The 97,411-nt window shown below is 69.6% G+C and carries 86 protein-coding genes and 1 pseudogene; 39 read left to right on the forward strand and 48 right to left on the reverse strand.

Annotated elements, in window-relative coordinates:
- The first annotated feature begins 1,123 nt into the window (after positions 1-1,123).
- The 3 genes from J2S46_RS00005 (at position 1,124) to J2S46_RS00015 (ending at position 2,898) form a co-directional block, all read left to right on the forward strand.
- Entirely contained in the window at positions 1,124-1,786 is a 663-nt protein-coding gene (locus J2S46_RS00005) for an RNA polymerase sigma factor (protein WP_191294166.1), read from the forward strand.
- Between the two features lie 49 nt (positions 1,787-1,835).
- Positions 1,836-2,015: a hypothetical protein gene (locus J2S46_RS00010; RefSeq protein ID WP_191294167.1), complete on the forward strand. Its 180-nt coding sequence runs from the start codon at positions 1,836-1,838 to the stop codon at positions 2,013-2,015.
- Between the two features lie 637 nt (positions 2,016-2,652).
- Positions 2,653-2,898 carry a hypothetical protein gene (locus J2S46_RS00015; RefSeq protein WP_191294168.1) on the forward strand — a complete coding sequence of 82 codons (246 nt, stop codon included), beginning with the start codon at positions 2,653-2,655 and terminating at the stop codon, positions 2,896-2,898.
- Positions 2,899-3,168: 270 nt separating this feature from the next.
- On the opposite strand, the gene J2S46_RS00020 is transcribed toward J2S46_RS00015, so the two are convergent.
- From J2S46_RS00020 to J2S46_RS00030, 3 genes are all read right to left on the reverse strand, one after another.
- Complete coding sequence (locus tag J2S46_RS00020; protein WP_191294169.1) at positions 3,169-3,750, reverse strand: hypothetical protein; 582 nt, start codon at positions 3,748-3,750, stop codon at positions 3,169-3,171.
- Positions 3,751-3,892: 142 nt separating this feature from the next.
- Complete coding sequence (locus J2S46_RS00025) at positions 3,893-5,473, reverse strand: replication-relaxation family protein (RefSeq protein ID WP_191294170.1); 1,581 nt, start codon at positions 5,471-5,473, stop codon at positions 3,893-3,895.
- 553 nt (positions 5,474-6,026) lie between these two features.
- Positions 6,027-6,494 carry a DUF732 domain-containing protein gene (locus tag J2S46_RS00030; RefSeq protein ID WP_191294171.1) on the reverse strand — a complete coding sequence of 156 codons (468 nt, stop codon included), beginning with the start codon at positions 6,492-6,494 and terminating at the stop codon, positions 6,027-6,029.
- A gap of 246 nt (positions 6,495-6,740) precedes the next feature.
- Between J2S46_RS00030 and J2S46_RS00035 the strand changes: the two genes are divergently transcribed.
- Positions 6,741-7,412, forward strand: coding sequence for a hypothetical protein (locus tag J2S46_RS00035; protein ID WP_191294172.1), 672 nt, complete (start codon positions 6,741-6,743; stop codon positions 7,410-7,412).
- A gap of 17 nt (positions 7,413-7,429) precedes the next feature.
- Here J2S46_RS00035 and J2S46_RS00040 read toward each other — a convergent pair whose 3' ends face one another.
- The 3 genes from J2S46_RS00040 to J2S46_RS00050 all read right to left on the reverse strand — a co-directional run bounded on the left by J2S46_RS00040 (position 7,430) and on the right by J2S46_RS00050 (position 10,685).
- Positions 7,430-7,978 carry a hypothetical protein gene (locus J2S46_RS00040; RefSeq protein ID WP_191294173.1) on the reverse strand — a complete coding sequence of 183 codons (549 nt, stop codon included), beginning with the start codon at positions 7,976-7,978 and terminating at the stop codon, positions 7,430-7,432.
- 329 nt (positions 7,979-8,307) lie between these two features.
- Positions 8,308-9,672, reverse strand: a complete 1,365-nt coding sequence (locus tag J2S46_RS00045) for a hypothetical protein (RefSeq protein WP_191294174.1) — start codon at positions 9,670-9,672, stop codon at positions 8,308-8,310.
- A 242-nt stretch (positions 9,673-9,914) separates the two neighbouring features.
- Positions 9,915-10,685 carry a putative endonuclease domain-containing protein gene (locus J2S46_RS00050; protein ID WP_191294175.1) on the reverse strand — a complete coding sequence of 257 codons (771 nt, stop codon included), beginning with the start codon at positions 10,683-10,685 and terminating at the stop codon, positions 9,915-9,917.
- 104 nt (positions 10,686-10,789) lie between these two features.
- On the opposite strand from J2S46_RS00050, the gene J2S46_RS00055 reads away from it, so the two are divergent.
- Entirely contained in the window at positions 10,790-10,999 is a 210-nt protein-coding gene (locus J2S46_RS00055; protein ID WP_191294176.1) for a hypothetical protein, read from the forward strand.
- Positions 11,000-11,035: 36 nt separating this feature from the next.
- On the opposite strand, the gene J2S46_RS00060 is transcribed toward J2S46_RS00055, so the two are convergent.
- The 4 genes from J2S46_RS00060 to J2S46_RS00075 form a co-directional block, all read right to left on the reverse strand.
- Positions 11,036-11,200, reverse strand: coding sequence for a hypothetical protein (locus J2S46_RS00060; protein ID WP_191294177.1), 165 nt, complete (start codon positions 11,198-11,200; stop codon positions 11,036-11,038).
- A gap of 228 nt (positions 11,201-11,428) precedes the next feature.
- Complete coding sequence (locus J2S46_RS00065) at positions 11,429-11,587, reverse strand: hypothetical protein (protein ID WP_191294178.1); 159 nt, start codon at positions 11,585-11,587, stop codon at positions 11,429-11,431.
- Positions 11,588-11,888: 301 nt separating this feature from the next.
- Positions 11,889-12,098, reverse strand: a complete 210-nt coding sequence (locus tag J2S46_RS00070; protein WP_191294179.1) for a hypothetical protein — start codon at positions 12,096-12,098, stop codon at positions 11,889-11,891.
- 64 nt (positions 12,099-12,162) lie between these two features.
- Positions 12,163-12,711: a hypothetical protein gene (locus J2S46_RS00075; protein ID WP_191294180.1), complete on the reverse strand. Its 549-nt coding sequence runs from the start codon at positions 12,709-12,711 to the stop codon at positions 12,163-12,165.
- Positions 12,712-13,323: 612 nt separating this feature from the next.
- Here J2S46_RS00075 and J2S46_RS00080 point away from each other — a divergent pair.
- Complete coding sequence (locus J2S46_RS00080) at positions 13,324-14,913, forward strand: integrase (RefSeq protein WP_191294181.1); 1,590 nt, start codon at positions 13,324-13,326, stop codon at positions 14,911-14,913.
- 338 nt (positions 14,914-15,251) lie between these two features.
- Here the strand turns inward: J2S46_RS00080 and J2S46_RS00085 are convergent, their stop codons facing one another.
- From J2S46_RS00085 to tap, 9 genes are all read right to left on the reverse strand, one after another.
- Positions 15,252-15,581 (reverse strand): YaaC family protein, encoded by a 330-nt coding sequence (locus J2S46_RS00085; protein WP_191294182.1) that lies wholly within the window; start codon positions 15,579-15,581, stop codon positions 15,252-15,254.
- Entirely contained in the window at positions 15,581-16,291 is a 711-nt protein-coding gene (locus J2S46_RS00090) for a YaaC family protein (RefSeq protein WP_370882156.1), read from the reverse strand. The genes J2S46_RS00085 and J2S46_RS00090 overlap by 1 nt, the downstream gene beginning before the upstream one ends.
- Before the next feature lie 477 nt (positions 16,292-16,768).
- Positions 16,769-17,110 carry a replication initiation protein, RepL2 gene (locus J2S46_RS00095; protein ID WP_191294184.1) on the reverse strand — a complete coding sequence of 114 codons (342 nt, stop codon included), beginning with the start codon at positions 17,108-17,110 and terminating at the stop codon, positions 16,769-16,771.
- Positions 17,107-17,589 carry a helix-turn-helix transcriptional regulator gene (locus J2S46_RS00100; protein WP_191294185.1) on the reverse strand — a complete coding sequence of 161 codons (483 nt, stop codon included), beginning with the start codon at positions 17,587-17,589 and terminating at the stop codon, positions 17,107-17,109. Before J2S46_RS00100 ends, J2S46_RS00095 begins: the two co-directional genes overlap by 4 nt.
- Positions 17,590-18,734: 1,145 nt before the next feature.
- A complete protein-coding gene (locus J2S46_RS00105; RefSeq protein ID WP_191294186.1) occupies positions 18,735-19,061 on the reverse strand; it encodes a hypothetical protein in 327 nt (108 codons plus the stop codon).
- Positions 19,058-19,303 carry a DUF6213 family protein gene (locus J2S46_RS00110; RefSeq protein WP_191294187.1) on the reverse strand — a complete coding sequence of 82 codons (246 nt, stop codon included), beginning with the start codon at positions 19,301-19,303 and terminating at the stop codon, positions 19,058-19,060. Before J2S46_RS00110 ends, J2S46_RS00105 begins: the two co-directional genes overlap by 4 nt.
- 126 nt (positions 19,304-19,429) lie before the next feature.
- Positions 19,430-19,990: a telomere-protecting terminal protein Tpg gene (tpg, locus tag J2S46_RS00115; RefSeq protein WP_191294188.1), complete on the reverse strand. Its 561-nt coding sequence runs from the start codon at positions 19,988-19,990 to the stop codon at positions 19,430-19,432.
- Between the two features lie 51 nt (positions 19,991-20,041).
- Positions 20,042-20,398, reverse strand: a complete 357-nt coding sequence (locus J2S46_RS00120) for a hypothetical protein (protein ID WP_191294189.1) — start codon at positions 20,396-20,398, stop codon at positions 20,042-20,044.
- 101 nt (positions 20,399-20,499) lie between these two features.
- Positions 20,500-22,947 carry a telomere-associated protein Tap gene (gene tap / locus J2S46_RS00125; protein WP_191294190.1) on the reverse strand — a complete coding sequence of 816 codons (2,448 nt, stop codon included), beginning with the start codon at positions 22,945-22,947 and terminating at the stop codon, positions 20,500-20,502.
- Between the two features lie 315 nt (positions 22,948-23,262).
- On the opposite strand from tap, the gene J2S46_RS00130 reads away from it, so the two are divergent.
- Both J2S46_RS00130 and J2S46_RS00135 read left to right on the forward strand, forming a co-directional pair.
- A complete protein-coding gene (locus J2S46_RS00130; RefSeq protein WP_191294191.1) occupies positions 23,263-23,463 on the forward strand; it encodes a hypothetical protein in 201 nt (66 codons plus the stop codon).
- A 194-nt stretch (positions 23,464-23,657) separates the two neighbouring features.
- A complete protein-coding gene (locus J2S46_RS00135) occupies positions 23,658-24,308 on the forward strand; it encodes a restriction endonuclease (protein ID WP_229913351.1) in 651 nt (216 codons plus the stop codon).
- Between the two features lie 84 nt (positions 24,309-24,392).
- Here J2S46_RS00135 and J2S46_RS00140 read toward each other — a convergent pair whose 3' ends face one another.
- From J2S46_RS00140 to J2S46_RS00175, 8 genes are all read right to left on the reverse strand, one after another.
- A complete protein-coding gene (locus tag J2S46_RS00140) occupies positions 24,393-24,614 on the reverse strand; it encodes a hypothetical protein (protein ID WP_191294193.1) in 222 nt (73 codons plus the stop codon).
- 244 nt (positions 24,615-24,858) lie between these two features.
- A complete protein-coding gene (locus tag J2S46_RS00145) occupies positions 24,859-25,395 on the reverse strand; it encodes a hypothetical protein (protein ID WP_191294194.1) in 537 nt (178 codons plus the stop codon).
- The gene (locus tag J2S46_RS00150; protein WP_191294195.1) at positions 25,392-26,066 is read right to left on the reverse strand and encodes a hypothetical protein; all 675 of its coding nucleotides are present in this window, start codon (positions 26,064-26,066) and stop codon (positions 25,392-25,394) included. The genes J2S46_RS00145 and J2S46_RS00150 overlap by 4 nt, the downstream gene beginning before the upstream one ends.
- Positions 26,066-27,517, reverse strand: coding sequence for a hypothetical protein (locus tag J2S46_RS00155; protein WP_191294196.1), 1,452 nt, complete (start codon positions 27,515-27,517; stop codon positions 26,066-26,068). Before J2S46_RS00155 ends, J2S46_RS00150 begins: the two co-directional genes overlap by 1 nt.
- Positions 27,518-28,041: 524 nt before the next feature.
- Positions 28,042-28,953, reverse strand: coding sequence for an NAD(P)-dependent oxidoreductase (locus tag J2S46_RS00160; RefSeq protein WP_191294197.1), 912 nt, complete (start codon positions 28,951-28,953; stop codon positions 28,042-28,044).
- Positions 28,950-30,155: an HAD-IA family hydrolase gene (locus J2S46_RS00165; RefSeq protein ID WP_191294198.1), complete on the reverse strand. Its 1,206-nt coding sequence runs from the start codon at positions 30,153-30,155 to the stop codon at positions 28,950-28,952. The genes J2S46_RS00160 and J2S46_RS00165 overlap by 4 nt, the downstream gene beginning before the upstream one ends.
- Entirely contained in the window at positions 30,152-31,189 is a 1,038-nt protein-coding gene (locus J2S46_RS00170) for an AAA family ATPase (RefSeq protein WP_229913352.1), read from the reverse strand. The genes J2S46_RS00165 and J2S46_RS00170 overlap by 4 nt, the downstream gene beginning before the upstream one ends.
- 165 nt (positions 31,190-31,354) lie before the next feature.
- The gene (locus J2S46_RS00175; protein ID WP_191294199.1) at positions 31,355-31,687 is read right to left on the reverse strand and encodes a GntR family transcriptional regulator; all 333 of its coding nucleotides are present in this window, start codon (positions 31,685-31,687) and stop codon (positions 31,355-31,357) included.
- Positions 31,688-31,873: 186 nt separating this feature from the next.
- Here J2S46_RS00175 and J2S46_RS00180 point away from each other — a divergent pair, with 186 nt between their 5' ends.
- From J2S46_RS00180 to J2S46_RS00240, 13 genes are all read left to right on the forward strand, one after another.
- Positions 31,874-32,173: a hypothetical protein gene (locus tag J2S46_RS00180; protein WP_191294200.1), complete on the forward strand. Its 300-nt coding sequence runs from the start codon at positions 31,874-31,876 to the stop codon at positions 32,171-32,173.
- A 2-nt stretch (positions 32,174-32,175) separates the two neighbouring features.
- Positions 32,176-32,343, forward strand: a complete 168-nt coding sequence (locus J2S46_RS00185; RefSeq protein WP_191294201.1) for a hypothetical protein — start codon at positions 32,176-32,178, stop codon at positions 32,341-32,343.
- Complete coding sequence (locus tag J2S46_RS00190) at positions 32,340-32,483, forward strand: hypothetical protein (RefSeq protein ID WP_191294202.1); 144 nt, start codon at positions 32,340-32,342, stop codon at positions 32,481-32,483. Before J2S46_RS00185 ends, J2S46_RS00190 begins: the two co-directional genes overlap by 4 nt.
- Positions 32,483-32,716, forward strand: a complete 234-nt coding sequence (locus J2S46_RS00195; RefSeq protein ID WP_191294203.1) for a hypothetical protein — start codon at positions 32,483-32,485, stop codon at positions 32,714-32,716. The genes J2S46_RS00190 and J2S46_RS00195 overlap by 1 nt, the downstream gene beginning before the upstream one ends.
- A 272-nt stretch (positions 32,717-32,988) precedes the next feature.
- Complete coding sequence (locus J2S46_RS00200) at positions 32,989-33,504, forward strand: hypothetical protein (protein WP_191294204.1); 516 nt, start codon at positions 32,989-32,991, stop codon at positions 33,502-33,504.
- Between the two features lie 185 nt (positions 33,505-33,689).
- On the forward strand, positions 33,690-33,824 hold the full coding sequence (locus J2S46_RS00205; protein ID WP_268255740.1) for a hypothetical protein: 135 nt from the start codon (positions 33,690-33,692) through the stop codon (positions 33,822-33,824).
- 30 nt (positions 33,825-33,854) lie between these two features.
- Entirely contained in the window at positions 33,855-34,424 is a 570-nt protein-coding gene (locus tag J2S46_RS00210; RefSeq protein WP_191294205.1) for a hypothetical protein, read from the forward strand.
- Positions 34,421-34,945, forward strand: coding sequence for a hypothetical protein (locus J2S46_RS00215; protein WP_191294206.1), 525 nt, complete (start codon positions 34,421-34,423; stop codon positions 34,943-34,945). Before J2S46_RS00210 ends, J2S46_RS00215 begins: the two co-directional genes overlap by 4 nt.
- A 158-nt stretch (positions 34,946-35,103) precedes the next feature.
- A complete protein-coding gene (locus J2S46_RS00220) occupies positions 35,104-37,488 on the forward strand; it encodes a P-loop NTPase family protein (RefSeq protein WP_191294207.1) in 2,385 nt (794 codons plus the stop codon).
- Positions 37,489-37,801: 313 nt separating this feature from the next.
- Positions 37,802-40,114: a DUF2637 domain-containing protein gene (locus J2S46_RS00225; protein ID WP_191294208.1), complete on the forward strand. Its 2,313-nt coding sequence runs from the start codon at positions 37,802-37,804 to the stop codon at positions 40,112-40,114.
- Positions 40,115-40,274: 160 nt separating this feature from the next.
- The gene (locus tag J2S46_RS00230) at positions 40,275-40,511 is read left to right on the forward strand and encodes a hypothetical protein (RefSeq protein ID WP_191294209.1); all 237 of its coding nucleotides are present in this window, start codon (positions 40,275-40,277) and stop codon (positions 40,509-40,511) included.
- Positions 40,512-40,635: 124 nt separating this feature from the next.
- Positions 40,636-41,139, forward strand: a complete 504-nt coding sequence (locus J2S46_RS00235; RefSeq protein ID WP_191294210.1) for an AAA family ATPase — start codon at positions 40,636-40,638, stop codon at positions 41,137-41,139.
- Between the two features lie 17 nt (positions 41,140-41,156).
- The gene (locus J2S46_RS00240; RefSeq protein ID WP_191294211.1) at positions 41,157-41,561 is read left to right on the forward strand and encodes an RRQRL motif-containing zinc-binding protein; all 405 of its coding nucleotides are present in this window, start codon (positions 41,157-41,159) and stop codon (positions 41,559-41,561) included.
- A gap of 1,058 nt (positions 41,562-42,619) precedes the next feature.
- Here J2S46_RS00240 and J2S46_RS00245 read toward each other — a convergent pair.
- Together J2S46_RS00245 and J2S46_RS00250 are read right to left on the reverse strand one after the other, a co-directional pair.
- Entirely contained in the window at positions 42,620-42,907 is a 288-nt protein-coding gene (locus tag J2S46_RS00245; protein ID WP_191294212.1) for a hypothetical protein, read from the reverse strand.
- Position 42,908: 1 nt separating this feature from the next.
- Positions 42,909-50,921, reverse strand: a complete 8,013-nt coding sequence (locus J2S46_RS00250; RefSeq protein ID WP_307348092.1) for an RHS repeat-associated core domain-containing protein — start codon at positions 50,919-50,921, stop codon at positions 42,909-42,911.
- A gap of 683 nt (positions 50,922-51,604) precedes the next feature.
- Here J2S46_RS00250 and J2S46_RS00255 point away from each other — a divergent pair.
- The 10 genes from J2S46_RS00255 to J2S46_RS00300 all read left to right on the forward strand — a co-directional run bounded on the left by J2S46_RS00255 (position 51,605) and on the right by J2S46_RS00300 (position 64,005).
- Positions 51,605-55,813, forward strand: coding sequence for a ricin-type beta-trefoil lectin domain protein (locus J2S46_RS00255; RefSeq protein WP_307348095.1), 4,209 nt, complete (start codon positions 51,605-51,607; stop codon positions 55,811-55,813).
- Between the two features lie 298 nt (positions 55,814-56,111).
- Positions 56,112-57,266 carry a ParA family protein gene (locus J2S46_RS00260; protein ID WP_191294788.1) on the forward strand — a complete coding sequence of 385 codons (1,155 nt, stop codon included), beginning with the start codon at positions 56,112-56,114 and terminating at the stop codon, positions 57,264-57,266.
- Positions 57,263-58,315 carry a ParB/RepB/Spo0J family partition protein gene (locus tag J2S46_RS00265; protein ID WP_191294787.1) on the forward strand — a complete coding sequence of 351 codons (1,053 nt, stop codon included), beginning with the start codon at positions 57,263-57,265 and terminating at the stop codon, positions 58,313-58,315. The genes J2S46_RS00260 and J2S46_RS00265 overlap by 4 nt, the downstream gene beginning before the upstream one ends.
- Before the next feature lie 572 nt (positions 58,316-58,887).
- Positions 58,888-59,331, forward strand: a complete 444-nt coding sequence (locus J2S46_RS00270; protein ID WP_307348099.1) for a DUF732 domain-containing protein — start codon at positions 58,888-58,890, stop codon at positions 59,329-59,331.
- Between the two features lie 51 nt (positions 59,332-59,382).
- Complete coding sequence (locus J2S46_RS00275) at positions 59,383-59,727, forward strand: hypothetical protein (RefSeq protein WP_191294785.1); 345 nt, start codon at positions 59,383-59,385, stop codon at positions 59,725-59,727.
- Between the two features lie 586 nt (positions 59,728-60,313).
- A complete protein-coding gene (locus J2S46_RS00280) occupies positions 60,314-60,532 on the forward strand; it encodes a hypothetical protein (protein WP_191294784.1) in 219 nt (72 codons plus the stop codon).
- Complete coding sequence (locus tag J2S46_RS00285; protein ID WP_229913447.1) at positions 60,529-61,215, forward strand: restriction endonuclease; 687 nt, start codon at positions 60,529-60,531, stop codon at positions 61,213-61,215. Before J2S46_RS00280 ends, J2S46_RS00285 begins: the two co-directional genes overlap by 4 nt.
- Positions 61,216-61,769: 554 nt before the next feature.
- Positions 61,770-62,051: a hypothetical protein gene (locus J2S46_RS00290; RefSeq protein ID WP_191294783.1), complete on the forward strand. Its 282-nt coding sequence runs from the start codon at positions 61,770-61,772 to the stop codon at positions 62,049-62,051.
- Between the two features lie 174 nt (positions 62,052-62,225).
- Positions 62,226-63,470 carry a helix-turn-helix domain-containing protein gene (locus J2S46_RS00295; protein ID WP_191294782.1) on the forward strand — a complete coding sequence of 415 codons (1,245 nt, stop codon included), beginning with the start codon at positions 62,226-62,228 and terminating at the stop codon, positions 63,468-63,470.
- A gap of 64 nt (positions 63,471-63,534) precedes the next feature.
- Positions 63,535-64,005, forward strand: coding sequence for a hypothetical protein (locus tag J2S46_RS00300; protein ID WP_191294781.1), 471 nt, complete (start codon positions 63,535-63,537; stop codon positions 64,003-64,005).
- Here the strand turns inward: J2S46_RS00300 and J2S46_RS00305 are convergent.
- From J2S46_RS00305 to J2S46_RS00315, 3 genes are all read right to left on the reverse strand, one after another.
- A complete protein-coding gene (locus J2S46_RS00305; protein WP_191294931.1) occupies positions 63,986-64,939 on the reverse strand; it encodes an IS481 family transposase in 954 nt (317 codons plus the stop codon). The genes J2S46_RS00300 and J2S46_RS00305 overlap by 20 nt on opposite strands.
- 238 nt (positions 64,940-65,177) lie before the next feature.
- Entirely contained in the window at positions 65,178-65,459 is a 282-nt protein-coding gene (locus tag J2S46_RS00310) for a hypothetical protein (RefSeq protein WP_191294421.1), read from the reverse strand.
- A 40-nt stretch (positions 65,460-65,499) separates the two neighbouring features.
- Entirely contained in the window at positions 65,500-66,021 is a 522-nt protein-coding gene (locus J2S46_RS00315) for a hypothetical protein (RefSeq protein WP_191294420.1), read from the reverse strand.
- A gap of 260 nt (positions 66,022-66,281) precedes the next feature.
- Here J2S46_RS00315 and J2S46_RS41005 point away from each other — a divergent pair.
- From J2S46_RS41005 to J2S46_RS00330, 3 genes and pseudogenes are all read left to right on the forward strand, one after another.
- Positions 66,282-66,723, forward strand: a pseudogene (locus J2S46_RS41005) (transposase); the annotation flags it as partial.
- Between the two features lie 578 nt (positions 66,724-67,301).
- Positions 67,302-68,351: a hypothetical protein gene (locus J2S46_RS00325; RefSeq protein WP_191294419.1), complete on the forward strand. Its 1,050-nt coding sequence runs from the start codon at positions 67,302-67,304 to the stop codon at positions 68,349-68,351.
- Positions 68,352-68,470: 119 nt separating this feature from the next.
- Complete coding sequence (locus J2S46_RS00330; RefSeq protein ID WP_191294418.1) at positions 68,471-68,875, forward strand: hypothetical protein; 405 nt, start codon at positions 68,471-68,473, stop codon at positions 68,873-68,875.
- 33 nt (positions 68,876-68,908) lie between these two features.
- Here the strand turns inward: J2S46_RS00330 and J2S46_RS00335 are convergent, their stop codons facing one another.
- From J2S46_RS00335 to J2S46_RS00355, 5 genes are all read right to left on the reverse strand, one after another.
- On the reverse strand, positions 68,909-73,261 hold the full coding sequence (locus tag J2S46_RS00335) for a tetratricopeptide repeat protein (RefSeq protein ID WP_191294417.1): 4,353 nt from the start codon (positions 73,259-73,261) through the stop codon (positions 68,909-68,911).
- Positions 73,258-73,755, reverse strand: a complete 498-nt coding sequence (locus tag J2S46_RS00340; RefSeq protein ID WP_191294416.1) for a hypothetical protein — start codon at positions 73,753-73,755, stop codon at positions 73,258-73,260. The genes J2S46_RS00335 and J2S46_RS00340 overlap by 4 nt, the downstream gene beginning before the upstream one ends.
- Positions 73,756-74,285: 530 nt before the next feature.
- On the reverse strand, positions 74,286-75,251 hold the full coding sequence (locus J2S46_RS00345; RefSeq protein ID WP_191294415.1) for an AAA family ATPase: 966 nt from the start codon (positions 75,249-75,251) through the stop codon (positions 74,286-74,288).
- Positions 75,252-75,269: 18 nt separating this feature from the next.
- A complete protein-coding gene (locus J2S46_RS00350) occupies positions 75,270-76,658 on the reverse strand; it encodes a toll/interleukin-1 receptor domain-containing protein (protein ID WP_191294414.1) in 1,389 nt (462 codons plus the stop codon).
- 80 nt (positions 76,659-76,738) lie between these two features.
- Entirely contained in the window at positions 76,739-77,233 is a 495-nt protein-coding gene (locus J2S46_RS00355) for a hypothetical protein (RefSeq protein ID WP_191294413.1), read from the reverse strand.
- A 99-nt stretch (positions 77,234-77,332) separates the two neighbouring features.
- Here J2S46_RS00355 and J2S46_RS00360 point away from each other — a divergent pair, with 99 nt between their 5' ends.
- Positions 77,333-78,070: a barstar family protein gene (locus tag J2S46_RS00360; RefSeq protein WP_307348114.1), complete on the forward strand. Its 738-nt coding sequence runs from the start codon at positions 77,333-77,335 to the stop codon at positions 78,068-78,070.
- A gap of 221 nt (positions 78,071-78,291) precedes the next feature.
- On the opposite strand, the gene J2S46_RS00365 is transcribed toward J2S46_RS00360, so the two are convergent.
- From J2S46_RS00365 to J2S46_RS00380, 4 genes are all read right to left on the reverse strand, one after another.
- Positions 78,292-78,573, reverse strand: coding sequence for a hypothetical protein (locus J2S46_RS00365; protein ID WP_191294411.1), 282 nt, complete (start codon positions 78,571-78,573; stop codon positions 78,292-78,294).
- A gap of 40 nt (positions 78,574-78,613) precedes the next feature.
- Positions 78,614-79,135 (reverse strand): hypothetical protein, encoded by a 522-nt coding sequence (locus J2S46_RS00370; protein ID WP_191294410.1) that lies wholly within the window; start codon positions 79,133-79,135, stop codon positions 78,614-78,616.
- A gap of 90 nt (positions 79,136-79,225) precedes the next feature.
- Positions 79,226-80,416: a non-homologous end joining protein Ku gene (gene ku / locus J2S46_RS00375; protein ID WP_191294409.1), complete on the reverse strand. Its 1,191-nt coding sequence runs from the start codon at positions 80,414-80,416 to the stop codon at positions 79,226-79,228.
- A gap of 255 nt (positions 80,417-80,671) precedes the next feature.
- Positions 80,672-80,890, reverse strand: coding sequence for a hypothetical protein (locus tag J2S46_RS00380; protein WP_307348118.1), 219 nt, complete (start codon positions 80,888-80,890; stop codon positions 80,672-80,674).
- A 544-nt stretch (positions 80,891-81,434) separates the two neighbouring features.
- On the opposite strand from J2S46_RS00380, the gene J2S46_RS00385 reads away from it, so the two are divergent.
- A complete protein-coding gene (locus tag J2S46_RS00385) occupies positions 81,435-81,767 on the forward strand; it encodes a hypothetical protein (RefSeq protein ID WP_191294406.1) in 333 nt (110 codons plus the stop codon).
- Positions 81,768-82,272: 505 nt separating this feature from the next.
- Here the strand turns inward: J2S46_RS00385 and J2S46_RS00390 are convergent.
- From J2S46_RS00390 to J2S46_RS00405, 4 genes are all read right to left on the reverse strand, one after another.
- Positions 82,273-84,981: a NifH family ATP-binding protein gene (locus J2S46_RS00390; protein WP_191294405.1), complete on the reverse strand. Its 2,709-nt coding sequence runs from the start codon at positions 84,979-84,981 to the stop codon at positions 82,273-82,275.
- A 507-nt stretch (positions 84,982-85,488) separates the two neighbouring features.
- Entirely contained in the window at positions 85,489-87,288 is a 1,800-nt protein-coding gene (locus J2S46_RS00395) for a zeta toxin family protein (RefSeq protein WP_191294404.1), read from the reverse strand.
- Positions 87,289-87,403: 115 nt separating this feature from the next.
- Positions 87,404-87,946, reverse strand: coding sequence for a hypothetical protein (locus tag J2S46_RS00400; protein ID WP_191294403.1), 543 nt, complete (start codon positions 87,944-87,946; stop codon positions 87,404-87,406).
- 238 nt (positions 87,947-88,184) lie between these two features.
- Complete coding sequence (locus J2S46_RS00405; protein ID WP_194506034.1) at positions 88,185-88,787, reverse strand: hypothetical protein; 603 nt, start codon at positions 88,785-88,787, stop codon at positions 88,185-88,187.
- A 351-nt stretch (positions 88,788-89,138) separates the two neighbouring features.
- Between J2S46_RS00405 and J2S46_RS00410 the strand changes: the two genes are divergently transcribed.
- The 3 genes from J2S46_RS00410 (at position 89,139) to J2S46_RS00420 (ending at position 92,591) form a co-directional block, all read left to right on the forward strand.
- Positions 89,139-89,525, forward strand: a complete 387-nt coding sequence (locus tag J2S46_RS00410) for a hypothetical protein (RefSeq protein WP_191294401.1) — start codon at positions 89,139-89,141, stop codon at positions 89,523-89,525.
- A gap of 593 nt (positions 89,526-90,118) precedes the next feature.
- A complete protein-coding gene (locus J2S46_RS00415; RefSeq protein WP_191294400.1) occupies positions 90,119-90,499 on the forward strand; it encodes a hypothetical protein in 381 nt (126 codons plus the stop codon).
- 181 nt (positions 90,500-90,680) lie between these two features.
- Positions 90,681-92,591, forward strand: a complete 1,911-nt coding sequence (locus J2S46_RS00420) for an AAA family ATPase (protein ID WP_191294399.1) — start codon at positions 90,681-90,683, stop codon at positions 92,589-92,591.
- Positions 92,592-92,672: 81 nt separating this feature from the next.
- On the opposite strand, the gene J2S46_RS00425 is transcribed toward J2S46_RS00420, so the two are convergent.
- The 3 genes from J2S46_RS00425 to J2S46_RS00435 form a co-directional block, all read right to left on the reverse strand.
- Positions 92,673-93,401: a hypothetical protein gene (locus tag J2S46_RS00425; RefSeq protein WP_191294398.1), complete on the reverse strand. Its 729-nt coding sequence runs from the start codon at positions 93,399-93,401 to the stop codon at positions 92,673-92,675.
- 310 nt (positions 93,402-93,711) lie between these two features.
- Complete coding sequence (locus tag J2S46_RS00430; RefSeq protein WP_191294397.1) at positions 93,712-94,047, reverse strand: hypothetical protein; 336 nt, start codon at positions 94,045-94,047, stop codon at positions 93,712-93,714.
- Between the two features lie 174 nt (positions 94,048-94,221).
- Positions 94,222-96,813 (reverse strand): DEAD/DEAH box helicase, encoded by a 2,592-nt coding sequence (locus J2S46_RS00435; protein WP_191294396.1) that lies wholly within the window; start codon positions 96,811-96,813, stop codon positions 94,222-94,224.
- Positions 96,814-97,411: the final 598 nt, after the last annotated feature.

The following is a 97,411-nucleotide window of genomic DNA, read 5'->3' on the forward strand; positions in this document are numbered from 1 at the left end:
GGGTCCCTACGGGCCTTCGGCCCTCCGTTCGACCCCGGCCTCCGGCCGGGGCGGACCCGCTCCGCGTGTCCGTGCCCTGACCTCCGGTCAGGCCGGCCCGGGCTTCGCCCGGGCCCGTCGGTCACTCCGCTTCGCTCCACTCCCTCCAGTCGGCTGATGCCTGCTCAAGTGGCTGAGCTGGGTTTTTGGCTGATCTCACTACGGGCTGACTAGGGGGAGGGGGTGCTCCGGGGGCGCGTGCGGGTCGGCTTCGCTCCCGCCAAATTGGTCTAGACCGTAGTCCAGGCCTGCAGAATGGCGGCGCGGTCGCTCGTGCCCGCAACTCTGGTGGAGTGACCATCAAGAGTGATGTATCAGTTTTGACCTGCTGGGTGATCCCGCCGCAGGGGTGGTATGGATCCTCCCTGACGGGGCCGTTTCGTCCGGCAAGAGGGTTCTCTTGAGTGAATCCTATTTCCCTCTCTGGCTGAATTCAGATATCAGAACTACCCCGGCCGTCCTTGGCCGGCCCATGTATCAGAAAAGCACTGCTCGACATTCCGGCAGAAATACCGTGGTCGGTCCCGGGAATGGGTGAGCAGAAAAGGGTCCTGTGAGTATCGTAAAGCCGGGTCAGTCGGCCATCCTGCGGCCTCTGACGCCCCCTCCGGGGCTGTTGACGCCGAACGGGCTGCCACCGTGCAGATGCCACGGGCTCAGCGACCAGCGGTTCATCCTCAGCTTCACCGGCCTCATCTCCGTCTTGTACCCGGTGGCCGCCGGCCACATCAGGCACAGGGCGTGACTGCCCTCGTGACCGCGTTCAAGTCGCTGGCCCGGTAGCCACCGCTGGACGGCCCGGCCATCGCGCCGGTGAGACCGCCCCAGCCCCGCTCGTCCTCGCAGCCGCCGGACGCCACCACCAAGTCCCTAGGGCAGGCGGCCAGCCCGTGTCAGCCGCGGAACCGAAAGAGAGGCACTCGACAACCGCCAGGTCAGCGGGCTTACGCGCCGATCTGAGAAAAAAATTTTGGCGAAGGGCGGCGGATTCGGTGGCCTCGCATCGTCTTCAGGGGTGAGCGCATCAGATGGGCGCTCTTGGACCCGGCCCCCGTGCCGGGGGCCACAGGAGAAAGGGCGCACCGTGAAAGATCACGTTGCCCTGACGGAAACGCCGGACACCTCCTCGGAGTCGATCCACTCCGAGGAGGTCCGGCTCCTCCTCCCGCGCCAGGCACGTGCGGGAGGAGATGAGAAGCAGGAGCCGGAGCAGCTCGTCCCCAGCGAGGAGTCGGTGCGTGAGTTCGCCGAGTTCGTCGCCCGGACGGACAAGAAGATGTTCCGGCGTGCCTACGTCCTGTGTGGCAATCAGGTCCTGTCCAAGGATCTGATGCAGGACGCCTACCGGAAGTTCTGGAGGAACTGGGACGGCCACTACCGCGAGGTGATGGTGGCCGGCTCGAAGGCCGAGGCGAGCCTGACGCTGAGCGCCGTGGAGAGCGCCTTCAAGGACTACTTCAGGAAGTTCTCGAACCAGAAGGAGAACGCGGACGAGACGGCGCACGAGGACCGCAGCAGCGGTCACCTCGTCGACGTCGAGGTCCTGCGGGGCCTGATGTTCCACGAGGTGCGCACGGCGGTGAGCGGGCTGGAGGTCAGCCTGCGCGAGGTCGTCATCGCCGTGTACTTCGAGGAGCGGTCGCTGTCCGCGGCCGCGCGCAGGCTCGACATCTCCGAAAGCATGGCCCGCCGTCGCCACCAGCGGGCCTTGAAGGTCCTCCGGGATGTCCTGGAGAGCCGGATCTGAAGGTCTTTCGGGGTCTCCCGGTGGACCGGATCTAGAGGAAGGACAGGTCATGGAAGGCGTCGAAGAGCGTCTTTGCCTGGCCGCCGAACACCTCGACGCCGTGGTCGCCCGCTTCGACTCGGAGAGGTTCAGGTCCAAGCTGTTCGCCGACTTGAACATCTCCGTCCCGGACGCGGTCGGGTCCGGACGGGACGCCCCGTCCGGACCCGCGGCCCGCGGCCGCCAGTAGTCCTGCCGGCTGGGAACTGTGACGGGTTTCCGGCCGGCAGGGGTCGGCGCGAAGGAGAGGTTCGAAGCCAGCCCGAGTCCGCGTGAGCGGGCCTAGCACCATCCAGCACAACCTCTGCCCGGATCAGCAGAGGGTCCAAGCAGCCCATCACTGACACGCTCACCACCAGCGGCACGAGCAGCTGGTGGAACGACAAGGAGAGGCAATGCGATATGAGCAATCCCTTCTCGGCGCGTGATTGGAGCGGTATGCGACACCACTGACATCGACTCCAGCTTGATCGTCGAACGCTGGAACGCGCAGGAAAAGCAAGGCTGTTCCCACTGTCCGGCCGTCGGGTCCCTGAAGGGGGTAGGAGCCACGGTGCCGGACAGGCAGGACGACATCTCTCACCAAGGGATGTTCACGGCTGCAGATTGCGTGAACGTCCAGCTTGGCGAGTGCCACAGGCCCGAGAGGGCCAGGACGAGAGGCTAAGTTGAGGTAATCCGCTGTTGTGCGGGATAACGGGAGGCCCCGGTCGGCATGCGTCGACCGGGGCCTCTCCTCGTTCACGGCGGCGGATCGGGGCGCCCGGCACCGTCTGTCAGGGCAGGGGGCGCCACGAAGGCGCCCGGGAGGAAAGAGAAAACCGATCATGAACCGCTGCTTCTCCAAGCTGCGCGGCGCGCTGACCGACCCGGCCACCGTGCCGGGCGTGATCGCCCTCGGCGTCATCTCCGGGCTGATCGTCCTCGGCGTCGACATCACCCTGCACGAGACCGTCCTCGCCCCGCCGCGCACGATCGTCGAGGCTCCCCGCACCGTGGTGCCGGCCCCGGACGAGCATGCCGCCCAAGGCGGCCCGGACGTCGTAGGGCCGCCGAACTGCGGTACCGCGTAACGCCAAGGCGCCGGGGTCTGCCGTCGCGGGCGGTGAGCGAAGAGCCTTCCCGCCTGCACGGCAGACCCCACCCTCGTAACGGCCCGCCGCGCGGCTACCGTCAGCGCAGGGAATCGGCCCGCACGGCCGTCTACGCCTGGGTGCGGGCCGGCTGAGTTGCCCGACCCCACACCACCGAGGCCCCGACCGCCCAGCAGCGGCCGGGGCCTTCGCATGCGCCGGCCCAACCGGGCTCCGGTCTGGAGCGGGGGACGGATCTCGCGCCCGCGATCAGGAGGCCAGGGGCGAGGCAGGCGGGGCTACCTCGGTCGTCTCACCTGATTCCTCCAGCTTCCATTGAATTCCCGCTTCGTCCGTGAAGTAGGCGACCGGGCGGTTGTTCTGCAGGGCGGCTCCCGGCAGGTTGGAGGATAGGAATTTCGCCGTGCGGCCCGGTCCGATAAGTGCGTCCGGGACCGACAGGCGTCTCCCTCCAGATCCGGTCTCCTGGGCGTCGGTGGAAAGATAAGCGGATCCGTATTTCACATTCACATCGCGTATTGGAGCACCGGAGTTATTCAAGATGAATACTTGCCAGTGATCGGGTTCCGCCGGACCGTATGCAGTATTGCCTGGTGAGGCCTTTTCTGCCCTTATGGAGATCCGGCGGGCCTGGTCGATCCTGCGGTCCTTGGCCTGGGCGAGGAGCTGGCCTCGTTGGAGTTCGAGGACGGTGGCTTGCTGGCCGATGAAGTCGCGCTGCTCGCCGATCTGGTCCCGTTGGCTCTTGAGGGTCCAGACGGCGGCTGCGGCGGCTGCGGCGGCGAAGACGGCTCCTACCCAGGTTGGGGCGTCCCCCCAGTCGATTGTCATCCGGTCAGGTTAGTGGCGTGGATCACCGCCGGACGACGGCTTCGGCGTAGCAAGATGGCCGGGCTCACGCGCGGGCGTACGGCTTCTCCTTGGCTTCTCGGGCCTGGCAGTTCATCTCGACGAGGTCTACCCGTCAACGGGGCTAATTCGAGCTACGAACTGGCCATTGCTTGGCGTGGAGTTGGCGCATTTCCCACCAGGGATCGTTCAGCTGCCCCTTGCGGGCTTGGCGCTCTTCGGCGCGGGTGGGCTTGGGCAAGAGGAGCCGGCCCAGTCCGTTGTTGCGGCGGTCGATCTCGCAGGAGGGGCACTCCAGGGCTTCGGCGGGGGCTTCCTTGGTCAGTTCCAAGCCGGAGCCGAAGGCGCCGCCGAGGGGGCCCTTGCAGGTCCAGCAGGGCCAGCGCTTGGCGTGGGCGTCGCGGACGACCTGCTGCTTCTTCTCGGCTGCGTCGTCGTCGGCCTTCTGTCGGCAGGCCCCGCAGGGCTCAGTGCCGTCGCTGGCGGATCCCTCGTACTCGAACTCGTCTTCGCGGCGGTCGCAGCCGGGGCAGCGGGTGGCCTCCAGCCGCTGTTCCTCGGCTTCGTAGGCGGCCTGGGCGTCGGCGTCAAGGCGGGCCTGGACGCGGGCGCGGTACTCGGTGTGGGCGAGGGCGTCGGCGAGGGTCTCCCACTTGTAGCCGCCGAAGCGCCACCAGATCTCGGCGTGGGGGCCGTACTTGGTGAGACTGTCGAGGTGGCAGGCCAAGATCGGGATGCTGCCGGTGAAGTCGAACGGGTCGCCGTGGCTCCAGCGGTCCAGACTGGTAGGCCGCCAGTGCTTGCGGGTGAGGTCCTTGACCTTGTTCAGGAGGTTGTTCAGGCCCCGGGGTCCGGCGCCGGCGAGGACCAGGGCGATGGGCGGCAGAGAATCGGGGCCGGCCATCGGGTAGCGGCGGCGCCAGGTCGGGAGCTTGTCCGCGTCGCTGGGGTGGCCGTCGTGGGTGGGGTCCTTGTAGGTGAGGGCGAAGTACTCGGCGTAGCGGTCGAACTTGGCGGCGATGAACTCGGGTGTCTCGTTGTGGAGGTCGACTTCGACCAGGAGGACGGGTACGCCGTCGGCGGGCGCGGTGAGGACGGCGTCGGCGAACTGGGTGCGCTCGCCCGGCAGCGAGTGCGGGGCCTCGGTGACCCAGTCGGCGATCCGGCCGATCGCCTCGCCGGGGGTGGCCGGGCTGGTGAACGCCATGATGGTGTCGTTGACCGCCATGGCGTGCGGGGCGCCGGTGGCGCGGCCCACCGAGCGGGCCCGCCCGCCGACCTTCCGCTCCGAGGGCAGGGTGGACTTCGCGGCGTCCAGGCCGAGGTCGGTCAGCCCCCAGATCACCGCTCCCGCGCCGGGCGGGCGGACCGGCTTGCGCTTCGCCGGCCGGGCCGGCTTCGGCCCGGCCGCCGCGGCGCCGTCGGCCGGGTCCGGCTTGGGTGGCAGGCCGGAGGTGCTGCCGCGCTGCTCGGTCAGCTTGTTCTTCGCCAGGTCGCGCAGCCCGGAGGCGACCGTGTTCGGATGCTCGTGGTCGGGCTGGGCCAGGAGCCAGACCTGCTTGACGGTGGCCACCTTCAGCACGCCGAGCACCTGGAGGATGTTGTGGCGCAGCGGGCTGGTGGAGCCGTTGGGGTAGGCCTTGGCGCGAACGAAGTGGACGCGCTTCTTCGGTGCTGGCCGCTGGTCGCTCTCGTCCTGGCTCATGCCGGTGCTCCCCGTGGTTGGTGATCTTCCGGCTTCTTCGATACCTCATGCCACCGACAGGCCGGCCGGCGTCCGCCGCCGTCGTCGCCCCATCACCCAGCCCGATCACCGAGCGGGCGAGCCGACAGGCAAGAAGAGAAGGGCCAATCAGCGGCCCTGGAGCGCGCAAAACCCCGCACGCCCCAGAACCGCCAACCTCAACTACCAAAGACAAGGGCACAGAGGGGTTGCCGGGGTTTCGGCGGGCCTTGGATTCGGCGTCTGAACTGCACGAACGTCCCTGATTCGGTGTTGATCGGTGGTCGGGGAGTTGGAGGGGGAACAGGTTGGGGAACTGGAGGGGGAATCCTGGGCCCTGCGAAGGGCTCCAGCGGGGCGAAATCACCGCTGTCGGGTCCCGGCCAGCGTACCCGCGCCGGGGCCGGCGAACACCGTTTCCGTTCGGCTGCGGGGCCTGGTGGGGCGTCAGGCGAGCAGCTGGCCGCGACCTCCCACCGCGACCGCCGGGCGCAGAAGCAGAGTGACGGCTCCTGGGCGGCACGGGTCGTGGCGTCTAGCGGAGCGCGGTGTTCACGGCTGCGGTGTACTTCGGGCAGTAAATCGCCGGGGCCGACGTGGTCATGGCCTTGGCCGCGTCCGGATAGGCGCTCTGCATGGTCTGGTACACCGACTTGGGGCTGTCGCCGGAGTCGAGCAGGGAGCACACCAGCTGTCCTTGTACCGCGAGGTTGTCGTCGCTCACGCGGGCGAGGGAGGGTGCCTGTGCCCGGACGGCGGCGGCGTAGCGGGCGGCCTGCTCTGTGGCGGGGTCCGGGGCGGACACGGCGGGCGCCGGCCGGGCGGACGTGGAGAGCGCCGGGGTGGGCGATGTCGGGGGTTTGGTTGCCGTCGGGAGGGCGAGAGCCGAGACGGTGGGCCGCGGGGCCGCGTCTCGCCGCGGTGTCTCACCGGTGCCGAAGGAGCAGGCTGCGGTGCCCCCGATGAGCAGGAGCGTGGTGAGCACGACGGTGTGACGGCGCATGAGGAGTCCCCCGGGACGATCTACGGGGGGCGGAGGCCGCCCCGCCCCGGACAGTACTAGCAGGCAGGCAGGCGCTGGCGGGCAGGGACTTGGGGTCGCGGTCGCGGTGGGCGGCCTGGAGGGTAGCGATCGCGGTCAGGGGCGGTGGGGTGGATGGCGACCTGGTGGTGGCCCGGGTCACGGACGAAGTGATCGGGCCGGCCGGGGCCGCCGTGGAGAATTGCCGCCCACTGGGGAACGTCATGGATGCCGGCCTCGACCTCGGCCGTGGTGGAGCAAAACGTGGACCTGGCGGGCCGGGGCGCGCTGATTCGAACGGACGGCTATCCAGAGGACCGTGTCGGCCCGGAGAGCGCCGGCATCCGTACTGCCGTCCCGCGCACCTCGCCGCTTCGCTCCACCCGGCCGCGCTGCTCCTCCAGCCGTACCGATCTAGGTACGAATCGGTTCAAAAGGGCTCAGAAAAACCTGAGGGAAATTCCTTTTTTGAAAAAGATTCGTATCCAAATTTCAATTTCAAAAGAACGCATAAATACATTTCTTGACACCCACCGGCGAGCCTGGCAGTCTGCTCCAAGTAACAACGTTCGACGGTCAGTTGCCGTCGACAAGGAAGGGAAGTTGACATATTGGAAAACTATGAAAAAGGTGAAGAATATGGCCAGGAACAGCAACAAGCGCAACCGTGCCAAGCGGCGCAAGGCGGCACGACCTGCCCTCAAGAGGCGGCCTGACCTGCAGGGACGCCAGAAGCACCAGGGCGCCTTGCTCGTGATCGCGATAGTGACTGCATTGGGCGGCGCGGCTTCTGGGGTTGCACCGTACATCGACCACAAGCCCACCACTGCAGTGGTAACTGTCCACGAAGGCAACATTCCGTCAGCGAACTGCTATTCTGAGAATCGAGGCCATTCCTGACAGAATGTGACGCATTTTCACTTTCGGGATGATTCGGCCTTCTGAAGCCACTTCTCGAATAGCGGTCCGGGATGCCCCGGCCATCTGCCTGACCGCCGGTCGCCGGTACCGGCGCCCAGGCTGATGGCCGGCCCCGGCCGCACAGCGAGATCGCTGCGGGTTGTCCTCGGCTCAGGGACAACCCGCAGCAATCTCGCCTGGTCAACGGGCAGGTACTGCGGGTTGGCGGCGGCCAGGCCCTCGGCGGCCTCCCGGAGGTACGGGTCTTCGCCGGGCCGGTGCAGGAGCACCTGGGCGAGGTGCAGTGCGCCTTCGAGGACGGCAGCCGAGGTGCGAACGTGGCGCAGCGCGGAGATGGCGTCGCAAGCCTGTTCTGAGGGCCGTGGGCGGGGCTGTGGCCGCGGGGCGGGCGTGGGTCCAAGAGGAGGCGGTGCCGGCCAGTAGGCAGCCAGCCGGCCCGCCAGGTCGGCGGTGACGTCGCCGTCCTGCAGAGCGGTGGCGAGCGGGGCCGGCAGCGGGCCGTCGGATGGCGCGGTGTCGTCGGCGCCCGGCGTCGGCGACAGCATTTCGCCACTGAACCAGTACCGGACGACGGCGGCCGGGGTCGGCAACCCCTCCAGGACCGGTCAGGCAACGGGCCGCCACCACCGCACCCCGGGCAGCCGGCCACCCCGGGCTGGCCGGCTGGCCATCAAGGTGTCCGCCCGACACCTTGATGCCCGCTGGCGAAGGCCGCGCAGCCAGTGGCGCCCGACCCGCGAAAAGGGGTCTGTGACCTGCGGTATCAAGGTATCCGTCCAGGTGTCCGGCAGTACCTTGATGGCCGTTCCCGGCAGCGGGCGCATCAGGCGCCGGCTGCTCTGCCTGCACCTGCCCGGGCGACGGCCGGGGCGGGTCACACCTGCTGGAGGTAGGCCTTCATGACGGTGTGGGCGGCCTGCTCGGGGGTGTCGTGCAAGATCGGGTAGTCGGTGCCGCCCGCGACGAGGAAGGACTGCTCGTAGATCGCAACCCACTGCTTCGGGTCGGCGACGCCCCGTTCGACCCAGCCCACGGTGGGGCCTTCCGCTGTCACGAGCCAGACGTCCGGCTGCACGGTCCAGCCGAGCAGCTGCCAGTAGTCGCCGAAGACGGCCGGGTCGAGCCGGCGGTGGGCGTCGTTGTCGGGCATGCCGCGCAGGACCGGGTCGCGGGGGACCGTCACCAAGCCGGGCTCGGTCGCGCGCGGGCCGATCCATCCGGAGGTCCGCGGCGCCGGACGCTCGGCGTCGGGAGTTCGCGCTGCGGTGGCCGGCGGCGTCACGTGGGCGCTGCGGAGGGCGTCGAGGGCCTCCCTCCGGTCGCGGTGGATGCGGGGCCGCCCTAGGCCTGCGAGCAGCGGCTCCGCGCGGCCGTCGGCCAGGTGCAGGACCGCGATCCAGCCGCCCGGACCCCACGGCCCGTCACCGAGCAGAGCGGCCCAACCGACACGGGCTCCGTGGTGGTGCAGCTGGTGGACGCCGGCGGCCTGCGGCGTGGACCAGGACGACGACGTCCAGCCCTGACCGAAGGTGAGCTCAAGGTCGTCGGCGCGGTCGGGCGGGCCGAAGCGGCGTACCGGGTCGGAGGTGGCGCGCAGCACCGTGTCGGGCTGCAGGTCGCTGTCGTCCGGGTGGGCAACCGTGGGTGCGGGGGCGGGTACGGGGGCTGGGCGGGCAGGTGCGGGCACGGGTCCGCTGGCGGTGGGCGGGGTTTCGTCGCCGCCACGGAACGTGGGCCCGTCGGGCTCCGGGTGGCCGGGCGGCGTTTCGTTGCCGCCACGAAAGTCGTCGCTCCGGGGCTCCAGGAAGGCCGGCGGTCCCCCGTCGGCGGCCCGGGGTTTCGTTGCACCGGCCACCGGTCCGGCCTCCAGGGCGGCGCGCTCCGTCAGCTGCGTGGCGGCGGCGAGCAGCAGCCGCAGCGCGGCCGCCGTCTGGGTGGCGTCGTCGTCCTGGTCGAGGGCGTCGGCCAGCGCCAGGGTGGCGGCGGTGACCGCGTCGGCGCCCTCCAGCAGCCGCGCCCGGCGCCCGGGCTGCGCCTCGTTTGGGGCGGCAGGGGCGGTGGCCTGCGGCGTTTGGGTGGCGGTCTTGGTGCGGCGGCGGTGCGCGGCCGAGCGGCACGTCGAGCCGCAGAACCGGGGCGGGCGCCCGGTGCCGGCCGGTTGCAGCGCACGGCCGCACCCCTCGCAGGCCCCCGGGGGCCGCAGCGGCAGGTCGACAAGGGCCGGCTGATCCACGCTCATAGCCGCTGACCCTACGGGTTTCGTTGCATCGCGCCCGGCTCCGGGTCCCCACTCGCAGGGACCACTGGAGTACCGGCCGCCGGGCCGTGCAGCACATCAGCGGGTTTCGTTGCAGCAACGCAACCCCGGCCCGGGGAGGCCATCGGAGTGCAGCAGCGTTTCGTTGCGGCAACGAAACCCCGGCTGATCGACCTTCTCTGCGTAGAGGCGTCGACTACCTGAGCGTGGGTCGCAAGGGTGCTTCAGCGCGGCCACAGGTAGCGCCGCAACTCCTCCTTGAGTCGTTCGGTGAGTTGTTCCCGATCGGCAAGGTCTTCGACCGGCAGCCGGACGACGGCGACACCGCAGCGCTGCCATTGGAGATCCCGGTTGCGGTCGTCGGCGTATCGACGGCTGTTGCGGTGGTGAGGTCCGTCGACCTCGAAGATCATGACGCGGCCGTTGCCGAAGACCGTGATGTCGGGCGTCCATGTGTGGCCCGCGCGCAGTCGCACCCCTGGAAGGGGCGCGATGGCGATCGTCTTGTCCTCGGGGACGGCTACCTGGATGTCCTTGAGCGCGAGATAGACGATGCGCTCTTCCTTACTGGCCAGGGCCAGGCCGTCCTCGATAAGGGTGGTGGGCGCCGCGCGCTCCCGGCGTGCCTGGTTGGACGGCCGGGCGGTGGTCCGCTGCGCGAACTGCTCACGCCAGTCGGGACCGATCTCAGGAAGGACCTCGCGGACGTCCAGATGGTCGGCAGGCGGGAACCCCCGACGGCGGGCGACATCAAGGAGCGGGACCTTGATCCGCTCGCGCATCCCCTCAGTGAGCAGAGGAAGGAGGTGACTCTCAACGAGGAGGACCGCCTGCCAGCCCGACGCGCCCCAACCGCCTGTGGCCTCCTCGAATTCCAGGCCAGCAACGTCGAGGAGCAACTGGACGGCCTCTTGGTCACCGCGTCGGTCGAGCAGGGCAACCGTCTGGCCCAGAACCATGTCAAGGTCCCATGCCTCTTCTTCCTCTATCCCCATTGGATCAGGATGACAGCAGCGGGTGACACTGCGGGAGTTGTTCGGCAAGACCCCTGGGTGGCGACCAGGCCATGACCTCCGGGGCCGCAGGCCGTTCACTGGCCATGACCCCTGCTCCTCCCTTCCGGCCCGTCTCACAGCCGATCGACCACGACAGCCAGGACGAACTGGAGGTGGTGACCGACCAGGTGCGCGAGGCGCTCGCCCAGGCCCACCTGGAGGTACTGGACCTGGTCGGCTACATCGACCAGGACATCATCGGCTGGCTCGCCAAAGCCAGCCGCTTACCCCAGCTGCTCGCCACCCGGCCCTGACCCTCGGGTCCCGGGCACCGCCGGCGGTGAGAGCGGTCAGCTCCGGGTCTCCGGGGCGACGGCAAGGTGCCTGGGACCGAGCTGGCGACGCGCACCCGGCGCGGCCGCCGGGGCATCGGCCGCTGGCGCCTCCAGGAACGCGGCCAGCTCGACAGGCAGCAGCCAGGCCTCGACGGGCAGCTGGACAGGGGTGGCGCTCACAGGGATCCAAGCCCCATGCCCGGGCGCGCAAGGCTGGTGTTAGGGCCGTGTGCAGTCCCCTGCCGGCCGCGCCTGTTATAGATTTAGGTCATCGGTAGACGGCTCGTCCACCGAACAGCGGGCCCCGCCCCTACCGGTTGGCGCCAGAGGGGCAGGGCCCGAGCGATACGAAGTACAGCTCAACAGGCGGCCTGTGTCGTTAGCACAGGTCGCTTTGCTGTTTGCGGATCAGGATCCGATGAGGCCGGAGTCCTTGGCGATCTGCCAGCCGAGCTGGAGGAGAGGGATCACCACCAGAGCGAAGGTCCTCAGCCTGTGTTCCTTCGCGTCGCCACCGTCGTCCCCAGGATCAGGACCCTTCTCCTGGGTGGTCGGCGGCTTCGTCATGTCTCTCCCTTGCTCGAACGGATAGATCCGGGACACCCACCTCCGGCAAACATCTGCGAAGAGGTCAATGAACCCGATCCGTCCGGCCGCAGCACGGTTGATCTGACGTACCGTGATTTTAGAGCACAGATCCCCAGCCACGGAAAATCCCCGAAACTTCACATAGCGGACATACGGGATCCAATGCATTGGGCATTCCCGCAGGTCAGCGGCCCGTATTGATGCACTTGGGGTATCGCAAAGATTCGCGAAAAGTAGCGCTTTGCCTGCACTTTCGATGCTCCGCCAGCTGTGAGGGCGGTCAGCTCCGGGTCTCCGGGGGGACGGCCAGGTGCCCAGGACCGAGCCGGCGACGCGCACCCGGCGCCACCGGCGGGGCATCAGCCGCGGGCGCCTCCAAGAACGGGGCTCGCTCGATGGGCAGCAGCCGGGCCTGGTCGTCGACCTGGACGGGGGTGTCGGTGGCGGGCTCGGAGAACGGGCGGTACAGCGGGCGGCGGTCGGAACTCATGATCACAGTCTGGCAGCGCTGGCGGCCCGCCGGGCGCGGTCCGGCGGTCCGGGCCCGGCCGGGATCAGTTGCCGCCCTGCGGGCCTTCCTCGGCGATCCGGGTGAGGCGGCCGGCCCCCTGGGCGAACAGCCCGAACGCCAGCATCAGCGACTCCTGGGGATCCGGGCGCCCCGACCCGGGATCGAGCGTCGGGGCGAAATGGCAGGCGAGCAGGGCGGAGGCGGCGGCGACCGCGTCCCGCGCCGCGGCCAGGGCCTCGATGTCCGGGTGCTGCTCGTCCGGGCCGGCCGCCCGGCCGAGGTCGTCGAGCAGCAGGCTGGTGCGCAGGACGAGCAGCAGCCGGTCCAGGTTCTCCGGGTCCGGCACCGCGGCCGCGACCACTTCGTCGCGCACCGGCCCGTACGCCGAGCGCAGCGCCTCGATGTCGGCGCCGGCCTGCTCCGCCTCCAGCTCGGCGCCGACCAGGTGCGCCTCGGCGGCGCCGAGCAGCGCGGTGGCCAGCATCACCGCGCGGGTGTCGTCGTCGGCGACCGCGTCCGGGCGCCAGTCGACGCCCAGCACCGCAAGCGCTGCGCGCAGCCGCGCCACGTGCTCCGCTGCCCGGCCGGCCATCGACCCACCTCCGTCCCTCGGCCCGCCCCTCACACCCAGCCTGCCCCGCACCAGACCAAGGCGCTGCCCGGCCAGCTTCCCGCCGCTCGGCGGGGCTGCCCGAATCCCATGTCCCATGTCCCAGACCTGCGCCGATGCACTCCCACCAGGGGTTATGGGGTGGGACAGTCCTAGGACTGTCCCAGGGTTGTCCTAGCGAATCGGGGTATACCGGGCGGTCCAGGTAGGAGCCTGACGCGGTCGTCCCAGGCCGGTCCCAGGCCGGCGGCGGCACGACGGCGCCCGCCGGCGATGGCCCGGATTGTGCGTCTCGGGTCCGGCGGGCGCCAGGGGCACTGTAGCGGGCGAAGGCCCGCCGCCCTGGCTTCTTGGCGGGGTGGGGCAGGTCTTCGGGGACAAGGGCGCAGATGGTAAGAAGAAGGCCCGCACGCCGTTGGCGTGCGGGCCGAATAAAAGAGGGGCAGTGGCTCTTGGCGAGTGCCCCTTCAAGTCTGCAATGACTGTAACACGGCCACTAGGTTGTCGGCGTTGCCTGCGCCAGCTTTCGGATAGTGTCACCCGATGGTCTCCGCACCGGTTCCCGACCCCTACGCACGTCACGTCCTCGCGCGCATGGCTGACTACTTCACTGACGAAGGCACACCTTGGCCCAGGCGCCTCTGGGACATCGGATCCGTCCTCGCTCTGGAGGAACTGTGGGAGGCCGGTCACTGGCAGGCCCACAACGTACTGTCGCAGTCCGCATGTGACTGGCAACGCAACGAACTCAGCGCTCTCATCGGCCCCGACCGGGGACTCGGTGAGAAGGAGTTGCGCAGTGAGATCACCAAACTGCTCAGGCGCCCGCTTCCGGATCCTAGCCCGGAGCGCCGCAGACTCAAGGAGATCATCGGGCACGTCCGAACCGGCTATCTGGAGCGTTGGGCCGGCGCGGTGAAGGTCCCCGAGGCGGACCGTGTGAAGCCCGAGCGATTCTCGCGAACGGTGGCCGCACACCTTCTGGATCTTGGCTACAGCGCCAGCCACCTGCGCGCCTGGGCGGCAGACCTCGCCCGCAGCCAAGCCACCATCGCCGACATCGCCGACAGCGCCGCCGAACTGGCCTGCACCCCCGCCCGGACCCACGATGTCCTCGTCGCACTCGACAAGGTGCCCCGCCGGGAACTCGCCGAGCCCTTGGAGCACTGGCGCTCCAAAGGCAAGGTCGTCGCCTGGCTGAAGGAGCACGGCCACGACACCACCGGCTTCCGCGCCGGCGGCGGTTTCGTCTACCAACTCAATGCGCTGGACCCGTACGGCGCCGCAGAGCAGGCACGGCAGCTACTGGACCGCATGACCGCCCGGTCGCAGTTCCTGCGCGCCAACCGGGGAGGCATCGTTCCCCTCCCCCACATCTGGGTCGCCGGGCAGTCCAGCCCCGTCCCCCTCAAGCCCCCCGCCCGGGGCGCCGACGTACTCTCCCTCGTCCACGAGGGGCACCTCTACAAGGTCGACAACAGCAGCAGCCGGATCGACGACGCACTGGAACTAGCGGCAGCCATCAACCAGGGATCGCTCGCACCAGCGGTCGCCGGCGGCTGGGCCGCCGTCGAATCGCTGCTCGTTCACGCGGACGACTCCAACGGCGGTGGTGAGCGCTCGGGCAAAGCCGTCGCCGCCGACCGCATGGCCGCCATCATCGCCTGCTCCTGGCCCCGCGCCGAGCTGACCACCCTGGCACACCGCCACAAGCCGGATCAGCCCGACGAACTATCACGCGCCATCAAGGCCTGCACCACCAACCGGGAGCGCGCCCGCCTGGTCGCCGAAGCCATCCGCGTCGGCGGCACCGCGGCCCTCAGTCTGTCGAAGGGAGCCACCCGATACACGGACCAAACCGCAGCCCAGCGGATGACCACACTCATCGCCGACCCGCATCAACAGCTCACCGAGGTAAACAAGGCGTTCCGCATCGCCATGCGACGCCTCTACCGCACCCGCAACATCATCCTGCACGGAGGAGCGACCAGCGGCGTCGCCTTGGAGGCATCGCTGCGCATCGCAGCGCCCTTGCTCGGGGCGGGCCTCGACCGCATCGTCCACGCCGCCTACACCGAGGGCCTCGACCCTCTCGACCTGGCCGCCCGAGCCGAAGTAGCACTCCAACTCGTCAACGGCGAAACCGGCCTCACCACCGTCGACCTGCTCGAACCACCCTGCTGATCAAAGCCAGCACCCCGCGGCAACAGACCGAAGCGACCCCCCTGCGCACCTGAAGGGCGGGGCCGCCGGCGGGCCCGCGTCCAACAGCCAGGTGTCGGGGCCGCGCCAATGGCCTCCAGCTCGGTGACGACGCGGGCGATGTAGTCGCGGTGCGGCAGGTGGCCGCCGTTCTTCTCCATGAGCTCGGGCGAGGTCTTCCCCTCGGTCGCGATCGGCGTGCGGGGCCAGATTCGTTCCGGCCCCGCTGGCGATCCTGGGGTGACCCGCCTGTGGACGGTTGACACCGCACGGTAGGCGTGGCCCGGCCCGTACCCGTCCGGCAAAGGCCAGGCGCAGCGCTACGGCTGCTGGGCGACCAGGTCGATCGTCTCGGCGACGAGGAGCGGCACCCTGTCGATGGCTTCGTTCAGCAGTTGTTCGAGCGGGACCGCGTGGCGGCTGCGGTCGACGTCGATGTGGCGTGCCCAGTCGGCCGGCTGGTAGCGGGCGAGCATGGACAGGGTGTGCAGGACCGCCCACCAGGCCATCAGGGGGTGCATGCCGCTGGTGGTGCCGGTGATCGCCGGGAACAGGTACCGCGTGCCGGCGTACGGGTGCGTGCGGGCCGTCAGGAAGCGGAGCTGCTCCGCCGGGTCGATCGGCTTCCCCTCGGGGAGGTCCCAGTGCATCAGCAGCTCGCCCGTGCCGTCCGGGTGCTCGTCGAACTGCGGGTCGGCGTCGGGCTCGTGCTCACGCGTCGGAAGTCGGTGTGGCCCTGCGCTCCCGGAAAGCCGGACAGGTACTTGCTGAGGGCCTTCCGTCCCTGACGGGGCTTGATCACCCAGGCCGGGAAGCCCACCACGGGAACGCTGACCGTGGAACGCTCCTCGTAGATGTTCCGGTGTTCCACGAGAAGCGGCATGCGGCGTGAGGAGTTGTCCGGGCCGAGCGATGAACTGGCGTTGCCCGGCAGGCAGTCCCAGAGCTCGTGCAGGGGCACCCTCGACCTTCCCCACAGGGGCGAGCCGAGAAGCTCGGAGAGCCGCACGAAGCTTCCGGAGTCGCCGGCCCGCTGGGTGGTCACCTGGACCTCCGCCAGCGGCCTGTCCATGCCGTGGCTGCGGATGCCGTGGCCGTTGAGCTGCCACTGGGTGGCGTCGAAGGCGGCTGCGGCCGCGGCGATGGCCCGCCCGGCCTGGCTCAAGCCGTAGAAGGCGAGCAGGGGCTGAGCCGAAAGATCGACTGCCGCAGCCGCGCGGAACAGCTGCTCGGCCTGCTCCAACGCCGTCACATATGTCTGGCGGCGATCCGGGTCACCGGCGGCGGGAGCGGGGGGATTCCACCTCGTAGCCCTCAGGACATCCCACACCGGCCGGGGGCCACTGCCAAATCTGTACATGGCCGAGACCGTAGCGGCACCACACGTCCCTGCCCACCGAGATACCAGATCCGCCCGACAGCGCGGCCGGAGCCCTGGGGCAGGGGGGTGCCCGGGCTCCGGCCGTGGGAGGCGCCGGCCGCGCCCCAGACGTGGCCGACCTGCTCGGCAGCCCGTTTGACGGGGCGTGGTGGGGCTGCCGTGCCCGGAATGCTAGACCTCCGCCCCGGGCATGGGTAGAGCTGTGACCAGGCATTTTCCCGGCGCGAGCATGCCAGCGCGCGGGGTCGGCGGAGCTTCTGCCCCGGCTCAGCGGTTTGTACCCGCCACCGGACAAAGGTGCTACCAGTGGTGGTGACGGCGCGCTCGGAAGCCGACGCGGCGTGAGGTCAGAGCTGCCACGCCTCCGGAAGCGACCTGCGGGCCCGCGCCGATTCCGGTGTGGGCCCGCAGGTCGAACGCGGTACTCGAAGTCTCGCCGCTGTCGGTCAGACCGAGTCAGGCGCGCCGTGCTTGGTGCTCGCTGTCGCCGCCGGCGCGACGAAGGGGCAGGACGTTGTCGCTGCCGTCGGCCTTCGCCGTGAGCCGGTAGTAGACCGTGTCGTCGATCTTCTCCATCCAGCCGCGCTCGACAAGCTGGCCGCGCAGCCGGGAGAAGAGGGACGGGTCCATGTTGATCTCGGCCGCGAGTTCCTTAGCGTCCATCGACACGGCGCCGCTGTCGGGGTCCTGGTCGTGGGACGCGTAGAGGATGACGACGATCCGCTGGTTCGGCGCCAACGGGCTGGTCACCCGCATGAGCCGGCGAACGTCCTCGCGCGAAGCGATCTGCATGGTCATCCCTCCCCCTCCGTCTTCTTGTCGCTACGAGTCTTGCGGGTCTTGGGCTGCGGTTCCACCCAGGCCGGGATCTCCGGGGGGTTCCACGCCTTGAGCGCTTCACGCTGCTCGGCAGCCCCAGCCTGGAAGCACAGGTACGGCGTGACCTTCCAGAAGGTGTAGCGGCCGAGGACCTTGCCCGGTCGCAGCAGGCGCATCCCTTCCAGTTTCTCGATGTGCCGCTTGAGGGACTTGGGGTCCATCTTCAGCCGGCGGGCGATCTCCGGGACCGGCTTCTCCACCGGGAGGTCGGCGCCCGGGGTGTTGGCCACGAACCACAGCAGCACCCGGCACTCGCGGTCGGTCAGCGCCTCGACGCCCTCGGCGATGCCGTTCATCCGCTCGTTGTCGACGGTGCTGTAGCCGCCCGCGTAGCCGAACCGGGTCTGCGGAAGGGCGTTGCCGTCACCGTCGAAGCGTTTCGCTCGTGCTGCTGCCATGTCCCCCTCCTTTGAGCCACACGATGGACTCTTAGTACATTTCGAGGGTCCCGCGACCCCACAAATAGACTATCGGTCCATGGACTATGAGTCCATTAAGGGCGCGCCAGGATCCCCAAAATGGACTCTTGGCCCATGGACTCATAGTCCATTTGTGGGATCGCAGGATCCCGTCCGGGGATCCTGCGATCCCTGTTGGTGATCCCAAGATCCCCCTTCGGCAAATGTTTCCGCAGGTCAGAGCGCTGCGTGGCTGTCCCGATCTGGTTGCTGGTTAGTGACGTGCGGCAAGCTCCCCGCGGTGCCCACCTCAGGCTGTAAGCAGCAACCTGCGGCGTGTCGCGGCCGAAAGGAGCGGCTCCCGTCGCGACGCCTCCGGCAGGCTGCCGATCCATGCCGCTGCCGCCGCCCGGGTCCGGCTGCTCGACAAGGTGCGAGGATCGCAAGTGGGTTGCGCTCACCACGCCGATCACGGAAGTCCGGCTGCCGCCGGACCCGGGCCTTGACGGCCCTTTCCGCGCTCATCCACCGGGTGATCAGCCTCCGTGCCCTGCCGGTACGCGGTGGCGGCGCGGGATCACGGGCGTGGGCTGGGCCGGGCCCACGCTGCTTCTGTGGGGGCCGTCGTGATGGTGGCGCAGCGCGTTCTCGTCAGGTGGGTTCTGGCGGCGGGGGCTTCAGGGTTGGCCTGCGGGCCGGTGGCCGGGCTGGCCGGTGCGGCAGGTGCCTTGGCTCGCACGGGTGCCTGCCGGTTCGTGGACGGCAACTACCCAGGGAGCGCCGTCTTCGGCGCGAGCGGTGCGGCGGCGGGCCGGCGGCTGGGCCGGCCACGGCCCGGGCGGCGGATCCGGCGGCGCAGGGTAGGCGGCAGCCGGATGGTCCAGCGCATCCGGGCGCTGGTCACGGGTGCGGGGGCGAAGCACGCCGCGGCCCGCCCAGGCGGTGCCGCAGTCCGCTTCGGTGGCCTGGTTGCCGCCCGAACCCGGCCGTGCGGCAGGGCAGCAAGTGCACCCGGCCGGGGTGGGGAGAGCGAGGGGAGGTCAGCCGGCGGGGGTGGCTGGTCACGGCCGGCGGGTCGTAGGCTCACGCGGTGAGGGGCCCTCGCGATTCGAGCGCGAGGGCCCCTCACCAGTTCGGTGTCGGGTTCAGCTGGCTGCCGCGGCGCAGGCCGAGGGGCTGGTGTGCCAGTACCGGAGCTGTCCGGCGCTGCTCTCCCCCGGCAGCGGCAGGTCGGACAGCCACCGGCCAGTGATCGGCAGCCCGCAGTCCGCACACAACGGCAGGCCCGTGTCCGTGGTGCCGTGGACGACGTCGCAGCCGACGTCGGCGCAGCCCAGGTCGGGGTGGGCACTCTGGTGGCCGGTCAGGACACAGGCGTCGCAGTGCCCGGGAAGGCCGGCGGCCCTGCGGGCGGGAGACGGGGTTCCGGTGAAGCGGCCCGTGCCGACAGGGACCGCGTTGGAGTGGCTCACCGGCCGGTCCCGGTGGTCGGGGCGGTGCGGGCGATGGCTTCGACGTCGAGCTGGTCGGCGAAGTCGGCGAGAGCGGAGCCGAGCAGGCCGACGGTGTGCGGGTCGAGGTCGGCGTGGCCGGTGGCCGCCCAGCCCTGCCAGATCGAGCTGAAACTGCGCAGCATCGCGGTGACGTCGGCGACGGCGAGGTGCTGCTTGCCGTCGAGGTTGCGCAGTCCGAGCTGTACTCCGGTGGCGGTCACGGAATTCCTTTCGTCGGGAGAATTCGGTGCGGGGTGACGACGGATTGTTTATTGAAATGGTCGGCGGCCGGGGTCGGCGGGGTCGTTGAGAATTTGGTTTGGCGACACGGGGGCGCTGAGCTGGGCTTACAGCTCGACGTCCATCCAGGCGATGTCGTTCAGCTCGACGTCGAGGCCGGCGGCGCGGCGGCCGTTGTCCTTGAAGTAGTGCTCGCGCAGGCCCTCGGCGAGGATCCGCTCCTGCTGGGCCTGGCTGGCTCCGGCGTCGCGGGCCTCGTACAGCTTCTTGGCGACGTCGCCGGGCATCTTCTGGGTGATGGTGCGGGAGCGGGGGTCGTCGGTGGAGCCGCGGGCCGCGCTGTAGCCGAAGGTGCCGCTGATGTGGAGCATGAAGCCGTTCTTCTCCGCGTCGCGGCGTACCCGCCGGCGGACCTTGGGCTGCCACTTCGCGCGGACGACCTGCTCCACCTTCTTCTCGTTGGCCTTGGTCATCACCGGCTGCTCGCCCTCCTTCAGCGCCCTGGCCCAGCGCTGGGCGGTGCGCACCGAGATGCCGGCGGCCTTGGCCAGGGCCTTGGTGTCGCCCTTGGCGACCTTCTCCCACAGGAACCTCACCCGGGTGCTCAGCTGCACCGGGATGGGCTTGGTGCGCTCCGCGCGCTCCAGGCCCTCGTCGATCTCCCCCATCGCACTTCTCCTTCCTCGTGATGACGTTCGTGGTGGCCGGGTCGGCCGCGGTCAGCGGGCCCAGCCGATGAGGGTGAAGTGGTGACCGCGGTCTTCGAGCTCCGCCCGCGAGGTCGCCTCCTCGCGGGCGTGGACCAGCGGCAGCACCAGGTCGTCGCCGCTGTCGCTGGTCGGGACGTCGTTCCACACGCCACCCGTCTCGTCCAGCCACAGGGCGGCGTGGTCCTCGCTCGGCGCGGCGATCGGTGCGAGCAGGTCGGCCTGCTCGGCGGCGCGCAGCCAGGTGTCGGCCTGGTCGAGCATCTGGGCCCGGATCTCGGGTTTCAGGCGCGACCAGGCGGCCTGGCCCGTCCTGATGCGGTGCCAGTAGGCGATGGCGAGCTGCTCGACGCGCGGATCCTGCTCCATGCCGGTCCCCTTCCGTTGGGCCGCCGGTCGGCGGCCCGAACTGGTGTTGGTCGTGCTGTGCGGAGCCGGGCCCACATGGTGCGGGCCCGGCTGGGGTGCGGCTACTCGTCGGCGGAGACGAATCCGCCGGCCTTGATGTGCCGGGCCGGGTTGGCCTGGTCGGCGAGCAGCTCGGCGATCTCGCTCATCGGCCGGGAGCCCTCGAACTTGACCATCCCCGGGCTGACACCCAGGCGCAGCGAGGTGGTGAGGGTGCCGTCCGGCTTGGTGAGGACGTCGAGGGCGCCGGGGCCGGGGGCGGCGAAGACGGCGCAGTCGGAGAGCACCGCGATGGCGTAGAGACCCGTGTCGCCGGCCATCTTGCGGAGCTTGCGGTGGAGGTTGACGGTGGCGGTGTCGATGACCAGGGCGCGCATCAGCGGGTCCCAGGTCGGCCGGTCCAGCGCTGCCCAGCGCTCGCCCGGCTTGTAGCCGTGACCGCGCGGGCGCTCGCGCATCTTGCCGATGGCGCCCTTGGCGCTCTGCTTGATCGCGGTCAGCACCGCCACCTCGGCCGGGTCGCCCTGCTTGACGGCGGCCATGGCGTCCAGGAACGCCACCGGGTCGGTGTCGGCGAGGGTCAGCGGCACACCGAGGGCGGCCATCGTGTCGACGTACGCCTGACGCAGCCGCTTGTGCCACGGGTCCAGGTACGGACCGGACTCGTGGCGCAGCCAGCCCTCGGTGGGCCGGACCTTGGCGCCGAGCTCCACCGCGTAGGCGACCTTGGCGGTGGTGTACCAGGCCGGCCCGGTCGGGCGGGAGCCGTCGGCGGTGAACGGTGAGGGGAGCAGCGGGTTGGTGTCGATGCTGGACAGGTCCACCAGCCAGCTGCCGGGCGTCTTCGGGTCGAACGCGGGGTTCAGCTCGTGCACGGGCCCCGAGAGCGGGAGCACCAGGCGGCCGGCGGCGGCCAAAAAGGCCATGTTCACGTCGAGGCCGACCGCGAACGGCGCGGCCTTCTCGGCGTCGGTGAGCTCGCGGTGCCAGTCCCACGCCTCGGTGACCAGCTCGCCGCCCTCCTCGCGGTCCTGGGCGAGCGGGTGGACGTCCGGGACCTCCGGCGGCGCCGGATCGAATCCGTCCTTCGGGCGGGAGCCCTCCACCGGGCCGGACGTCCAGCCGGACTCGGTGCGCACGGCGCGGGTCGGCGGGCGCAGCGCGGTGACCAGTTCCAGGCCGGAGACGGCGGTGGATCCGCGCGGGGTGAGGACCCGCTTCGCGTAGGTGCCGAGCAGGCGGGCCAGGTCGGCAGCGTCGAGGTCGTCGGGGATGGTCCAGCCGCCGGAGGTCAGCGCGCCCCAGGCCGGGATGCACAGCTGGACGCACTGGCGCTTGCCGTCCTCGGGGGTGCGGTAGATCCGCGCCCACGGGCCGAGGCCTCGCTGGGTGAGCAGCCAGCCGGCCCTCTCCACCTGCTTCACCGACTTGTGGGTCTTCGGCAGTTGGCCGAGGCGCTGGACGAACTCGGTCTTCTCGTCGCGGCCTATCCGGGGCAGGCCGATCTCGGCGAGCGCGGCGTCGGCGATGACGACCAGGGCGTCGCCGTCCTTGCCGTGTCGGTGCAGCCGCGGCGAGCCGAGCCTCTGCTCCAGCGCCCACTCCACCACCGCCGCCAGGGTGCGGCCGGCCGGGGCCGTCGGCGCCACCGTGCCGTCGGCGAGGTAGGCCACCAGGCCCTTGCCGTCAGGGGCGACGTCGAGGACCGCGAGCGGCCCGGACGGGAACCGCGCCGCCGCAGCCGCCTCCCAGTCCGACGGACCCTCAGCCGCCGCCGTGGCCGTCTTCGCCGGGGCCTTCCTGGCCCGGGACGAGGCGACGGGACGCGACGATCCGGTACGGCGCGCGGGCCCAGCGGTAGGAGCGCCGGCGGGCGCGGCCTGGCGGGAAGCAGCGACCGGCGCCACCACGGGGGCCGGGGCCTGCTCGGCGGTAGCCGGCTGCGCGGCCGCGGTGCACCAGCCGCCCATGTGCACCGGGCGGCCCTGCGAGCGGTACGGCGTTGGACGCCCGCACCGCACGCACGGCTGCGGCTGACCGGCGACCAGGTCCCCCGCCGCGTCGCGGTCCAGCTCCATCGCCTGGTCCGCCTGGTCGCCGCCGAACGCCGCCGGCACGGAAGCGGGCGCACTCGGCACCGTCTCGGCCGGGCCGGCCGCAGGCGTCGGCTCGGCCATCGGAGCCGGAGCTGGGGCCTGGACGGTGGCGGGTGCGAGGCCGGCGGCCTGGGCCCGGCGCAGCCACTCGGTCGGCTCGACCGTGCCGTGCCGCAGCGCCAGCGTCGCGAGGAACCGGATGTAGATCTCCCGCTTGGGCGGGCGCGGGTCGGTCGACCCGGCCTCCCACCGCACGATCGTCTCCCGCCGGGTCTTCAGCGCCTTCGCCAGGTCCTCCTGGGTGTACTCCGCGGCCTTGCGCAGCCGCTCCCGCTCGGCGGGCACCGGCAGGTCGTCAGCCGGCTTCGGCCGCTCCAGCAGCGCGTCGATCGCCGCGAACAGGTCGTCGCTCATGAACACCTCCCCTTTCACTAACTAGCCTAGCCCGAAAGTCACTTTCGGATGTAACTTTTCCTGTCACTTTCACTCGTTTGGGGATGCCAGTCGACGTCTGCATCCCAGGAGCCGCAATCTGACCTGGGGTTTTGTCGCCCACGGGGGATCGTTCGGTCGGCGGAACTCGCAAGCCATGACGCTCCGTCACGCCGGGAGTGGCCCTTGCGGGCCAGTGATCCTCCGCATCGGATCGAGTTTCGGCATCTCGCCCCCGCGGCCGCCGCTCTCTGGCATGCTCACCGAGAGTCATCAGGCTGCGACCAGGGGTGGGGCATGCAGTACACCGTCAGCGCGAGCGTCTTCCTTGCGATCATCATTTTCGTCCGCCTGAGACGGCGCACCCAGTCCCGCTCCCGCGTCGACGAGACGCTGACCGTCCTCAGCGCTGCCACGTTCGGCATCCTGATCGCAACCACCCCTCTGGGGCAGGCGGTCCTCCACCTCGTGGGAGTGGCGGCCGACGCCACTCGCTGACCTGAGTCGGGCGGCATCCCGGCAGGTGAGCACCCGGGGCCGGGACGACGACGAAGTGCTTCCGTGCGCTGCTGACGTGCCCCGTCACCGCGTGCTGTCATGGCGCCGCAGATGTGTCGATTCGGGTTGGTGGGGGTGGGGCACGGGTGGGTTCGCGAAGGCCGGCACGGCGCAGGGGCGGGCGAAGGCCGGCGGTGAGGGTGGAGAGCGGCTCGGTGGTCCTCGCGGCCGTCGCCTTGATCGTGGGGGTGAGCCTGCTGCTGGCGGTGCTGCGGTGGCTGGCCGCGCACTGGTGGGTGCCGCTGCTGGTGCTTCTCGCCGCGGCGGGCGTCGGCGCCGCCGTGTTCTGTGCGCGGGCGGCGCAGGAGCGGCTCGCCCAGGAGGGCCGGCGGGCGCTGCGGCTGGCGTTGACCGGTCCGGGCGGCATCGACCAGCTGGGCCACGACGCGTTCGAGTACGCGGTGCGGGACCTGCTGATCCGCGACGGCTGCCGGGCCCGGAAGGTCGGGCAGTCCAACGACCAGAGCGTGGACGTGCTGGCGGACGACCCGCTGGGCCGGCGCTGGGCCCTGCAGTGCAAGCACAAGCAGGACCCGGTCGGTGGCAAGGCCGTCGGCGTCGGCGTGCTGTACTCGCTGGCCGGCACCTACCAGCGCGTGCACCGCGCCCAGGTGCCGGTGGTGGTGACCAACGGCCGGTTCTCCCGGGACGCGGTGAAGTGGGGAGCCGAGCAGGGCGTGCTCCTGGTCGACCGCGAGCTGCTCGGCCGCTGGGCCTCCAGCGGCCGCCCGCTATGGGAGCTCATGCCCCGCGTCCCCGCGCCACGCAGCGGCCACCGCAGCTGATCCTCCGCTGAACGACGACGGGCCCGGCTCCGCTTGGAGAGCCGGGCCCTTCACCATGCGAGGGGCCCCGTCGCACGGTGAAGGTCAGCTCCCGGCGCCGATGTGCATCGTGACGCGCGGCGCCGGCGCGGGAGGTTGGTCCGCGCTCTTGTCACCGTTGTTGATCAACAGCAGCAGCAGGACCGCAAGGATCGTGCCGCCCAGCCCGCCGGCTGCCGCCGTCGCTCCCCCGATCAGACGGGTGTGCGCCCGCACCCTGGTGCCGTCCTGCTTGATATAGCCGGTGACCGGGATGATCCTGCCCATCGGTCCCTCCCCTGGGAAACTGCCGCCGCGCGACCACCGCACGAACCGCTGATTAGACCACGCACCACCGACAACACCCCTACATATCAAAGTCGTTGGGCGTTCTACGTGCAGTTCTGGACGGGCGTTCGAAACGGGCGACGGGGATGGCATTGCTCGCGACACGCAGGGCCAGCGTTCGACCGCTGGCGATCAGCCAGGGGCTCACCTTCGCTGGCGCTGGCCCGGCGGGTTGGCCTGCTACTCAATCGGTGTGAGGGCGGTCTCCCGTGGCTTTGGTCGGGCCGGGGTGCATGCCGGCTTTGAGGTCACTCATAGCCGCCCGGGCGACCTGGTGGACGGGGTCCTTCTCGCCGAACCCGTAGTCGATGGCGCTCTCCCGGTGGCCGGCTGGGGCGAACAGCCACCGCAGCCCGTATTTGGTCGTCCCCAGCCACACCTCGAACTGCTGGCCAGCGTAGGTGAAGCGAACAGACTCGGCACCGTCCACCGTGACGATCTGCCCGTCCAGCCGGTAGGCGAGCTCTTGCAGCGGCGTCCGCTCCTGATCCTGCACGGCTTCGGATCGCACGGCGAGGACCGAGAACAGCGGCCCCGTGATGACCGAGCCCTCCTCGGTGGTGAGCCGGAAACCCGGCTGTCCCGCGATATCGGCCGAACTGCCGTCGGTGGCGCCGGCGAAGGCGAACGGGCCCACGGTGAACGTACCCGCCTTGGCTTCATGCCATCCGTCGGCCAGCAGCACCGCCGCGACCTCGGTGGCGTTGACGTGCAGGCTCATGACTGATTCCCCTTCTCGGTGGCGCGGGCCGCCTTGTCGGCCTTCGCCTTCTGCTCCGCTAGGCGCTGCACCTCGCGGTCGTGCTCAAGGCGCCGGGCCCGCTCGATCGGCTCCGCCGCCGAGTGGTCCGGTTCGGCCTCCCGCATCGCGCCCGGGGCCGGCTCGTAGGGGCGCCTACCCCGGGCGAGGGGGATGCTGCGGGTGCTGCGCGGCGTTCCATGAGTTCGCCGGCGCTGCGCCCGCATGGCCGCCACGACGTCCGTGACGTACTCGGGCGACGAGCGTGGTCCGCCGGACGGCTCGGCCAGCGTGGTGTCGACGACGGTCCGTCGGATCCGGCACCGGTGGCAGCCGCCGGAGTCGTCCAGGAGCCAGCCGTCTTCGCACTGGGCCACCTCACACCCGGAGGGGGCGAGCAGGTCGTAGGCGAGGCGGTCGGCCCGCTCCGCGATCTCAGGGCCTGTCAGGTGCGAGTACCGCTGGAACCAACGACGCTCTGCCCGCAGCCGCAGGTCCTCCGGGCCCCGGTGCTTGAGCTGGTCGATCACCAGGGTGCGGACGGTGTGCGGGATGCCCCCGTGGCGGACGAGAGCGGCCAGCAGCGGGCCGGGAAGGCCCTCCGTGACCCAGACCGCCGGGTGCTGGCCGGGAGGGACGTATGCGGGCCCCATCAGCGCACCGCCGAGCCGAACAGCGCGGCGAAGGCCAACCGGGCGGCTTCCGCCTCCGCCGGGTCGATCTCTTCCAGGTCGAGGTCGCCCTCCGCCCGGCAGTCCCCGCACAAGCCGTCGGCCGGCCCGGAGCCGTACGAGTTGTAGCCGCATCCGTCGGTGACGCACCACCACTTCACCGGCCCTGCGCCCTGGCCGCCGGCCTGCGGCGGGATCGCACCGCCGCCCGAACGCTTGGAGCGGCGGAAGTTCTCCCGCCGCTCCGGGCAGACCCGGCAGGGCGCCTTCGTGTCGATGTCCGTGCCGTCTTCGCACCGTGGATGCGAGCACTCGGGCGCCTTGAGCAGTTCCACCGCGATCCCGACCCCGGAGCGCAACGGCTCGCCCGCCATCGCGCTGTGGCACTTCTCCTCCCACCGGTGCTGGATCCACCGCCTCGCGATCCGCTCCGCCAACTGCCCCGGCGTGCGCTCGCAAAGCTGCTCCCGGATCAGGTCACCGAGCGGCCTGACTGGCACCTTGACTGGCAGCGGGCGCTCAGCGAGCTGGCGAAGGTCGGCGGGCAGCGCATCGACGACGCTTCGGAACGCGGCAGCGGTGCTCCTGTCCATCCGGGCGGCGCTGGTCTTTCGGGGCGCGGCGGAGCCGCTTCGCTTCGCGCGCGCGCTACTACCTGTAGATGCCCTACGGGCGTCAGGGGCGCTAACGCGCCCAACGGGCGCAGCGTCATTCGTGTTGTTAGTTGTTGCTGTAGTTACACCCCCCGTTTCGGGGGTCACGTGCACCCCGATTTCGGGGGTCACGTCTCCCCCTGTTTCGGGGTACACACTCTGACCTGCGGTTTCATTGGAATTAACGTTTGTGTCGCCCTGGCCGTCGACCGCACCGCACTGTCCCCCCGTTTCGGGGGAGACATCCTGACCTGCGGTTTTATTGGATTTAACGGCACGGGCGGCCGCAGAGGTAGTCCGCTCGGCCTCCAGCACCGGGCCGAGCGTCGCGTAGAACTCCCCGAGGGTCAGCGGGCCAGCGGCGTAGCCGGGCGGAGGGTTGCGCCGCAGCCGGTACACGTTGCGCCTCTGCGGGCCGCTGCTGTCCGGCACCGAGACCACGATCACCGCGCCGATCGCCACCAGCTCCTTGAGGAACGGGTCAATCTTGTCGCCTCGCGAGTACTGCATCAGATACGCCAGCGCGTCCTTCGACGGCCAGACGTACCGGTCCCCGCGCTTGAGGTTCAGGTGCATCGCCATGAACCAGTACAGGGCCATCGCCCGCGGGCTGACGCCGGACAGCGCCACCCAGGAGCCGAGCTGGGCGAACGGCAGCTCGTCCTCAGCCTCGATCTCGAACGTCCCCTCCTCCTGCTCGGCCTCGCGGACCTGGTCCAGCAGTTTGGCCATCCACGCGGGGATAACAACCTCGGCGAGCTTCGGCTTCTCCAGACTCACGGGGCCACCGCCGAGCCGGTGACGACGGCGGGCGGCATGGGAGCAGAGTTGGGTGTCATGAGCTCAGTACTGACAGGGGCGACCTGTGAATAGAGATCACGATTCCGGGTCACATGGATAGATCCCGGAAAAACCGGCTCGGTGTGACACATACCGAGCCGGAGATTGCGGGAGGCCTGCCGGGAGCGGACGACATGATGGGTGCCCACGCCACTGGCAGGGGCTGCGATGGCCGAAGCGACACGGCCGAGCAGCTCGGAGAAGGGGGTTGAGCGGGCCGGGACGACACGGCCTCGCAGGTTGACGAGGTGGAACAACGGGGGCGCTGCCTCTCGAAGGGGCGCCGTCACCGGCTGGACCTCCGGGGTAGCCCGAGCAGGCGAGAGACGGGTGTCTCTCGCCGAAGCCGGGGTACCCCTGGTACCGTCGGGGACGACTGTGTAGACAGCTGAGCAGCCCCCAGACGCCAATCTTGGGCTGCTTTTGCTGTTTCTGGACTTTGGTGGCGCCCGCAGGCGACCAGATCAGCCTATTGGTCTCCTTGGGTCCTGGAGCCGTTCAGGTTCCGCGTGTCGGCTGGACAGCTCGGCCTCCGCGCGAAGCAGTTCGTCCAGCGCCTGCTCGGCCGACATCTTGGTGTCCTTGGAGTCGTTCCACCGGCTGAGCGTGGAGGCTGCCGAGCGGAGCAAGTCGTCCGGGAGGCCGGCGGCGGCCATCGTGTCCGCGGCTTCCTCCAGTTCAGGGCCCCATCGCCACCCTCGGGCAGCGGTCTTGCCGATGTAGTCCGTCTCGGTCAGGTACGAGCCGGCCCGCTGACCGGCGACATCGAGCAGCGCCTGGTCGACATCGTGCTCCCGTGCGAGGCCATAGGACAGCGCGGCCAGCACCCGGGATGCCTTCTGGAATGCCGTGTAGGCCACCTTCAGCGCGCTGGCCTGCCCGATCTCCTCGCCCAGCACGTGGGTCGATACTGCAGTGCCGGAGAAGATCCGCTCGACCAGCCCGACCTCGTCCACGGGCCCAGAAAGGTACAGCCGGGGCCGCTTCGCACCGACCGGCGGAGAACCGACCACCGCGCCGTCGACCACCGCACGAGCCGTTCCGCCGAGCAGCTGCGCGATCCGCGCCGCCCGCTGCGGGCTGATCGCATTCGCCTCCACATACAGACCGGTGAAGCCGAGCCCGGCTACCTCCCGCGCGACATCCTCCGCTGCGGCTGGCGGGCACAGGCTGAGCACCACGTCCGCCTGCGCCACCAAATCGGATAGCGCCGGCACCGCAGTCAGCCCGAACCGCTCCGCCCTGGCCGCGGTCGCCTCACTGCGCCCCTGCGGACACCACAAGACTTGGCCACTGTTCGCGAGGGCACATGCCGCGACGGCCGCGCCCATACTGCCGGGATGCAGCACACCGACCGTGACCTGTCGATCCGTCATCGGGCACCTCCACGGACGTGGTCCAAGGCGTCCAGGACGTTCAGCGCGATGTAGTCCGGCTCCGCACCTCCAGGCCACGGCCGGCCGTGGGAGACCCAGACGGTGCGCAGTCCGGCCGCGCGGCCGCCGACCACGTCCAGGGCGACGTTGTCCCCCACCATCCAACCGCCCCGCACGAGGCTGCGACCCACGCTCGCGGCAGCCGTTTCGAAGATTGCAGGGGCTGGCTTGCGGGTGCCGGCCTCCTCGGAGATGCACACCTCGTCGACCAGGCCGTCGATCCCGCTCGCCTTCAACTTGGCGCGCTGGATCTCGCCGCCGCCGTTGGTGACGACGACAACCTGCCACCCGTCGGCCCTGACCGCCTCCAACGCGTCCGGCACGCCGGGGAAGGGCCGGACCGTTGCCGGGAACTCCGCGTTGTAGCGGGCCCACAGTTGATCGGCGGACTCCGGCACCGGCAGCTCGGCGCACAGGCCCTCGAACGTTTGCAGATCCGCGCGGATCCGCATGGCGCCCAGGATCCGGCGCTCGACATCCGGGCCCAGCCCGTGGGCGGAGCAGTACCCCGAGATCCACGCCGTCACCGCAGCGAGGCGGTCGATCAGCGTGTCGTCGAAGTCCAGCATCAGCAGCCGCTGCTCGGGTGCGGCGAGTGCCTGGCGGATCCGCTCAGCGGCCTGTTCGGGCGACGCCACGTCTGTGCGGACGACGAGGTCGAACCGGAAGCCGGCATTGGCCACCAGGTCCGCCTGCGTGGCGTCCCAGGCGGCCAGACGCGCAACGGTGTCCGTGTCCCCCCGGCCCGCCGACCGCTCGGCCGTCGACTCCCTCGGGCACCAGAGCAGCACCGTCAGCCATTCGGCGGGGTAGCCGTCCAGCACCGCCCGCACCCCGTCGACCTGCCCCAGGTGCATCACCGGCACCCCGGCCTCGTACGCCGCGTCCAACCCCGGCCGATCCGTCACGTAGGTGCTGTCGTACCTGCTGTTCTCGTAAACCACGGCACCTGCCGTGGCGCGCAACTGCGCCAGCAGTTCCGGCGTCCCCATCCGATAGCCGGTCGACCGGCCCGGTCCCACCTTCACCCTGGAGAACAGTGCGAAGACAGCGTCCAGCGCGGTCAGGGCGGCCGTCACCGTGTCCTTCCCGGCGGCCGGCGGCCCATACAGGATCACCCCGCGTCGCGGCTGGCTGGTCATACGCGCACCTCCGCGAGAGCGAGCCGAGCCTGATCGGCTAGTGAGATGGCTGCTCCCATGCGATTGTCGACCACCAGGTGCGGCACCACTGGCCGCAGCTCCGTGTCGACGGTGGCGATGTAGTCGTTCCAGTTCGCCAACTTCCACGCGTCCCGGGCGGCCGATCGGAAGCCGATGTACTCGCGCATCGACTCTGCGTCGCAGCGCACCCAGATCGGCGACACGTCGACACCCTGGGCACGGCAGCGGTTGACGAGCCGAGTCATCCACGCCTCATCAGCCATCTCGGCGATGAACGGGGCGGTCAGCACAGTGGAGATACCGCAGGCCACATTGGCGTAGGCGGCCTGCATAAGGCAGTCGTACTCCAACGCCCGCACCTCATTTCGGTACAGGTCCGTGTGTCGGTCGTTGGGATCGCCGCCGAGCGAGACGAGTAGACGCTCTACTAGCGATCGGGTCAGCGGGTCCTTGTCCAACAGCGGCCAACCGGTCAGCTGAGTCAGGAACCTGGCGAACTCCGTCTTTCCGCTGCCGGCGAACCCGCCGACCAGGACAATCGAGGGCCGGTGTGGATCGCCGCCCGTGTGCCGCCGACGCCACGCGTCCATAATCCGCTGCTGCAACGACATGTTGTCGGCCTCGGCCGTACCCGGTGCGATCCGGTGCAGCGCCCGCTCGACAGCCAGTACGTGAGTGCCGTTGTTGGTTGCGGACATTGGCGTCAGCGCAAAGGCGGTGTTCTCACCCGGCAGCGGATTCCGGAATCCGAGTTGCGGGTCCGTTGCCCGGTAGAGCGCGCAGTACGCCCGTCGATAGTCCGGGCCAGGGTAGATCTCGCCCTGCTCGTGCTGCCAGATCGTCTGCGGGTGCGCAGCCGGAATGTTCTTCAGCCCGGCTTGCTCCGCCACCAGGCGAAGGCGCTCGCCGGCGTCTTCGAGTGTCAAGCCGTGCGCCTCCCGCTGCTCGCGCAGCTTTTCGGGTCGCCATCCCAGCCGCACCCTTGCCATGCTCCCCGCCTCCGCTGTCGTCATGCTCGCGAGCCTAGGGGCGCTGCCCCGAAACGCATGTGTACGTGGATGTTGAAAACGCACTGATAAACCCACGTACGGATCTCCCCATGGAGATGTGATGGTTCATCACGGCCGAGTCGGATTTGATCTGTGCATCAGAAACCGGCCCGAGGGAGTTCCCGTGGATCACGTCTTTTGGAAGACCGCCTGCTCGACCCGCTCAAGGCGGGCGGCCAGGACGCTGACCTGTTCCCGCAGCTCTTGGAGCTCGGATGTCGTCTCGGGCTCGTCCGGTGGTACCTGCCGTACGAAGCTTCCCTTCCCCTGGTGCGAGTAGATCAGCCCAGACGCTCGGAGTTCGGTGAGTGCCCTCTGTACGGTCCCGTGAGCCACGCCGTAGCGAGTAGCAAGTTCGCGGGTGCTGGGCAGCTTGTCGTCGGGGCGAAGGCGGCCTAGACGGATCTGATCGCGCACGTCCTCCACGATCCGTTGGTAGGGCTGGGCGAGTGGATCAGTCATGAGCCACATCGTAGGGCCACCTCCCTGTCATAGATAGCTTCACCGGCTTAGTTGACACAGTGGCGACTGTATCAGCTAAGCTGACTAAGCCAACACGGAAGTTTTCGTGAAACGGCGAGACCCCGGTGTGCCTGGACAGCATCCACCGGGGTCCCAACGGACCAGCTCGTCAAGGAGAGATCCGCAATGACCAGCATGACCGACCCGCGTAGGAGCGGGAACAACGACCCCACCCTCGCCAGCCACCGTAGTGCTCCCCTTCAGGAGCAGTACGAGGGCCGGGTGCTCTCACTCGTTATCCACGACCTGGCCGCGGTCGCCCCGGCCGCCGGCGAGAGCATCGTGATGGAGCTCGTCGCCGACGTGTGGCGGCAGGCCGAGGAGCACCTCGCCAAGGCCGGTCGCACCGGCTGGGCGCACATCTCCTGGTTCGTCCAGAACGCCATCGCCACCTTCACCCGCCGCGCCCAGATGGCGGGGTGCTGATCATGGCGCAGACGGACGAGCAGGCCCGGCAGATCGCCGAGCGGGCGCAGCAGTTCCACGCCGCGATCCACCAGGCCAGCACCCCGGACCAGATCCGCGAGGTCTGCCAGGCTGCGGCCGCCGACTACGCGGCCCGTAACGGCGAGCCGGCCCGGGAGGTGACCTGGTGAGCTCCCAGCACCTGGGCGACGCCCAGCTCCAGCGCCAGGTCGAGCAGTGGCGGGAGCAGCAGGCCGCCATCGAGCGGGCTCAGCAGCAGGCTGAGCAACTGCGCCAGCAGCAGCAGGAGCGGGCGGGGGGTCGGTCCTGATGGGTCTTCGCTCCTACTTCGGTCTCGGCTCCGGCAAGCCCGGCTTCGGCAGCTCCTCCCGCTCCGGTGACTCCGGTTCGGTGTCGGCGGGCGGTTGGTACAGCCCGCACGTCCCGCTTCCCCAGGTCCGTGAGGTCCACCCGGAGCCCGCCAAGTACAACCCGGACGGCACCCGCCAGCTCAGCCCGAAGCCCGACCCCGCGCACGTCAACCGCTCGTTCTGGAGGGACTGACCATGGCCATCACCGTTCAGCTCGCCAACCAGGCCGACGAGGCGCTGCGCCGGATGCGCGAGGACCAGGCCCGCCGCGACGCGGCGAAGGCCGGCGGCGGCAGCAAGTAGCCCTCTCCTCTCTCCCGTAGTTCGGCAGCATCCCGCCGCCTGTCTCCCTCGGAACCGTCCTGGCATGCCCATGTCGGGACGGCGCCGGGGGTGGTGGTGGGCCCCGCCAAGGGCCCACCACCACCCCCTTCCCCCGCTCCACCCGATCCAGGAGGTACCGCCATGTCCCGCACGCTCACCGGCCGCCGCCAGGCCGAGCACGTCGCCCAGATCACCGGCGCGACGTCGACCTGGGCCTGGGTCGCCGAGGCGTCCGGCCGCGAGCGGACCCGCCGCGCCACCGTCCGGCGCATCGCCAAGCTGACCGGCACCGAGCCGGTCCGCTGGGACGGCGAGATCAGCGACGCGCACTGGACGGCCGTCCTGTCGGCCGGCGCCGACGCGCTGCTCGCCCACGCCACCGCCGAGGAGGCCGCCTTCGGCCTGGACCTGGTCGCCGCCGCCGAGGCGATCAACGCCGAGGCCGCCGCCGCGACCGACACCGAGCTGGAGCGCACCACCGTGCTGCCTACCGGCCCCAGCCCGGTGCCCGGCCGGCACGTCGCCCAGGCCGCCGCCAACCCCGACCGCACCACGTGGGAGCAGGCCGAGGTCGAGACGTGGTCGCCCTGGCGCAACGGCCCGCGGTGGAGCGAGACCCGGCGGGCCCTCTCCGGCCCGCGTCCCGTCCGCGACTAGCCACCCGACGCACGACCAGCTCCACCTGTCGCCCGCACCCGGGCCCGCCCCGCTGCCCCGTGGCCGCCCTGGCCCTCCGGACACCGACCCACCGCCTTGGTGGCCGGTCCCCCGGAAGACCAGGGGAACTCCGGGACCCCGGTCCCCTTGTTCCGCTCTGCCTGCCTCGTCCGAAAGGCCGTGACATGCCGTACGACCAGCTGTTCTTCGCCTTCTTCGCCACCTGCACCGCCACGTCCTTCTGGCTGCTGCTGGCGATAGGCGCCGAGACCTACCTCATCCCGCCCTACCTCAACCGAATGGAGGCCGCAGATGTCTGACGCTCCGGTCCGCGGATCGGGGGTGACGTCGTGACCGTCACCCCCGAGGTCCCGCCCCGCCCCCTGTACGACCCCGCCGCCCCGGAGCAGTCCGGTGTGGTGGACGACTTCTGGTCCAAGCCGCGAAATGTAGGCCACAGCGAGCTCGCCGACGGCCTGGCGGAACTGGCGCAGGAGATGCGCCAGGGCCGCCTGGACGCCGCGATCCCGCGCAAGGCCGACGACGCGGACCACCTGATCGATTGGGTGCGCGTGCGGCGGGCCACCGCCCGTCTTAAGCGCGCGGTCCAGGCCTGGCCGAACACCGCCGCCGCCGGCCTCGCCCTGGCGGGGCCGGCCTGGCTGTGGCGGAGCGGCGTCGAGGACTGCTCGACGAGCTTCCGGCCGGCCGCCGACGTCGCGGACCCGGGCCTGTGCCTGGGGCTGATCGCGCTCGCCGGGGTGCTGGTTGTCGGCCGGGTGGTGCGGGGCGTGAGGTTCCTGCGTCCGCTCGTGCGGCTGGCCGCCTGGTCGGTCGTGATCGGCACCCTGTCCTACCAGCCGGCCCGTTCCTGGGCCGTCGCCCTGCTGTCCGCCATCACCACGGGGGTTTTCCAGTGAGCACGACCGGCATCGAGATCACCCACACCGTCACCCGGGCGGGCAGCGCGATCGGCTTCGCGGTGTTCATCGGCACCTGGGCGTTCCTGTTCTTCAAGCACAAGCGGAAGTTCACCGCGCTGAAGAAGAAGAAGTACCTGGTCCCCTACGCCTGGGGCCTGGGCGTGATGGTGCTGGCCTCCGCCTGCACGGGCGGCCTGCTCGGCCTGGTGTCCGGCTTCACCACCGGCACCGGCAACCAGAGCGGGGTACTGGCCAGCAAGGGCATGGTCGGCGGCGAAGGAACCGTCGCCGTCGCCCAGCAGGCGCACCTGACGTTCTCCGGCTCCTGGATCGCGCTGATCCTGTTCGGCCTGGCCGTCGCGTTCTGCTGGTTCGCCAAGAACATGGGCGAGCGCGTCCTGATGGTCTCCGGCGCGTTCTCCGGCGCCACCTGGGGCCTGTCCATCTCCCTCGGCGGCATCGCCGCCTACACGGGCGTGCCGCTGTCCAACTGGCTCGGCGCCCTGATCATCGGCTGAAGTCCCGGCCCGTGACGGTCGCCCCGGACCCGCCCGCCCTCTGCACCTCGGGGGCGGGGCCGGTTCCGGGACGGCCACCCCAGACCGGACCCACCAACCATCACCACCCGTACCCGACGTCCGGCATGCCCGGATTCCTGTCCATGGAGGACTGCACCGTGAGCACCGAAACCGACGCCAAGGCCGGCACCGGCCCGGCGGCCCCGCCCGCCGGCGCCGCCGTACCGAAGCAGCCCACCGCCCCGCCCGACACCGACGCCACGACCAGCACGGACGAGAACAAGAAGGACGACGACAAGACCAAGGCGGGCAAGGAGAAGAAGCCGCATCCGGTCGCCCGCTGGGCCGGCGCCCAGGCCCGGCGCACCGGCGACGGCGCGAAGGGCATCGGCGAGCTGCTCGCCCACTGGGGCAGCACCGCCGACCAGTCCGGCGAGGAACTGCGCAGGCGCATCGTCGCCGGCCAGCTGGAGGCCTTCACCGAACGCCGCGACGAACTGCGCCAGGCGCTGGTCAGGGAGACGAAGAAGGTCGTACGCATCGAGGAGGAAGCCTCCGACGGCGGCCTCACCGACGCCCAGCGCGGCCAGCTGACCCTGACCCGCGAGAGCGCCCGGCGCCTGGAGAAGGCCCTGCGCGACATGAACAAGGTCCCCTTCCGGGCGATACAGCCCACCGAGCGGCAGATCGCCCGCGCCCGCACCTTCGGCCGACTGCGCCGCGGCGCGGTCCTGGTCACCGGATCCATCGCCACCGTCATGGCCGCCGTCCACGCCCCGCAGATCGCCCTGCTCGCCCTCGCCGCCGGCACCGCGATGGCCTGGCGCACCGGCGCACACCCGCCGCGCCTGACCCACCGCCCCATCCCCGACGACCTGCTGCTCCCCGAACTCGACCCGCCCGACAAGCTGCTCACCGGCGAGAAGCCCGGCGAGGCCCCGGCCGACGTCGAGCAGGGAGTCGAGCTGTTCCCCGGCGACACCGGCAAGCCGTTCCCGATCCGGGACGTCACCGACCCGGCCGTGGCCGTCGAGTGCGTGCGGCGGGCGCTGCTCGCCGAACGGGTCCCGCTCGCCTACGTCGGCGCCCCTGTCCTGCACCCGTGGGGCTGGGAGACGGTGGTCCGGGTGTCCGACGGCACCTGCGGCGACATCGGCGAGCGGCTCGGCGGCCTGGAGACGAAGTTCGACGTCGGCGACGGCGACGTGATCCTCCAGCCCAACCGCAAGCGCACCGCCGAGGCCACCCTGCGGGTGGTCACCGGCGACCTGTTCGGCGCGATGAAGCCCCCGCCCTACCGGGCCCCGCACTCCGTCGACGTCACCACGGCCGGCACGTTCGGCATGAGCGCCGACGGACGCGACCTCACGTTCTCCCTCGCCGAGCTGATGGGCGAGGTGATCGCCCGCTCCGGCGGCGGCAAGAGCACGATCATCCGGGCACTGCTCGACTGGACCACCGCCGCCCACAACGCGGTCACCGTCTTCCTCGACCCCAGCGGCGACGGGCCGGGGAAGTTCACCGACGCGGTCAAGCTCACCAGCACGAGCCCGATCCAGATCGAGTTCGCCCTGCTCTCCCTCTACCGGCTCGCCGCCGGCCGCGCCCGCACCCGCCGCAAGCTCGGCATGGGCGACACCTGGACATGCACCCGCGAGCATCCGGCGATCTTCGTCTTCGTCGACGAGTTCCCCAAGCTCACCAAGCGCAGCAAGCAGATCATCGCCGAGCTGCAGCTGGTCGGCCGCAAGGAAGGCGTCTGGCTGATCTTCGCCGCGCAGGGCGCCACAAGTCAGCTGCTCGGCTCCAACATCGCCCAGCAGCCCGCGCTCAAGATCATGGGAGCGTGCCGGGACGTCGACACCACCCAAGCTCTCGGCGGCGGCGCGATCGACTGGGGCTACCTTCCGCACCGGCTCCAGCCCAAGTCCGGCGGCAGTCTCAACGACTGCGCCAAGAGCTACGTGGTCGGCGCGCCGGGTCTGTCCGAGGACCCGATGCTCCACAAGTGGCACTACATCCCCGACGACGAGGGCGGCCGCCGCGCCGCCGAGCGCCTCGCCGCCGGCCTGGTCGACATCGACCAGGCGTCGATCGACGCCGCCCTCAAGGCACCGAACCCGCCGGGCCTCAAGTTCGCCGACGAGGACGAGTACCTCCGCTACGTTCCGTGGCCGGAACTGCTGGCGATGTGCGCCGAGGACGACGACGAGTCCGGCCCGCAGGACACCGGCACGGCGGCGATCCCGCCGATCCTGGCAAAGATCAGGGCAGCGTTCGAGGCCGCCGGCGACCCGGACTTCCTGTTCACCGATCAGGTCCTGGAGCACCTCGCCACCACCGGCGCCGAGTGGCGCCAGTGGGACGACCGAGAGCCCGCCGACCGACGCCGCGAGGCCGTGAAGAAGATCGGCCGGGACCTCAAGAAGGCCGGCGTCGAGAACCTCAAGACGGACCGCCGCAAGGACCTCGACATGGACAACACGCCCTCCGGCTACTGGCTGCGGGACGTCGAGACGGCCATCACCAGCCTGACCGACTGACGACACACAGTCACCCAGGGGCGATCCGCCCTGATCTGTCTGGTGATCCGCCGCCGATCCGCCCGGCATCCGCCCTGATCCGCCGCAGCGGCGGATCAGGGCGGATGCCGGGCGGATCACCAGACAGATCGTGACCTGCGAAGACGGATCAGGCGGATCAGATCCGAACACCCCCCTCCCAGTCCCGAAAACGGGCCCCGGACGCCCTCCGGGGCCCCTCTCATGCCCCGGTCGCCGAACAGGCCGACCGCGCAGCCCCCTACCCCGCTCAGAAATCACACACCGTCACTACCGCACAGAGCGGAGACCCCCGATGAGCCCGACCAGGACGACGTCCAACCGGCGCCCCGCAGCGCCCCGCAAGCCCGCCCCGGACAAGCCGTCCACCCCCCGCAAAACGGTCGCCGCCCCCGAGAGCATCACCGCGGCCCAGACCCCGGCGACCGAGCCGGCCCGGTCAGCAGCCGATCCGATCCTGGCCGACGCCCGCGACCGCGCCGCCGACGTCCTGGCCCTCGCCGAGGACCAGGCGCTCGCCGTGCTGCACCGCGCAGCCGACAGCGCTGGCCGCGAGCTGGCCACCGCCGGGCAGTGGGCTGAGGAGGCCGAGCAGCTGCGCGCGCACGCCGCCGCTGAGGCCGAGACCGTCACGCAGCGTGCCGATCGGGCGGTCCGGCAGATCCTCGACCTGGCCAACGACCAGGCCGACCTGATCCTCCAGAACGCCCGGGAACAGCGCGAGGAGGCCAACGCTGATGCCCACGCCCAGGTGGACCGGCTGCTGGAGGAGGCCACCGAGCGGGCCGGGGCGCTGCTGGCCGACGCGGAGCAGCGCGCCGCCGCCGTCCGCACCCGGGCCCAGGAGGAGGCGGACCGGATCCTCGCCGGCGCCGAGCAGCGGGCCCAGGCCGTTGCGGCCGGAATCACGGAGGCGGCCGAGGTGCAGGCCGCCAAGGTGCTCGGCGAGGCCGAGCGCGAGGCCGGCCGGAGCCGCGGCCGGGCGGCGGCCGACTTCGCCGACGTCCAGGACCAGGTCGCCGGGGCCCGCGAGGAGCTGGAGCGCACCCGGGACCGGACCGCCAGCGGCCGTGCCCAGGCCGAGCAGGACCTGACGAGTGCGCGGGAGCTCGCCGCGACCGTCCAGCGCGACGCCGCCGCGGCGGCCGGCCGCACCCTGACCGAGGCCGCGGCCGAGGCCGAGGAGATCCGCAGCCAGGCCGCCGCCACCGCCCGCCGGATCGTCAAGGCGGCCGAGGAGCAGGCCGAGGAGATGCGCCAGGAGGCCGAGGCGACGGCCGGTCGCGTCACCGAGGCCGCCCGCGCCGAGGCCGACACGGTCCGCGAGAACACCGACGCCGAGACCCGCCGGCTGCTGGAGGAGGCCGAGGCCGAGGCGCAGGAGCTCCGCGAGGAAGGCGCCCAGCAGGCCGCCGACCTGCGCGAACGCGGCCAGCAGGCCGTGCAGCGGCTGCGCGACGACGCCCAGGGGGCCATCAAGGAGGCCAGGCAGGCCACCGGCGAGCAGCTGCGCCAGGCCAGCTCCGCCCGGGGCAAGGCCGAGGCCGACGCCCAGCGACTCCTCAACACCGCCCGGCGGGAAGCCGAGCAGGTCACCGCCGACGCACTCGCCGAGCTCGCCGAGACCCAGCAGCACGTCGCCGAGCTGCGCACCGAGCAGCAGCAGCTGGAGCAGAAGTGGGCCGACCGGAACAAGGGCCTGGTCCGCCAGGCCTGGCGCCGGTGGGAGGCCAACATTCCGAAGCTGCTGCCGAAGGTCGCGCTCTGGGCGGGCGTCGCCTACACCGCCGCCGGTGAGCACCACCTCGCGGTGATGGCCGGCATCGACTCGTGGCTGGCGTGGCTGTTCCCCGTCGCGGTGGACGTGTGGGTGGTCGCCGCCACCCGCGCCCACGCCAAGGCCGCCACCGAGGAGGAACGCAAGCGGATCACCTGGGAGGTCGTCACCGCCTTGGTGGTGATGATGGCCTGCCAGATCGCCGCGCTGCTCGCCGAACTGCACATCTTCGGCGTCGAACCGCATAACGGAGAGTGGCGGGTGAAATGGGGCCTCGCCGTCCCGCTCGCCATGGTGGTCCCGGTGGTCATCTGGCGCGTGCATGCGCTCATGGGCCACGGTCCCTCCGCTCACGCCGCCCCCGCCGCGCACACGGACGCGAACGCCGCGCCCGCCGAGAGCACCGGCGGCGCACACGACGACCACCCCCCGCGCCCGCCGCACGGCGGCCAGCCGCTGCCCACCGCTCACGGCATCCTGCTCCCCGCGCAGGGCACACCCACCGAGCGCTCACATGAGCGCGAGATCACCGCAGGTCGCGGAACGAATGGCGCTCACCGCGCACTCCCGCCCGCGCACCCGCAGAGCGCCGACGCTCACCCCACCTCGGCACTGACCGGCGCCGCGCTCATGTACGCCCGCAAGGCGCTCGTCCGCCCGCTGTACGACGCTCTCGGCCGCCGCCCGCGCGTCGCGGAGATCCACGCCGCGCTCACCGCCAACGGCCTGCTGAGCGGCGACGAGAAGCAGACGCGCTCGACCTGCCAGCGCGTGCGCGACGCGGTCGAGGACGCCGAGCCCGCGCTCAGGCCCGCCGTGCGCTCTGCGTAACCGAGCGCCCAACGAAACGGCCTCCGGGATGAAAGAGACACCCCGGAGGCCAGAGGCACCCGAAGGCGCCCACGGGGCCGACCTCGCCGAAGGCCCCGCCCCCATCCTCCCGCACCACCAACCGCACACCGAACCCCGTCCCGGAAGGAACCCACCGCCCGTGTTCGCCATCGAGCGTGACGTCCAGATCGCCGCCCTGCGCGAGGTCCACCACGAACGCAGCCGGACGTTGGCCAACGTCCCGGCCGGCTCCCGCTCCCACGCTCGCCTGCTCGCCGAGTGCGAGTCGATCAGCGACGAGATCGACCGCCTCAAGCGCTGCATCAACGTCCCGCGCTCCGCCGTCGCGGCTATCCCCGTGATACTCGCCGTCCTGGTCCTCGCCCTCATCAGCTGACCGGCCGACCGGCCCCGCCCCCGGCCCGCACCGCCCGCCCCGCAATCCAGCGAGGCGGGCGGCACGACTTCCGGGGACAGGGACCGGCCGCCCGGCCGACACACCGCACCGACGAGAGGTACCCGTGAACCTCACCTACCACCCCGGGACCGTGGTTGTTCTGGTCGGCGTCTCCGGCGCCGGCAAGTCCACATTCGCCGCCCGCCGCTGGCCCGCCATCTGGCGCCTGAGCCTGGACGACTACCGCCAGATGGCCACCGACTCCATGGCCGACCAGTCCGCCACCCCGGTCGCCGCCGAAATCCAGAACCTGCTCCTGGATGCCCGCCTCGCCAGGAACCTCACCACCGTGATCGACAGCACCGCGCTTCTCCCGCACGTACGCGCCGGCCTGCTGGCCCGCGCCCGCTACTGGCAGCGCCCGGCCGCAGCCGTGCTGTTCAACCTGCCGCTCGACCTGTGCCGGCGCCAGAACAGCTCCCGCGAGCGCGTCGTGCCCGACCACGTCCTGCGCGAGCAGCACCGCCACCTGCCCACCGCCGAACAACTGCTCGCTGAAGGATTCGCCCACGTCGACCGCATCGCCGCAGCCTCCCCCGCCTACCTGGAGCCGGCCCACATCCGCTGACCGAAGGAGCTGCGAGCGTGCGCGCAACCGACCTCGACCCCACCGGCGAACACCACGGCGGCCTGCCCACCTACCCGTGGCGATTCCACCCCGACCCGGACCTGATGACCCGCCGCCAACTGCGCGCCGTGGGCCTTCGGCCCGGCGGCCAAGAACCGGCCGCCCAGGTGACCTGGCGAAACGGCCTCCGGTTCGGGTACCTGTTCCGCCGCTCCCTCGCCCTGCCGGTCCGCCCGATGACGGCGGCCCGCTGGCGCGCCCACCAGCGGATGATGCTCGCCCGCCGCACGTGCCCGTTGTGCCGCGCCGTCGGCGAGTACTGCATCCCGACCTCGCTCGGCTGCTGCCTGGACTGCGCCGACGGCCTCGCCCTGACCGAGCTGGAGCAGCTGCTGACCCTCGCCCGCACCACTGCGGCCTGAACCACCGAGCGGACCGCCGATGCCGGCCCCGGACCCGACCGCACCCAGCGGCCGGCCACCGGGACCGGCGCGGCTGTTCGGTCACCCGACCCCGCAGACCCGTTTCCGCCACCACCCACCTGCCCGAGAACACCGCGCTGCGCCCTGGCGTGCGAGCGCGCCACCGACGGCGACCCGCTCGTCCTTGCCGCACCTGGGCAGCTCTGGGAGCTGCGCCAGGGCGTCGACCCCGACGACGCGCCCGCCCGCCGCCTCGCGGTCCACCTGCGTGTCTGCGCCGGTTGCTGGAATCCGCCCTCCTCGACGCTTCCTCGTCATTGCAACACCTTCGGGGTCTTGTGTTGCGACGAGATCTGGAACTCACCCGGTCCCCCCGGGGCCAGAAAACACCGTCCTAGACAACCTGCGCGCCCTACCTAGCTGTCCTGACCCGTGAGCTCCCTGACAGTCGTGCCGGGCCCGGCGGCGGGCGGCTTCTGGTGCCAGCACTGCGCGCAGCCGCTCGCCTGGGCAGCCACCGCGGCCGACCAGGAGCGGACCTGGCGCAAGGACGTTGTGACCATCACCCGGCCGTCGCCGCAGCCCCGCCCGAGGTGGCTGCCGCCGAGGTCACCTCTATCTCAAACCTCAGCCCCAAGGTCCTGCTGATCACCCCGGACGTCATCACCCTGCCCTTGGTGCGCCTGCTGGCCTGACCGAACTCGGCGCAGGGTGAACGGCCTCTCTTCAAGGGCGGTTACTGCTCCGGGGTCTTCGGGGTGGCGTCGACCGCGGCGTCACGCTGCCGGATCGCCTTGGCGCAACCCACGACCAGCTGGCGGGTATCTCTATATACCCCATGTCGACAAAACGAAACGGTCCGCCGGACAAACCGACGGACCGTCACGAGACAGCGAGAGAGGTGAGGCTAGCTGCTACCTCAATGCCAGCCGATTGGCGCGGCGCAGGTTACTCATGTGAAATCGAAGCCGGAGCCAATCTCGTATCCGGCTCAACTGGGGATCTTCAGACATTGGCTTGGTGGCATTCAGGCTGCGAGCTCGGTGATCGAAATGGCATCATAGAATGACTCCACGCTTTTTATAGTCGAAATATTCCTTGAGTGAGATAAATTCACATTCTTTGGTTTTCATGTCCACCCTGATTGGAAGGGTGCCGACAATTCCCTGACTTGCATTGCCTTCGATGAATTCGACTGAATTGTACATGATGATGAGGTGGGATTCGTCAATGTACGACTTTTCCGGGATGACTCGAACCGGGATTCTTTCCTCGACCGGCAATGCATCTAGATCGGCAGCCAAAAATTCGGCGGCCAGTTTCACTGCTTCTTCCTTGTTGATCACTTTAGTTTGTCCTTAGTATTTGATACTTGAACCAATTTGCCACATGCCAGGCTTCGCCCAGTTGGCCGTCAATGAATACTATATTCCCGTTGTCGTTGATCACATTGAAGGCGTGCATGGGCTCCGTCGGATCCTTGGGAGTGCCTATCACGATGGCACGCGCCCCATTCCCCCATCGAACCATATCGCCGACTACGTTGGTCAGGCCCTGCTTATCTCGGAAGCTGCCGCTGCCAATTATCGCTGCTATTGCCTCGGGCTGGAGGGGTTTGACCGGGATCGTTACGGGATTCACGCCCTTGCCTCCAAGGAGATAATCGGTTGCACATGCAACTAGTCCGCAATTTCGCCTCCCTCCCGTGGGATTGATGGTCGCTTTGATCCCCGGAGTTAGCGGAGTGAGGTAGGGGCCGTGGAAATTAGTACTTCCCCCACCGTTTCCTCCCCAGTACGTTGCTTCTGCCTCGCGAGATGCTCCTGATTCCGAAGGCTTTGGCTTGATTGGGACAGGGGGGCGAAGTCGGGTTGTGGTGAATTTTTTGATGAGGTTTTTGATTCCGCCGGCTTGGCGGGCGGCGTGGGTGACGCTTTTTATTGCTTTGTAGCCTGCAGTGGCGAGCTTTGTGAGGCCTCCGGCGATGAAGGCGAAGTTGCCGGCGCTGGATCCGCCCCAGTAGGTGTCAGATTCTGTATCTATTCCAAATCCCGAGGCAAATTTATCGATTTTGTGGCCGAGTGCATCGTGGTCGCATGGCCCAGTGGTGCGGAAACATGCGGTTGGCTGATTGATTATTCCGCGGAAGATTCCGGCAAGAAGGTCGATCCCGTTGCCGCTCGGATGGTCCTTTCCATATGTGCACTTCAGACCGTACCAATGCCTGGTGCAACCACTGTTAGGGCTCAGGCCGCTGGGATCACTGAGGTTGACGGGATTATTACTGCTGTAGGCGTAGCCGTTCCACTGTTGTGGGTCGCCGGCGTCAAGGATTGGGTCGGGGCTGATGAAGCGGCCGGTGGTGGGATCGTACTGGCGGGCGCCGAGGTTGGTGAGTTTGGTGGTGTCGTCCTTGGTTCCTCCGACGTAGCCCTTGTCGCTGGCCCATGCTCCGGGGGCGGGTTGGGTGCCGCGGGGGTTGCCGAAGGGGTCTGTGGGGCGGCGGTTGATGGCGCCGGTGTTGAGGTCGACGCTGGTGGTGTTGGTGCCGTGGTGGTCGGCGTTCTGGACGACGAAGGTGCCAGGGGCGGTGCCGACTCCGGTGCGGACGATGGTCATGCCGCCGGGGATGGGGTAGTACCGGGTGCCGGTCTGGTTGGTCTTGGTGGCGGTGTCGAGGGTGAGTTCGTCGGTGCCGAGGTTGATGGTGGTCTTGTCGGGGTTGCGGCGGATGAGCTGGTTGCCGTCGGCGTCGTAGAGGTAGGTGGTGGTGGTGTTGGGGAGGGTCCACTTCTGCCCGGCGGGCACGGTGGTGGCGCAGTCTCCGAGGGCCAGGGCGGTGCTGCTGGTGGTGACGTCGCCGGGGACGGCGAGGCAGCGGCCCGAGGCGGGGTTGTAGAGGGTCTTGTCGGCGCGGGGGGTCCAGGTCTGGGCTGCGGACTTGTCGCAGTTCTGGAGCTGGACGGCTGCGCCGGTGGTGGTGCCCATGGCTTGAGCGCATTTGCCGAGCGTGCTGAGCGTGTTGTCGGCGGTGGTGTAGAGCTGGCTTCCGCCGCTGGAGCAGCTGTTGATCTGGAGGTTGGTGCCGCTCGCGGAGCTGCCGCCGGCGGTGGCTATGCATTTGCCGGCGATGCCGGTGATCTGGCCGGGGGCGGTGTAGGAGGCGAGTTTGCCCTCGCTGTTCCAGGTGAGGGCGGCGGCGCCGGTGCTGTTCTTCCCGGTGCGGGTGGTGTTGCCGGCGGCGTCGTACTGGTAGGCGGTGGTCTCGCTTCCGCCCGGACTGGTGACGGTGGAGTTCAGCAGGGCGTGGGCCCCGCCGGTTCCGCCGCCGGTGTTGGCCGCGGTGGTGGGGGTGTTGCGGGTACCGGCCGCGGGGTAGCCGGAGGTGGTGGTGGTGTCCGTGGTCGGCGGCTGCTTGAGGAGCGACCAGGGCGACCAGACATTGTTGGTGCCATCACGCTTGGTGTAGTTGAGCTGCCCGGAGCCGGCGACGAGGAGCTTGAGGTCGGCTCCGGAGCCGACCGCACCGACGGTGGTGGGTGCGGCGACGGTACCCGCAGCGGCGGTCAGGTCCGCCCAGGGCGCCCACTGGCCGGCGGAGTCGCGCACCGCCCGCCAGGGCTTTCCACCGGCGAGGGCAATGGTCTGCAGGCCGCCGGTGGTGCTGGCGAGGGCCAGCTGTCCTGAACCGGTGAGTGCACCGCTCAGGGTGCCGGTGACGCTGTAGACGTCACCCCAGCCCTGGACCTGCCACTGACCGTTGGGCATCCGGACGGTGTGCCACAGCTTGCCGCTCGCCGAGGCCATGATCTCCAGGCCGGAAGCGGTGGCTGCCGCAGCCATCTGACTCGGACTGGTGAGGGGCCCGACGACGCTGTAAACGTCCCCCCAGCCCTGCGTCTGCCAGGAACCGCTGGCCAGGCGAACGGTGTGCCACAGCTTGCCGCCGGAGAAGGTGAGAACCTCCAGCCCCGATGTGGTGGCGGTGAGAGCCAACTGGCTGGGCTGAGCGAGCGCTCCGACAACGCTGAAGACGTCACCCCAGGGCTGCCACTTGCCGTCTACGCCGCGCAGGGTGTGCCAGATCTTGCCGCCGGCGACGGCCATGACCTGCAGCTTGCCGTCACTCACCGCCGCCGAGACGGACTCCACGTTCGCAAGGGCACCGGCACGGACCATCAGGTCACTGAAGGGCGCCCAGGTGCCGTCCGCGTTCTGCGCGGACGTCCACACCTTCCCGCCCGCCAACCCCACACCCCAGGTCTGGGAAGCGTCCGCCGCAGCGCTGATCTGCGTGACCTGCGAGGGGTCAAGAACGGCCGCTGCGCCGGCTGAGCCGTGGGAGGTGAGGCTGGTGCGGTTGCCGGTCGGGTCGTAGGTGTAGTCCTGCCAGTAGGGGTTGGCGCCGCCGACGGTGTTCGTGGCGGGGGCGACCGCTCCGCTCGTGGGGGTGGTGTTGGTGCAGGCGCCTTGGTCCTGGGTCTTGTGCTGGAGCACGTCGGGCTTTGTGATGCTCCCGGTGTCGGTCCAGGCGGTGGTCAGGCGGCCGAGGACGTCGTAGGTGAAGCACTGACGGTCGGTTGCGGTGGGGGTGTTGTCGGGGATGTCGGTGATCGAGGTGATCGCGCCGGCGGGGTTGTACGTGTAGTTGGTCTGATTCACCGCGCCCTTGGTGGCGGGCTGGTAGTCCAGGTACTGGCCGAGGACGCGGCTCGTGGCCTGGTCATAGTCGGTGGTGGAGACCACCTGTGTACCCCAGGGATTCACCGTGGAGCGGATCGGCCGACCGAACGCGTCGTACTCACTCTCGACGTCGTACCTGGTGGCCCCTCCGTAGTTGACCATCTGCCCGTAGCGGTTATACGAATAGTTGAGATTTTCCCGAGGCAAGCCCCCGAGGGTGGGAAGCATGGTCGTGTCGAGATTTCCGGTGATCGGGTTGTACTCGGCGCCAACGCTGTAGGTGTACGTCGTTCCCGCGCTCTGTCCGACCTCCGTACCGGGAATTGTGATGGTGGAGCCAGTTGGACGATAAGCCTCGTCGTAGCCGGTGACAGCCGTGGTATATGCGAGTCCGCTGCTACCGCCGACGTAGCGGGTGGAGGAAGCAGGGAGACCCTTGACGACCGTGTCAAACGTCCACGCCGCGAGTCGGTTGGAGTCGCTGACGGGGCCCTCGTATAGACCAGTTTTGCGGCCGTCCAAGTCGTACGTGTAGCTCAGCACTTGACCATTTGCGTTCGTGCTGAAGGTTATCCTGGAAGCCGGGTCGAAGGTCGTGGTGGTTGTGCCTGTGTCCGGATCGGAGGCGCTGGTCTGCCGACCGCGAAGGTCGTAGCCGTAGCTCCAGGTATTTCCGACCGAGTCCACGCGAGTTGCGAGCTCACCGTCTGCGGTGTAGCTGAAGCGGCTTACTGCAGCATCAGCGGTTTGGCCCGTGGCAGTGGGGGTGTTGTATTGCCACAGCTCGCTGGTCCGCCCGCGGGCGTCGACGAGAGTGCTGGTCGGCCACGTGCCGGGCGGGGGGATGACGTCGGTACGATCAGCCCCGGGATAGGCAGTGATGGTCTGTGACTGCTGGACATTGTATGACAAGAGCGTCGAGATGACCGGGCGCCCCTGTCCATCGAAGCTTGTGCGGGATTGAGCCGGAACGCTGTCGTCCACAGCATTGAGCAGAGTGGTTGACGGAGTGTCGGCATCGTTGTACCAGGCTGCGTTCGACTTCCATGCTCGACCCTGTGAGTCGTAGAAGGTGTCGCTGATCATTCGTCCTGGTAGGCCGGGCGTGGCGGGGGAGGCCTGGGTCTGCCGGGTGCGGCCGAAACCGTCCAGCAGAGAAATCTGACGCATGTAGACCGATGACTGGCCATCGGACGTCAGTGTCGACATGGTCACGGTCGATGGCACGCCGGTCTTGTCAGAGACGTTGTACTCGAACTTTTTGTTTGCATTGGTGTCGGTCGCTGGTGTACGTCCAGGCGCCCATACACCGGTCAACCGCCCGAGTGCGTCATATGTGCTCGTGACGGTCTTGCTGTTCAGGTCCCTGACAGTTAGAGGCAGGGAACGCCGGGCGTCGTAGGTCGTGACGCCATCCCAAGTGGTATTGGCGTCCGCTCCAGGTACAGGAACCGACACAGTCACCGTTGTCGGAAGCTCTCCAGCTGCCGCTGAAGAGAAATTGAACCTTGTCGTGGCGCCGTTGGGGTGCTTCGAATCGGTGGAGTTGGGGTCGGTAGCTGTGATCGCGCGCCCGTAGACGTCGAAGGTGTTGCTGGATACGGGCACGAATTTCGCTGTGCCCGTGCTGTCATAGTGATCCAGGGCCTGCTTTTCGGTCGGGTCGCCTGTCGCGGTCGCCTGGCCGTATGACAAGCCGTCGTACAGCACACGGTCTCGTGCGACCGTGTTGCCGGCGCCTGCGGTGTCGACCGCGGCGTCAGTGCAGGCCGTGGTGCCCGTGATCGTGAGGCTCTCGGCGACCAGATCGGATCGTTGGGGGGCTGTTGCGTAGCTCGTGATCAGACACAGGTCGGGCAGGCCGTCGGCCTGGTCGAGCAGTGTGTGAGGGCGGTTTCCGTGGTCGGGATCGGTCGTTGACACTGCGGTGTTCGTGCGCCAGCTCGAGTCCGAAAGGCGGGAGCGGGTAGTGGTGGTAGTGGTGGTCGGGGCAATGCGGGCAATCAGTTTAGGGAGCTCGTTACCTCGTTCATGGGTAGCAGTCTCGACCATTCCACTTGAGCTGCTGACGCTCTGTGCTACTACAGCGCCACCTGCCTGGTCGAGAGTTTCGGTCAGCAAGGCCTGCCCTGCGAGCCAGTCGACATCGGTGGCTTGGCCGAGCTTGCTGATGAGCCAGGGGTCCGTGGTGTTTTCGAGTAGCGCGGTGAGGGGGATGCTGCGAGTGCCACCAGCCTTTCGGGCGTCGCCGTCCATGCCCTGGCGGTAGGTGGTTCGGCTCTGGCCCTTGGGACCATCGTTGCCGCTGCCGATAGTGGTGGTGACGTTGGAGAAGCCGCGGAACTCGCCCCAGGTGCGGGCTTTGGGGTCGGTGAACTCGTTGTCGTCACGGTGCCAGCCAGCCTTGCCGTACTGGTAGGCGGTGATCTTCTGCTCGGCGTTGGTGGTGGAATCGGTCTCGGTGAGGGAAGCGACGACGTAGTGGCTGAACCAGTCCAGGATCGGGTCCGCGGCGGCCCCCGAGCCGGGCGGGGACCAACGGACCGGGTAGCAGGCGAGTGTGTTGTCGTCCTCAGCCGCCGGCATCACATGGTTGACGCGTGAGCAACTGGGGAGTTGATAGTTGACGTTGAGGACGCCGCCGGTCTCGTTATGGATCTGTTGGATGCGGGGGCGGTTCATCAGCGGCGGTGCGGGCACGAGGTCGCTGCCGTCGACGCGGTTGGGGAGCATCACCGGGGTGAAGGTGACGGGCGGGGTGTTGAGTGCATCGGTGGCGGTTTTGCCGGTGCGTTGGATTGAGTCCAGCCACAGGGCTTTTTGGCTGATGGTGTCCTTGGGGTAGTCCTTTGGGGTGTTGGAGGGGTCGGGGAAGGAGTGCTTCAGCTCGTAGCTGTCGACATCCTGCCAGGTGTTGTTGACGCGTACCTGGGTGGCGATCTTGGTCAGGCGTTTGGTGGTGAAGTAGGTGGGGCTGTAGTTGGTGCAGGTTCCGGTCTGCTTGCACTCCTGGTCGACGGGAACGTCCGGCCAGTTGTTCTGGTTGGCGACGGTGCGGTTGTTGACATCGCAGGTCGTGCCAGTGCCAAGGCAGCGTTCCTCGGTGCCGAAGGTGATGTGGGCGGCGGGCTGCAGGGTGCCCTTGGCGGCGACCTGGTCGCTGAGTCGCTGGCCGTAATCGATGCGGGCAACGGTGGTCGCGCGAATGTAGCGGTCCCGGATGCCGTTTCCGTTGTTCTGGCCGCCTCCGCGTGCGTACCAGTTTTCCTCCGGGGCCCAAGTGTAGGTCGTCAGATTCCCATGAGTATCGACGACGTAGTCCAGCGATAGACGCTGCCACATGGGCAGGGGGCATGTGGACGCGAGGCCGGTGGCCGAGCTGTAGCACGGGTCAGCAGCCTGGGGAGAGTACACAGGGACGTAGGAGGCCGACTTGGTCTCCGGGTCGGTCTTGTCGCCGCCGGGGAGGTGGTTGAGGCCGAAGTAGTAGACAGTGCCGGAGGTGTCGGTGACCTTCGCGTAGGCGCCGTTGTAGGAGCCGTTGGCCGCGTCCCCGCCGAACTCGACCTTGGTGCCGTCGTCACCCTGGAGGTGCCAGACGCCAGTGTCCTTGTCGGACGCCGCCGCCGTGGACGACTCGCGGACAAGTTCGCCCGAGTGCGAGCCGAGGGAGAGAGTGGCGTTGTACCCGCCCCAGCAAAGGTCTCCCGACTTGGTGATTCCGTCCTTGCTGCAGGGCTTGAAGGTGCGCTCGATGAAGCCGGGGTTGAAGTCCCAGCCGTCGCCTACCCAGGATGCCTGGGAGTTGGTGGCGGATGTCTTGCCGTCCACCGATGAGGAGTTGTATCCCAATGTCAGGTCAGGCTCCGGGCCGGCCAGAGCCGGTGGGGTCTCAACACTGTACGAATAGGTCATTGCACCGGACGAGTTGCCTGCAGCCCAGTTGGAGGAAGAGCTCAGGGCGGTGGCGGTGTACGCCCCGCCGGGGCCGGAGCCATCATTCTCGGCCGCGAGCAGGACGGGAGCAAAGCCTGGCGCCACTGCAGGGGCGATCGGAGCATCCGCAGTGAAGGAAGATTTCGCCGCGCCCACCGATGGGACGACGGCGTCCTCGGGGGCAATCGAAAGGTCTATGTCTGCGACCAGGCGATTGGTGGGCGCGTCGTACGTGGTGGCGACGGGGGTGCGCACCAGGCAGGACGGGACCTGGGGGGTGGTCAGGGCGCAGGCCGGGAGTGTGACCAGGCGTCCGCGGGAGGCGAAGCCGCCGTCGCTCTGGGCGTTGAGCGCGGCCACGTCGACGGCTATCTTCACGGGTGCGGTGGCCGCACCGGTTGGTGCGGCACTGTTCGCGGGGCTGTTGTCGAGTGTGGTTCCGGTCGCGGTGAGGGAGAAGAGCAGGCCGCTCACGCCGGCCGCGCCGGCCTTGGCGCCGTCCGCCTGCTCCACCGTTACGGAGCGCGGTGTCTTCGCGGTGTCGGAGGGGGATTTCGGCGGGCTGCTGGCCCAGACGGGCAGCCCGCCTGCCCGTGCGCCGTTGACAGCGTCGACGGTTCCAAGGTCGGCGGTGGCGCGTTCCTGCTTGACCGATGCCTTCGGCGGTGTCGCCACGGCTCGGGCCGGCACGGGGTAGTGCGGGGCGATCTCGGCGGGCTTGGCCGCCGCTTTCGCTGGCACGGAGGGTGTGTTGTGGAGGGGTGTGTTGGGCGGGGCCCACACCCGGGAGAAGTCGGGACTGGGTTCGGCTGCCTGTGCGGCCACCGGCCCGAGGAGGGAGGAGATGACGACCAGGCCCAACGGCGCGGCCAGACGCCGCCCGAGACCGATCGGTGGTCGTAGATTTCTACGAACTACCACTCAAAAACCCCAATACTATGAAATGGTGACAGAAAATCTGTCACTCCGTCAGCAAAAGAGCGACCGGATTTTACGCCTGAACTACCCTTGCCAGTGGGTCAAATGGGGCAAAATGATCACTGTGATTCATTCCACACTTTGACAAAAGGGCACTTCTCCTCCCTAAGTCCTGACAATTCGTGAAGATCAGTCTTTGACGTTGCGGTGCGAACGCTGGGAGCGTGCGGCTGACCTCTGCGCGTCCGGCGCTGGAGGCCGGACCTTCTGGGGATTGCGTGCGCACTAGACCCACATCCATGACGGGCCGCCGGCGGCTCCTCGATCCCTCGGCGCCACGGCGATCGGCCCCGCTCCAAGCGGCCGTCACGGTGGCCGTGCTGGCTCTGACGGCGGGCCTGCTTGCGCTCACCCCGCTACCGGCGCGAGCCGATCAGGCGGACCTGCAGGCCGCAGTCCGCGCCGGCGACGCCAAGCACGCCGGCGAAATCCTCTCCCCTCATCCGGTGGAACAGGCGATAGCCGACGCCGTCAAGACCGGCAAAGAGGTCCCTGTCCCTTCGCTGACCGACGAGTTCAGCAGCACGGTCGCCACCCCTGAGGGCAAGCTCCGTCAGGACCGCCACCTGGACGCGCAGCGCACCAAGCGCGCGGACGGCTCCTGGACCGCTCTCGACGACACGCTCGTGTGGAGCGGTGACGGCTCGCTGGCGCCGGCTGCGGCGAGCGAGAGCCTGGTGATATCCGGCGGCGGCAGCGGCCCGCTGGCCACCATGACCACCAAGGACGGTAAGCAACTCTCCGTGGGGTCGCCGTTCTCCGGGGCGCTGCCGACCCCGACGGTCAGCGGCAACAGCGCGCTGTTCACCTCCGTCGCACCGGACACGGACCTGAAGGTGACCGCCACTGAGTTCGGCGGCTACACCACCGTCCTCATCCTCCACACCCCCGCGGCGGCCGCGAACCCGGCCGTACGAACCCTGAGCTTCCCCACCACGTCCAAGGGCCTAGAGCTTTCCGCACGCGCCGACGGAAGCCTGAAGGCCACCACCGCCAGCGAGAGCGTCTTCGCCGCACCCCCGCCCCAGATGTGGTCGGCCGGCGCACCCACCACCGCAGCTGCGACCACCGGCGGCACGACGGCTACCAAGGGCTCCGTAGTGCAGAGCGCGTTCACGGAGCAGGACGGCCCCACCGGCGCCGAGCCCTCGCCGTCAGGTGAGCCCAGCACTGCGGACGGCCCCGGCCCAAGCGCCACGACGGCCGGCATCCCAGTCACCACGAGCGGCGACGCAGCCGGCAAGGGCGCGATCCACCTCTCCCCGAGCCCCGAACTGCTGGACGGCGAGAACACCAGCTACCCGATCTACGTCGACCCGTCCTGGTCCAACGACGCCCGAGGCAAGAGCCACCACACCTGGGTCCAGTCCGGCTACCCGAACATCAGCTCGAACTTCGACAAGACCGGCTCCACCGGCCGCGACCGCCCCGGCGTCGGCTACCAGGGCTGGGAACCTGTCACCGGCATCGAGCGGTCCCTGTACGAGTTCAACCTCAATGGCTACTTCAGCACCACCGCGATCAGCTACGCCAACCTGCACGTCACCCAGTCCGTTTCCGCCGACTGGTCCTGCACCACCACCTACCCGGTGAACCTCTACCGGGCAGGCGCCTTCGACAACAACACCAACTGGAACAACCACGCCAACACGCCGCTGGAGTGGGTCGACGGCAAGAACGTGCCAGGCAACGGCAACAACGCCAACTGCATGGGCGGCATCGGCGTCGACTTCAACATCACCGCCCCCATGCGCAGCGCCCTCGCCGACACCAGCAAGCCCCTGGCCTTCCTCCTCGCCGGGAACGAGGGCACCGGCGACAAGAACGGCTTCAAGCGCTTCGACTACGACGCCGTCCTGTCGACCCTGTACGACCACCCCCCGCTGACGCCGAGCGACCCGAAGGCACTGCCGACGCCCAACCGCGTCACTGGGACGGACACCGACGCCTGCTACGACGCGCCACTGTCCGACTACGGTTGGATCACCGACACCGGAGTGCGCCTCAGCTCCGTCGTCAGCAGCTACAACCAGACCCAGCTCACCCAGTTCGTCAGCATCTGGGACAACTCCGTCCCAGGTGCCCCCGGCGTCAACAGCGGCTGGACGGGCTTCGTCCCCAGAGACACCCGGGCCACCTACACCGTCCCCCTCGGCACGCTGAAGGACGGGCACTACTACGGCTGGCAGACCCAGGGCGACGACGGCCTGCTCCGCGGCGCCGCCACCCCCGTGTGTCACTTCGCCGTCGACACCACCCCACCCGTCGCCGCCTTCGGCACCTTCACCGACCCGGTCACACAGTTCCCGCCCTCCGGAAACGGTCAGATCACGAATCTTCGCCTGGGCGCCACCGGGAAGATCCCCTTCGCCGCCTACGATCCCAACCCCTCCGGGCTTCTCGCCTCCGGCCTCGCCTGCGTTCGTTGGGGCTACGACCCGCAACTGGACCTGCAGAGATCCGATCAGGTCTGCGGCATCCCGCTGAGCGTCACCGAGCTCACCACGAAGCCCACGCACTGGGGGACCAACATCCTCTACGCGCAGGTCTTCGACGAGGCCGGCAACGCCTCCCAGACCCTTTCCTACGCCTTCTACGTCCCCTGGACGGACGGGCCGGTCGCCTTCGGCGACACCACGGGTGATTCCCGCCCCGACATCCTCGTCCCCGACACCGCCGGCAACCTCATCACCCACGGCCGCGCCACCGACCCTGGGAACGCCAGTGTCCTTCCGAGCGGCACGGCGGCCGCCATCAATCAGGCGCCCGAGCCCACCGCAGGAGGGTGGAAGGATTTCCATGTCACTCACCGCGGCTCCATGGACCCCGGATCCAGCCGTGACGACCTGTTCGTCCACCGAGACGGCGGTGACAAGCTCTACTACTTTGCGAACCCTCAGTCGGACGCCGGCCATTTCGTTCAGAGAACAGCGGTTGAGCTGAAGCGGCCGAATTGCCAGGGAGATGCGGTCGCCTGCCCGGCCTACCGGCAGAACGAGTTGTGGCAGAACACCAGCCAGATAACCCCCATCGGAGCCCCGAGCAACGTCCGCATCCCTGACCGTGATCCCAAGAACGCCACAGGATTCCTGGCAGTCCACGCCCACAGCCTCTGGTACTACCCAGTCGAATCTGGCAACAAGCTCCGCGCACCAAATCTTGTGTCAGCCGGTGGTTGGGACGACCTCGACCTGATGATCCCAGGCAACACCCTGGCCATCGACGTCAGCGGCACCGTACCCATCGCCCCGGCGCTCTGGACTCGTACCCGCGTCACTGCCGGATCCGGCCAAGAAGGGGACATCAACCAGTACGCCCTGACGACCCAGACCCGCACCGACGAGCTGGGCGACTACACGGTAGTTGTTGCGGTCTCTCCTACCTCTGCTTCGCTGATCCACACCGGCATCAAGACGGAGGACTACCCAACCGTCGGCGCCGATGGTGACCAAACCGGTGACGGCATTCCCGACCTGTGGGCCCTGGACAAGGTCGGCAACTTGCACGTCTGGCCTGCGACGGCGACCAACGGCCGTGTCACCGCGCTCGGCACCGACCACTATCGCGGCAACACCCAAGCCCCTGGCAAGCAATGGCCCCTGCACGAGAGCGGCGACGCCGTCCCCGGCACCCCCAACGCCGCCGAAACGAACGTCGCCTTCATCAACGACCAGGTCGACGGCCGCCCGACTTCGGTTGCCACGTTCAACGGCAGCACCTCAGTCATGGCCACCGCCGCCGCCCCTGTCATCGCGAACCCCAACCAGAGCTTCACCCTCAGCACCTGGGTCAAGTCAACCGGCGCCGGTGGCGTCGTCGCCAGCCAGAGCACCGCGCACGCGGCCAGCTTCCTGCTCTACAGCGAAGGCACCGGCGGATCCTGGCGCTTCGCCCTCGCCACCGCCGACAACGACGCCTGGCCCTACGTCTACACCAGCACCAGCAACAACGCCGCCCTCGTCAAGACCGGCACCTGGACCCAGCTCACCGCCAGCTTCAACGCCGTGACCGGCGAGATGAGCCTGTACGTCAACGGCATCCTCGCCGGCAGCGCCAACCGCTCCACCGCCCCCAGCCTCACCACCAACGGCTCCTTCGTCCTTGGCCGCTACCAGTACCAGAGCAGCCTGGCACCCACCGCCCAGAACCCCAGCTTCAACGGCAGCATCAGCAACTTCGCCGTCTACAACACCGCGGTCGTCCCCGAACCCACCACCACCGCCATCCGGCACGCCTCCACCGCCGACTGCCTGGACGTCCCCAACAACGACACCAGCCAGGGCATCTCCATCACCGGCTGCAACAACAGCCCCGCCCAGAACTTCGTCGTCAACCCCGCCGACGCCACCATCAGCCTGCGCACCACCATGTGCCTGGAACTCACCAGCGGCAACACCGCCAACGGCGCCGCAGTCGGCCTCGCCACCTGCGCCCCCGGCACGGATCGGCAGGAGTGGCTCGCCCGTGCCAACGGCAGCCTCTACAACCCCGCCTCCGGCCGCTGCCTGGAACTGCCCAACAACGACACCACCCCGGGCACCCGCCTGCGCATCCTCGACTGCAACGGCACACCCGCCCAGACCTGGAGCATCCCCACCCTCAACACCCCCGCGCTCCCCGTGAACCCCTGGATCCTCCCGGCCCCGAAACCGTAGTCCCGCTCACCACAGGGGCCCGCGGCGCACACCATGCGCCGCGGGCCCTCTCGCATCCACGGCTGAGTTGGTGTCAGGAGGGTTTGGAGGTCGTCCGAGGAGCGAGGGACACTATCCGGCCCTCCCGTCGAGGTGCCCGGTGGCGGTCGTGGCGGCGCTCCGAACACAGCGGATGTGGGCGCTTGACACACGCACCGGACCTACAAGGCCGGCATCGGCTGCAAGAAAACGGATATTTCAACCATATCTAGCGTGTCTGATGCTCGGTCACACACCCAAACGTCAGTATGCTGCCGTCATGGCCTCTCCATACTCCGGTGGTGACCGGGAAAAGCTGACGTCGAAGCTGCCTGCTCCCCTTCGACAAGAACTCAAGGTTCGTGCTGCCCAGCTCGGCGTCGACGTCCAGGACGCCGTCGCGGCCGGCATCACCGCCTGGCAGGCACACGACTCGGCGCTCCCCACCATCGACACGGCCGGCGCCGACTCCTTCGGCACCTACCTGCCCGAGGGCATGTACGACGTCTTCAAGGCGGACTGCGCGGACCGCGGCGTCTCCTACATCCAGGGCCTCGCCCAGGCCGTCCGCCTCTGGCTCGACCAGAACGCCGGCACCGAAGCCACACCCCGCAACGCCCAGCCCGCCCGCCGCATCGTCGTCGCCAACCAGAAGGGCGGCGTCGGCAAAACCGCCGTCGCCGGTGGGACCGCCCAAGGGTTCGCGGAACAAGGCCTACGGGTCCTGCTCATCGACTACGACCCTCAGGGCCACCTCAGCCACCAGCTCAACATCCCCGCCTTCGACGCGGGCGAGGAGAGCCTGGTGACCCACATGCTGGAGCGCGAGAAGACCCGCAAGACCATTCGCGACCTCGCCGTCGTCATCCCCGGCGACCGCTTCGGCGGCCGGCTGCACGTCCTGCCCGCCGCCTTCGACGCCTTCCTCCTCGACGGCGGCCTCGCGATGTTCCGAGGCCCACGGCACGCCGTCTTCGAGCGCGCTCTCGCCTCCGCCGAGACCGACTACGACGTCATCGTCATCGACTCCCCGCCCAGCCTCGGCCTAGCCATGGATGCGGCCCTCTACTACGCCCGCAAGCGCACCGAGGAAGACACGGGGCGCTCAGGGGTGGTGATCCCGGTGGAGGCCGAGGACAGCTCCGCCAAGGCCTACGGGATGCTCATCCGCCAGGTCGACGCCCTGAGCGCCGACTACGACCTCGACATCGAACTGCTCGGACTCGTCGTCAACAAGTACGACGCCCGCCGCGGATTCATCGCCACCTCCTCGCTGGAGAAATGGCAGGCCCTCGGCACCCCACCCGTCCTCGCCGTGAACAAGGACCTCCGGGAGCAGCGAGAGGCGGTGCGCGTGACGCAGCCTCTGCTGGAGTACGCGCCCGACAGCGAGCAGGCCCACACCATGCGCAAGATCGTCAAGGAGCTGTCATGAGTGCCCGGACGAAGGCGGCTCTCCTCGGCGGATCCTCCACGTTCGACGCCGTCTCGCCGCAGGCGCCGATCAGCGCCCGCGGCCGCGCGCTCGCCGCTCTCGACGGCAAGCCGGTGGAGACCCCCGTCGGCCCCGTCACCGTGTCCAGCAGCCGGGTGCGGATCGAGCAGCTCGCCCACAACCCGTACAACCCACGCGAGACACTCACCGAGATCAAGGAGATGGCCGACAGCATCGAGGTGCACGGCATCATCCAGCCCCTCACGGTGGTCACCCGCGATGCCTTCCTGCGGGCTCACCCAGGACAGGACGCTGCCCTGGCGGCGGCAGATTTCGTGGTCCTGGACGGGAACCGACGCCTTGCCGGCGCCCACCTCGCCGGTCTCGACGAACTGCCCATCCACGTCGACGACGCCCAGGCGGAAACCGCCGACGACATGCTGGAGAGCGCGCTTGTCGCAGCCGTTCAGCATGTCGACATCGAGCCTCTCGACCAGGCGAAGGCACTGGAGCGGCTGGTCGTCGTTCACGGCTCACAACGACAGGTCGCCAAGCGGCTGGGTAAGTCGCACGTCTGGGTGTCCCAGCGTCTCGCCCTCCTCAACCTGACCCCTGAGCTGCAGCAGGCGGTCGAGGAGAAGGCACTCCCCGTCGAGGTGGCCAGGACGGTCGGCCGCCTGCCCCAGGTCGAGCAAGAGCAGGCAGTTGAGCAGGCCCTTGAGCGGAGGACCCAGGCACCGAAGCGCCAGCGCAACAGGAGCCCCGAGCAACCGACCCCTCCGGCCGGGGGTGGAAACGCCGTTTCCACCCCCACTCCGCACGCTGCTCAGGCCGATCTCCCCGAGCAGCGGGAGCAGCCCGCGGCGGAGCCACGCACTGCGCCCGTACAACGAGCCGCGGACCTGTCCCGGCTCAACTGGCAGGAGGCTGAAATCGACGAACTTGCAGACGCGATCTGTGAGGCACTCAGCGTGGAGAAGACCTACAAACTGGCCGACGCCCTGGCTGACCGAGTTCTCGGTATGAGGGCAGGTTCGGACGAAGGCTGAGGCCTGTGGCCACTTCTATGCACAGGGGCTTCGGCCGAGCCCGCGCCTCTCTGCATCGGATTCGGCCGGTGGGTGGAAACGCCGTTTCCACCCACCGGCCGGACGTCGCGAGGTTGGCGAAGGCGCCGTGACGGCGGCTATCTGTGCTCGCTCCCTGCCATGTCTCCCTCGGGACGTTGGCCGCTTCACCTTCCCCATGAGTGACGGGCGATAACGGCTCCGCAACTCCCCCACCAGCCCGTCACTCCTGCTGGGAACCTGTGCTGCGCCACACCAGCCCGCAACAGAGGACTCCGCCCATGAGCAGCCCCGACCCGCAGCATCCAGACGGCCCGGACCGGCTGCCCCCCATGCCCCTCGACCTCACCAAGCCGACCTCCGCGCCCGCCGACGGCGCGGCCGCGAAGGCGGCACCCCCGGGATGGCCGCCGGCGGATCAGCCGGCATTCCCGCGCGTCGGACGAGGGTGCACCTGCGCACCGACGACTCCCCAAGCGGTACAGCCGGCCGGCGCTACGCAGAGCGCGCCGAAGGCGTCGCGCCTCAGCCCCGTCGCAGCGGCGATCCTCGGCGTGGTCGCCACCGTCATCGTCCTTGCGATCAGCGGATCGTTCAGCGACGACAGCGTCACCACCCCGAGCTCCGCGCCCTCGCCCGTCAGGAGCAGCAAGGCACCGGCCCTCGCCGCCACCCCGCCGAAGACCCCTACCCCCAGCACCACCGCCAGCAGCAGCACCATCGACGCGAAGGTCGCCAAGGCCGCCGCCGAAGGCCTCTACGCGTCCAACGTCGGCCGGCAAGCACCCAGCCTCCAGGGCGTCCCACCGGCGGACCTCGCCGACGAGGGTTACAGCATCTGCAAGCTGCTGCGCTCCGGCCAGTCCGTGAAGGATGTCGTCGCCCGGGTACGTCTCGGCTTCGAACCGGCTGAAGCAGGTGCGATGGTCGGCGCCGCCCCGGTGCTGTGCCCCGAGCAGACCGACAAGGTCGCGGCCAGCGTCGTCACGCTCGGCTGACCGCGCCCTCAGGTTCTGTCCGACGGATCATGACGTCGTAGGCTGCAGCGCATGCACAGCACGCTGACTGAGCACGCCCGGTGTCTTTACGGAGATGAGTACCGTCCGACACCGGCGTGCGGTCGAGGGCACGACGAGCACTACTTCATCGAAGAGCTGACCTTCGCCGATGCGGATGCGATTCTCTCGATGCTGCGGGAGCTCTGCCCGAACGTGGTCGACGGCTGGCTGCCTGTGCGGATTCGCAACCTCGCCTATCGGCTTGTGCTTCTGCAGAAGCCGGACCAGCCAGCTCTTCTGCGGGAGGCCGCGCAGAATCTGTGGCTACACGGTCCGGACTGGGACGACATCGCGACGGAACTCACGCGGCAAGCCGAAAAGCTGGAAGCCCGCTGACGGACCGGGCCGTCAGGCCTTGAGCCACAAGCGGATTGAGGCCGGGATCCGTCACGCCGTTTCGCTTGAGCAAACTGCCGAAGGAAGCCATCGAGAAGGTCCCCAGCCTCGGGGCTGAGACGATCGGCCTCGTGGGCGGGTAGCCGTTCAGCTTGGCGATCCGGCAAGGCACGCTCTCTCGAAGCCCAGTTCGCCGAGCGGAGCTTCGCAGCCGGCGGACCGGAGCTTAGTGGGCGCGCGCCGGCTGGCTGTACCACCGGCGGCAACACGCCATCTCTCGGTGGTGTTGCCGCGTGCGGGGGAAGGTGGCTTCGCAGGTAGCGCCGTCGGCCGGCCCGTGCGGCTCGGCCGGACGGGGTATGCCCGTGTCCCGGGGATGGGTGGGTGAGCGATTTCGTGGGCGAGGTCAGTGCCCGGATGTTCGATTCACTGGCGTATGTGGGGTGCCGGGAATGCGGGGTGGCTGGTTCATATCCGCTGGTGGCCGGGGGTGTCGGGGAGGGGGCCGGTTGTGTCGGAGGCCGCTGATACACCAGGTTCCGGGACGGTCCGCGCACGGTGGACCGCCGGTGGGGAGGGGATTTCCATGGCTGGTGTACCCGAGGGCTTTCACCGAGTCCGGTCGCACATCCGGCGCAATCCGCGCCCGAGCCCGAAGAAGACCAGCGGCTGGGTGATCGTCGGCGCGGTGGCGGCCGTCTGGCTGTGGGGGCAGGTCTTCGGCTTCTCCGACGCGAGCACCGCGGCGCCGACGGCGCCGGCCCCCTCGGTGTCGGCCCCCGCCGCAGCACCCGCTGCGCCGTGACGACCAGGCGCCGCAGCCGGTTCCGCAGACCCCGTGGCGCCGTCGAGCACGTCGCCGCCGGCATCGTCGCGCTCGCGGGCGCGGTGCTGGTGCTGCGCATGGTCCTGGCCGTGGGGCGGGTTCTGCTCGGAGGCTGGCCGCTCCTTGTGGTGGCGGCGGGGTGCGCGCTGGCCGTCGCTGTGGTGCTCCGCCTACGCCGGGCTGCGGCGCAGCGCCTGCGCGGCGAGCGGCTGGCGAGGCTTCGGCTGACCCTGGCCGAGGTCGACGCCCTGTCGGACCGGCAGTTCGAGTTCGCGCTGCGCGACCTGCTGATCCGCGACGGCTGGTCGGCCCGCCAGGTCGGCCAGCAGGGCGACCAGGCCGCCGACGTCATCGGCCGCCACCCGCGGCGCGGACGGATTGTCCTGCAGGCCAAGCACACCAAGGTCGGCGGCAAGGTCGGCTCCCAGGTGATGTACCAGGTGAAGGGGACAGCCGGCCCTGCCCACCGCGCCGACATCGCCGTCGTCGTCACCAACGGCACCTTCACCCGCGATGCCAAGGCCTGGGGCGACAAGCACCAGATCCACTGGGTCGACCGCGACCGGCTGCGCGCCTGGGCCGAACAGGGTGTCGCCCTGAACGATCTTCTGGGCCTGCGGGACGGGGCGCGGAGGCGGGCCTTCGGACGGCCGGCGCCGTGAGCGGGAATCCTGCCGGCACCGGGAGTCGTGCGGCGGAGCAGGAGGGCCCGCGAGCAGCGACGGGTTGGGCGGCTCACCGTGCGGACGACCAGCACGATGGGCGGCCGGATCCCGAAGGGACCGGCGGCTTCGGCCTGGCCGCCGGCGGAGGCGGGGAGGTCGAAGCCGGTGGGGTGGTGTCGTCCCGGTGCGAATTCCGGCACCTGGGCACTCAGCAGCGGGTCGGCCCCCGCGCCGTGGTGCGTTCCGCCGGGCACCGGAGGGGTGCGTGTGGCGGGGGGTGGCGTTTGGTGGCGCTTCGCCAGAGCGAGGCACGGGGCCTTCGCCGCTACTGGACTGGATCTTGGGGCGCTGACGTGCGGGTTTCTGTCGCGGAATCAGCACTTCCGGTTTTCTGGCTTTCATATGGAGACCGGGAAAGATGCCGCTGCGTAACAGAAAAGGCACAGGGAGTCCGCGTGGGCGGCTAAGGTCCCGGTTGAGAGGCCCTGCTACGGCAGCTACCAACTGAGCGCAGGGCCCCTCATCACCGGATACTCGACCAAGGAGAACGCATGTCCCTGAATCGCAGTGCGGCCCGACGGCCAAACGTGCTGCTCAACCGCCGTCCCGACCGTAACACGGCATACATGCCGCAGTGGGGGAGCGCGGAAACCTCCAACGGCGTTGACTACGCGGTAAATCTGACGCTGGGTGCCTTCGTCGCCGTGCCCGTGGCCGGTGTCATCCTGATCTGGGGCCTGGAGCCGACGGCCGCAGCGGCAGGTCTGGTGCTGGCGTTGACGGGCATCGCCGACCGCTCCTACCTGGCGATCCGCCGGGCCCGCGCGAGCTGACACCGGCGCCCGCGGGGCGCCGCGCCGTCTTGGCCGGCGCCCCGCGGGCCCGCCCGCCGGTGATCGAAGTCCCCGGCGCAGCATTCCGACCGCTGACACAGCGGTGACAACCCCACACCACCCGTCAGTGTCCGTGCCTCGTGCAGAGGTACGAGACAGGCAAGGACGACCCCCGTGACCACTGAACCGGCCCCCAACGAGTCCCTGTGCCGCAGCTGCGGAACGCCGTTCCCGCGCGGCACCATCGGGCGCCCGGCCGTCTTCTGCTCCCCCGACTGCCGCATCTCCGCGAGCCGCGCGGCCGGCGCCCCCGTCAGCCCCCACCCCCGCGAGGTGCGCCGGGCCGTCACCGACGGCCAACAGGTCGCCGCGGTGGGCCAGGACATGATCGCGCGCCTGCACGCGCTCATCGACCTCGCCTGCCTGCCCGAGCCGTCCTCTAACACCGTGGCCCTGCAGGCCTACCGCGACCTTGGCAGCGTCTACGAGGCCCTCGGCGCCGCGGTCGTGGAACAGTCCCGCGAGCGCGCGGCGAGCTGGGCCCAGGTCGGTACCGCGCTGTTCGTCAGCGAGGACACCGCCCGCAAGCGCTGGCCCGCCCAGAACGTCGACAAGATCTTCGCTGCCTGGCGCATCAGTGTGCCCCGCCGTCCCGCCGCACCCCCTATCTCGGCCAGGGCCCTGCGGCGCGCACCCCGGCCTCGGGCTGCCGAGCCCCGCCGGGCCCCGGCCCAGCCGGGCGATGCGCAGCGCGGCGGGTCCGCTGGCCCCGGCCAGGACAGTGCAGGCGCTCACCCTCAGGAGCAGGCCCAGGTCCCGCCCCCGACGAATCCCGGCGAAGCCGCCCGGCTGCTGACGACCGCGCTCTCACAACTGCAGCGCGCCGGCGGCAAGACCCTGCGTGTCCTAGCCCGCGACGCCGGCATCTCGCCGTCCTACGTCACCCGCCTCCTCGCCGGGGAGCGTATCCCCTCCTGGCAGGTCGTCCGCAGCCTGGCTGCCGCCTGCGACGCGGACGCCTCCTCCCTTCGCGGTCTGTGGGAGGCCGCCCGCGGCACCCCGCTCCAGCCCCGCGCCGACGCCCGCGCGCAAGACGCGGCAGCGACCCTGCACGACATCGTCTCCGACCTCCACCTCGCCGCTGCCCGGCCGGCGCCGTCGGTGATCTGCAAGATGGCCAAGGGGCGCCTGCGCACCCGCGACGTCACAGCCCTGCTGGAGAGCGGCCGGGTGCCCGACTGGAGCGTCGTCGACCAGGTCGTCACCGTCCTGCACGGACAGTCCGCAGAACTGCAGCCGCTGTGGAACCAGGCCCAGTGCCAGGCCGCGGCCACCCTCCAACCGGCTCCTACCGAGCACGCCACCGCCGCCCGCCCAGGCAGCACCGTCTGCTCGCCGCCCGCAGGCTCCTTCGGCTGACCACCAGGCACCCCACCCGGCGACTCGCCCGCACCCGCCCAAACACCAGGAAGGGAGAACCATCATGAACGCCGCCCGGTACGCCGACCCCGCCGCCTCCCGAGCCCCCGCGACGATCAGCCTTCCCATGGAATTCCTCGCATTCTGCGAACTCCACCGACCCCGCTACCTCTCCTACGTCCTCCTGCACACCGGCGACGAGCACCAAGCCGACCACGTCGTCCAGAAGGCGCTCGGCGATCTCGTCATCCACTGGGGACAAGCCCTGGCCAGCTCCAACGTCGCCGGCTACGCCTGGCCCCTCCTCAAGCACCACCTCGCCTGTCACACCGCCACCACCCCCGTCCGGCCGCTGCTGCGGACCGTCCCCGCGGACGTCAGCGACGAGATGCTGCTGCGGGAGGGACTCCAACTGGACGAGGAGCAGATCGCCGAGACCACCGGGCGGCTGCGCGTCCTGCCCGCCCGTCGCCCTCAGCAACGCTCGGCTTCGGCTATCGCCGCTTCCAGGGCGGCTAGATGTCCTGACCCGTGAGGTTGGGGACGCGGCTGGCGGGTGGTTTGCCTGCGAGTGCGGTGTGTCCGCGGTGGTGATTGTAGGTGTGGAGCCAGGCGGGGTAGGCGTCGCGTCGTTCCTGTTCGGTGCGGTAGGGCTGTGCGTAGGCCCATTCGTCGAGCAGGGTGCGGTTGAAGCGTTCGACCTTGCCGTTGGTCTGGGGCCGGTAGGGCCGGGTTCGCTTGTGGGCGATCCCGGCCGAGACCAGGAGTTCGCGCCAGAGGTGGGACTTGTAGCAGGAACCGTTGTCGGTCATCACGCGCTGGACGGTGATCCCGGCCTGGGCGAAGAAGTCCTGGGCGCGGGTCCAGAAGGCGGTGGCGGTCTCCTTGCGCTCATCGGGCAGGATCTCGCTGTAGGCCAGGCGGGAATGGTCGTCGACGGCGTTGTGCAGGTAGCTGTAGCCAGCGCCGGAGCTGTTCTTCTTCCCGGCGGGGCGGCCCAGCACCCGGTGGCCGCCGCCGTCGGGGATGTTGCCGAGCTTCTTGATGTCGACGTGGACCAACTCACCTGGAGTGCAACGCTCGTAGCGGCGCACAGGCCGGCCGGTGGCGCGATCGAGGTGGGCCAGGTGGGCGAGCCGGTAGCGGGTCAGGACGCGGTGCACGGTGGCCGGGTTGAGGTGCAGGAGGTAGGCGATGCGGGCCGGTCCCCAGCGTCGCAGGACGCGGATCTTGATGATCCGCCGCTCGGTGCGGGTCGGGGTCCGGTGCGGGCTGTGGTGCGGGCGGCTGGAGCGGTCGCTCATGCCGGCCTCGCCGTGGGCGCGGTAGCGGTCGGCCCAGCGTTTGGCCGTGGTCGGCGAGACCTGGAAGCGCTCGGCGGCCCGCCGAAGCGGCCATCCGTCCTCGACCACGCAGCGGGCCAGGCGCAGGCGTCCGGTCTCGGTCAGCGGTGCGTTACGGTGTGGCATGAGGGCCTTTCTGGCGCTGGTGCAGATGTCGCAATCCACACCGAGCCAGAAGGCCCTCACTCATTTCAAGATCACCACGCCGTGAGTCGTGTCACCAACCTCCGTGGTCAGTACAGCTAGACGGTAAATGACCATGGGCGACGGCGACAGGCCGGTCAGATAGGCCGGCTGCGGATCGAGGCCCTCCCGCCTTCGCGACGGCGGTCCAGCGCTGCCTTGCTCACACCGGGGCGGTCGGTCAGCGTCGGTGTTCCGGACGGGGGTCGACCTGGTCGACGGCGTCGTGGAGGCGGGCGAGGACGGCGGCGGTGGCTTCGCGGGTGACGGGGTCGCTCTCGTGGTCGAGTTTCTCGGCGAGGAGTTCGGCGGCGGCCGCGATGACGGCGGCGGGCAGGGTGACCTCGCGCAGGGCCAGCATCTGGGCGGCGGCGCGCTGGCCGGGGCTGGAGTCGTCGGGGCGCTGGGGGATGAGGGCGGTCAGGCCGCGCTGGCCGGGCCGGGAGGCGCTGCTGCTGGTCACCGGGTGATTCTCCCGCGATGCGCGTGGCGGCCCGACCAGGTCATTCGCCATCAGCGCACCCGGCGGCCGGGCCGGCCTGGTCGAGGGCGAATTCCATGACCGTGAGCAGGGCGGGCAGGTCCCGCTCCCAGGCGATGGTGGTCATGGCGAGTGCGGTGCGGGCGCAGCCGGTCAGGAGCAGCACGGTGGCCAGCTCCGGGTCGCTCAGGGGCTCATGGTGGTTGGTGAGTGGTGCGAGGAGGCAGCCTGCGGGGCTGAAGTACAGGTCAAGGCGCCTGCCCAGCCGGTCCGTCTCGTCCTGGCCGGCGGGCTGGTCCGTGAGGGCGTACTGCCCCAGGATCTCGCCGACGGCGTGCGCCATGTCGGTGAGGACCGCGCCCGTCTCCGTCCAGGGCTGCCGCCCGCCCAGGGTCCGCAGCCACTCCTCGGCCAGCTCCCCGCAGGCAGCCGCCCGGCGCATCGCCAGCTGCAGCTCCTGGTCCTGAGAGCGGTCCGCGAGGGCGGTCGCGGTGCGGGCCGGCGGGAGGGTGCCGCGGTCGGTGCGAGGAGCCTCGTTCGTCATGCCTTCTCAACCCGCCCGCCCCCGTGACGGTCACGGCCGGGCGGCGGCGAGTACGGCGTCGCAGCGCTGGCCGGGCCCGGGCGGGCAATGTCGCCCGGGCCCGGCCGGCGGTTATGAAACGGTGCGCAGGTGCTGGCCGTGGCTGGTCTTCTCCAGGGCGTGCTGGAGTTGGTCGCGGGTCATGGTGGAGCGGTGGGGGAGATCGGCCTCGGTGGCCCGCTGTACAGCTCGGCCTTGGTCAGCCCGGACAGGTCCTCCCGTCCCTGCGGCTCACCTCGGGCAAGGACCACCCCGCAATGGTGCCGGCCCTGAGGGCGATCTACACCGCGCCCACCGAGCAGGCCGCCGAACTGGCCCTGGCCGAGTTCGCGGACTCCGAGCTCGGGGCCCGCTACCCGGCCGTGGTCCGCACCTGGCGGGCGGCCTGGAGCGAATTCACGCCCTACCTGGCGTTCCCACCCGCCATAAGGAAGGTCGTCTACTCCACGAACATGCTGGAGTCGATCAACTCCCGGCTTCGGAAGGCGACCCGCAACCGCGGCCATTTCCCGTCGGAGCAGGCTGCCCTGAAGGTGCTTTACCTCGCCCGTCAGGGAACAGATCAACCCCAGAGCACGCGACGCGAACCACGTCGCCGCACACTGGAAAGAAGCGCTGAACCAGTTCTCACTGTTCTTCGAGGACCGGCTCAGCATCCGATGACACCAACCGACTTACACAAAGTCACTGGCTCTGTCGCACATTCGGTAACGGAGTGTCATGTAGGTGGCGGCGGAACCAGCTGCCGGGAGCCTGCAGGTCAGCAGGCTTGCGGGGCGGTGTCTGCGGGGCGTTCCACGGCAGCAGACGCGGGGCCGCCCGACCTGGGTGGCCGTGCGCCATCGGGCGATCCGTCACACCAAACCCTCCGACCTGAGGCTGTCACCCACCGTGAAATCGGCCACGCTCTGCTACCACCGGATGTGCGACAGAGTCAAGTCACTGACAGGCCCCGAGAGCGCACCGTAAGACCACCGGGGTCGCTGAGTCGGCTGGCCATCGTGCTCCGACGGAGAGGCCGGACAGGCCCCATCATGGCTGGCTCGGCTGTCTCCCTCACGTCGGCGGCGGACAGAGTCAAGCTAGGTGTGCGCCCTGGCTTAGGTGGGCTGTTTCTGGCACGCGTGGATGTGGGGAAACGACCGGCGGTTAGTGACCGCCCGACGGTACAGTCGGCCATGCCTTTGACTGATGGTGGACGCCCCCTGATAGCTGTTGTCGGCAGCGCGGCGGATGATCGCGTGTACGAGCCGCCGCTGAAGGACCTTGCCCACGTGCGTGAGGCGTGCCAGCAACTGGGTCGGGAACTGGCGCGGGCCGGCTATGACCTCGCAGTGTTTTCGAGCAAGCCGAAGTATGTCGAGCAGCACGTGGTCACCGGCTACGCCGAGGCCTTCGCCTCCGGGACGGGTGGCCGGGTCATCGGCTTCGCTCCGCGAAACAGGCGCTTGGAGTTCGTGCTGCCGCCTGAGTCCACCCTTCCCGTTGAGGTCGTCCGTGACACGAGCGGCGAGTGGGAGGTCAGCTACTACCGCACGCTGATGAACTCGGATGGCGTCCTCTTGGTCGGTGGAGGGCAGTCGACCCGCGTCGCCGGCATCGTTGCGATGGCGCAGCGGGTGCCGGTGTTGCCAGTGGCGGCCTTCGGGGGAGGTGCTGGTGAGGTGTGGGTGAATTTGGACAAGGTTCGCAACGATGCCGTGGATGAGGACATTGCGGTGTTGGGAGAGGACTGGTCGGGTTCGTCAGCCGAGCGCCTGGTGGCGTGCTTGAGTAGGCAGGTGAGGCGTCGGCAGGAGCGGGCGGTGGAGGAGGAGCGGTCGGCTCGGTCGGGGCGGTGGAGTTCTGGTGTGGGTATGGCCGTGTCAGGGGTTTTCTTGCTGGCTTCGCTTGGTTTGTTGGTGACGGCTGGTGGTCCGAGGCCTGCGGGGATGCGGTCTCTTGCGGTGTTGGTGGGGGCGCCGTTGTGTGCGGCGGGTGCGGGTGCGGTGATCCGTAACTCGTTTGAGTCTGATGCGGCGTGGGTGCGGGCACTGGTTCGGGGTCTTGGGGCTGGGTTGGTGTCGGTGTTGTTGTACTTCGCGTCGCAGTTGCTGGCTGTTCCGGGGCTGTTTGACGCGATTGATGTGCGGCGGTTGTTGTTCTTTGCAGTGCCGCTGGGGTTCAGCGCGGGGTTCACGTTTGACCTGGTCTATGAGCGTTTGCGGGCGGGGGCGGTGCCTGAGCCCCTGCCGGCGTCGGCTGGCGCTGGTCTCGGGGCTTCTCCTGGTGGAGGTAGTGCTGCCCGATGACGGCGGGGCGGGGTGAGAGAGGGCTTGCGGTGTTGTTCGCCTCCTCGTGGCCTTGCTAGTTGTGGGGGTGGGTAGCGTGACTTTGACAGCCTTTGATGCCGGTCTCGTGAAAGGTGGTGATGACGGTGAATCCGGAGCGTCTGGTTTCGCCTGAGTTGCTCTTGGTGTTGGCGGCCGGCCAGGGCTGGGACAGTGTGCTGTGGAGGGAACTGATGGAACTGGTGCGCTCGCGCGGGGCGTCTGATGGGGTGTTGGCTGTGGCGAGTGTGGAGGCTTTCGAGGGGTTCGAGAGTTCTCCGACCCCGAGATCAGCGGAGTTGCTCAGCGAGGTTTTGCAGAGCAGGGCCATGTCGGATCCTGGTTTTCAGGAGGGTCTGTCCGGGTGGGCCGATGCTTTCGGGGATCTGCCGTCGCGGCCGGTCAACATGATCAGTGGTGGGACGTTCCACGGGAGCGTGGTGCAAGGTAGTGCTGTTGTCGGCATCGTTCATGTGTTCACATCAGATCCTGCTGACGGCGGCTGAGTTCGGAGTGCTGCCTTCGTCAGCGTCGGCGGGCTACCTGGAGCGGTGGACGGCGGCGTTGCGGTAGGCCCGGATCCGCCTGGTGTTCTGCTCGTCGCCGAGCTCAACGAACAGGCGTTCGGCCCTTATGAGGGTCGCGAGTGCCTGGCCGGTTCGTCCGCCTCGTAGCTGGGTGATGGCGAGGTTGGTAAGGGTCTGAGCGCGTTTGTGGCTGTCTGCGGTCTCGGTGAGCATCTGTACGGCCTGCTGAAGAACTTGGATGGCGCGTTGGTTGTTGCCGAGTGAGCTGAACGTGTTTCCAAGGTTGTTGAGCGATTGGGCTGCCGCCTGGTGGTCGCCGAGGGTGGTGTAGAGGTTGGCGCTTTCCTCAAGCGATGGCACGGCATCCGCGACGCGGCCGCTTTCTAGGAGCGCGATGCCGAGGGTGTTGAGGGTTTGAGCTTGCCCGCGGGCATCCTGTGTGCGCCGGAACAGGGAGAGGGCACTCTCCAGTGCGCTGAGAGCTTCCTCGTATTGCTGGGAGCGGGTGTTGAGGTTGCCGATGTTGAACAGGACTTCTGCTTGGCCAGCGACGTTGCCGGAGCGCTGATGTAGTTCCTGGGCGCGCTGCAGGTAGCGGACAGCGTCGCTCGTCCCTCCGATCTCGAAGCGGGCGAGGCCGAGATTGTTGAGAGTATTGGCCATTTGCTGGGGGTCATCGAGCCGCGTGTGGACTTCCATCGCCTGGTCAAGGTAGCGGGTGGCATCCTCGAAGCGTTCGGCTTCCATGAATGCTGACGCAAGGCTGGTGAGGACTCCACCGCGTGTCTGGATGTCACTTGGATCGGGCAGGGCATCGAGCGCAGTCTCCAAGGCGACGATGGCTTCGGAGTGCCGGCCCGCGTACCGGTAGGCATTGCCGAGGCTGTAAAGGGCGAGTGCGAGACCCTGCTGGTCATTGAGACGCTGGTACACGTTGGCGGCCTGGTGCAGAGTCTCGATGGCTTCGCTGGATCGGTCGGATTCCAAGTAAGCGCTGCCGAGCCCGGTGAGAACGAGGGCGAGTTCCCCGCGCCGGGACTCGTCGGCGCCGGCGATGCCTGCGGCGTCACGGTAGGTGGCGATGGCTTCGTCGTAGCGGTGAAGCTGCAGGAGAGTATGGGCGCGGTTGCCGAGGATCTGGCCAAGGGCTCGTGAGGTCGGCGCATCGTTGTAGTAGGCAGCGGCCTGGTCGAAGGCAGCCAGAGCATCGTCAAAGCGCCTGGCGTTCAGCAGGCTGGCACCGATGTTGTTGACCACTTGGGCGTGGTGCCGGCTGGTGTTCTCATGAGAGGAGGCCGCACGGCGGAACAGCTCGAGAGCTTCCTCGGTGCGCCCAGTCCCGTACAGCGCGATGGCGAGGTTGTTCAGGGCACCGGAGAGGGCGGCGCGATCGCCTGTGGACTCCGCGGCCCTCACGGCCAGCCCCGCGAGCTGTTCGAGCTCATCGAAGCGCCGGGTGGTGGTGAGGTACTCGGCGAGGCCTGTGGCGATGTCGATGACCGCCTGATGCAGGTGCTGCTGATGTGCTTCCTGAGCCAGGGCCAGCAGGTTCGCCCGTTCCGTCTCGAGCCACGAGATGTTCTCGGCCTGGTCGCTGTCATGGACGGGTTTCTGCGTCCTTAGCAGTGCGTCCGCCTGCTTGAGGAGGTGAACGTAGTGCTCCAGCAGCCGGAGCAATGAGCTGCGCTGCTCGGAGTCGTCCTTGCTGGCCTGCTGGGCGTACTGCCTCACCAAGGGGTGTATCGACCACCGTTCGCCGCTGCGGCCAGCCGACGCATTCATCAGCCCGGCCGAGGCCAGGGCCCGGAGGTGGGCCAGTGCGTGTTGGTGGGTGTACTTGGGGCTCAGCAGGAACAGCGCCGCGTCGGTGCCTAGGTCAGGTCCGGGGTTGGCGGCGATTTCTTGCAGAGTCCTCGCCTGTGCGGTTGTCAGACGTTCGTAGGACACGTCGAAGGCCGCCCGAAGACTTCTGCTGCTGTCCAGCGCGGTTAGTCCCAGATGACGTAGTTCTTGGGCCAGGGCGCTGAGCGATATGGCGCGATCTCGCATGAGGGTGTCCGCGATGATGGTCAGTGCCAGTGGCAGGTACCCGCAAAGGGCCGCGATTTCCCTGGCGGCCTCTGGTTCATCGCTGACCCTGTTGTCGTGGGGCCACAGTCTGGTCAGGTGGTCCTCAAGGAGAGCGACAGCCTGCTCGGGCTGCAGGACACCGAGCTCAATCTGTCGCCCCTGGAAGATCCTGGGGGAGCGCTGGCGGGTGGTGTAGAGCAGCGCACTGGCCGGGTCCGGGGGCCTCAGGACAGTCATGCTGTCAGGGTCGATGACGTCGTCGACGATGACAAGAACTGGACCTGATTGCCTGGTCCGTTCGGCGAGCAGCGAGCGGTAGATCTCGGCTCGGTCAATGGCGAACTCGTCGGGGACACTGTCGCTCGCAACGCCGAGGGCGACGAGACAGCGGGTGAGCGTGTCATCGGTTTCCCTGCGGCCTGCCCGGGCATAGATGATTCCTCCGGGGAAGTAGCCCAGGCGTCTGAGCCAGGTGGCCGCCTCAAGGGCCAGGGTGCTCTTGCCGATGCCGGGCATGCCGACAATGCCCACCACTGACGATTGCTGCTGCCTGTCTGCCGGGGGCCCGGTGAGAGCCTCCAGCACCAAGTCCAGTTCCGGTGCATGGCCGGTGAAGACACTGGGCTGTGGTGGCAGAGCGGACATCGGGTAGGGCCCTGGCCAGATCCCGTCGGTTTGGGTGCTTTCGGCGCTCCGCGGAGTCATCCGGCCATGCGGGCCCCGCAGCATGATTTGCTCAGACTTCGGGAGGATGACTGCACCGAGCAGGTGCTGCAGGTGTGGGTCCGTTTCGATCTGCGGGAAGGCCCGGCGGAGCTCGTTGGCGGAGAACGCGGGCGGCACCGTCACAGTGGTCGCCGCCTGGAGGAGCTCCCTCGCGGTGGCCTCTCTGAGAGCTGGGCCCGCCGGGTTTCGTGTCCCAGCAATCAACACCGGGCCGCGCTGGGTGTCGGCGAGAAGGCGGCGCAGGGCCCCGGCCGTCAGTTCGCCGTCGAAGGCGTCCAGATAGGTGTCGAGGTCATCGAGCCAGATGACCAACGGAGTGCCCAGGGGGCGGTTCTCAAGGGCGGCGGCAAGACTGCCCTGCCCTGCAGAGCCTGGGGGGGACCACAGCCACCAGGCGGGCAGGCTGCGTCGCAACGCTTCCCACAGGGCGCGAGTGCGGCCGCTTCCGGGTTCGCCTTCGGCGATGACCAGCCTGTTTGTGGCTTGCGCGGGATCCAGTACGGCAGTGAGCTTCGCGTCCACGGCCCGGCGAACGTAGGTCGGCAGCCGGGCAGGTGCTGACGTGCTGACCGGGACGGGCTTGACCCCGTGCGCCATGGCATCGCGGTCGGTCAGTTGTGCAATGGCTGTTCCCAGCAGGACATCAGGCGCTCGTTCGGTACTGGACTCCTGTCCCGTGCTCGCGTCTCCGAGTCTGTACACCGTTCCGTGTGATGTGCGCAGGTAGACCGGGACGTGGCTGACCGGGACGGTGAGGATGCTTCCCTTGCGCAGGCTGATGAATTCATTGTCGTCGTTCCAGGAGTTGGTGTCGGCGACCTGCACTTGCAGAGGCTGGGTGTCGGGGATGCGGATGCCGGTGGCGGGCCAGGTGGGGTCGCCGAGAGTGATGTGAGCGCCGTCGTGCCGGACCGGCAGGACGTAGGTGGGCGGTCCCTGTGCCCAGGGTCGTGTCTGCGGACCGCTCGCGGAAGCGCCAGAGGGTAGATCAGCGTCCTCGAGCAGGGTGATTAGCGAGGTGAGCGTGAAACTGGCACGTACGGCTCCGGGCAGGCGCTTCCATGCGCCGCTGAGCCAGCGGAAGAGGCCAGGGCGTCGCTCGGGATGCTCCTGCGCGGCGAGCAGGGCCGGCGCCAGAAGGTCATCGATGGTGGTGTCCGGGACGGGGCGGCCTGCGTCGGCGCGTACGGCGACCCAGGTGGCCTTCTCTTCCAGGTCGAGGATCGGGGCGATCTTGCGGTGTGCGGTGGAGATGATCTCGCCGCACCGCAGGAGGGGGTCAGTTGGGGCGGCCATCTCCAGCTCCTGGACGAGCTTTTCGCGCAGCGGGGCCAGGAGCGTGGGGCGGAAGGCCATGTATTCGCCGCCGGCCCGCATGACCCATGGGCCGAACCAGAGGTCTGATTCGACGCCGACGTCGAGTGCGGGCCGCACCGCGAGGCGCATGGTGCGCAGTAGTGAGGGTTCGATGCGGGTGGCCGTGCTGAGGGTGATGGCGAGTTCGAGGACGGGACGGGGCATGTCCTGGAGTGTGAGCGCTTCGGCCCGGGTGTCGTAGTGAGTGGTCATGGCAGGGCCCGGTGGGTGGCGATGGTGGTGGGGGCTGCGCGGTCCCAGGTGAGGACGGGCATGAGGTGGGTGAGCCAAGAGGGCCAGCGTGAGGGCGGAAGGGGGACGAGGGCGGTGGGCTGGCAATTCCCGCGCCGCAGGATCTGGCAGATATGGCGCCATTGGTCACTCAGGGCGGCGGGTGTGTGGCCGCCGGGGAGGTAGCTGGCGAAGTTGCTCAGGATGAGGACCTGGGTGCCGGGGGCCGGCGGCTGGTAGCGGCGCCAGGTCCAGCCCGGACCGGGGCCGATGCGGTGCAGGGGTGCGTCGGCGAAGTAGAGCACGCTGGTGGCGTGGCTGCCCGTGATGGCCCGCACCTTGGAAATGAGCATCTCCTGGTCTTCGCTGAAGAGCTGCATGCCGGTGTCGAGGTCAACCAGGATCTGCGCGCCGAAGCGGAGGGTGCGGACGGGTTGGCGGGGAAGGGTGTGTAGGGGCTGGCCCGTTGTGATCATCTCCAGGAGCCGGTCGGTGTCGACGCGGCCTTCGGGCACTACCCGTGAGAGGGCTGTCTGCAGGGTTGCAAGTTCCGAGCGCGGGGGCAGCAGGGAGGGCTTAGGGGCCGGGGCGGTCGTCTCCGTGGGCGGGTGTGCGGGCAGTGGTGTGCCGGAGAGCGTCATGGGGACGGCTTGTGTCTCGGCCAGGGGCAGCAGGAGCTGCAGTGGTTCTTGATCGAGTGAGGAGTGGTGACCCCCGGAGGGGGATGCCGGTGTTTCGCCGCGCGGCGCGGGTGTGGGCGGGGCGGCTGGAGGAGCGACCGGAGTGATGTGGGGTGCTGCCGTGGGAGTGCGCGGCTGAGGTGCTGATCGTGGCAGGTGGTGGGTCTGTAGGCCGAGTAATGAGGCGATTTGGGCAGTTCGGTTGGTGTCGGCGGGGTCGACGTCGAGGGTGTCCAGTGCCAGGGCAAGGTCGGCGATCCAGGTTTCGCCGCTCGAGCGCGGGAAGCGGCCGCGCTGGGCGCCTGCGGAGTCGGTGTTCACTGCGGTCAGTCCTGTAGCTGCTGCCGCTTGATCAGGGTCAGGCCCTTGAGTGTCTCCCAGCGTGGGTCGCCGGGCGTGATGGCCAGGGCACGGCAGGCCCAGAGGGCGTCCAGGTACTCAGCGGTGCTCGGCAGGCGGATGCCTTGGTTCTTGAGGCGGGCACGCAGGTCCTGCAGTTCCTTGGCTACGGCGGCTGCCAGGTCGAGGTCGGCCTGCTCTGCGGTCTGGAGTCGGGCATTGAGGTGGCATTCGGCGACGGCGACCAGGTCGTCGACGGTTTCGGGGTGCTTGAGTTCGGCGATGACGCACCGGCGCAGGAATGCCTGGGGGAGCATCCGCTCGTCATTGGTGGTGATCACGATCAGATGGCCGCCCGCATCGGTGATGTCTGCGATGGATTCCACGCTCACGTGGGTGCCGGTGTCGGTGACGAAGAACTCGTTCGAGGCGAGGGGCACCAGGAGGCCGTTGGGCACGTCTGGGTCTGCCTTGTCGATCTCGTCGATCAGTACAACGGCACCGTGCTTGAGGCGGCCTTCATTGAGCGGCGGCACCGAGGCAAGGGCGGCGTGGCTGCGGGAGGTGGCGTCGGCGGCGGAATACGGGGCGAACGCCCACCACAGAGGGCCAGGCACGACGTAGGCGCTCGTGTCGACGGCCGGGGTGCGCCGGCCCCGGCCAGTCCGTAGCGCCTGAGCGTCTGCGAGACGTCGCACGCTGTCGAAGGTCCACAGCAGATCCTTGGCACGGGTGTGGGACGTGACGACATGCTCGTAGTAGCGCCAATTGCGCTTGCGGGCCACCCAGGGAGCCAGTGAGGACTTGCCGGAGCCCGGTTCGCCTCGCAGCAGGAGCGGCCGGCCGGTCGCCAGCGCGACCTCGACGGCCAGCTCGATCTCCGGGGACGGGACGTACACGAGTCCGTCACGCCGGTCGGGTGTGCCGAACGGCTCAGGTCCGGTGTTGGGCATGACTGGCTCTCCTCTTCATCAGTAGCACCCGACGGGGACGCCACCTGGCGTCATGACACCATCGAGCCTGAACTTGAGCTGGTAGGCGGCCAGCTCTTCTGCCTCTGTCAGCTCTGGCCGCACCGTCACGACACTTGGGGAGCCAGCTTCCCGCAGGGACTTCTCGGTGCAGGCGCTGTCAGCGGTCAGGGTGATCACCGTCAGCCAGGGATAGTCCCGGTGCAGGGCGTTCGCCACCGAGGCGATCTCGTTGCTGGTCCTGCCCTTGGCCCGCAGCACCAGGAAATTGCGGACGCCGGGATCGGACCGGACCACGGCCGGGCTGAGGGCGAAGCCCGGCGGCATGCGGAACACCTGCGGCAGCACCATCCGGCACAGCTCCTCAAGCGCTTCCGTAGCCGTGCGCTCGTCCATCGGGAACTCATCCGGCACCGCCTGCAAGCTGTACGCACCGGGTTTCCTCCGCACGGAGCGCTGCACGTACTGGTCGGCTGTCCATTCCTGCGACGCATCCAGCACAACAACCTGGCTTGAAGGCATCACCATTCGGCCCGCAGCGGGCTGGCCCGCTACAGGGTCCTGCTCGGCTCCCTGGGCGGGAATGAGGCCCGCCGCACCACCGGTCAAAAGGCGGGCGGCCTCGAGGTCGACCCAAGCCGGCAGTATCTCGCTCGCGAGGTGCCGGAGGTTGTCGCTGCTCAGCCCAGGCCGCAGTTCCCCGATCATGTCGGGCAGTTTTGGGTGAAGCTCCCCGCTCAGAAGCCGCTGGGCGAGGAACGTCTCGGAACCGATCTTTGACTGGATATGAAACAGATCGTCTCCCGACAGGCCCGCAGCTTCAGCCGCCGCGATGTAGCTGGCCTCGTTGACGGACCGTGCTGTCAGAAGGAAGTTGGCGATTCGCCTAGCCCAGCTGTCGGAGCCGGCTTCCATCGTCATGACCGGGGCGATCTCTGCGAGGATGCGCTTGGCCACGACCTCCGGCGCAGAGCCGATGTCCTCGGCCTGGCTTCCTGCCACCTGCGCCGCCTGCAGCGACAGGACCGTCCCGAAACCATTCCGCCGTGCGACGGATGTCGTGATGTTACCCACTAGGCCAGGGAAGACGGCTCGCAGTCCGCCGGCTTTGTGCCGGCCCACCAGGACCTCGGATTCCCTGCGGACCCACTCCGACGGTCCGCTGCTGTCCATACCGACGGTGTTCGGGCCGAGCAGGACGACCGCGGCATCGCAGCGGTACATCTCCTTGTACAGCTGCCTGTTCCAGTCGTCACCGACCCTGAGGCGCTCCGAATCGACAAACACGTCGTAGCCGAGTTCTCTCAACGCCGGGAGAAGGATGTCCAAGACGTGCTGGACCTCCGGATCTCTGCCAGCGCCATGGCTGATGAAAATCCGTGGCTTCATCCCGCAGCGCAGCTCGATCCGGCACTGGGCAACATGCCACTGTCCGCAAGGGTCACGGCACTGATTGTGGTGCAGAGTGGTCAGCCTTCGCAGTCAATCTGCCAAAGAAACCTGCCCGTTCGCCTCATCCACGTTCGGCGGAAGGTACACACCCCGGGTGGCTGCAGCAGACTCATTCCCAGTGGTCGGCCTTGGCACCCTGCGCGGTCTCCCTGCGGATCCCCTCCAGTGCCGCCAGGTCGTGCGCGAGCTTCCAGCCGTCCTGCGGCAGAGCAGAGCAGCCAGGCCACCCGCTCCGCAGTACGTTCCGGCCGGGCCAGGAGTTGCTCCTTCAGCGCGCTGATCGGCCTCGGCTCTCGGTCCGTGGTCGCTTGCGCCGGGTCGGCCAGCCGCAGGGCGGCGGCGGCCCGGCGCTCCCGGTTGGCCAGCCCGATCGTCACGGCGATCGCTACCAGCGCCAGGAAGGAAGCGAGCACGGTGCCGATGGCGAACCAGGTGCCGTCCAGGTCGGCGGACACTCGGCCACACCCCGGGACCCGCTGATCCTGATGTCCGTTCTCATTGAAGATGGTCATCGGTGGCCTGCTGACCTGGGCGGACTATGTTCGTTGAGAACGATCTGCCCTCCGCTAATCACTCGGGCTCTGAGCAAGTGCCGTGCAAGGATCTCGCCCATGATGACGAAGCCCACCCTGACGGAACGCCGCTCCCCATGGGTCGTGTTCATCTCCTCGGCCGATCCATGGCTGGCGTCGGAAACGGCCTCGCTTGTGCAGCGAAACGGTCTGGTCCTGCGGCTGGACGGTCGGGAAATGCGGGATCCGGCGTCCGTCTTTCGCACCTTCGCCCGGGAGCTGTCGTTCCTCGGCTACTTCGGCCACAACTGGGATGCGCTCGTGGACTGCCTCCACGACTGGCACGGTCCCGGTCACGGGAACCAGGACCTCGCGATTCTGATCGAGCACGCGGACGACCTGCTGAAGTCGGACTTCCTCGGGCTGTTCGTATCGGTTCTCGCCCAGGCGGCCTGGAACTCCAACCTGCGCCTGGACGGCGACGGCGAGCTCGATGAGTGGCGGCAGCGTATAGCCCAGCACTTCGTCTTCCTCCTGGACCACACTGCACCCGTTGCCTTCACGGAGGCGGCGGCCCGCGGCATGGACGTGGCGGTGGAGCTCTCGGACGGCCGCCTGCTCGCTACTCTGACCGACGTCGACTGGCCCGGTGGGGATCCCGCGTCCGCTCCCTGGACGGCCGGGCCGCTCTCCTTCGCGGACGAGGAGATCCTCAGCGGCAGGAACATCGAGGGCATCAAGCTGTTCCGAGATCACCTCGGCTGCTCGATCCACGAGGCCCTGGACATCCTCCAGTCCCGCTCTGAGTACCTGCGCTGCGAACATTCGGACGGCTGAATGATGGGCGGAGCCAGCAAAGCGAAGGATCGCTCAGTAGACGCCTCGATTGGATGAGACAGGACACCTGGCTGGAGATCGGCCCGGTGGGACAGACCGTTGCCGAGGCGATGACCCATTCGCCACAGTGGTCCACCTGCGACGAAAAGGGCAGGAGTCTCCAAACGGACGTTGTTGCCCGCGCGGCCGGGTCGTGAGCCGCCCCCCGTGCGCCGGGGCGGTCAGCGTCGGTGGTTTGGGTGGGGGCTGACGTGGTCGACGGCGTCGTGGAGGCGGGCGAGGACGGCGGCGGTGGCTTTGCGGGTGACGGGGTCGCTTTCGTGGTCGAGTTTTTCGGCGAGGAGTTCGGCGGCGGCCGCGATGACGGCGGCGGGCAGGGTGACTTCGCGCAGGGCCAGCATCTGGGCGGCGGCGCGCTGGCCGGGGCTGGAGTCGTCGGGGCGTTGGGGGATGAGGGCGGTCAGGCCGCGTTGGCCGGGCCGGGAGGCGCTGTTGCTGGTCACCGGGTGATTCTCCCGCGATGTGCGTGGCGGGCCGACCAGGTCATTCGCCATCAGCGCACCCGGCGGCCGGGCCGGCCTGGTCGAGGGCGAATTCCATGACCGTGAGCAGGGCGGGCAGGTCCCGCTCCCAGGCGATGGTGGTCATGGCGAGTGCGGTGCGCGCGCAGCCGGTCAGCAGCAGCACGGTGGCAAGCTCGGGGTCGGTCATGGGCTCGGAGCGGTCGGTGAGGGGTGCGAGGAGGCAGCCGGCGGGGCTGAAGTACAGGTCCAGGCGCCTGTTCAGCCTGTCTGTCTCGTCCTGGTCGGCGGGCAGGTCCGTGAGGGCGTACCGGCCCAGGATCTCGCCGACGGCGTGCGCCATGTCAGCGAGGACCGCGCCCGTCTCCGTCCACGGTCGCCGCCCGCCCAGGGTTCGCAGCCACTCCTCGGCCAGCTCCCCGCACGCCGCCGCCCGACGCACCATCAGCTGCAGTTCCTGGTCCTGCGACCGCTCCGCGAGGGCGGTCGCGGTGCGGGCCGGCGGGAGGGTGCCGCGGTCGGGGTGAGGGTCCTCTTTCGTCATGCCCTTTCAACCCGCCCACCCCCGTGACGGTCACGGCGTCGCAGCGTGGCCGGACCGGGGCAGGCAAAGTTGCTCGGGCCCGGCCGGCTGTCATGAGGCGCTGCGAAGGTGCCGGCCGTGGCCGGTCTTCTCCAGGGCGGTCTGGAGTTGGTCGCGGGTCATGGTGGAGCGGTGGGGGAGGTGGGCGGCGGTGGCCTTCTTGTACAGCTCGGCCTTCGTGAGCCCGGACAGGTCCTCCTTGCGGCGGCTGGCCGCGGTGCCGGTCTTCTTGCCGGTGGCGCTGGTCGCCGGCCGCATCGTCCGGGTTGAGGTGCTCTTCTTGGCCCCGGTGTCTTTCGGCCGGTGCCCGGCGGAGGCGCGGCCGGCCGCGGCGTCGGCCTTGTTCCCGGCTCCCGCCGCGCGGCTCTTCGCCTTCGCGGCCGCGCTCTTCGCGCCGACCGCGGCGGCCGCCTTGGCATCGTCGGCCTTGGCCGCACTGCCGCTGCCGGCGGTCTTGGCGCTCTCCAGGCTGCGGCCGAGGATGTCCATCAGGTCGAGCACGTTGCTCGGCGTCGGCGCCGCCTCGGGGGCGGTGACCTCCTGGCCGGCCTGCTTGGCGGCGATCAGCTCGTGCACCTTCTCCTCGAAGGTGTCGCGGTAGTCCTCCGGCTTCCACTCGACGGCGAGCATGTCGACGAGCTGCTCGGCCATGGCCAGCTCCCGGTCGGAGACCTCGGCGGTGTCGCTGCCCGCCGCGGGGAGGGTGGAGATCTCCGAGTGGGGATCCCGGACCTCGTCGGCGAAGTGCATGGTGTGGGCGGTGAGGATGCCGTTCTCGGAACGGACCGCGGTGAGGTACTCCTTGCCGCGCATGGAGAACATCGCGATCCCGGCCCGGTTCGCCCGCTCCAGCGCGCGCTGCAGCAGGGTGTAGACCTTGCCGTACTCCTTGCCCTTGGGCCCGAGGTAGTAGGTGGTGTCGAAGTAGATCGGCTCGACCTGCTCCAGGTCGACGAACCCGGTGATCTCGATCGTCTTCGAGCGCCCGGGGGAGATCCGGTCCAGCTCGTCCGGCTCGACGACGACGTACTCGCCCTCGGCCAGCTCGAAGCCCTTCACGATGTCGCCGAAGGCGACCTCCTCCCCGGTACGCTCGTTCACCCGCTTGTTGCGCACCCGGTCGGAGGTTCCGCGCTGGATCTGCCGGAACGAGACGGTGTGGCTCTCGGTCGCCGCGTACAGCGACACCGGCACCGACACCAGGCCGAAGCTCAGGATCCCGCTCCAGATCGGACGCGCCATGACGTGCTCCTCTCCAACGGGACACCGGACGGGACCCCCTCCTCTCCAGTTGTGCCACCCTGGGCCGCTGCACGCCAGCCCTGTTCCGCCCTGTGAGCTGGGAGGACACGCCGGGGCCGTCCGCCGTTTCCTGCGGCCGGTCACCCACGTGCGGGCGCAGACCTGGGCCGACAGCATCAGCTGCACCGTGGCCGTCCGGATGGAGCTGGTAAACCGGATCGCTGCGCCCTGGTGGCAGGGGCGGGCGGCGGTCGGTCAGGGGTTGGGGTTGTGGCGGATCGAGGTGGGCGGGCCGAGGCCGAAGAAGTACGACAGGACGAGCGGTGCGGACTGCGGGTCGCGGGGCCGGGCGTCGTAGCAGGACCAGCTGCAGAAGGTCGTGGGGTTCCAGGGCGCGGGCTGCGCGCACTCGGCGCAGACCATGAACGGCACTGGTCCGGCCTTGGTGTTCTGTTCCACGGCGATCACCTCCACCTGGCGCATCGTCCCTGCTCAACGGTACGACTGTGCGGTCTGAGGGCGTGCGCGCCGTGGTGGCGCCGAGACCGCGGAGCTTGCCCATCTTCGTACAAATGTTCGATGATGGGGGGTGTCGTCCCGTCCTCGCCCGATCCCGCCGCCGGCGGGCTACGCGCCGCATCTGGCCGCCCGGTTGCTGCCGGACGTGGCGGTGGCGGGGGTGCCGGACCACGGGCCGCCGGTGTGGCGGATGGTGGAGGTGCGGGTGAACGGCTACTGGAGACCGGGGGTGCTGAGTGCCTGGCGGCGCTTGCCGCTGGGCTGGGCCGGTCACGTCCGCTGGTCCCCCGGGGCCTACGGCGCCGCCTGGGTCCTCCACACCCCGTGGAGCCTGCGCCCGGCCGTCCTCCTCCACCCCGCGCCACCTCAGGCCGCCGTCCCGGCCGGCCGCCGGAGCGCCGCCCCGGCGGCTCGTCCCGCTCCCGCCCCGGGCGACTCGACCCGAACGGCCGCTGCGCGCCGCGGGCCGGGCCCGCACCGAACCTAGGAGGATCAGCCCATGCCCGACGCTCTGCCCATCCCCGCCGACCTGCTGGACCTGCGCCGTGCCCGCGACGGCGCCTGGGCCGAGCTCAACGCCTACGTCGCCCAGATCGAGGCCCTGCGCCGGGAGCAGTACCCCGACCCCGAGCAGACGGACGTGCGCGCCCGGTGGGAGCCGGAGCAGCGCGAGCGACTCACCGAGCTCCGCGCGGCACGCGACGCGGCCGTCCTGGCCGTACGCCGGCATCCGACGATGGTCCAGGCACTGGCGGAGGGCTGCTGGGCCGCGACCGACACCGCGCTGTTCCACGCCACCGAGCCGACCCCGGAGCCGGCCGACGCGGGGTAGCGGACCGTCCGCCCCTCCCGGCCCTACCTGGTCATGTCGTCCTGCGCTGAGTGCGGCCGTGACCGTGATGCCACGGGGTCGTTGAACGCCGTGTACGCCCACTGCGGCGCACACTCATCCCGTCCTGCGGACGCCGCGCACAGCCCCCCGGGCGGTCGTCCGCAGGACGGTGCCGCATCCGCGCCCGGCGCCCCCGGGCCTGCGCCGCCCAAGCCCCGATCCCTCGGACGGACGACTGCCGCATTGATGCCCTGCCCTCGTTTCGGCCGGCCTCCATGGCGGCGCCGGGGCGGTCGTAGGCTGGAGCACCACAGGGGTACAGCGCGTCCGCCGGGCGAGGCGGACGCCGCGCGAGCTGCCGGGAGAGGGTCCCGAGGTTCGCGTGCCCGGGCCCGGCGGGCACCACGGGCCAGTCGTTCGCCGGCCCGGGTCCGGTCGCCGCCCACTTTGCCGCCATCCACGCCCCGGCGGTCCGTCCGCCCATCTGGCTGCGCCGCGTGCTGCGCTATGCGGTGCGCAGGTGTTCGCGCCGGTCGGTGACCAGGCTCCGCCACCGCTGGCGGGTGGTGTCCTCGCCGTCGATCCAGCGGGCGGGGGAGGACTCGGGGAGGGGGAGGTCGGCCATGAAGTGGGCGATGTCGACGTAGTAGGCGTAGTCCCCGTCCCCGCTCAGTTCCCGCAGCCGCCCCACCGTGGCTGCCAGCTGCTCCTCGTCGCCCTGGACGGCATGGTGGAAGGCGAGGGCCAGCTCCAGGGTGGTCCGGGCTGCGACGATCCCGGCGGTGGCGGTCTCGGCGCGCAGGGCCTGGGCGCGTTGCCCGATGTCGCCCGACCCGCCGGCGTCGCGGATGAGGGCGGCGATGCGGGTGGTGAGGGTGGTGGCGCGCAGGTCGAGGCCGGTGAGGAGCTGCTCGGCGAGGTGGAGCTCGTCGTCGGCCTGCCGTGGGTTGGTGAAGGCGAGGGCGAAGGCACGCTGGGCCTGGGCGGTGGCGCGCTCCCCGGCGACGTTGTGCTGCTCGGCCTCGGCGCGGGCGTTCTCGTAGGAGGCCGCGGCGCGGTCCATCGCGCCCTGGACCCACCACACGTCGCCCTCCACACGGTGGTGGCGCCCGGCCCAGCCGAGGGTGAGGGCGGTGCTCAGGGCGGTGGGGAAGTCGCCGGCGAGGCGCGCGAGGTGGGCGAGCCCGCGGCGGGCGGCGGGTGCGAGCCGGCCCTGGCCGGCGGCGACGTGCTGCATGCCCCGGCGGGAGGCGTCGCTTTGGCCGAGGTCGCGTTGCGCCTTTGCGAGGTAGTAGACGGCCATGTCGTGCAGGTCCGGGGGCAGCAGGTGAGTGTCGACGACGGCGCCCAGGCGCTGCGCGGTGCGCTCACGGTGTTCGTGCTGGCGGCGGGCCAGGGCGCTGAGCGTCTCGACCAGCGCGTCGGCCGGGGTCCGCAGCGCGGAGGCGTCCGGGTCGGTGGGTGAGGGTGGGGCGAGGGGTTCCCACACGGAGTCGCCGATGTAGCGCCAGGTCGCCTCGGAGAGCCAGCCGAGGTTGAGGCGGAAGTCGCGGGCCAGGCGCAGGCCCTGGCGCAGGCAGCCGACGAGCAGCATCCGGTCCTGCAGGGTGCTGGAGGTCCATTGCTCGCCGAGGCCGGCGAAGGCCCGTTCGGCCGCGCGGCGCCAGTCGCGCTGCGACCAGCGGTCGTCGGCCTGGTCGTCGGCGCCGCGGATGGTGGAGCGGATGAGGGCGTGGAGGTGGAAGGGCCACAGGCCGAAGGTGTTCTCGCCGATGAACGGCCGCTCGGTCAGCCGCTGGGCGGCCGCGTCGTGGGTGAGGCCGGCGGCCCGGGTGGCGAGGGGGATGTCGAAGGCGTCCAGGAGGGTGACGGAGCGCAGGACGTGGCGCTCCTCCGCGGTGAGGTCCTGCAGGGTGCGGGCGATGAGGGCGGGGAAGTCGTGGTCGAAGTCGGCCGGCTCGGGGGTGCGGCCGGTGCGGCGCAGTTCCAGGAAGCGCATCACCGAGAGGTCCAGGAACAGCGGCAGGCCGTGCGAGCGGGCGGTGATGACGGCGCGCAGCTCGGGTGGGATGAGGGCCTGGCCGTCGCGCATCAGGCGGCGGGCGAGGTAGTCGTCGCAGTCCTCGGGGCTGAAGTCCCCGATCAGCACCTGCCCACCGCCACCGCCACCGCCACCGCCACCGCCGGCGCCGGGCGCGGCCGGCACGGCGCCGGGGCGGGGGTGCGGCACGGCAGCGGCGGCGAGGTCGGGCCAGGCGGCGGGGCCTGTGAAGTCCAGCTGGCCCTGCAGGGCGTCGTCCGCCCACTGCAGACGGCTGCGGCCGGTGATCACGAACAACGCGTTCGGCATCAGCCACACCACGCGCTGGATCAGACGCTCCAGGTCGCGGTGGGTGCGGTCGCCAGTGTCCTCGAAGGTGTCCAGCAGGATCACCGGGGTCACCCGCTTGCCGACGGGGAGCTGGGCGAGCTCCCATGCGAGCAGGTGCGGGTAGTAGGACAGGGCGTCCAGGTCCGCCTCCGCCTCCAGCAGGTCGGCCAGCCGCACGCACCCGGCCAGCGCCCGTACGGACTGCCGGCGCTCGCGCAGCGCCCGCACCAGCGTGCCGGTCACCTGACCCACCGCGCCGCCCACGGTGCCGGGCAGCAGCAACGCCTGGGCCACGTCGCCGAGCGCGGACTGCATCTGCTGCGGCAGCGCCTTGCCGAACCGGCTCGCCAGCGAGCTGCGCCGCAGGTACTCCTCCAGGCTCTCGCCGGGGTGCTGGTGCTCCCAGTAGCGGCGCAGCGCGATGTCGAAGGCGGGCAGGGGCCGGCCGAGGTCGGCGAGGGCGAGGCGGATGGTGAGGACGATGCGTTCGAAGTCGGTGCCGGCGGAGCGGGCGAGGTCGATGCGCACCGGCAGGATCCGGCTCTCGGGCCATACGGGTGCGCCCCACTGGGCGGGCCGCTGTCCGGCGTCGGCGAGGGCGGCCTCCAGCTTGCGCGACAGCGTCGTCTTGCCGATGCCGCCGACGCCGTAGAAGGTGATGACGTTGCGGCGTGGCGCTTCGAGGTCCTCGACGTCGAAGCCGGGACCGGCCACGCGCTGCAGGTGCTCGGTGAGCGCGGTCGCGACCGCCTGCCACTGGCCCTGCCGGTTGGTGAAGGCTTCGTCCGCGGCCAGCTGACGGTCGTTCGAGCTGAACAGCGCCCTCAGGTCACGGCCTGCCATGACATTCCCCCATGCTGTTGATCGCCTGTCACCAACCTATGCCCGGACGGTATCGCGGGCGGCACCTTCGCCGAAGCCGGACATCGGCGCCACGTCCCCTGGCCTGCAGGAAGGCCGGAGGAGGAGCTGGCTTACACACGGCCGCAAGCGTGTGTCAACATTCCTATTGCGCGCGCAATAGGAATTGCGATGCATTCGTCTGTGAGGAAAGGGGAGCCCGTGTCCGACCATCATCAGCCGCCGGACTCCCCCGACCACTCCGGCCTCGCGGGGTACGGAAGCGCCAGGCAGAGCGCCTCGGACGCGGTGCTGGGCGTGATGGCCTGGTACACGGAGCAGCTCCTCCTGGAGCAACGGCGACCCGTGCCTGATCCGGCCCGGGTCGAGGAGCTGATGTCCGCGCGCCGCGCCGCGCGCAACGACCTGGAGCTGACGAAGACGGCCGACCCCCCAGGAAGCGGAGCAGATCGCGGACGCCTACACCGCCCAACTGCGGGACCTGACGGCCTAACCCCCGGCCACCTCGGCCGCCGGCAAAGCGCGCGGCCCGCTGCGCGCGGGTGTGCGCGACCCCGGCCGCACGCCGACGGGCATCAGCGCCCGGCCCAGCGCCGTGATCTCCTCCAACTCGTCCCGGTGCTGAGGCAGCGCCGCGCGCAGCGCCCGCTGAATGTCCAAAAACCGGCAGGCCTCCTCCTCCGTGTAGGGGCGAGCCCGCTCGGCCGCCAACGCCCGGGCCGCGTCCGAATCGCCACCCCCGGCCGGGTCGACCACGGCCAGCCCGTCCCGGCCGACCACCATCACCGAGTCCACCACCGCGCTCCCTTGCGCCGCCTGCAGCGCCTCGGCCACTGCCCTAAAGCACACGTCGTGCCCGGCGGCCGACGTGAACCGGGCGGGCACCCCGCGCTGCTGCGCCTTGGCGTAGCGCAGCGCGGTGGCCTGCCGGCTGTCCGCCCCGCGTACGGCCAGGACCACCAGCTCGACGCGGTACCCGGCCCGGTGGAACGCGGCGGCGCTGTGCAGCAGGTCCTCCGCGCTGCCGGGCGCCATCTCGATGACCACGTCACCGCGCTGCTCACGTACGAGGGCCTCGGCGGCGGTGAACCAGGCTCGGTAGTCCGCGCGGATCGCCGCGCCGGCGCCGCGGGGGTCGTTCAGCAGCAACTGGCGGTAGTCGGGGTGGGCGGCCTTGAACTCGTCACCCACCAGGTGGCTGGCGCCCGCCCGCATGCTCTTCCTCACGGTACTGGTGACGTCGCTCTTGCCGGCGCCGGGCTGGCCCATGACGAACACCGCCACCGGTCTCTCGCGCGCGACGATGGTCCCGAGGTCGGGGACGATCAGGTTCTCGAAGATCCAGCGGTGCTCGGCGGCGCTGAGACGGTGGTAGTCGACGCCGGGCGGCTCGCGGCGCCGCTGCGCGGTCCGGCGCACAGGTTCGGCGAGGGCGAAGGCCCGCTCGGCGTCGCGGCGCACCGCCAGGGCCCGGTCGGCCGGGAGCAGCTCGGCGTGGCAGCGGCGATCGGCCGCGGCCAGCTGGAGCCGGAACTGCGCGCTCTCCCGAGCGTTCCACCAGCGCGTGTGCTCAGCGGCGAGGGCGACGGCCGCGCCGATCGGACGCAGCCAGCCCCCACCGGGCAGGAGATCGTTGGCATAGAGCACCTCGGCGCCACGCCGCAGGACCGTGACCCGGTCGGCAAGCTGCTCGGACTCGACGACGGCGACGGTGGCGGCCAGAGCGGCGGCGCAGGCATCGTGGTTCTCCCACGACACGTACCGGCCGCCAGCCGCGTGGGCCTGCTCCAGGTAGCGGTCCAGCACGCCGAGCTGACTCCACGCCTCGGCGACGGCCAGCACCGCCACCTCGATCCGGTAGCCGGCCCGCCGCCAGTCACCCGCCGCCGCCCGGGCCTCATCCGGGTCGCTCAGGGCCGTCTCGACGACCGCGTCCAAGCCACTGTCCCGGGCGTGCGCCTCCACGGCGGCCTGCCAGCGGCGGGTGTCGGGACGGACCTTCACCCCGGCGGTGCGGGGATCCTCCGCCAGGAAAGCGGCATAGAGGGGGTGCGCGCTCTTGTACAAGTCGCTGCCGATGCGCACCACCCCGCCGCGCGCACCGAGAGAGGCCTGCACAAGGTCCCCAAGCTCAGTCTTCCCGCTGCCGGGCTGCCCGGCCACGAACACCACCACCGGCTGCCCCTGCCGGACGGCACCCTCCATCCCGGCCGCGACGATGATCTGTCCCAGAACCTCCCGGCTCTCCTCGTTGGACAGCATCGCCGGCACGGCCTCCCCCTCCCCCACGACACTCCCCGGTCCGTTCGTTCGATCCCTGCGTGTGGCTTGTCAGCCCTGTTCGACCTTCGGCCAGACGTGGAGGCCTGTCACGGGACGAGCAGGTGCCGTTGGTGCGGCTCGATCATGAGCCAGGGGGCTGGTTGACGTAGGCCCACACGTCTCGAAACGCTTGCTCCGCCCCGGCGAAGAACTGGTCACTGCGGGGCGCGGACTCTTCAAGCCTGGGAGGGGCTGTCTCCGCGTTGAAGACTCTTCCCAGCGTGGTGAACCACTCCGACGGCCAGCCCTCGGACGACCGACAAGCCCGCAGCATCTCCTCATCGGCCCAGGGGTTGCCCTCGAACTCGGCAGACCGTTGGACGCCCAGCACCGTGCGCAGGCTGAACTTCTCGTTGGCGAGCCAGAGCACCCAGTCCCAGGGAGCGGTCTTGGCGAGTTCGTATCCGGCCCTGAACCCGTCCTCGTAGTCGGCTCGGGCTGCCTCCCGCAGCCGGCCTGCGGCGGCCGCCAGTTCCTCTGCGGCCCAGTCCGGACGGTACGGCTTCTCCTTGGGCGCGAGCAGGGCAAGCCCCCTCTGCACGAGCTGGCTCACGTTGTCCCCCTCGTGAAGGGCCTGGGCGCGCGCGAGCAGATCATCCGGGATGGAGACGGAAACTTTGGCCATGCGGTGAAAGTAGCACCGTAAGGTACGACCGTTCAAATCAATTAAGTGCTACCTCGTTGGCGTACCAGAGATTCCTACTGGGTGCGGGTCCCGCATCGACAGGTGAAGGATCAAGGAGCGCGGCGGACAGCAGTCGGCCCCGATCACCGGTGCGGTGGTCGGGGCCGTGTGGGTCGACGCCGGTTGCCGGGTGGCGCCGGGATCGTCGGAGCCGGGCCTTGAACGGGGCCGGCGGTCCTCATTGCTCGGTTCCCGTGGAGAACAGGTCGACGTCGTGGACGACGGCAAGGGCGAGCACACTGTCGACGCTCTCCCCGCCGCGCAGGCGACGGCGTACGTGCATGCCGTCGACCACGACATCCAGAGAACCCAGGGACAGTCCCAGTTGCAGGCACCGGGCCGCGGCGTACGCCGAGTGCAGCCCGAGCGCGGCGATCCACCCCTCCAGTTCCAGCAGCGAGCACCCGGAGCGGATCCACTGCCGCGCCAGGTCCAGGGCCTTGGCCCGCGGCAGGCCCGGCGCGCAGCCCTGCACGGTGCGCACCACCAGGTCTTCGACGGACGGCTGGGGCCGGCGGCTTCGGGAGCGCTCGTGCTTGCCAGGGGCGCGCGACGCGGACGGCCGCGTGGTCTGCCGCCGGGGCGACGGTCGCACCGTCGAGAGGTCGAGGTCGAGGCCTTCGCGGCGGGCGATGTCGGCTGCCGTGGTGGCGGGGCGGCTCTGCGGCATGCAGGCAGGCGTCGGTGCCTGGCCCGGCTCGGGAGCTGGGCTGCGCCCGAGCAGGAAGGCGTAGATGGATGCCGCGTCGGTGTCGTTGCCGAAGTCCGGGTTGTTGGGCATGGAGATCCTCTCGGTGTGGCCGCTGGGTGCGGGCATGAAGAAGGCCCCGCCCGGGAGGGGCAGGGCCTGGGGTGACGGCGGCTCAGGACGCCGCTGCGACTTCCTCTCCGGCAGGCGACGGCCCTGGAAGGGGCGGGCCGCCTGAAGGAGGGCATGAAAAAAGGCGAGGGACTGTGGAGTCCATCGCCTGCCAGTTCCCCGTCCGGTGAGATGCCGGGTCTGCCTGTTTCCGGGCAGGGGAGATCTGCGGAAAATCTTGGTTCACTTCGGGCGGCTTCGCAACCCCCTCTCCTGAAGACGCAGGTCAGCCGGGGTAGCGGGCTCTGACGGTGCGACAAGTAAACTTGTCGCGTGACGTCATGGAGGGAATTTGTCGAGCGGACGCACTGGCTCGTCCGCAGCCGGGCCGCCGAAAACTCCGGCCATGGCTATGTCTCCCTCAACCTGATCCGGGAGATGGGGCGCGGCGGGGACCAGGAATGGTCGAAGGACGCGGCCCTGGACCTGCTGGCCGCTCACCGCCGGACACAAGAGGCGATGGAGACCCTTCTGCATCTTTACACCGCCACCGCGTTGGAGAACGGCGCCACCTACGCCGACCTCGCCAAGGTCTGGGGGACGACCCGCCAAGGCGCCCGCCACCGTTGGCAGACGCTGGACAAGCACACGGCCAAACCCTCCGCCCGTCGCACGGCTTCACCGAACGGGCCGCCGCCCCCACCGCCGAGGTCCAGCTGAAGGGCGGCGGCCCCTACGCACTCCAGCTGCGGTTCCACATTGGCAGCCCCGGCGACAGCACCCCGCTTCTCCGCCACCAGGAAGCCGACCCTGGTGTCCGCCTCGGAGCCGGCCGTGCCCCCCGGCGGCCGCGGTCGTTGAACCGGCCGAGCGCCCCGACCAGGGCGTGCGGCTGCGCCGCTGCGCACCGTCCGGCACGTACACCCCCCGTGCTCCGGGACCGCGCGGCGTCGCCGCCTCGGGGCGGCCGGGCGCGTACACAGCCCGGCCGCCCCACCTGTGCCGGACTGCGGTAGTTGTCACTGGGTGCGTCAGCCGACCTGGGTGAAACGGTGGAACGGATCGGGGTAGTTGTCACCGTCTGCTCGTGCTACCTGTCACCAGCACGTAGTTCTCACGCTTGTTGTCACGCCGGATCCCGGAGACGAGGGCGCCGACCTGCCACTTCACGTTGGCGCAGTTCGGTCGCAGCCCCGACGGTGACAGTTGCCGCCAGCAGATGCCAGCTATCGCGTTCCGGCACACCACCCAGCCGACGGGCCCGTGGGCAGGCCGAATGTGGCCCAGATCGTACAAGTGTTCGACAATGGGGGGTGTCGTCCCGTCCTCGTCCGATCCCCCCGCTGCCCGGCTACGCCCCGCACCTGGCCGCCCGGCTGCTCCCGGACGTGGCGGTGGCGGGTGTGCCGGACTACGGGCCGCCGCTGTGGCGGGTCGTGGAGGTGCGGGTGAACGGCTACTGGCGACCGGGCATTTTGAGCGCCTGGCGGCGCCTGCCGCTTGGCTGGGCCGGCCGCGTTCGCTGGAGCCCCGGCGCCTACGGCGTCGCCTGGGTCCTGCACACCCCGTGGAGCCTGCGCCCGGCCGTCCTCCTTCACCCGGCGCCGACGCCGACCGCCACCCCGGGCGACCACCACCCCGGGCGACCACCACCCCGGGCGCCCGGCCGGGCCTCTGCTGCGCCCCCCGGGTGAACCGGCTCCTGGCGCCGCAATCGTCGGTGAGCGCGGACGGTCGCGCCGGGGCATTGAGCCGTCGAGCCGACTGGAGGGCGTGCATGACCTCTGACGGCCGCGACGAACTGCGGGGTCGCTACCTCCAGGTGGAATGCCAAAATCACTAGTCACAGATCTGACAATTCGCCACACTGGTGTGATGCAGCTCACAAGTGTCCATGCGCGTCTCTTCCGCAACATCGTCGACAGCGGGGCGGTGGCCATCGAACCCGATGTCACCTGCTTCGTCGGCAAGAACGAGAGCGGGAAGACAGCCCTGCTGTCGGCGTTGTACCGGTTCAACCCGGTCTACCCCGAGGACACTTTCGAGGTCGGAAAGCACTACCCCCGCTGGCGGCTCGTTAGGGACCGCAAGGTGACAGACCTGGACACAGTTCGCCCCATCAGCTGCGTATTCGAGCTGAGCGACGGAGATCTCAAAGCCGTCGAGGAGGTGCTGGGGGCCGGGGTGCTCACCGGACGGACGTTTCAGATGAGCGTCAACTACGAGGGACGCAGCAGCGTCACACTTGACATCGACGAGGCCGCCGCCTGCCGCAATGTCCTGGACGACGAAGGCGCTCCGCAGGCACTGCGCGACGAGGTCGCCGGCCTCATGGACCTTGACGACATGGCCGACAAGGCGGCCTCCCTCCAGCCGGAGGACGATGCACAGTTCACGGTCGAGCAGGCGCAGGCCGTTGCTGCAACCGCTCGCGCCCGGCTCGCAGGCAAGGGCAACGCCTGGGGACGGGCGGTGCAGATCCTGACGGATCGCCTGCCCAAGTTCTTCTACTTCGGGGACTACCAGACCCTGCCCGGCCGAATCAACCTCCAGGAACTCGGAGGCGGAGACCAGCCCGGAGCTACCGGCCTGCAGACAGCCCGCGCCCTGCTACGGCTCGCCGACACCCACCAGGGAGCGCTGACCGAGGAGGACTTCGAGGAGCGCAAGGCCGAACTGGAAGCGGTCAGCAACCAGCTCACCGAAGAGGTCTTCGAGTACTGGACCCAGAACCCGGACCTGTCCGTCGAGATCGACATCGACAAGACCACCCAGAACACCCACAACGGGCAGACGGCCGTCGCCCGATACCTCGACGTGCGCGTCAAGGACCGCCGGCACGGGTTCACCAACAACTTCGGACAGCGCTCCAGCGGATTCCAGTGGTTCTTCAGTTTCCTGGCCGCCTTCTCCGAGTTCGAGGACTACCCGCACGGCGTGGTGGTCCTCCTCGACGAACCGGCGCTGACCCTCCACGGCAAAGCCCAGGCCGACTTCCTGCGCTTCATCGAGGAGCGCCTCGCCCCCCACGCCCAGGTCATCTACACCACCCACTCGCCCTTCATGGTCGACGTCGCCCACCTCGACCGCGTACGGATTGTCGAGGACCGCGGCCCCACCGAGGGCGCCGTCGTCACCGACGAAGCCCTCGCCGTCACCGGAGACTCCCTCTTCCCCCTCGAAGCGGCCCTCGGCTACGACATCGCCCAGAGCCTGTTCGTCGGCCCCGACAACCTCCTGGTCGAGGGCACCAGCGACTTCACCTACCTCACCCTGCTCAGCGAGCACCTCAAGGAGCTGGGACGAACCCACCTGGATACCCGCTGGCGCATCCTTCCGGCCGGCGGCGCCACCAACATCCCCGCCTTCGTCGCACTCGTCGGCCGCGCTCTCCAGGTCACCGTCCTCATCGACGGCAGCCCCGCAGGTGTCACCAAGCTCAAGAACCTGGCAGACCGCGGTGTCCTGTCGAAGAAGCGCCTGCTGCTGACCGACATGTTCACCGACGGCATCGCCCCCAGCGACATCGAGGACCTGTTCAGCCCCGGCGACTACCTCAAGCTCTACAACGCCGCCTTCGGCACCCACCTGAAAGTCGCCGAACTCAACGGAGCGGATCGCATCATCTCCCGCATCACTCGCGCCACCGGTCAGCAGTTCACCGATCACGGACGCCCCGCCGAGATCCTCCTCCGGCAGCGAACCACGCTCCTGGCAGGTCTCAGCGAGACGACCCTCAGCCGGTTCGAGCGACTCTTCGAGGCGATCAACGCAACCCTGAGCTGACCAGCGGGCAGGACGGTCAACCACAGGCCACGCAGGAATGCTGAAGGCCGCCACCCGGCAGGGTGGCGGCCTTCCGTACTCTCAGAACCGGGAGTCCCGAGGACCGTCCGGGGCGATGAACCGGGCGCCGACGTTGTCGTTCGGGTTGAGGTAGACCAGCGCCGTAAACCACACCGCGGCCGCCTCCGGATCCCGCCGGCGCAGCAGGTCGGCGTAGGCGAACAGGATCCGGTGAGCGGGGCGGTTGTCGAGCTCGCTGTAGAGCAGGACGTCGCGAAACGGCCAGGGCAGGGACTGCTGCAGCACGCAGACCCCGGCGCGGGCCCATTCCAAGGCGAGGTCCAGGTCGCCGGGCACGTCCTGGTCCTCGTCGTCGAAGCCGTCCTCATCCTCGTCGTTCTGGTGGAGGCCGGCGACCTCGTAGGCGATCGTCGCGTAGGCGTCCAGGTCCCTCGGGTGCAGCGGCTGTTCGTCGATCGTCACCGACGCCTTCTCGTACGCCGCGTCGTACGCCTCGCTGCTCTCCTCGTCCGGGGTCCAGACCCGTTCCATCCGCCAGGACTGGCGCACCGGCAGCGTGGCGATCCGCTTCTCCAGCTTCGACAGCTTGTCGCCGCGCTCGCGGTGGTCGGCGTAGAAGCCGGCGGAGTCGAACTCGTTGTATTCCGGGTCCTGGATCCAGGCCAGCAGCGGCCGGTCCAGCTTCGCCAGCGCCTCGGCGGCCAGGCCGGACGGCACCAGCCACGGCAACGTGCCCTCCAGGGCGTCGCTCACGGTCTTCTCGTCCAGGCCCACGGTCTTGTCGTCCATGCCGAGAGTCTCGCCGCCCAGCCGGGGCCTGCGCGGCCGAAGTCGCGAATCTCGCCGTAACGGGGCAGCACACGCCCGGGGGCAGCGCCCGCCGCCGGGCAACGACCCTGCCCGGCCAGATCGGACCCCCGCGGCCGCGCCGCACCGCCGCTGGCCGACCCTCGATCGGGTCCTCCCCGGATTGTTGGTAGTAGCCGGCGTCCGGCGCACGCTCCCGTACACCGCCATATCGCGGAACTGACCCACCGGGCAGCGGGCGCCGCGGAGCCACCGATCCCCGTGTCGGCTCCGCAGCGCCCCGCCCGGCGCCCTACCGCCGCAGGACCCGGACCAGCAGCACGACCAGGACCTCGACGGCCACCACGGTCAGCAGCGCCTTCAGCCCCGGGACCTCCCCGGTGACGGCGTGCTCGGCCAGCAGACCGGCCGACTTCACCACGATCTCCTCCCCCGCACGCCGCAGAGCGGCCCGGCAGACCGCCGACCACCCGGCCCCCGCCCGCAGCAGCCCCGCGGCCGCCCAGGCCCCGGCCAGGGCCACCACCACGGCCGCCACCACCAGGGCGCCGCCCTCGAACTCCTCAGCGGCCACGGCCGCCACCACGGAAGTGGCCGCAACCCAGGCGACCGCCCGTACGATGTTCATGGACTTCACGAGGCCCTCCAGAGGGCACTCACGGCGGGCATCTGTTGTTGCACCGCCTGTCGCCCCTTCGCAGCCCGCAGAGCCCGGCGGACAGCAAGAGGCCCGAGAACGCAGCCGGCCGACCCCGCGAACTCGCGGAATCGGCCGACGGCGCCCTCGGGCAGCGCTACACCGCTACGCCCACTGCAGCCCGTGCTCGGCGAGCTGGGCGAGCTGCCCCGGCGTCAGCTTTGCCCGGCGGGCCTTCTGGTTGTTGACCCAGGCGCCCAGCGACACGATCACGCCGGCTTCCACCTCCCCGCTCCCGTCCGGCCGCTCCACGGCCTCCAGCACCTCCTTGTGCGCCCGGGGCACCCGGGTGTGCCCCTCCCGCTCGACGAACGCGGCCAGCGCCATCAGGCCCTGCTCGAACCTGTCCATCCGGGACACCTTCGGCTTCGCCTCGGCTGCCTCCTTCGCGGCCACCAGCTCAAGGTCGGCCTCGATGCCGATCGCCGCGAGCAGGTCCCGCTGGTCGTCCTCCAGGCCGGGCCACCCGGCCCGCTGCGCGAGCACCCACCGGCCGAGCTGCTCACCCTCGAACACCGTGGACTCGGGCAGGGCGGTCCAGTCGGCCCGGCCGTCGCACTCCAGCCACCACGACCTGGCGACCGAGTACGCCCGCTGCCATGTGATCGGCCACGCCGGGCACCACCACGGGTCGATCTCCTCCAGCGCCCGGCGCCGCTCCGGCGACAGCGCGCCCTGCTCGCCCGCCGGTACCTGCGCCGCGGCCCGCAGCTCGGAGAGCCATGTCCCGATCGCGTACCCGCCGACGGAGGCCCGCGCCGGCGCCGCCAGGGAGCCGCCGTGGCCCTTCGCCCAGACCCGAGCCCAGTCGAGGCCGGCCTCGAAGCGGGCGTCGGAGACGGACCAGATCATGCCGAGCGCGTCCAGCATCTCCACCCGGTATGACGCCAGATCACCATCTGCATTCTCACTCCGACGGTCCGACAGCCACTTTCCGAGCGGGTAATTACCGGATTCCCCGACAAGCGCCGAATAAGGAACATCAAGCCCGCCGGTCTCCTCAAACCACCGCCGCGCGTGACCGATACCCTCACGCCACAGCTGCGTCTCACCGACCAGCACCCGGGACGCGATGAACAGTGCCAGCACGTTCTCGTCCACCGGCGACTGGAACCGCACCGGCAGCGTGAACGCCCCCGACCCGCTCCCACCTGACCCACCCTCACCAGGCGCGAAAGCCGCCTCGGCGCTGCGCCCGGTGGTCCGCTTGCCGGACTTCTGCGGCACCGCGAGGGCTTCCACCACCTTGGCGTCGTGCGACCTCAGGGCAGTCAAAATACGGACCAGCGGTGAATAGCTGTCCGACTCCAGAATGTCCCCGGGATTCTCTCCGGGTTTGAGGAAGACCGGGACGACCAGGCTGGCGATCTTTCCCTCGCCGGGCTTCATGCGCAGGGCCCGGCCGATGGCCTGGACGATATCCACCATGCTGCCCCGGCCCTGCAGAAGTACCGAATCTGCATTCGGCATATCGACGCCCTCGCCCAGGACCTTGCAGTTGCTGAAGATCCGGTGCTTGAGTCCGTCGTCCTCCTCGTCCTTTCCGAAGTCCCTGATGAGTTCCTTGCGGTAGTCGACCTCGTGCTCACCGGAGAGCCATTGTGCCCAGATTTCCGGTGGGTATTTCTGCGGGTTCTCGAAGTGTAGTTTCTCGACCGTCTGGTTCAGGGTCTCCGAGAAATAGCGGACTTCGATCGTGCGGCTGTGGAACGTGATGCACCGCTGGAGGTTCCGCTCCACCATCGTCTTGACCAGCCCGGCCTGGATCGCCGCGATCCGCTCGGCCGGCACCTCGTCCTCGCTGCCGTCCTGCTCCTCGCCGACGCCCGGACCCCACGGCACGCCCTGCTGCTCGGCGCCCTGGCGGTCGCCGCGCGGGTCGCGCAGCTCCAGCACCACGATCTCGAACGGTGCCAAGAGCTTGCGGTCGATGGCCTCCGCCAGGCCCAGGGAGTACACGTGCGGGCCGTAGATCCGCACGTCGTCCATGGACACCGCCAGTTCCTCCGGCAGCGGCTGCAAGGCACCCTCGCGCCCCTTGACCGGGCGCTTGGGCGGCGCCCAGATCCGCGGAGTCGCCGTCATGTACAGCCGGCGCTCCGCGGGGATGGCGCCCTGGTCGTGCACCACGGTCCAGGTCTTCTCCACGCTGCCGGAGGAGCGGTGCGCCTCGTCGCAGACCATCAGCCCGAGCGGGGGCAGCAGCTCGCCCTGACGCTTGGCCCAGTACCGGTAGGCATCCTCGACCGCGCCCACGGACGTGTAGGTGGCGAACAGGGTCGTCGGCCGGCGGCGCTTCGCGGCCTCGGACAGCCACATGCCGATCCTCAGCGCACTGGTGCTCGCCATCACCCCGGACGGCAGCTCACTGTCGACCAGGGAGCAGATGGCGTGCATGTCCCCGGAGCGCCCGGCCGCCCGCCAGGAACCGATCATCTGCACCAGCAGGTCCAGGGTCGGCACCACGACCAGGACCACGCCGTGGGGCACCAGCTTCTGGCCGGCCGCCGCCCCCACGTACGACTTCCCGGACCCGGTGGCCATCTGCACCGTCACCCGCAGCCCGTTCGGGGCAGGGCGTCCCGGCCGGGGGGTGAGGCCCCGCACGATGGCCTCCAGGGCCTCCTCCTGGTGCCCGCGCAGCGAGATGCCGGCGACTGCCTGAGCGGCCATCAGGCCGGGCTTCACGACGTTCACGAAGACGTTTCCCCTCACCCATTCCCGAGCCCACACACGGGACCACACGGGAAATGCTGACAGTGCCCTACTGATACATTCGACGGGCTGACCGATGAATCCAGCCCGACCGAAATACAAGCCTGATTGAAGCGGATATCCGGCAGAATATCAGTTCCCGATCGAAGAGTCCGGTGAATGCCGAAGGAGTCGGGTCCGGACCCTGCTTCCGGCGGGATCATCCGACGCTCCAGGATTGATACACTGGGACCGTTGCTCACCTTGCCAGGGTAGCGCACTCCGACCACCGACGGGGTCGAAACATGGCCTGGACCACGGTCTAGACCAATTTGGCGGGAGTGAAGCCGACCCGCACACGCCCCCGGAGCCCACCCCTCCTCCCAGTCAGCCCGTAGTGAGATCAGCCAAAAATCCAGTTCAGCGACTTGAACGGGCATCAGCCGTCCGGAGGGAGTGGAGCGAAGCGGAGTGACCGACGGGCCCGGGCGAAGCCCGGGCCAGCCTGACCGAAGGTCAGGCCACGGACACGCGGAGCGGGTCCGCCCCGGCCGGAGGCCGGGGTCGAACGGAGGGCCGAAGGCCCGTAGGGACCCGCTCC

Origin of the sequence: Kitasatospora herbaricolor, assembly GCF_030813695.1 — a bacterium.
In the GTDB taxonomy this organism is placed as follows: domain Bacteria; phylum Actinomycetota; class Actinomycetes; order Streptomycetales; family Streptomycetaceae; genus Kitasatospora; species Kitasatospora herbaricolor.

Coding starts and splice junctions, on each gene's coding strand:
- J2S46_RS00070 (WP_191294179.1), bottom strand. CDS start 12,098: ATGAGTTCCGACCGCCGCCCGCTGTACCGCCCGTTCTCCGAGCCCGCC.
- J2S46_RS00010 (WP_191294167.1), top strand. CDS start 1,836: ATGGAAGGCGTCGAAGAGCGTCTTTGCCTGGCCGCCGAACACCTCGAC.
- J2S46_RS00185 (WP_191294201.1), top strand. CDS start 32,176: ATGGCGCAGACGGACGAGCAGGCCCGGCAGATCGCCGAGCGGGCGCAG.
- J2S46_RS00400 (WP_191294403.1), bottom strand. CDS start 87,946: ATGGCCAAAGTTTCCGTCTCCATCCCGGATGATCTGCTCGCGCGCGCC.
- J2S46_RS00015 (WP_191294168.1), top strand. CDS start 2,653: ATGAACCGCTGCTTCTCCAAGCTGCGCGGCGCGCTGACCGACCCGGCC.
- J2S46_RS00385 (WP_191294406.1), top strand. CDS start 81,435: ATGCCCGACGCTCTGCCCATCCCCGCCGACCTGCTGGACCTGCGCCGT.
- J2S46_RS00425 (WP_191294398.1), bottom strand. CDS start 93,401: ATGGACGACAAGACCGTGGGCCTGGACGAGAAGACCGTGAGCGACGCC.
- J2S46_RS00330 (WP_191294418.1), top strand. CDS start 68,471: ATGACGGTGAATCCGGAGCGTCTGGTTTCGCCTGAGTTGCTCTTGGTG.
- tpg (WP_191294188.1), bottom strand. CDS start 19,990: ATGGGGGAGATCGACGAGGGCCTGGAGCGCGCGGAGCGCACCAAGCCC.
- J2S46_RS00020 (WP_191294169.1), bottom strand. CDS start 3,750: ATGACAATCGACTGGGGGGACGCCCCAACCTGGGTAGGAGCCGTCTTC.
- J2S46_RS00355 (WP_191294413.1), bottom strand. CDS start 77,233: ATGACCATCTTCAATGAGAACGGACATCAGGATCAGCGGGTCCCGGGG.
- J2S46_RS00290 (WP_191294783.1), top strand. CDS start 61,770: ATGTCCCTGAATCGCAGTGCGGCCCGACGGCCAAACGTGCTGCTCAAC.
- J2S46_RS00040 (WP_191294173.1), bottom strand. CDS start 7,978: ATGCTGTCGCCGACGCCGGGCGCCGACGACACCGCGCCATCCGACGGC.
- J2S46_RS00275 (WP_191294785.1), top strand. CDS start 59,383: ATGCACAGCACGCTGACTGAGCACGCCCGGTGTCTTTACGGAGATGAG.
- J2S46_RS00130 (WP_191294191.1), top strand. CDS start 23,263: ATGCAGTACACCGTCAGCGCGAGCGTCTTCCTTGCGATCATCATTTTC.
- J2S46_RS00090 (WP_370882156.1), bottom strand. CDS start 16,291: ATGTACAGATTTGGCAGTGGCCCCCGGCCGGTGTGGGATGTCCTGAGG.
- J2S46_RS00080 (WP_191294181.1), top strand. CDS start 13,324: ATGGCTGACTACTTCACTGACGAAGGCACACCTTGGCCCAGGCGCCTC.
- J2S46_RS00165 (WP_191294198.1), bottom strand. CDS start 30,155: ATGACCAGCCAGCCGCGACGCGGGGTGATCCTGTATGGGCCGCCGGCC.
- J2S46_RS00055 (WP_191294176.1), top strand. CDS start 10,790: ATGACCCCTGCTCCTCCCTTCCGGCCCGTCTCACAGCCGATCGACCAC.
- J2S46_RS00430 (WP_191294397.1), bottom strand. CDS start 94,047: ATGAACATCGTACGGGCGGTCGCCTGGGTTGCGGCCACTTCCGTGGTG.
- J2S46_RS00260 (WP_191294788.1), top strand. CDS start 56,112: ATGGCCTCTCCATACTCCGGTGGTGACCGGGAAAAGCTGACGTCGAAG.
- J2S46_RS00200 (WP_191294204.1), top strand. CDS start 32,989: ATGTCCCGCACGCTCACCGGCCGCCGCCAGGCCGAGCACGTCGCCCAG.
- J2S46_RS00180 (WP_191294200.1), top strand. CDS start 31,874: ATGACCAGCATGACCGACCCGCGTAGGAGCGGGAACAACGACCCCACC.
- ku (WP_191294409.1), bottom strand. CDS start 80,416: ATGGCGCGTCCGATCTGGAGCGGGATCCTGAGCTTCGGCCTGGTGTCG.
- J2S46_RS00195 (WP_191294203.1), top strand. CDS start 32,483: ATGGGTCTTCGCTCCTACTTCGGTCTCGGCTCCGGCAAGCCCGGCTTC.
- J2S46_RS00205 (WP_268255740.1), top strand. CDS start 33,690: ATGCCGTACGACCAGCTGTTCTTCGCCTTCTTCGCCACCTGCACCGCC.
- J2S46_RS00340 (WP_191294416.1), bottom strand. CDS start 73,755: ATGATCACAACGGGCCAGCCCCTACACACCCTTCCCCGCCAACCCGTC.
- J2S46_RS00225 (WP_191294208.1), top strand. CDS start 37,802: ATGAGCCCGACCAGGACGACGTCCAACCGGCGCCCCGCAGCGCCCCGC.
- J2S46_RS00025 (WP_191294170.1), bottom strand. CDS start 5,473: ATGAGCCAGGACGAGAGCGACCAGCGGCCAGCACCGAAGAAGCGCGTC.
- J2S46_RS00035 (WP_191294172.1), top strand. CDS start 6,741: ATGCCGGCCTCGACCTCGGCCGTGGTGGAGCAAAACGTGGACCTGGCG.
- J2S46_RS00170 (WP_229913352.1), bottom strand. CDS start 31,189: ATGACGACAGCGGAGGCGGGGAGCATGGCAAGGGTGCGGCTGGGATGG.
- J2S46_RS00360 (WP_307348114.1), top strand. CDS start 77,333: ATGATGACGAAGCCCACCCTGACGGAACGCCGCTCCCCATGGGTCGTG.
- J2S46_RS00085 (WP_191294182.1), bottom strand. CDS start 15,581: ATGCACTGGGACCTCCCCGAGGGGAAGCCGATCGACCCGGCGGAGCAG.
- J2S46_RS00095 (WP_191294184.1), bottom strand. CDS start 17,110: ATGACCATGCAGATCGCTTCGCGCGAGGACGTTCGCCGGCTCATGCGG.
- J2S46_RS00150 (WP_191294195.1), bottom strand. CDS start 26,066: ATGGGGCCCGCATACGTCCCTCCCGGCCAGCACCCGGCGGTCTGGGTC.
- J2S46_RS00140 (WP_191294193.1), bottom strand. CDS start 24,614: ATGGGCAGGATCATCCCGGTCACCGGCTATATCAAGCAGGACGGCACC.
- J2S46_RS00300 (WP_191294781.1), top strand. CDS start 63,535: ATGAACGCCGCCCGGTACGCCGACCCCGCCGCCTCCCGAGCCCCCGCG.
- J2S46_RS00405 (WP_194506034.1), bottom strand. CDS start 88,787: ATGCCCAACAACCCGGACTTCGGCAACGACACCGACGCGGCATCCATC.
- J2S46_RS00120 (WP_191294189.1), bottom strand. CDS start 20,398: ATGGAGCAGGATCCGCGCGTCGAGCAGCTCGCCATCGCCTACTGGCAC.
- J2S46_RS00345 (WP_191294415.1), bottom strand. CDS start 75,251: ATGCCCAACACCGGACCTGAGCCGTTCGGCACACCCGACCGGCGTGAC.
- J2S46_RS00350 (WP_191294414.1), bottom strand. CDS start 76,658: ATGAAGCCACGGATTTTCATCAGCCATGGCGCTGGCAGAGATCCGGAG.
- tap (WP_191294190.1), bottom strand. CDS start 22,947: ATGAGCGACGACCTGTTCGCGGCGATCGACGCGCTGCTGGAGCGGCCG.
- J2S46_RS00075 (WP_191294180.1), bottom strand. CDS start 12,711: ATGGCCGGCCGGGCAGCGGAGCACGTGGCGCGGCTGCGCGCAGCGCTT.
- J2S46_RS00065 (WP_191294178.1), bottom strand. CDS start 11,587: ATGACGAAGCCGCCGACCACCCAGGAGAAGGGTCCTGATCCTGGGGAC.
- J2S46_RS00370 (WP_191294410.1), bottom strand. CDS start 79,135: ATGACGAAAGAGGACCCTCACCCCGACCGCGGCACCCTCCCGCCGGCC.
- J2S46_RS00390 (WP_191294405.1), bottom strand. CDS start 84,981: ATGGCAGGCCGTGACCTGAGGGCGCTGTTCAGCTCGAACGACCGTCAG.
- J2S46_RS00160 (WP_191294197.1), bottom strand. CDS start 28,953: ATGACGGATCGACAGGTCACGGTCGGTGTGCTGCATCCCGGCAGTATG.
- J2S46_RS00050 (WP_191294175.1), bottom strand. CDS start 10,685: ATGGGGATAGAGGAAGAAGAGGCATGGGACCTTGACATGGTTCTGGGC.
- J2S46_RS00175 (WP_191294199.1), bottom strand. CDS start 31,687: ATGACTGATCCACTCGCCCAGCCCTACCAACGGATCGTGGAGGACGTG.
- J2S46_RS00030 (WP_191294171.1), bottom strand. CDS start 6,494: ATGCGCCGTCACACCGTCGTGCTCACCACGCTCCTGCTCATCGGGGGC.
- J2S46_RS00420 (WP_191294399.1), top strand. CDS start 90,681: ATGCAGCTCACAAGTGTCCATGCGCGTCTCTTCCGCAACATCGTCGAC.
- J2S46_RS00305 (WP_191294931.1), bottom strand. CDS start 64,939: ATGCCACACCGTAACGCACCGCTGACCGAGACCGGACGCCTGCGCCTG.
- J2S46_RS00280 (WP_191294784.1), top strand. CDS start 60,314: ATGGCTGGTGTACCCGAGGGCTTTCACCGAGTCCGGTCGCACATCCGG.
- J2S46_RS00100 (WP_191294185.1), bottom strand. CDS start 17,589: ATGGCAGCAGCACGAGCGAAACGCTTCGACGGTGACGGCAACGCCCTT.
- J2S46_RS00045 (WP_191294174.1), bottom strand. CDS start 9,672: ATGAGCGTGGATCAGCCGGCCCTTGTCGACCTGCCGCTGCGGCCCCCG.
- J2S46_RS00315 (WP_191294420.1), bottom strand. CDS start 66,021: ATGACGAACGAGGCTCCTCGCACCGACCGCGGCACCCTCCCGCCGGCC.
- J2S46_RS00265 (WP_191294787.1), top strand. CDS start 57,263: ATGAGTGCCCGGACGAAGGCGGCTCTCCTCGGCGGATCCTCCACGTTC.
- J2S46_RS00335 (WP_191294417.1), bottom strand. CDS start 73,261: ATGACCACTCACTACGACACCCGGGCCGAAGCGCTCACACTCCAGGAC.
- J2S46_RS00145 (WP_191294194.1), bottom strand. CDS start 25,395: ATGAGCCTGCACGTCAACGCCACCGAGGTCGCGGCGGTGCTGCTGGCC.